This is a genomic window from Providencia sp. PROV188 (assembly GCF_027595165.1).
GTDB classification, from domain to species: Bacteria; Pseudomonadota; Gammaproteobacteria; order Enterobacterales; family Enterobacteriaceae; genus Providencia; species Providencia lanzhouensis.
This window is the reverse complement of sequence record NZ_CP097291.1, coordinates 3517961-3633303: the sequence shown is the minus strand read 5'-3', so window position 1 is coordinate 3633303 and position 115343 is coordinate 3517961. Positions and strand designations below refer to the sequence as shown.

The window sequence follows — 115343 nt, the reverse complement described above, 5'->3', positions numbered from 1 at the left end:
CCAGAAAGATAATCTGCAAATTGTGGTTGCGACCGTGGCATTTGGAATGGGGATTAACAAGTCCAATGTCCGCTTTGTGGCACACTTTGATATTCCTCGCAACATTGAAGCGTATTACCAAGAAACAGGACGAGCGGGGCGTGATGGCGTCGAAGCCGAAGCCATTCTCTTCTACGATCCTGCTGATATGGCGTGGCTCCGCCGATGCTTAGAAGAAAAACCAGCGGGAATGCATCAGGATATTGAACGTCATAAACTGAATGCGATTGCTGCCTTTGCGGAAGCGCAAACTTGTCGTCGCCTAGTTTTACTAAACTATTTTGGTGAAAACCGCCAAAAACCTTGCGGTAACTGTGATATCTGCCTTGATCCGCCAAAGCGTTATGATGGGCTGATGGATGCGCAAAAAGCACTCTCCTGTATTTATCGCGTTGGGCAGCGGTTTGGTATTGGCTATATTGTTGAGGTGTTACGAGGCGCTAACAATCAACGGATCCGCGATTTAGGGCACGATAAACTGCCAGTTTATGGCATTGGTAAAGAGCAAACGAATGAACATTGGGTGAGCGTCTTACGTCAATTAATTCATTTAGGCATGATCACGCAAAATATCGCGCATTTTTCCGCATTACAATTGACGGAAGCGGCCAGACCCATACTGCGTGGTGAAATGCCATTACAGTTAGCCGTTCCACGCGTTTTAGTCACCAAAAGCCGGAATCAACAAAACAAAATTTACCATGGCAATTATGATAAGAAGCTGTTTGCCAAATTGCGTAAATTACGTAAATCCATTGCGGATGAAGAAAACATTCCGCCTTTTGTGGTTTTCAACGATGCAACGTTGATTGAAATGGCAGAGCATTGCCCGACCAAACCCGTTGAATTATTACTGATTAATGGGGTTGGTGAGAAAAAATTAGAGCGTTTTGGTGAGGCGTTTATGACACTCATCCAAGACCATCTAGAAGGTTATGAATGAGGAAACCCCATGACGCCAGATAGTCTAAAAGCCAGTTGGTTAAATCGAGAAACTGAGTTTTCGGCCTTTACCAACGGTCCGCTTTTAGATTTTTGGCAACTACGTGAAGAAGCTGAGTTTTTAGGTGTTGATGATGTTCCTATTCGCTATGTACGTTTTATTCATGCAAAGCACCATAAAGCCGTGGTTATCTCACCGGGGCGCAGTGAGAGTTACGTTAAGTACCCTGAAGTCGCCTACGATTTTTATCATCTAGGATTCGATGTTTTTATTATTGATCATCGTGGGCAAGGGCGATCAGGCCGTATGCTGGCGGATCCCCAAAAAGGGCATGTCGAAAAATTCACAGATTACATTGATGATTTTGAAAAATTCATTGATTTAGAAGTGAGAGATCGTCACTATCCTAAATGCTATGCGTTGGCTCATTCGATGGGCGGCGCGATCCTCGCTGGGTATTTACTCCGAGATAGCGTGACATTTGACGCTGCCGCATTGTGTGCTCCCATGATTGGTGTGAATTTACCAATGCCCCACTGGCTCGCGAGCTTTATTGTTGAGCGTGCAGAACCGCGCCGCAGTGTGCGAAATGATTATGCGGTTTCAACGGGAAAATGGCAGCCATTACCTTATTTAATCAATGTGTTAACCCATAGCCAAGAGCGTTATCGACGTTACTTACGCTACTATGCGGATTATCCTGAATTACGTCTCGGTGGTCCAACTTACCACTGGTTACGAGAAAGTTTTGCGATTGGCAAAGAGCTGGTTGCGAAAGCGGGAGAGATTGAAACCCCTCTGATGCTCCTTGAAGCGAGCGAAGAGAAGGTAGTCAGTAATCGAGAGCTACAAGCTTTTTGTCAAAGTCGGCAAAAAGCGCAAACAGGACGAGAAGAAAAATTACCCCTCATTATCGAAGGGGCTCACCACGAAATCCTGTTTGAAATAGATGCATTGAGAGCCATGGCACTCAATGCAATTTGTGATTTTTTTGAGCAGCATTAGCCATAATTAGGGATCTTGTATGAAATATCCGGTTGTTGCTTCCGATTTGGACGGAACACTTTTATCTCCCAATCATGATTTAACTCTGTATACCAAAGACACACTTAAGCAGCTTGTAGCGACCGAAGAAGTCCGGTTTGTGTTCGCGACGGGACGCCATCATATTGATGTTGCACAGATCCGTGATGGTCTGGGTATTGATGCTTATATGATCACCTCGAATGGGGCGCGTATTCATAATACCAATGGTGACCTCATTTTTGCGAACAACGTTGACTCGCAGATAGCGAAAGAACTGTGCTTAATGGAGTTTGATCACCCTGAAATTCTTACCAATTACTACCATGGTGATGATTGGTTTATTAACCGTGAAAGCCCTGAGCAGAAAGAGTTTTTCAAAGAGTCTGTATTTAATTACCAACTGTTTGACCACCGCGATTTTCCAACCTCGGAAGTCTGTAAAGTGTATTACACCAGTGAAGATCATGATTTACTGGTCGATCTGCAACAGCGTATTCAACGTCGCTGGCAAGATAAAGTGCATGTTACTTTCTCCTTACACAGCTGCCTTGAAGTGATGGCAGGCTCTGTTTCTAAAGGGGAAGCATTGAAACAAGTCACGGCATTGCATGGTTATGGAACCCATGATTGCATCGCGTTTGGTGATGGCATGAATGATAAAGAGATGCTGAAGTTAGCGGGCAAGGGCTGCATTATGCAGAATGCTCATCAGCTGCTGAAAGAGGCTTTACCTCAGATGGAAGTGATTGGTTCTAACCAAGATGATGCAGTTGCTCGTTATTTGCGAAGTAAATATTTAGACAACAAATAATCACTTTTGCTATGTGTATTAGCAGAAAGCCAGATAGAATAAAAAACTATCTGGCTTTTTATTTGCCTTTTGTCATGAATGATAACGAAAAGTGCTATTTGTCTAAATTAAGGCGTTTATCCTATTTTGTCTTCTGACGAGTAAATTTAAACTACTTCAAATGAAAAGCGAGTTTAGGCTGTATAATCTGCCAGATCAGCCGATAATAACGGGTATTACTGTGTCGCCAGTTGCCATACTGCACTGTTGAGGGTTACTTAGGATGAAAAGAATTGCGTTAGCGCTGTTGTTAGGATCTGTTTGTTATAGTTCATTATTACTGGCTACACCGGCGAAACCAACGACCGCCAGTGAACAGACGACGATAGAGCAAATTACGCAGTTAGCTGAAAAAGGTGATCCCGCATCTCAATTCCTGTTAGGTGAGCGTTATTTTAAAGGTCAGGGCGTTTCCCAAGACTCCAAAGTGGCAGCGGAATGGTTTATCAAAGCTGGTGATCAAGGTAATTCAGATGCCCAATTCCGCCTTGGTACTATGTATGTAAATGGTTTTGGTGTTCGCCGAGATTATGATAAAGCGATGCTGTGGTACGAAGAAGCCGCTAAAAATGGTGATACTCGCGCAGAAACCAACATGGCCACCATGTATGCACAGGGCTTAGGGGTTAAACAGGATCTGGAAAAAGCTGCATACTGGTTTAGAAAGGCAGCGCAAGGCGGTAATGTGATTGCACAGTTCAAAATTGGGCAAATGTATTCGATTGGTAGTGGCGTCGCATTAGATAATGAAAAAGCCGTGTTTTGGTTCAGAAAAGCCGCAAAACAGCGTGATGCAAATTCCCAAGACCGTTTAGGGGTGATGTACTCTGAAGGGAAAGGGGTGAAAAAGAACCTACAGCAAGCGTATGCATGGCTTTCTACGGCGGTTTATAGTGGCAATAAAGAGAGCCAACGTTTACAGAAAAAAATCGCAGAGCAGTTGAACGCAGAAGAGCTGAAACAAGCGCAAAAACTGGCTGACAACTACATTAAAACCTACGGTAATAGCGAAGAAAGCTAATCGTCCAATATTAATTTAACGGGATATCAGCAGGTATCCCGTTAATCCGATCACAGACAGAATCAAATATCCCCAGCAAAAGCGGTAAAATCGATTATATCCCCATCCTCGGCGTACACTGAGTTGTTGCACCTTTGTCGATAATTGGCGCACTTTCAAACGGTAAACCACTAAATACAGCAGGCTGAATCCTTGCCACAGATAGAGCGTATTAAAGGCAAAACCCTTTCCGACAATCAGCAAAATCACCAATGGAATCAGAAAAAATAGAATGGAGCCTACACGCTCATACTGTGCAATTTTTAATTTGATGGATTCGTCTTGGATTTCTACTGCTTGGGTCATTACTCTGCCTTTTTTACCATAGAAAATAAGGGAGCAAGTGCTCCCTCAATCAACTTATAACTCACCAGTACCACGAGGTGGGTTTCGACCAGAAAGGTTATTTGTGGCGCTTTGAATCGAATTACTGCGCACATCCACACGGGCTTGGAACGGTGGGAATGGCAATGTAATTCCTTGTTCTGCAAAGGCTTCTAAAATATGCTGATGGATTTCGTGGCGAGCCGGTAAACGGTGCCCCATTTCACCTGCATACACCCGCAGCTCGAAAATTTGGATCCCTTGCTGTAGGTCCACGAGATAAACTTCAGGATTCGGGTTATCCAAGATCATGGACGAGCGTTTTGCGGCGCGCAGGATAATCTCTGTCACTTTTTCGCTATCGGCATCCGCAGGAGCAGGGATGGTCATCACGATACGGGTAATGGTGTCGGTCAGAGACCAGTTAATAAACTGTTCAGTAATAAATGCCTTGTTCGGCACAATAATCTCTTTTCTATCCCAGTCCGTTAAGGTAGTGGCGCGGGTATTAATCTTAGTGATACTACCGGTTAAGTTACGGATAGTGACCGTATCGCCGATACGGATCGGTTTTTCAAACAGGATCATCAAGCCAGAGATAATATTGGCGAAAATTTCTTGTAAACCAAACCCGAGCCCGACCCCCATTGCAGCAATAAGCCACTGCAGTTTTGACCAGTCGATCCCCAGCATTGAGAAACCGACAATAGTTCCGATGATGGTGATGCTGTACTTGGTCAAGGTACTGATGGCATAACCGGTACCCGGTGTTAAATCGAGATGCTGAAGAACCGCCAGTTCTAATAGTGCAGGCAAGTTTCTGACGAGCTGTGCAGTAACGATAATCACCAAAATAGCGATGAAAATCGACCCCATTGTGATGGCTTGAACGGTTTCGACTCCATTGATGGATGAGGTTACATCCCACAGGCGAATATTTTCAAGGAATGAAAATGCGGTATGTAATTCGGACCACAGCCAGATTAACGAGACCAGCGCTATCATAGTCAGAATGGAGCGTACCAATCCAACTGATTGGGAACTGATAGTATCAAGGTCAAGAACCTGCTCTTCGATATCAATATTCCCTTCACCGCTAGCATTGGGTAATTGAGAGTCTTCTTCCCCTTTAGCTCGCTGGGCTAAGATCTCCGCACGGCGCTGTTTTGCTCGCTCGAAGGCGAGTTTGCGGCGCTGCATCGACATCCAGCGCTGGATTGTGTGATAAACAATTAAAATCACAAACCAAATCGCAACAGAGGTTTCGAGCCGCGCTAGTAGTGCTTGAGACGTTGAGAAATAACCTAATACGGAGAAAAATGCAGCAATCACCGGCGCAATGAAAATGAGCCACCATAATGCGGTATTAACTAAGTTTTCACCGGAGCCGTGCCTGTCCAAATACAATGGAATTTTAGAACGGCGTAAGTTGTTGGTAATTAGGCTTAATGCGACGCACAGCACTAAGAAGCAGAGGCGGCCTAAGGTCGCGGAGAACTCTCTTTCGCTGTAATGTTCAAAGGTGATGATTGCCATCACTAACGGCACAATCACAAAAATGGCTAATCGATAATGGCGCATTGCGCGCTTAACCGCGTCTTTATCCCAACCAAAGTGGGAAATGAACAGCCCGGTTGGGCGTGAGAATGTTTCACTGATCATAAACAGCCAGAGCAGCGGGGTGGTTGCGCTAACGCCGTAGCCAATGGCCGCTGCCATCGGGTATTGCCATGCACTTTGTAAGCCATAACCAATGGCAGACCACATCATTGGAAGAGGAAGTGCGACAATAATCGACCAGAAAATAGTACGAACGGTTAAATAGAAACGGTCTTGTGTGACTTTACCAATGCGTAGACTCGAGCGGTCTAAGAATGCTTGATAATGGCGGCGCGTGCTGACACTGAAAATCACTAAGATAATGGAACCTAGCAGGTATAAGAACGAGTCTTGGCTAGTGACCATCACTTGTAGTGCGCCCGTTAGCTGGGAGAGAGTATCCAGTGAAAGTAGCTGGGTCATGTCAGTAACCACAAGTACCGGATAATTAATGCTAATCGGCGGGACGTCAGCGACCCAGAATAGATAACGGTTTGAGGCGTCTTTCACCTCTTTTAGTGCATCAGTTAATTGTCCCGTTGCAACATTGAGCTTGGTCAGCTCTAACATTTCGCCATCAAAGCCCGAAATGAGAGAGGTTAATAGCTCTTTGCGGGTCTTCATCAGTGATTGATAAACCTGCGACTGGGCAGGACTTAAATCATTAGCACTTTCTTGCACCGACACATCGAGCTTGGATAAGCGCTCAAGCATATCTTCATAATTTAGCCGTTGAACACGTAAATCCGCCATTTCACGGTCAAGTTGCTGGCTTTTAGGGATATCTGGAAGGCGAGAAAGTTGTGTTCGAAGCGCTTCCCCTAAGGAACTTGAACTGCTGATCCACTGGGCTTGTTCACGGATAGTGGACAGTGCTTGTCGAGCATTTCGAATGCTGGTGGAGATTTCGGCTTGGTTGGTGGTGATCGCGCTCATGCGCTGCGCTTGCTCGGTCAACTCTTGGGACATTTTGCGGTTGATATCGAGCTGTTCTTTTAAGAACGGGGTCAATTCACCCTGTTCCGCCAACATTTCTGTATGCTCTAACGCCAATATTGCTTTTTGCTGGCGTTGGGTATTTTGAAAATCACGGAGTTGCTGAAGTTCAAGCTCTAGGCGCTGATAACGCTTTTTCTCAAGCTCTAGCGCCATTCGAGAAATTTCTTGGCGGTTATTGGCTGATAATTGCGCCATTTCTAGCTCGTTCACAATCGATTTGCGAGCGCTTACTTCGGCTTGAGCTAAGGTATATTGGGCTTCAGCTAACGGTGTCGTTGGCGTATTGAGCGATTGGAATCGCGTTGAGGCATCCGTTAACTGGCGTCGTGCTTCAGATAACTGCTGTGGCAAGAGATTCAGGGATTCGCTGATTTCGCGTCCTTTGTCTTGCTCTTGCTGCATCAAGCGCCCTTGATCAAGTAGCTGGCTGCTGAGTTGGGTAATACGCTGCTCGAGTTCACTTAAGCTAATGCTCGTGGGGATAGCGGGCGGCGTATCGGTTTCATTGAGCAAGTTTTGACGGATTGTTTTGATAATTCTAGGAAAATTATCAATAGCATCTTGGTAAGACTTTGCCTTATTGTCCGCATCTCGAGCTTCATTAATCCAGCTTAATGCCCCTTGCAACGCTTGAGCAATCTCAGCATCTTTGGGGTTTTTGCTTGGATCAAGCTGTTTGAGCTCCTGTGTAATCTGTGCTTCATCTTGCGCGGAGGCTGGCGCCGCTTGGGATGAAAAAACGATTAACAGGCTAAGTAAAAAACTGATAATCAAACGCACAGTGAGGAGCTCCTTCAGCGATAGAATAACTTAATTATAGTTTAAATGATTAGCTAACAGTTTCAGTGCGTTGCTGTTCATCCGTTGATTCAGCCAACAGCTCACCCATGCGGGTTGCATAGCCTGGGATCAATGAAGCATTAAAGCGAATTTTGTTAGGCTCAAACAGGTTAATAACAGTAGAACCCAGTTTAAATAGACCCATTTCTTCCCCTTTTTGTAGGAAGATAGCGCCTTCTTCACCTTGTGCTGGATACGTCCAACGTTTAATCACGCCTTCACGTTGTGGGTTAACACAACCGCTCCAAACCGTATCAATGCTGCCTACAATAGTTGCACCAACTAAAATCTGCACCATTGTGCCAAATGGGGTATCAAACACGCAGATCAAACGTTCATTACGCGCGAATAGGTTCGGCACATTTGCTGCGGTTAATGGGTTAACGGAGAACAGATCGCCAGGGACGTAAATCATCTCTGTTAATAAGCCATCACATGGCATATGCACGCGGTGGTAGTCGCTTGGGGATAAATAGGTTGTGATAAAATCACCACCACGGAATTTATCCGCTAACTGATATTGACCAGCAAGCAGGGCTTCAACCGTATAGTTATGACCTTTTGCCTGAAAGATTAGGTCATTATCAATAGGCCCTAATTGGCTAACGGCACCGTCCGCAGGTTGTGCAAGTTGATGTTCAGCTTCAACAATTGGGCGCGCGCCATCTTTCAGCGTACGGATGAAGAAGTCATTAAAGGTTGAATATGCAGTCAATTCACTTTTTTGAGCTTCATTCATATTCACTTTATAGGCTTTAGCGAACAGCTTTATTGCCCATTGGGTTACAAACCCGACGTTTCGACTAGCAAACCATCCTGCAAGTTGAGTAAGTCCTTGTTTAGGAAGCATAAATTGCAGGCGGATTTTGATTTTATCTAGCACGTTAACCTCTGAATTTTAAAGGAAAGTTAGTGAAAGGGCGCTATTGTAACTGAAACTAATCTGCTTTCGAATTATTTCACAAAGCAGATAAAATGTGAGCGCTCACTAACTTATTTTAGACTGATTTCGGGGATTATTTCTCTTTAGCGGTAAAGTTACCACGCAGTTTAACTTGTTCCATACTTTCTAAAATACGGTGATAGTTTTCAAAGCGTGATTCGGCAATTTTGCCGTCTTCCATTGCGTCTCGCAGTAAACAGCCGGGGTCATCTAAGTGTTTACAATCGCGGAATTTACAGCCACCAAGGTAATCTTTAAATTCGACAAATCCTTTGGTCACTTGTTCCTTTGTCAGATGCCAGAGACCAAATTCACGCACGCCCGGTGAATCGATGACATCACCACCCTGTGGGAAGTGGTACAGCCTGGATGCAGTCGTGGTGTGTTGCCCTAAGCCCGAGGTATCAGAGACATCATTGACTAAGATCGCGGCCTCATTTTGAGGTAACAGCGTATTCAATAAACTGGATTTACCGACACCAGATTGACCAACAAAGACCGACACTTTACCGGATAGCGTGTTAGTGAGTGCTTCCATGCCTTCACCGGTATGGCTGGAAACTTCAAGCACTTGGTAGCCAATATCGCTATAAATTGTCATTAAATCACTGACCCACTCGCGATTTTCTTCATCTAGCAAGTCAACTTTGTTTAAGACAATAATCGGCTGGATCCCTGTGGTTTCGCAGGCGACCAAGTAGCGGTCGATAATATTAAGCGATAATTCAGGTAAAATCGCAGAAACCACGACGATTTGGTCGATATTGGCGGCGATAGGTTTTAACCCATCATAATAATCAGGACGAGTTAAGACGGAGTGGCGCTCATGAACGGCTTCGACAATACCGTTCACTTTGATATCACTCTGTGTGTTTAGCGCAGGACGCCAGACAACTTTGTCCCCGGTCACTAAAGATGAGATGGTTCGACGCAGGTTACAACGCTGTATAGTGCCGTCTGAGGCTTCAATATCCGCATGTTGACCAAAGCGGCTAATCACTAAGCCCTCTTGAGCCTCACCTAATTGGCTATCATCAATCTCAATAGTTTTTTGCTTTTTGAGTCTTTTTTGATGATTTTCTTGCACGCGGCGCTGTTGGCCTTTCGAAAGTTTCTGCTTAGCCACCTGACCTCTCTCACTTAAATAATTTGGCGTCTATATTATAACCGATAGGGATATTATTGAAAAACAACATACCTATAACGGATAGAACGAAGGGTGTTATCATACCTTAACTCCACCGTATTCAGTTAGGGCATATCATGCAAAAGAATGAGAATAATTTAATTTGGATCGATTTAGAAATGACCGGGCTCGATCCTATTCGTGATCGTATTATTGAAATAGCTACTATTGTGACTGACAGTAACTTGAATATCTTAGCCGAAGGCCCTGTTATCGCGGTACACCAAACCGAAGAGCAGTTGGCATTGATGGATGAGTGGAATGTAAACACCCATACTAATAGCGGCTTAGTCGAGCGTATTCGTAAAAGTTCTATTGGTGAGCGTGAAGCAGAGCTGGCGACCATTGAATTTTTAGAGAAATGGGTACCAAAAGGCGCATCGCCTATTTGTGGGAATAGCGTAGGGCAAGACCGCCGTTTCTTATTTAATTATATGCCAGAGTTAGAAAGCTATTTTCACTACCGCTATCTTGATGTGAGTACATTAAAAGAGTTAGCCCGCCGCTGGAAGCCTGAGATCCTCGCCGGATTCTCAAAGAAAAATACCCACCAAGCGCTGGATGATATCCGCGAATCAATCGCTGAGCTGGTATATTACCGAGAAACGTTTATTAAATAACTTGCTCTAAAGTGCTCAATATTGCAGCAATCCTAATGGTGCTATATACTCAAGCTATATGGCACTATTTAGGAGGAATCATCATGATCCTACACAGTAAGGTTTTTATGAGTAATCGGACTCAAAATGTTCGTTTACCCGCAGAGTTACGGTTTCCTGATGATGTGAAAGAAGTCACCGTTAGAATGAAAGGTAAAGAGCGTATTATTACACCACTGCAAAATACGTGGGATAGCTTCTTTTTAACGGAAACTTCGGCCACGGATGATTTTTTAGTTTCGAGAGCAGAGCAAGTTCCTACCCCAAGAGAATCTTTCGATGATTAAATACTTGCTTGATACTAATATTGTTATTTTCACCATCAAACGACGACCTGCAGCATTATTACCAAAGTTTAACCAGCATGCTGACCAATTGGCAATTTCAACAATTACGTTAGCAGAGCTGGTTTTTGGTGCAGAAAAAAGCATGAATCCAGAACGAAATTTAGCTGTTGTTAATGATTTCGTTTCTCGGCTTTGCGTGTTGCCTTATGATGAAGCGGCCGCTTGTCATTACGGTGATATTCGAGCAAATCTCGAAAAACAAGGTAAAAAAATCGGGGAAAATGATCTACACATAGCGGCTCACGCTAGAAGCAAAGGGCTTATCGTCGTTACAAATAATACTCGCGAGTTTGAAAGGGTTGATGGTTTAAGATTAGAGGATTGGGTCAATTCATCATAAAAAGGCGCTAAGGTTAACAAACTTAACACCTTGAAATGCTTATTTAACAAACGGCGACGACAAAATCATCACTATGATTGTTTTATCATCAAACGAACAAAAAAATAAAAAATTTGAGTTCAAACGCTTGCTAGTATCTTAATTTCTCGTATAATGCGCTCCCCGTACCGATGAAGTTTTTGTGATTTTATTGGCACGATTAAGGCACCAAGAATTGGTTATGCGGGAATAGCTCAGTTGGTAGAGCACGACCTTGCCAAGGTCGGGGTCGCGAGTTCGAGTCTCGTTTCCCGCTCCAAATTTTCTTGATGTTTTAGCTAGAGCACTATTTTCGGAATGCGGGAATAGCTCAGTTGGTAGAGCACGACCTTGCCAAGGTCGGGGTCGCGAGTTCGAGTCTCGTTTCCCGCTCCAAACTTTCTTAGTGCTTTAGTTATAATAGTTTTTAGCAAAAGCAGTACCCACCAAATGCGGGAATAGCTCAGTTGGTAGAGCACGACCTTGCCAAGGTCGGGGTCGCGAGTTCGAGTCTCGTTTCCCGCTCCAAATTTTTACCTCTCAATTTTTTTTTGTTTTTCTTTCTGTATTATCCCCTAATAAACATTCTATTAAACGCTAGTTTTGTGCTTACGCGTTAATACTTATTCGCCTTTTAGCGTTCATTATTTACACAAAAGCAGCTTTTACCTTCCTTGCCCACGATCCTTTTATTATTTATGATCTTTTTAGGATCCAAGTGAGTTTTTTGCTTGCATTAATAGACGGGGAGCCATAGAATAGCCACCCCTTAGCAATAGGGCATCCTATAAGAACTTCAGCTAAAATGGCGAACGTTCGAGTAAAAGGTAAAAAATCCTATTTTCACCGGTTCAGTTAAAATATCTTATTAACCTGGCTTTTTGATAACTTTACTTTAGTTAGTTAACTAAAATTCAGCGTTTTTTTATTACTTCTCTCCATGAGAAAGTTATCCACAACCTGAGTAGGGCTAGGTTCGTTTTATCCTAGGCAGAAATACTTTGCTGCACAGAGTTATCCACAGGTTAGTTATTGGTTAATTTTTGATTATCACAAAATGAATATTATTAATTTTATTTTTAATTCATTGAAATTAAAGTAAAAAACTATTTCTTCAAAATGTGCTTAGCACAACTTGCAAATCCTTTACCTATTGTCGGGTAAGCACTTTTTTATTTTATTCACATCAGTTTGACAATTGATAGATTAGGATATAAGGCTGGACTTTTTTTAGGCGTCTCGGGGTAAACCTTTAGTAATTGCCCGAACAAGACGTTTTTGTTGCGAAGTTTGAATTGTGACTTGGTTTTCTTCTCGACGCTTGAGTTGTTGTCCAATCGACCATTGGAAGTGCTCGTCTAACATAGGGTTGATCCCAAGACGACTCTGTAATGCGAGAATAATATTATCTTGATAGGGCGCATTACCCAAAGCAACGCTGATATTACGTAGCCATTTTATATAGCCGATACGGCGAATCGCCGATCCTTCCGTAATACGGAGAAATTTCTCTTCGTCCCATGAAAAAAGATCCAATAGCTCCGGCGTATGCAATGCGGCTCTAGGGCTAAAATCCTCTTCATCCGTCAACTGAGAAAAGCGATTCCACGGGCAGATAAGTTGGCAGTCATCACAGCCATAAATCCGATTACCCATTAGAGGGCGAAACTCTTCGGGGATCGCACTATCGAGTTCAATGGTTAGATAGGAAATACAGCGCCTTGCATCAACAGTATAAGGCTCGACAATTGCACCCGTTGGGCAAGTTGTCATACAAGCAACGCAGCGCCCGCACTGCTCTTCAACGGGTTGATCAACGGGTAGAGGAAGATTGACAAGCAATTCGCCAAGGAAAAACCATGAGCCTGAATGTTGGTTAAGCACCAGTGAGTGCTTACCCGTCCAGCCTAAACCCGCTTTGACAGCAAGCGGGCGTTCTAGGATAGGTGCCGAGTCAACAAAAGGGCGAAAATTCAAATCATCGGAGCATTCAAACTGGCTGCAATACTCGAGGATCCGATCACTAAGCACTTTTAAGCGTTTTTTTAATAGCTTATGATAATCGCGACCAAGGGCGTAGCGGCTGACATAGCCTAGTTCTGGATTGTTTAGCGTGCTGGCAAAAGCTGCCTTAGCAGGAAGGTAGTTCATTCGAACACTAATGACACGCAGTGTGCCGGGGTGTAATTCATGGGGTCTCGCCCGCATCATACCATGGCGCTTCATCCACTCCATTTCTCCATGATATTGTTTATCCAGCCATGCTTGGAGCTTGGGTTCTTCAAGGGTAAGATCCGTATCGCAAATACCGACTTGTTGAAAGCCAGCATCGATGCCCCATTGTTTAATATTTTGGGCAAGAAGGTCGAGATCGAGGCGTGTGGACATGGGAAATATCTAGGTAAAAGTGGATTCGCAGGCACTCTAACACGATCATTGGATTTCTCAAAATCTACGGATCGCGTTGGCACGATCTTGCTCGGAAATGTCCGATCTCGATGTTCCAACAATGTTAAATAACACAAATAGATCTGCTTGAGTTAAAATAGGCGTTAATATCAATATTGAATGAATTTTATCATTATAATTGGCTTCGCTAACTATGAAAGAACGCACAGTACAACTTGCTAATGAAGAGCAAACAGTCGCGCTTGGGCGCACGATCGCTATGGCCTGTAAACAAGGCGCAGTTATTAACCTGTATGGCGATTTAGGTGCAGGAAAAACCACATTTAGTCGTGGATTTTTACAAGCATTGGGCCATCAAGGCCATGTAAAAAGCCCAACCTATACACTCGTTGAGCCTTATGAATTAGCGGATAGACACGTTTTTCACTTTGATCTGTATCGCTTAGCCGATCCTGAAGAACTTGAGTTTATGGGGATCCGCGACTATTTTTCAGACAACTCAGTTTGTTTAGTGGAATGGCCACAGCAGGGTAAAGGCTTCTTACCTGAAGCGGATCTGGAGATCCATTTAACCTATCAAGATGAAGGGCGTCAGGCTCGGGTTGTCGCTTTTTCGACAACCGGAGAGTCGTTATTGGAAGCGTTAACGGTATTCTAAGGAACATATAGCTCATGATGAATGCATCGATGAACAGAATAACTACCAAGGGTATTTTTTCTCTTTTCTTATTATTGATGATGTTTGCTCTGGCTCTGGTGACATCAACCGCCAAAGCTGCATCTCTCTCTAATATTCAAGTTAGTAATAGCCCTTCACAGGCGCAAGTGACATTAACATTTGTTGATGGAAAGCCTGATTATTCCTACTTCCCGTTGCACTCACCAGAACGCTTAGTGATTGATGTTCAGCAACGTGGTGAAATTATTGGCTTACCACTTAAGCTACCGAAAGGGGACTTGGTGAAGCAAGTTCGCGCTAGCCAAGCACCTGATAGCCAGCACAAACGTATCGTTCTTGAGCTTTCTCAAGCGGCAAAAACTAAAGCGGTTGTTCAGCAGGTATCAGGTCAATACCAAGTTGTCTTTACTGTATCAACAGGTAAAGGACAGACATCAAATTCATATAATAATACTGTGATGCCAGCTCAGCCGACGGCAACGCCATCTACACGTAATTCGCAGCCCGTTCAGCCCGTGCAAGAAAAACCATTAAAAATGAATGCGCCAGCGGCGGCGTCATCGACCACGCCATCAACCCCTGCAACACCAACCAAAACCTTGCCAAAAGGCACTAAGCAGGTGGTGATTGCGATTGATGCGGGTCATGGTGGAAAAGACCCAGGTGCGATTGGTAAAAACGGTTATAAAGAAAAAGACGTGACACTAAGTGTGGCGCGTAAATTGTATCAAAAACTGGATGCAGATCCGATGTTTAAGCCTGTAATGACAAGGGACGGAGACTATTTTATTTCCGTCAGCGGTCGTTCAGACGTTGCTCGTAAGAAAGGCGCCAACATGCTGGTTTCTATTCATGCTGATTCAGCACCAAACAGTAGCGCTCGTGGGGCATCCGTTTGGGTACTATCTAATCGCCGAGCAAACAGTGAATTAGGTAGTTGGTTGGAGCAACGTGAAAAACAATCTGAACTTCTTGGTGGGGCGGGTGACGCACTTAGTGGTGCAGATCCGTATTTAAGCCAAGCGGTATTGGATTTACAGTTTGGGCACTCACAACGTGTGGGTTACGATGTTGCCGTTCATGTCATTCAGCAGCTCAGAAAAATTGGTAATATTCATAAGAAAACGCCAGAACATGCGAGCCTTGGCGTACTACGTTCTCCCGATATTCCATCCATTTTAGTGGAAACTGGGTTTATCAGTAATACATCCGAAGAGCAGCTATTGAAGTCCAATGATTATCAAGAAAAAGTGGCTGATGGTATTCACCAAGGGTTACGTCAGTACTTTTTAGCGAATCCGCTGCAAGCAGCGCCAAAATAAGTGAATTAGGTTATGGCAATCCAGATCCTTTCTCCTCAATTAGCGAACCAAATAGCGGCGGGTGAAGTGGTCGAAAGACCCGCCTCAGTGGTTAAAGAGTTAGTCGAAAATAGTCTTGATTCAGGGGCAACTCGTATCGATATCGAGATTGAGCGAGGAGGGGAAAAGCTGATCCGTATTCGAGATAATGGCTGTGGGATCAACAAAGATGAGTTGATCCTCGCTTTAGCGCGCCATGCCACCAGTAAAATTGCGACATTAGATGACCTTGAAGCTATCATGAGCATGGGGTTCCGTGGGGAAGCCCTTGCCAGTATTAGCTCTGTTTCCCGCCTGACATTAACCTCCAAACCTGCAGAGCAAACTGAGGCATGGCAATCCTATGCAGAAGGTCGTGACATGCAGGTGACCGTAAAACCCGCAGCCCATCCAAATGGCACTACAGTCGAAGTGCTGGATCTTTTTTACAATACGCCAGCGCGTCGCAAATTTATGCGCACAGAAAAAACCGAGTTTGGGCATATTGATGAAATCGTGCGTCGAATTGCACTTTCCCGCCCTGATGTAGCGATTAATTTGTCGCACAATGGCAAGTTAGTTAAGCAGTATCGTGCAGCGCAAGATGCCAACCAGCAAGAGCGCCGTTTAGGCACAATCTGTGGAACGGGCTTTATGCAAGGCGCGTTAGCGCTTTCATGGGAGCACAGTGATTTAGGAATCAAAGGCTGGGTGGTTACACCATCAACGACGTCTAGCGGAGTCAGTGATATTCAGTATTGCTATGTGAATGGTCGTATGATGCGCGATAAGCTGATCAACCATGCGATCCGTCAAGCTTATGAAGGTCATTTGGATGAGAATCAACAACCTGCTTATGTGCTGTATTTGACCATCGATCCAAAGCAAGTGGATGTGAACGTCCATCCCGCTAAACATGAGGTGCGTTTTCATCAAGCCAGATTAGTGCATGATTTCATTTATCAAGCGGTACGTACTGTATTGCTTAATGCGCTGACGGAAAATGAACTTCCTGGAATAGAGCCAGTATCCAATGAAGTTGAAAACCGTGCATCTGCAGGAGATAACTACTTTGCATCTCCTGCTTCACTAGAAATAGATAAACCGCAAGGATCTCAACGGATTCATGCTAAAGAGCCTTCACTTTCTTATGATGAACCACGAAGTGAATCAGTAATGGGTAAAAGTCGCTCTTTTGCTTCAGACAATGCAGACAAATCCAGCCCAGTACCAAGCTATAACCGTTCACAACCAAACTACAGCCGCCCAGAGCCAAGCTATGAACGCAAAACGGGAGAGCTGTATCAACGTTTGATGTCGATTCCCGTTGCGCCTGAAGATAAAAAACCATTATTTCCTGAAAGAAAGCCGTTGAGTGTCAATGTTGTAGACAGCCAATCTGTAGCGAAAAGTGCGGATAACTACCAATTCGGTAAAGTATTGACAATTTACGCAAAAAACTTTGCATTAATTGAGTCTTCATTAGGGATAATCCTGTTATCCTTGAATGAAGCGAATTACTTACTCAAGCTGGCTCAATTAACGCCAGAAAATGGTGGATTAAAACCTCAACCGTTGCTAATTCCCTTAAAATTGTCACTAAAAAGTGACGAAATAGAGGTTTTGCAACGTTATAAGGAACAATTGACACTATTTGGTATCGATGCCTCGATATTTCATGGAAAAGTAACAATTCATACGGTATCGTTACCGTTAAGAACGCAAAATTTATCGCAGCTTTTTTCTGATTTAATCGTATTTTTGTCAGCAAAAGAGAGTGTCTCGAATGAAAATATCGCGAAATGGCTAGCAAATGCGATTTCTCAGGCAAAAAACGAAGAAAGTTGGAGTTTGGCGCAAGCAGTTCAATTACTGGCTGATGTTGAGCGGATCTGTCCGCAGTGGGTTACAAATCCACCGCCAACATTATTACAATTAATTAATTTACAACCCGTGGTAGCTACACTGACAAATGAGTGATTTAGTAACTCAACAAAAACCAAATGCCATCTTCTTAATGGGGCCAACGGCTTCGGGCAAAACGGCATTGGCCATCGAATTACGCAAGCATTTGCCTGTGGAGATTATTAGTGTCGATTCGGCATTGATTTATCGAGGAATGGATATTGGTACCGCGAAGCCTACTCAAGAAGAGCTTAGCCAAGCCCCGCATCATTTGATAGATATCCTCGATCCATCTCAGCCTTATTCTGCGGCTGATTTTCGTCGTGACGCATTAAATGTAATGGATGAAATTTCGTCTCAAGGTAAGATTCCATTACTGGTCGGCGGCACTATGCTTTATTTTAAAGCCTTATTAGAAGGGTTATCACCGCTGCCATCAGCCTCTCCAGAAGTTCGTGAGGCAATTGAGAAGATAGCGCAAGAACAAGGTTGGGGTGAGGTTCATCGTCGTTTGGCTGAGGTCGATCCCGTCTCTGCGGCACGTATTCATCCTAATGATCCACAAAGATTATCCCGAGCTTTAGAGGTATATCTCATTTCGGGACAAACTTTGACTGAAATGACTCAAACAGCAGGCACAGAATTGCCTTATAATGTGTTTCAGTTTGCTATTGAGCCACAAGATCGTAAAATTTTACATGAGCGTATCGAACGTCGTTTTCGTTTAATGCTAGAAGCAGGGTTTGAAGACGAAGTTAAAGCGCTATACCAACGAGGTGATCTTCATGTTGATTTACCTTCCATTCGTTGTGTAGGTTATCGGCAAATGTGGTCTTATCTCGATGGTGAAATAGATTATGATGAAATGGTTTATCGAGGGATTTGCGCGACGCGCCAATTGGCTAAACGGCAGATCACTTGGTTGAGAAGCTGGGACAATGTTCATCGGTTAGATAGTGAACAACCTCAGCAAGCGCTTGACACCGTTATACAGGTTATTAGTGCATAGGGCTATTCTTTGTGTACAATTAAAGCGTTAAGCGTAATTTTTGAGTAGTAATTTTTAGGAATCGTAAGATTCTCATTTAAAAAACAACAAAATAAGGAAAACATAGAATGGCTAAGGGGCAATCTTTGCAAGATCCGTTCCTGAACGCATTACGTCGTGAAAGGGTTCCGGTCTCTATTTATTTAGTTAATGGTATTAAATTGCAGGGTCAAATCGAATCTTTTGACCAATTTGTTATTTTGCTGAAAAACACAGTTAGCCAGATGGTTTATAAACACGCTATCTCTACTGTGGTTCCAGCACGCCCTGTTTCTCATCATAGCGGTACTGGTACTGCTGGCGCTGGCAATGGCAACTACCACGGTGGTGCTTCTGCTGGGCAAGATGGCGAATCAGCTGAGTAAGACTGTACGCTAAAAACAAGGAAAGCATGGGTAGGGAGACTATACCTGTGTTTTTCCTTTGCAATTATTGTTTAGCCTAAGAGGTTACACCTTGTTTGATAGGTATGAAGGCGGTGAACTAGCTGTACTGGTTCATGTCTTTTTTGATCAAGAAAAAGACGTTGATAATTTAGCAGAATTTGAGTCTTTAGTGACGTCTGCTGGCGTTAAACCTGTACAAATAGTAACTGGCAGCCGTAAGGCTCCCCACCCAAAATTTTTCGTTGGGGAAGGGAAAGCTGAAGAAATCGCTGAAGCCGTCGAAGCTAGTGGTGCGGATGTGGTGCTATTTAACCACACGCTTAGCCCTGCTCAAGAACGTAATCTCGAACGGGTTTGCCAATGTAAGGTCGTTGATCGTACAGGGGTAATTTTAGATATATTTGCACAACGTGCGCGTACGCATGAAGGTAAACTTCAAGTTGAATTAGCTCAATTACGGCATTTATCCACTCGCTTAGTGAGGGGATGGACGCACCTTGAGCGACAAAAAGGCGGGATTGGTTTACGTGGTCCCGGCGAAACTCAGCTTGAAACTGACCGCCGATTACTCAGAGATAAAATCAAACAGATTTTATCTCGTCTCGGACGAGTCGAAAAACAGCGTGAGCAAGGTCGCCAATCAAGAAGCAAAGCAGATATTCCAACTGTTTCCTTGGTGGGCTATACCAACGCCGGAAAATCCAGTTTATTTAATCGGATGACGTCGGCAGATGTTTACGCAGCAGACCAACTGTTTGCTACGTTAGATCCTACTTTACGTCGTATCGATGTTGATGATGTAGGAACTGTCGTTTTAGCGGACACTGTGGGTTTTATTCGCCACCTTCCACATGATCTAGTTGCTGCATTTAAAGCAACTCTGCAAGAAACACGTGAAGCCACTTTACTACTCCATGTGATTGATGCAGTTGATGTCCGACTGGATGAAAATATCCAAGCGGTTGACAGTGTGCTGGAAGAAATCGAAGCAAATGAAATCCCAACACTTTTAGTGATGAACAAAGTTGATATGCTCGGCGATTTTGTCCCGCGTATTGACAGAGATGAGGATAACAAGCCGGTTCGTGTCTGGGTTTCAGCGCAAACAGGTGAAGGTATCCCTTTGTTGCTTCAAGCATTAACGGAATGCCTTTCAGGTGAGATCGCACATTTTGAATTGCGTTTACCGCCGAATGAAGGTCGCTTACGGAGTCGTTTTTATCAACTTCAATCCATCGAACGTGAATGGCAAGAAGAAGACGGCACTATTGGACTTGAGGTGCGTATGCCAATGGTGGATTGGCGACGTTTATGTAAGCAGGAGCAACAATTACCTAACTATGTTGTTTAAAAATGATGTTAAAACAGTTAGTTGACTGAATTAACCGCAACACAGTTAGGCAATGGAATTGATATTAAGAGCCCAATATCCTCGACTTGATTCAAGACGCCCATGGGTGAAATGAATGATGAGAAATATCGCTCTTAGCCCTAAAAATCAATCATAAAGAATGGAGCTAAAACATGGCGTGGAATCAGCCCGGTAATGACGGACAAGACCGCGATCCGTGGGGAAGCGGCAATAAAGGCAGCAACTCTGGCGGGAACAAAGGTGGTCGGAAACCTGGGGCTTATGATCTCGACGATCTCTTTCGTAAAATAGGCAGCAAGCTTGGCGGCGGCGGTAATAAAGGCGGCGGTGAAGGTAACAACAAACAGCCATCACAGCTGAGCGGTCGTCTAGGTATGTTAGCACTTGCTGCGGTTGTCGTAGTATGGGCTGGCTCAGGCTTCTATACCATTAAAGAAAGTGACCGTGGCGTAGTATTACGTTTTGGTGAATATAGTGGTGTTGTCGGACCTGGTCTGAACTGGAAACCAACGTTTATCGATCAAGTCATTCCTGTGAACGTTGAAACTGTTCGCGAGCAAGCGACTAACGGTATGATGCTGACATCAGATGAAAACGTTATCCGCGTTGAAATGAACGTCCAGTATCGTGTTACTGATCCTGCTCAATACCTGTTCAGCGTAACTAATCCTGATAATAGCCTGCGTCAAGCGCTGGATAGTGCGGTGCGTGGCGTTATTGGTCAATCTGCTATGGAGCAAGTATTGACTACGAATCGAGCCTTTATCCGTGATGTTACGCAGAAAGAGCTAGAAGCTACGATTGCACCATACAAAATGGGTATTACCCTGCTGGACGTCAACTTCCAAGCGGCTCGTCCGCCAGAAGATGTTAAAGCGGCGTTTGATGATGTAATCTCCGCAAGGGAAGAAGAACAAAAAACAATTCGTGAAGCGCACGCTTACCGAAATGAAGTTCTGCCTCTCGCGAAAGGTAACGCGCAACGTATGATCGAAGAAGCTGAAGCTTACAAGGCGAGCGTCGTCTTCAAAGCAGAGGGTGAGGTCGCAAGCTTTGCGAAAATGCTACCTGAATATCGTGCTGCACCAGAAATTACCCGCGAGCGTTTATACATCGAAACGATGGAACGCGTATTAGCAAATACACGTAAAGTAATTGCTAATGATAAGAGCAACAGCATGTTAGTCCTGCCGTTGGATCAAATCATGCGTGGTGCGACGGGCAATACGCCTGCGGCGCCAAAAGTGAATCAGTCAGCAAGAATGACGAACTCAACGAACAATTCATCTTCTACGAGTTCAGCACCTGCGCAGCCAAACAATTCTGTGCGTGGTGATGCAGTTAGAGTTGGGAGACAATAATCATGCGTAAGTCATTTATTTTTGTAGTGATTGCTGTTTTAGCCGTTGCCTACGCATCAATCTTTATTGTTCCTCAAACTGAGCGCGGTATTGTATTACGCTTTGGTAAGGTTTTACGTGATTCTGAGAATAAACCCATCGTTTATGAACCAGGTCTGCATTTCAAAGTTCCATTTATTGAAACTGTAAAAATGCTAGATGCACGTATTCAAACGTTAGAAATTCAAGCTGACCGTTACCTGACTAGCGAAAACAAAGACTTAATGGTGGATTCATACCTGAAATGGCGTGTTACTGATTTCAGCCGTTACTATGTAGCGACTGGCGGCGGTAACCCATTCCAAGCAGAAACCCTGTTAAAACGTAAGTTCAGTGACCGTTTACGTTCTGAGTTTGGTCGTTTAAGCGTTAAAGACATCATCACTGACTCTCGTGGTCGTTTAACCGTTGATGTTCGCGATGCACTGAACAAAGGTACAGCAACTGACGAAGCAACCAAAGACGCTGATGCTGCAATTGCAGATGCGGCGGCTCGCGTTGAAAAAGAAACTAACTTGAAGCCACTGGTTGTTAACGCAAACAGTATGGCGGCGTTAGGTATCGAAGTGGTTGACGTGCGTATCAAACGTATTGAATTACCAAATGAAGTTTCTGAAGCCATCTATGCACGTATGCGTGCAGAGCGTGAAGCGGTAGCGCGTCAGCATCGTTCACAAGGTCAAGAAGAAGCAACTAAAATTCGTGCGGTAGCGGATAAGACAGTAACAGAAACACTGGCAGAATCAGAGCGTACAGCGCTGACCCTGCGAGGTGAAGGTGATGCAATGGCAACGAAACTGTTTGCTGATGCATTCAACCAAGACCCAGAGTTTTATGCCTTTATTCGTAGCCTGCGTGCTTATGAGCAGAGCTTCAAGAACGGTGATGATGTGATGGTGCTTAGCCCAGACACTGATTTCTTCCGTTTTATGAAGGCGCCAACTAAGCTGCGTTCAACGGATTAAATGATAAACAGCTTAAGTTACGTGCAACGAGCTTAAATTACTGTTAATCTAATAAAGAAAAGCCCGCTTCGGTGGGCTTTTTTTCGCCTGTCGTTTTAAGTGATGGATTTTTCAGGGAAAATTTGAGCTGCTCAGGTTGGGAAAATTCACTTTGAGTCTACGACAGAAATAAAACTACCATTTTACTTGCTTTCTAGAAAAAAATTTTTGTAATGCCAAAATATCACTGGAACAGTTCATTTTTGATGGTAGAATTCATTTTTAAGCAACCGAGTGTATTTCGAAATGGGTAAGAACGTTGTCGTACTGGGCACCCAATGGGGTGACGAAGGGAAGGGCAAGATCGTTGACTTGCTGACAGAACGAGCTAAATATGTAGTTCGCTATCAGGGCGGCCATAATGCTGGCCATACTCTTGTTGTAAACGGTGAAAAAACCGTTCTCCACTTAATTCCATCCGGTATTCTTCGTGAAAATGTCATCAGCATCATTGCTAATGGTGTTGTTCTTGCGCCTGATGCTTTAATGAAAGAGATGAAAGAACTGGAAGATCGCGGTGTTCCTGTTCGTGAGCGTTTACGTATCTCTGAAGCATGCCCACTGATCCTGCCTTATCACATCGCATTAGACAATGCGCGTGAAAAAGCGCGTGGAGCAAAAGCTATCGGTACAACTGGTCGTGGCATCGGTCCTGCATACGAAGATAAAGTTGCACGTCGCGGTCTGCGTGTTGGTGACTTATTCGATAAAGCAACTTTCGCTGAAAAATTAAAAGAAATCATCGAATACCATAACTTCCAACTGGTTCACTACTACAAAGAGCCAGCGGTTGATTACCAAAAAACGTTAGATTACGTCATGTCAGTTGCAGACCTTCTGACTAGCATGGTAATTGATGTTTCTGATTTGCTCTACAAAGCGCATCAGAAGAATGAATTAGTGATGTTTGAAGGTGCACAAGGTACGCTGCTGGATATCGACCACGGTACTTATCCGTATGTAACTTCTTCAAACACAACAGCGGGTGGTGTTGCAACAGGCTCAGGCTTAGGTCCACGTTATGTGAACTACGTTCTGGGGATCATCAAAGCTTACTCAACACGTGTTGGTGCGGGTCCATTCCCAACTGAACTGTTTGATGAAACGGGTGAATTCCTGCGTGAGAAAGGCCAAGAATTCGGTGCAACCACTGGTCGTAAACGTCGTACTGGTTGGTTAGACATCGTGGCTATCAACCGTGCTGTACAAATTAACTCCCTGTCAGGTTTCTGCTTAACTAAACTGGACGTTTTAGACGGTTTAGAAGAAGTGAAAATCTGTGTTGGCTACCGTCGTCCAGATGGCAAAGTGTTAGAAACAACACCTTTAGCCGCCGATGAGTGGGTTGGTTTAGAGCCAGTTTACGAAAGCATGCCAGGCTGGAGCGAAACGACTTTCGGCGTTAAAGAAAGAGCGTTACTACCGCAAGCAGCTTTAGATTACATCCAACGCATTGAAGAATTGACGGGCATTCCTGTTGATATTATTTCAACTGGTCCAGACCGTTCAGAAACGATGATCCTGCGTGATCCGTTTGACGTTGAGTAATAGACAGAACAGCGCTCACTGAGCGCTGTTTTTTTATCTCTCCCATTTTCCTTCCGATGAATTCCTTTTTGATAAAACGCTAAAATTTTCAGATAATATCCATCAAGTTGAACATTATGTGCCATTGTAAGCATCTTTACGGGCAAGGATGGGCTAGACTAAAACTAAGGCGATATACTGTAGAAAATCGTTCAAATTGACCGTTAGATGGTAGCCAAAAAAACAAATATAACGAAAATGGCAGATAAGTATTTCACTACATACTGTAGTACCAAAAATTTTTGAGGTGATTGTGCAGCTGACAAGTTTTACTGATTATGGGTTACGCGCCCTAATTTATTTAGCCGCCCTAGAAAAAGGGCAAATGACGAGTATTACACAAGTCACTGAAGTGTATGGTGTTTCTCGTAATCACATGGTTAAAATTATTAATCAGCTAAGCCACCTTGGCTATGTAAAAGCCACCCGTGGTAAAAATGGCGGGATCGCACTGGGTCAACCGGCGGAATCCATTCGGATCGGTGATGTTGTCCGCGCATTAGAACCACTCACTCTAGTCAATTGTAGTGGCGAATTTTGCCATATTACGCCCGCTTGCCGCCTAAAAGGTGTATTGCAAAAGGCGATACAACAATTTTTACAAGAACTAGACCAATATACGCTAGCGGACATGGTCAAAGATAATAGTCCGCTGTATCAATTACTGCTCGATTAATGTCTCAGTAATTTATCACTCTGATGACAATGGAGGTAACAATGTCAAACGATCCTTTTCAGGAAAGAGAAGCAGAAAAATACGAATCCCCAATTCCGAGTAGAGAGTTTATTTTAGATCTCTTATCTAAGCGCACAGCACCTGCAAACCGTGAAGAAATTGCACAGCTACTCAACCTCTCTACGGAAGATGAATTGGAAGCATTGCGTCGTCGCTTACGTGCGATGGAACGTGATGGACAGTTAGTTTTCACTCGCCGCAAATGTTATGCATTACCAGAGCGTATTGACCTATTAAAAGGTAAAGTTATTGGTCACCGTGATGGTTATGGTTTCTTGCGTGTCGAAGGTAAAAAAGAAGATTACTACTTATCTCAAGATGAGATGAAGCGCGCTTTACATGGTGATGTGATTTTGGCTCAACCTTATGGTCAAGACCGTAAAGGGCGTACTGAAGTGCGTGTTGTACGTGTATTAGAGCCGCGCAATAACCAAATTGTTGGACGCTATTTTATTGAAGCGGGAATGGGGTTTGTTGTTCCTGATGATAGCCGTTTAAGTTTCGATATTTTAATTCCGAAAGACAAACAGTGTGGCGCCCGTATGGGTAACGTGGTGGTGGTAGAATTAGAAACTCGCCCACAACGCCGCTCTCAAGCTGTTGGGAATATTATTGAAGTACTCGGTGAGACTATGGGTACGGGTATGGCGGTAGAAATCGCATTACGTACTCATGAAATTCCGCACTCTTGGCCGCCACAAGTGACAAAGCAAGTGGCTGATTACAGTGAAACAGTCCCTGAAGCTGCGAAGAAAGGGCGTGTGGATCTACGCGATCTTCCACTCGTTACCATCGATGGCGAAGACGCTCGTGACTTCGATGACGCCGTTTACTGTGCACCGAAAAAAGGTGGCGGTTGGCGTTTATGGGTGGCGATTGCGGATGTGAGCTATTATGTCCGCCCACAAACGGCACTGGATACGGAAGCCCATAGCCGTGGTAACTCGGTCTACTTCCCATCCCAAGTTGTGCCAATGCTACCGGAAGTGCTGTCTAACGGATTATGTTCACTAAACCCAGGCGTAGATCGTCTGTGTATGGTATGTGAAATGACGGTTTCGGCATCTGGAAAACTTTCTTCATATAAATTCTATGAAGCGGTGATGAGCTCCCACGCGCGTTTAACCTACACCAAAGTGTGGAAAATGCTGCAAGGGGATGAAGAGCTACGCGAGCATTACAAAGCGTTAGTGCCTCATATCGAGCATTTACACCAATTATACAAAGCGTTAGATGCAGCACGTATTGAGCGTGGCGCTATCTCGTTTGAGTCTGAAGAAGCCAAATTTATCTTCAATGCGGAACGTCGCATTGAGCGTATTGAGCCTGTAGAGCGTAATGATGCACACAAATTAATTGAAGAGTGCATGATTTTAGCTAATATTGCGGCGGCGCGATTTGTTGAGAAAAACGAAGAGCCTGCACTATACCGTGTGCATGACCGTCCGAAAGAAGAGAGCGTTATGAACTTACGCTCAGTATTCAGCGAGTTAGGTTTAACACTGCCGGGTGGCATGAAGCCAGAGCCAAGAGATTACGCCCAAGTAATGAACGAAGTGGCTGAGCGCCCAGACCATGAGCTATTGCAGACCATGATTTTGCGTTCAATGAAGCAAGCGATTTATGATCCAGAAAACCGCGGTCACTTTGGTTTAGGTCTAAAATCGTATGCGCACTTTACCTCGCCAATTCGTCGTTATCCTGACTTAAGCTTGCACCGTGGTATTAAATACTTACTGGCAAAAGAGCATGGTCATGGAGATAAGCGCTGGACGGAAACGGGCGGATGGCACTCCGATATGGACAGCATGCTGCAATTGGGCGAGCACTGCTCACTGACTGAGCGCCGCGCAGATGAAGCTACCCGTGACGTCGCAGATTGGTTAAAATGTGACTTCATGCAAGACCAAGTGGGACAAGTATTTACTGGACTTATCACTAGCGTGACAGGTTTCGGTTTCTTTGTTCGCTTAAATGACCTATTCATTGATGGCTTAGTGCATATCTCAACCCTCGATAACGACTATTATCGTTATGACGCGGTTGGACAGCGCTTAATCGGTGAATCTTCCGGTACAACTTATCGCCTTGGCGATGAAGTGGAAATCCGTGTAGAAGCGGTACATATGGATGAGCGCACCATTGATTTTGCTTTAATTTCAACGACACGAAAAGCGAAAAACCCGGGCAAAACCACGCGGGATAAGATGAAGAAAGAAGTTAAAAATGCGACACGTTCAGCCCGTCGAAAAGGTGATGTGAGCAAAGAAAAAAACTTCGAACCTGATTCTGCATTTCGTCGTTCAGAGAAAAAAGGCAAGAAAGACAGCAAAGAAGCTAAACCTGAAGGTAAAGGAAACGGTAAAGCGAAAAGCAAAAAGCCGTCCGATAAAACCAAAAAAATCAGTGCCAAGTTAAAAGCAAAACGCGTGGCGAAAAAATCCCAAAAACAAGAGGGATAAGCGCGTTTCATGATACAAGGTGGCGGGCAATCGCCACCTTTTGATTTTCCACCTATTTAATGTTCTCAACCTAAAAGATATTTATGAGCGAAATTATTTATGGCATTCACGCAGTGAAAGCCCTGCTTGAGCGTTCTCCGCAACGTATTAAAGAAGTCTATATTTTAAAAGGTCGTGAAGACCGCCGCCTGATGCCTATCGTTCATGAAATCGAAGCGTTGGGGATTGTGGTGCAAGTGGCAAATCGCCAATGGATGGACGCACAAACTGAAGGTGCAGTACACCAAGGGATTATCGCCAATGTGTTAGCCGGTAAACAGTATCAAGAAGGGGATCTTCCAGATTTACTGGAAAGCACCGAATCGCCATTTTTACTGATCCTCGACGGTGTGACGGACCCACATAACTTAGGTGCGTGTTTACGTAGTGCAGACGCAGCCGGTGTTCATGCAGTGATTGTTCCTAAAGACAAATCCGCACAATTGAACGCAACCGCGAAGAAAGTGGCATGTGGTGCAGCGGAAAATGTTCCGCTGATCCGTGTGACTAACTTGGCAAGAACCTTACGTTTACTGCAAGAGTACAATGTGTGGATTGTCGGCACCGCCGGCGAAGCTGACCATAACTTGTATCAAAGTAAACTGACTGGCGCTATCGCATTAGTGATGGGCGCGGAAGGTGAAGGTATGCGTCGTTTGACTCGCGAACATTGCGACGAGCTGATTAGCATCCCAATGGCGGGCTCAGTTTCATCGCTGAACGTCTCTGTGGCAACGGGCGTGTGCCTGTTTGAAGCAGTACGTCAACGCATTGCCAAATAAATCATAAAATAATTTTTGCTTAATTTGTCCCCATCTCTTGAGTTTTTTATCTGGGATGGGTATAGTTACGCGTCAATTTTTTAGCCGCACTCAACAAGTTCCTTGCCTCCGCGGGCCGCGGTTAACCCAGACAGGAGGCTAATAATCCGTAAGGAGCAACTACTAATGCGTCATTACGAAATCGTTTTTATGGTCCATCCTGACCAAAGCGAACAGGTTCCGGGCATGATCGAGCGTTACAGTGCTGTTATCACTAACGCACAAGGTCAGATTCACCGTCTGGAAGACTGGGGCCGTCGTCAACTGGCTTACCCAATCAACAAACTGCACAAAGCTCACTATGTTCTGCTGAACGTAGAAGCTCCACAGGAAGCGATTGATGAGCTGGAAACTAACTTCCGCTTCAACGATGCCGTTATCCGCAGCATGGTTATGCGCTTAAAACACGCAGTAACAGAAGCTTCTCCAATGGTCAAAGCCAAAGACGAACGTCGCGGCCGTGACATGTCTGATGATTATCAAGACGAAGAAGCAGAAGAAACTGGGGATTCTGAAGAGTAATTGCTCAGGTGATCACTAATCGTCTGGTGCTGACAGGCACAGTCTGTAAAGCATTGATTCGAAAAGTGAGTCCGTCCGGCATTCCACATTGCCAGTTTGTTTTAGAACATCGTTCTGGACAACAGGAAGCTGGAATGTCACGGCAAGCATGGTGCAGAATGCCCGTCATTGCCAGCGGACAAGCCTTACAAACCCATACTCACAGTATAACGGTCGGCAGTCTGATTACTGTTACAGGTTTCATTAGTACCCATCAGGGACGTAATGGAATCAGTAAATTAGTCTTACATGCCGAGCAGATTGATTTGATAGATTCTGGAGACTAGCCATATGGCACGTTATTTCCGTCGTCGCAAGTTCTGCCGTTTCACAGCGGAAGGCGTTCAAGAGATCGACTATAAAGATATCGCAACGCTGAAAAACTATATCACTGAAAGTGGTAAAATTGTACCAAGCCGTATCACCGGTACTCGTGCAAAATATCAACGCCAGCTCGCTCGTGCTATCAAGCGCGCTCGCTACCTGTCTCTGTTACCATACACTGATCGTCATCAGTAATTGGTACAGTCCATTAACGACTAATAGAGGATAAGGTAATGCAAGTTATTCTGCTTGATAAAGTAGCTAACCTAGGTAGCCTGGGTGACCAAGTTAACGTTAAATCGGGCTACGCTCGTAACTTCTTAGTACCACAGGGCAAAGCTGTTCCTGCAACTAAGAAAAACGTTGAATTCTTCGAAGCTCGCCGCGCTGAACTGGAAGCTAAATTAGCTGACGTTCTGGCAGCAGCACAGGCTCGTGCAGCAGCTGTTACTGCGCTGGGTTCTGTTACTCTGGCTTCTAAAGCTGGTGACGAAGGTAAACTGTTCGGTTCAATCGGTACTCGTGACATCGCTGACGCAATCACTGCGGCTGGCGTTAAAGTTGCGAAAAGCGAAGTTCGCCTGCCAAACGGCGTTCTGCGTACTACTGGTGACCACGAAGTTCACTTCCAGTTACACAGCGATGTTTTCGCAGAGCTGAACGTTATCATCGTTGCTGAGTAATCAATAATGATGATAGTTGCCACTGTTAACGCGGTGGCACAATAAAAAAACACCGGGAATCCGGTGTTTTTTTATTTCTAGCATATCTAAAACTTACTGATTGACTGAACATTGGTAATCCAGTAATTCTCCTGCACTACCTAAATTAAACTGCCAAACATCCATCCGATTCGCTAATAATACCATCGAACCATCTTTCAGCTCCGTCACCGCCAGTCCATAGTTCCCCATGTTGTCATTATGTGCTTGAACATATTCATTTAGCTGCTTGAAAGGGCTTTGTTGGCTATCTAACTTTTTCGCCCAATATTCATGCCCTTCCAATTCCACTGGAAAAACATGCCACTCAGATTTAATCGCATCTGCATGTTGGTTAACTAGCTCAATAACCTGCGGTTTTAGGCAAGCAATATGGATATGAAGTTGATCTTGGGAACGCCCATATTGTGAATTAATCGCTAAAGCGAGTTTATCATCGCTAATAACGGGTTGACCTGCGGGGCTAACACTTTCTCGTTCATTCCAGGCAAGCGTAAAGTAATCCGGACTATTATATTCGAGTAATAAAGGGGATTCGATACCACTGACTTTATCGGTTGGCAGTACCAAATTATGAACCGGGCCTTTTTTATCTTTGAAGAGTACATAGCGATTGTCTAAATCCACTTTCATGCAAGATGGATTACGCTGGTCAGGATCATTGATAGCAATGCACTGCTGGCTAATGATATTCCACAGCCCATCTGCATGGTATTTAATCCATGAAATATAGCCAATAAGACTGAGTAGTAGGAGTAAAACTACGGCGGCAATAATTTTAATGAGCTTCTTTTTGCAGGTATTGTTGTTTTTCTGCATAGATTGTCCTGTTCTTTTCCCTGTTTAACTATTAAGTGTAATAAAGAACAGTGATTATACGTAGTTTATGGTGAGAAATGTCATCAAATAACGTCTCAATTGAATTTTTATTCTGAAAATAAAAGAAAGGTCGGGGTATTGTATGAAATCCCCGACGTTAAAATATAAATTAAGGTGTTCGGTAATAGCTACCATCGCTTAAGCGTGTAAAGCTATAGGTTTGACCGTTGGTTGCTGTAATTTCCAGCTGTTGAACTTCACCTTTCCCATTGGCTTTCAATCGGATTTTCTGCCCTTGCTGCAAGTTGCTAAGGGGTTTTTCTGAGCCTTCAGCTTTTGCCATGATAAAGGCATCATTTGCCTGCAAGTTATTATCACGAAATAGCTGCGCCAATGTTTTTCCTTTCTGAACGCGATAATTCTGCCATTCATTAGCTGACGGGCGAGTGGTTGGTGGCGTGGATGGCTGTGATGGCACGCTGGTGCTTGGCTGCTGTGTCGGCTGAGATGTTTGCGGCTCTTGAATAATTTCAGGCTCACTTGGCAATGGCGGTGATGTCTCTGGGATGTTGGTTGTCGGTTGCTCTGGTTGCGATAACACCGTATCCGGGATTGGATTAGGCTGCGAAGTCGGTGGGATCACAATAGGTTGGTTTGGCACATTGCTTGTATTATTTTGGGTGGAATTAGATTTATCGCCAGCAGGCCAAAATAAGGCAGCAATAACGATCAGCGCTAGAATAGCAATTCCATAGCGATGAAAAGTGGATAGTCTCAACATGACCCCTCCTATATTTGAGGAATAATTAATCACAGACGTTTTAACGCATACTAGCACTATTTACGCGTAAATTAACAAGTTGAAGACTAATTTAGGAGAACACTGAATAATTTAGACAGTTTTATTCTTCCGTTATCGGGTTTAGGTTTACCCATAGGAAAGGGGCTGCTATCCTTGGTTTTTCTCAAAAATGAAATGGGTATTTTCATGGCAAACCAAAACTTTGATTCAGTAGAAGCTCAAGCGAGCTATGGCATTGGTCTACAAATTGGACAGCAATTATTAGAATCAGGACTAGAAGGTTTAGTTCCAGACGCAATTTTAGCGGGTCTGACTGATTCTTTAGAAGGCAACATGCCATCAGTTCCAGTTGAAGCTCTGCATAAAGCACTGCGTGAAATGCACGAGCGTGCAGATGCAGTTCGCCAAGAGCGTCAAAAAGAACTGGCTGCAGAAGGTCAAAAATTCTTAGATGAAAACCAGAAGAAAGACGGCGTATCGACTACTGAGTCTGGTTTGCAATTCTCTGTGATCAACCAAGGTGAAGGCGCAATCCCAGCTCGTTCTGACCGTGTTCGCGTTCATTACACCGGTCGTTTAATTGACGGTACTGTGTTCGACAGTTCCGTACAGCGCGGTCAGCCAGCAGAATTCCCAGTAAGCGGCGTGATCCCTGGTTGGATTGAAGCACTGACATTAATGCCAGTGGGTTCAAAATGGGAATTATACATTCCTCATGAATTAGCTTACGGTGAGCGTGGTGCTGGCGCATCCATTCCGCCATTCAGCACCCTCGTTTTCGAAGTTGAGTTACTGGAAATTTTATAATTTTCTGACTGACTTACAGAAAAGAATAATAGCCTCATTCGCTTGCCATTTTGGTATAGCTAATGAGGCTTTTTTATTAGCGTAAATATTCTGCTCTTGTTACTCTTAAAGGCTTAGTGTCATTAGGGGAAATAAAATGCGCCAACAACTTTGTACGCTTGCCCGAGAGGCGGGTGATGCCATCATGAAAATCTACAATGGGCATGCGCCATTGCGGGTTGAACATAAACAAGATGATTCCCCTGTCACGGCTGCGGATATTGCTGCCCATCAAATCATCAAGAAGGGGCTTTCAGGTTTATCACCTGATATCCCTCAACTTTCAGAAGAAGATCCACCAGAATGGTCTGTACGTCGTGATTGGCAACGTTACTGGCTTATTGATCCATTGGATGGAACTAAAGAATTCATTAATCGCAATGGTGACTTCACCGTGAATATTGCGTTAATTGAAAATGGCATTCCAGTCATGGGGGTGGTTTTCGCACCCGCAAAAGGTTTGATGTATTACGCCGAAGGCTCTCAAGCGTGGAAAGAAGAGCATGGACAAGTTCAGCGCATTCACGTCAAAGCTGCGACGCCGCCTGTGGTGGTGATCAGCCGTTCTCATCAAGACCCCCAATTGATGGCGTATCTCGCTAACCTTCCGGAACATCGCACAGCTGAGATAGGTTCATCGCTAAAATTTTGTTTAGTGGCGGAAGGCTGCGCGCAGTTATATCCTCGTTTTGGACCGACTAATATCTGGGATACGGCCGCAGGGCATGCAGTGGCATTAGGTGCAGGGGCAAGCGTGGTGGATTGGCAGGGAAATACACTGGATTATTCCCCGAGAGAGTCTTTTTTGAACCCCGGTTTTGAATGTCGTTAAGATAGCGAAAATAGCAAGATAATAAAAAGTCGGGTAGCTAATGATCAACTTCCCCGACTTGAACAATATGATTTAATGTTTAGTTATCTAATTGCAGCACTTTAGCCGTTGCAGTACGAATATCTAGACATGCTTTTGCATCCTGTTTTAAATCAATTCCATAAGTTGGAATGATAGTCTTCAGGCGTGCTTCCCAACCATCCGCAGAGAGTTGATCTGCAAAGCAGGTTTTCAGTACATTGAGTGCGATAAACGCAGCAGTCGATGCGCCCGGTGATGCACCCATTAATACGGTGAACGATTTATCTGCACTCGTAATCAGCTCAGTACCGAACTCTAATACGCCTTTTTTCACCGGATCAGGTTTAATGATCTGAACGCGTTGACCCGCGACCACTTCTTTCCAATCTTCACGCTGCGCATCAGGATAGAATTTTTGCAGCATAGAGAATTGATGGGCAGACGTTTGCAGCACTTGTCCCACGAGATATTCAGCCAATGACCAATCATCTTTCGCGATGGCAAGCATCGGTTCAATATTATTCAGTCTGATGGAATCAAACAGATCCAAATAAGATCCATGTTTTAGGAACTTACTCGAGAAACCAGCATACGGTCCAAACAGTAAAGAGCGTTTTCCGCCGATGATACGGGTATCTAAATGCGGTACAGACATCGGTGGTGAGCCCTTATCGGCTTTTCCGTAAACTTTGGCGTGGTGGCGAGCAGCGACTTTTTCATCGTCACAGCGCAACCAAATTCCACTCACAGGGAATCCGCCATAGCCTTTACCTTCCGGAATACCGGATTTTTGCAGTAATTCAATGGCGCGACCACCGGCTCCCACAAACACAAATTTTGCGGACGTGATGGTTTTTTCGTGGGTCAGAAGGTTCTTCACTTCTACATTCCAGCGCCCATCAGGCGTCTGTGTCACATCAATCACTTCATGTTTATAGTGAAGAGAAAACCCTTTTTGTTCGCTCAGTTGCGCCATCAATAAGTGGGTTAAGGCACCGTAATCTACGTCAGCCCCAGTAACGACACGGGTAACCGCAATTTTTTCATTAGGATCACGGCCTTCAACCACTAATGGTGCCCACTCATCAATCTGTTTTAGGTCATCGCTGTATTCCATATTATGGTAACAGTGATGGGCAGACATTTGACGGAAACGTTGTTGTAAAAACTTGATGTTGTCTGCACCAGAGACAAAGCTCATGTGTGGACAAGGGTGGATAAAGTCCCGTGGATTTTTGATTTTGCCTTTGGTGACTAAGTAGGACCATAGCTGGCGAGATAGGTCAAATTCAGTGTTTACTTCAAGGGCTTTGCTGATATCTACCGTGCCATCAGGGTTTGGCGGGGTATAGTTCATTTCACAGTTTGCTGCGTGACCTGTTCCCGCGTTATTCCATGGATGGGAACTCTCTTGGGCACAATCATTTAATCTTTCGAATACCGCGATAGTGAGATTTGGCTCCAGCTCTTTAAGAAAAGTGCCGAGCGTGGCGCTCATGATCCCCGCACCGACTAGCGCGATATCAACATTTTCTGCAATGGGTTTAGTCATGGAAATCCCTATTTTTTATTCGGAGTGAAACACAAGTCTGTACCGTCTTGATACACCACATAAGCGCGTCTCCAAGGCTCATCACCAATCAGACGCCATTTGTGTCCTGTTCCGGTGTTGTCTTGAGCAAGCAGAATGTCACCTGGTTTGATAATAAATGTGGAGCCATCTTTGGTTTCGAACTCTAAGGTACCAGTGAGGGTGATTACATAGCGAGGAACGGGGTCTTTATGCCAATCCCACGAGCCACCTGAAACGGTTTCGCGGAAGGTGAGCTCACTGACGGCAATGACAGGGCTTTGGTCATCTCCACGAGCAACACCATTCAGTTCAATGGTGCCTTCTTCAAACAGAGAGTTACCGTCTTCACCTGTCCACATACGAATACAACGGATCATCTTATTTAGCTCCTTAACTTAAGAATAATATTGCTTAATAACTAAGATAATATTCAGTGTTTCGATTTTTACCTTAACGAAAAATAGTGAAGTTCAGAAAATAGGATGTCTTTAAATCTAAAGTTTTTTAATGGCAAGGTCAAAGTTAATATTTTTAAGTGAAAGTATTTTATTGAAAAAATAGACTTTTTAATTTTATCGATGATTGTTTTTGGATGGGTTTATTTGATGTTTTTTTAATTTAAATCAAAGCGATAAAAGATAATTCTTTTTTGATGGAATAAACTCTATTTTATTCTTTTTATTATCGAGTTTAGATGCTCGGTAATGGAAAGTGTAATAAATTGTAATTTATAAAAAATAAGAGAATAAAGTATGAAAATAAGAAAGAGAATAGAAAAATAAATAGCAAAGAAATCGTTTAATGATGACTATATAAAATGGTTTAAGAGTAGAAGGGTAAAAATGCTATTTTCACCCTTTAAAAATTAACTATTTTTTGGATTTAGAATTCCGCTTAAGGCGAGATGTTGAATAAGCATAATGGTTTTGCCATCCATGATTTCACCATTTTTGATAGCGGCAAGTGCATCAGGGAATGACCATTCCATAACCTCAATATCTTCACCTTCATCAGCGAGTCCGCCACCATCACTTTGGCGGTCTTTATCACTGTATTGGGCAATGTAAAAATGCAGCTTTTCCGTGACGGAGCCTGGGCTCATAAAGGCTTCAAACACCTTTTCGATATTATCAATTTTATAGCCAGTCTCTTCTTCGGCTTCAGCAATAATTCTTGCTTCAGGGGAAGAACCTTCAAGTAGTCCGGCAGCGGCTTCAATCAGCAACTGTTTATATCCAGAAACGTACATTGGCATACGGAATTGACGGATCAAGATAATGCTATTTTTGGATGTGTTATACAGCAAAATGACAGCGCCATCGCCACGGTCATACACTTCACGCTCTTGTTTTTGCCAAGAACCGTCGTGTCGCTGTAATTCATAGGTATATTTTTTGAGAATGTACCAATTATCTGACAGTAATTTTTCGCTGATATTCCTAACTTGAGGCTGTTTCATAAATAAGTCGCGCAGAGATAAGATAAATTTAATCTAGCACTATAAATAGAAAGGGAAAATAGACAGTAAATAATAAAAAGCCAGTAAGGTTGTATTACTGGCTTTTTATCGAGATGGATTATTTGATGATTTGCAGTTGTTTAACGTCGATCTCTTTAGAGTTCCAGTCTTTATCAACTTCACCGCGAATTTCGATTTTATCTTTCGGCGTGACGTTCACTCCATTGAAGCGTTTTTGGCTAATTTCAACGGTGATTGTGCCTGTGCCATCGGTGAATTCGTAATGTTTTTTATCCAGTTGTTTAACGAGATTACCGCGTAAAACAACCCAGCTGTTGTCAGATAATTCAAGGGCTTTTGCAACTGTTGTTTCACTTGCATTCGGTCCGTTAAAACCGCCTTCTTGGGTTTTCATGGTTTCAGTGTTAGTGGTGTTGGCGACTTCACCTGGGCCTGAAAAACCACCGGTAGCAGCAAAAACAGGAGCGGTAGCAAGGGCAGCGATTAAGGTGATTAAAGGTAATTTTTTCATTTTTGTTTCTCCACAAGTAACCAGAAATTTGGTCTATGGGATGTATTTAACCAAGTAAATCTTAACAGGATCTTAAGAACTCAAATTAATTAAATATATTTTTAATTTGGACAATCACCACTGGTCATCATGAATTTAATAAGATAAATATAACAATATTCGATGCGGAGGTTGAGTATGCGTATTTTATTAATAGAAGATGATCGATTAATTGGCGATGGTCTAAAAGTAGGGTTAACACAATTGGGGTTTACCCTTGATTGGTTTATGGATGGTAAACAAGGTCAACAAGCTTTGTTTGATGCCCCTTATGATGCTGTTGTGCTGGATTTATCACTTCCGCATATTGATGGTATGGATATTTTGAAGTTCTGGCGTAAGCAAGGGCGTGATGAGCCTGTTTTGATTCTGACGGCGCGGGATGCCCTTGAGCAACGAGTGAATGGGTTACAGCAAGGGGCTGATGATTATCTGTGTAAGCCGTTTGCGCTTGCGGAGGTTGCAGCACGTTTGCAAGCGTTGATCCGTCGGCGCAGTGGGCAGCTATCACCCACTTTGGTTCATGGTGACGTGGAGATGGATCCTTTAGCGATGACGGTCACTTATCAAGGAAATCCTGTGCAGTTGAAGGGTAAGGAGCTGGCGCTATTATCATTATTTTTGCATAACCCGAAAAAAGTGCTGTCCCGTAGTGCGATAGAAGAAAAGCTGTATAACTGGGATGAAGAAGTCTCTAGTAACTCGGTTGAAGTTCATATTCACCACTTACGCCGTAAATTAGGCAGTAAGTTTATTCAAACTGTTCATGGTGTTGGTTATCGACTGGGTGATGAAGCATGAAAACATTCAGCTTAAGGCTCAAATTGACTTTGATGTTATTGTTCCTCGCGGTAATGACGTGGGGAATTGCTAGCTCATTGGCGTGGTATCAAACCTATAAAACCATTAACGAATTGTTTGATACTCAACAAATGGTATTTGCAAAGCGCTTATCCGTGTTACCGACGGATATCGACTTGCCTCAAGCATCATTGAGTAAAACCAAAAAGTTATTGCGAAAAAATCGTGGAAGCCAAGACGATGACGCATTGGCGTTTGCGATTTTTACTCCGAGTGGCGAAATGGTGCTCAATGATGGGGACAACGGACGTAAAATCGAGTTTCAATTTACGCGTGAAGGATTCAGCGAGGGAACACTGAAAGGTAGTGATGATGAGTGGCGCTTTGTTTGGCTTAAATCTATTGATAATCAATATATTATTGCAGTAGGGCAAGAATGGGAATACCGCCAAAGTATGGCTAATAGCATTATGTTTTCCCAGCTCATACCGTGGCTGGTGGCGCTGCCGATAATGTTAATCGTATTTTTATGGTTGCTCACTCGAGCATTAAAACCCCTGCGGGATGTGGCTAAACAGCTACGGCAGAGAAAACCGGATGAGCTGAGCCCAGTGATGGTGCCGACAATTCCTAGTGAAGCAAAGCCAATCCTAGATTCCCTGAACGGATTATTCGACAAAATAAACCACATGTTTGTTCGTGAACGGCAATTTACCTCTGATGCAGCCCATGAACTGCGTAGTCCTCTTGCTGCACTGAAAGTCCAAACCGAAGTGGTGCAAATTGCTGGAAGTGACGAGGCGATTCGCCAACATGCAGTGGCTAATCTTTCAGAAGGGATTGACCGAGCCACTCGGCTAGTGGATCAGCTATTAACCTTATCCCGCTTAGAGTCTTCTAATCAGTTAGATGATGTGAACGAAGTGAGTTGGCAGGAATTAATTGAGCAAGCCGTTAAAGAGAGCGAGCTGGAAGCTCGGCAAAATCAGGTAACGTTGAAAATATCAATCATTGAAACGCCGCCGCCTTTTAAAGGGCAGAAACTTTTATTGTCCGTACTCTTAAGAAATCTTCTTCACAATGCTATCCGCTATGGTAAGGCTGCCGGTAAGGTTGAAGTCAATTTGTATCGCCACTATCTGGAAGTGAAAGATGATGGTGCTGGCGTTTCTTCTGAGGTATTAGCGCGCTTAGGGGAGCGTTTCTATCGACCACCGGGACAAGAAAAAACAGGCAGTGGCTTAGGGTTATCAATTGTTAAACGCGTGGCTCAGTTACACCATCTCCATGTGACGTTTAATAATGTCACGGAAGGGGGCTTTTGTGTTACTGTTCGCTGGAATGCATAATTTAGTCTATTTTATGCACAATATTGAATGAGATTGTTGCAGAATAATCCGCTGAATTTTAATCTTATTGTGATGTGCTTTTGCGGTTATGTTCAGCAGGAACTCATGATAGTAAAACAAATTCCTGAGCGTCAATGTCAGTCGACGCTCAGGAAAACATGATGTTTATGATAATGAGAGCCGGAGTGGCTCTTTTCTTATCTGTTGAATGTTGATTTTGCTAACTCTGGTTCTGCTAATTACGGCTTTTCTAATTCGGTGACAATCACGCTAATGGCTTTATTGATTTCTTGAGGCGTTAGTGCGCCATCTTTATAAAATAAGACATTACCTTGCTTGTTGAGAATGATAATGGCGGAACTCTCTGGCGCAAGGCTCCATGCATTCTTCACGACACCATCACTATCAACAATAAATTGGGAGTAAGGAAACTCTTTCTTGCTGTCTTCCACGCTGTTTTTTACAAATACACCGGTACCAAAAATTGAATCATCCGTATTGATAATGCTGGTGGTTTGGTATTTATCGTGAGGGAATTTGGCTTGTTTAATCGCTTCGATAAGCGGAGCATTAAGCTCTTTGGCTGAAGAGCGTCCAGCAATGTGTTGAATGGTGCGAACTTTACCGGAAAGTTGCTGGCTCTTCCACGGTTGGTAATTGAATTTTCCCGCATTATCTAACTGTAATTCGCCTTTATCTGTGACGGTAACGGCGGGGACAGGTTGATTTAATTGAAGATTAATCGCGAATCCCGTCGAAGATAAACCTAACAAGCAGGTTAATAAAAGCAGTTTTTTTATCATAAAGGTACCTTTAGAAATCATTGTCGTTGTTGTGTATAGGGTGAGGATTTCTGGTGCTGCTAGTTATAGCATAGCTCATCGGATGAGTGGCAAGATGAAAATTAACAAAATCGTAAAATTCAGCATAAAGATGAGGTTTAAGTATGATTTAACAGTATATTGGCAATGTCATGTTGTGTCAGCATTTTGAATAAAATTGCAATTTTCGAACCAAAACAAAATTTTCTAGTCTATGATTATTGAACGATATGCAGTGAGGTATCGTCAGAACAACATGGAGATCAGTTCTAATGAAAATTTTTAAGCATTATAACCCATCGAAAATTGCTCTATACGTGAAAACACTATTCAGAGGTAGGCTCTACATTAAGGATTTTGGGGCTTTCGAATTCAATAATGGGAAGATTTTACCGCCAAAAGTGACTGATAAAACGCATTACAATGTAATGAATGAAGTGAACAAGCAAGTGGTATTACTGCGAGCTGAGTTGGGCTAAACAAGCTATTAGCCAGCTAAGTGTTAGGCTAACAACCTTCAAGCGCCTTAATAACAACGCCACTGACAGTGGCGTGTTCATATTGGCTATCAGTGGTTATTTTGAGTATGTGACGTATCTTCACTACCTGCAGTACCTGGCTGAACCACAACCGCGGACGGAGTATTCGTGATACGCGTGACCAGCAGTTGATCAATCTTGTAGTTATCAATATCGACCACTTCAAATTTGTAGCCCGCATATTTCACATAATCAGTGCGTTTCGGCATCTTTCTCAAGCGATACATCATAAAGCCTGCGATGGTTTCGTAGTTGCTGAAATCTGGGAATTCGTCGATATCAAGGATACGTTGAACATCCTCAATTGGCGTTCCCCCATCAACCAACCATGAATTTTCATCACGGGTAATAATTTGCTCTTCTTGCCCCGGACCAATCAAGTCACCCATTAAAGTGATCATCACGTCATTGATGGTAATAACTCCCATCACTAAGGCATATTCGTTCAGGATAACGGCAAAATCGACGCCACTATTTTTAAAGGCTTCTAAGGTATCAGACAGGGATAAGGTATCTGGAAGCATTAATGTGTTTTGGATATGTACACCGTCACGTAAGCTCAGGCTTTGACCATTTAATACGCGGTTGAGGAGCTCTTTGGAATCTACATAACCAATCACATGGTCGATATCCCCTGCACAAACTAAAAACTTCGAATGTGGCTGAGTAGAGATTTTGTGTTTGATGCTCTCTTCAGATTCGTCTTTATCAAAGAAAATGATGTTTTCTCGTGGTGTCATCGCCGATGGAACAGTACGGGACTCAAGTTCAAACACATTTTCAATAAGTTCGTGCTCTTGTTTACGCAGCACCCCAGCGACAGCGCCCGCTTCAACAACAGCAAAGATATCATCAGAAGTAATATCTTCATTACGCGCAGTGGGTAATTTGAAGAGTTTAAAAATTAAGTTCGCTAAGCCATTAAAGAACCATACGAGCGGGCTTAAAACCACTAAGCAGAAACGCATTGGATTAACGATGCGTATAGCGATAGCTTCAGGTTTTACCATTCCAATACGTTTTGGTGTTAAGTCAGCCACCAGAATAAATAAGCTGGTTACGATGGTAAATGACACAATAGAAGCGGCTTGCTGTGCCCATGTAGGGGATAAGAATTTAATGAATAGCTCTTGCAATGCAGGAGAGAATGCAGATTCACCCACAATACCAGCCAAAATCGCGACGGCGTTTAAGCCAATTTGTACAACGGTGAAGAACATGCCCGGCATTTCTTGTAGTTTGAGAACGCGAGCGGCGTTAATATTGCCTTCGTCGGCCATTAACTTCAATTTAATACGGCGAGAAGCTGCCAATGAAATTTCGGACAGCGAAAAAAATGCGCTGATTGCACATAATAAAAGAACGATGAGTAAACTGTTTAGCATAAATTATCCAACCCTCTAGGTAGTGAATTGTCACTTCTTGAAATCCTAAAGGCAATGTAAGGGTATTCCATTTCAATATTAATTAGCGCCTTAGCGCGGTGGGGTATCGCGCTAAGTATAGCACTAGCCTATTTTATCTGGCTATATATTCGTCATTATAATGTCATTCAAGATGGAAGACAGACCCCAATGCCACCAAGCCCACAATAGCCGTTGGGATTTTTATACAGATATTGCTGGTGATAATCTTCCGCAAAATAGAAGGTTTCGAGTGGTCGAATTTCGGTGGTGATCGGGCGGTTATCTTGTTTTTCAGCCATCGCCAGTTGGTAAGCTTCGCGGGTTTGCATCGCCAGTTGATACTGTTCATCTGACACGGTGTAAATCGCGGAGCGATATTGGGTACCAATATCATTACCTTGGCGCATGCCTTGGGCTGGGTCGTGATTTTCCCAAAATAGCGTTAGCAGCTGAGAAAATGAAATGATTTCAGGGTCAAAAACCACGCGAACGATTTCAGTATGTCCGGTTAATCCGGTACACACTTCTTCATAGGTTGGATTCGGTGTGAGACCACCGCTGTAACCTGCGGATGTCGTATAAATTCCCGTTTGTTGCCAAAATAATCGTTCCACACCCCAGAAGCAACCCATTGCAAAATAAGCAATTTCCATATTCTTAGGAATAATCTCAATCGAATGATGGGTCACTGCATGGTAAGGTGACAACGCCATTGACGAGTGACGTCCCGGAAGTGCTTGAAATTCATTATCGGACTGAAATTGATTAAAAGTCATAACGATTCCTAAATACAATCTGTATAGAAATAAAGTAAAAATTGGGATAAAAACTTGTGTCAGTGGTCTATTTTACTCAAAATAAGTCGTTGTTGAATAATAAGCCAAATTGTCTATCACCCTAGGAGCAGGCGTGTCGAAATATCTTACCCTTTGTGTAGTATGCCTAACAACGGCGGTACCAGCGGTATTTGCTGCGAATCTACGCCTTAATATTGAAGGGCTTGAAGGGCAACTCAACCAGAATGTCCGTATTCAGCTTTCTAATATTTCACAAGATGAAGTCGTTGCAAATGGACGTTTTCGTGCTCGAGTAGAAAAAGCGATTCGTGAAGGGTTAAAACCACTGGGATATTATGAACCTACAGTAGAATTTAGCTATGAAGAGAAAACCCCGCCAGCACGTTCAATTTTGACGGCCAAGGTTTCTCCGGGGGAGCCTATTCTTCTACAAGGTGTCAATGTGGTGTTAGAAGGGGGAGCGAAAACAGACCCTGATTACGCCAAGATGCTGAAAAAAAGCACGCCAAAATATGGCATCATCCAAAATGATGGTGACTATGAAGACTTCAAAGGTAAATTTAGCAGCCTAGCTATCCGTAAAGGGTATTTCGATGCCATGATGGAAAAAAGCCAGCTAGGCATTTCTGTTGATCATCATGCTGCTTATTGGGATTTTGATTTTAACAGTGGTGAGCGCTACCGTTTTGGTAAATTAACCTTTGAAGGCTCGCAAATTCGCAAGGATTACCTCGAAAACCTTTCTCCTTTTAAAGAAGGGGAATATTACACGTCAGAACAGCTTGCAGAATATAACCAACGTTTAGCATCAACAGGATGGTTCAACTCTGCGCTAGTCACGCCGAATATTCAAAAAGCTCGTGAGGAGCATACGGATCTATTACCCATGGAAGGGGTCATGATCCCAAGAGCGCAAAATTTCCTTGAGTTGGGTGGTGGTTACGCGACCGATGTGGGGCCTCGCGTAAAAGCGATATGGAACAAGCCGTGGATTAACTCACGGGGACAAAGTTTAACCTCCAGCATTAGTCTCTCTCAGCCGGAACAGCTGATTGATGCCAGCTATAAAATTCCACTCAAAGCAAACCCTCTAGAGCAATATTATGCGATTCAAGGTGGGTTTAAACGCACGGATTTGAACGATACTCAATCGAATACCACCACACTGAACGTGTCTCGTAATTGGGATTATTCAAGTGGTTGGCAGTATGGCGTGAATATGCGCTGGATGTTGAGTAACTTTACCCAAGCGGATGTGACCAACACCACGATGTTGCTTTATCCGGGGGCAAACGTCAGCCGAATTCGTCAAAAAGGTGGAGTGATGCCAACCTGGGGTGATAGTCAGCGCTATTCTATCGATTACTCCAATAAAATATGGGGTTCGGATATCGACTTCCTGGTATTACAAGCCAAGAATGTATGGATCCGTACTCCATGGGAAGGACATCGATTTGTCGTACGTGGAAACCTTGGTTGGATTGAAACCAATAACTTTGACAAAGTCCCGCCAGACTTACGTTTCTTCGCAGGGGGTGACGGTAGTGTCCGTGGTTATGGTTATCAAAAAATCTCCCCAGAAGATAGTAGCGGCAAGCTCACCGGGGCATCTAAGCTGGCAGTTGGATCCGTCGAATATCAATATAATTTCACGGGTAACTGGTGGGGGGCCACCTTTATTGATAGTGGCGAAGCGGTAGACGATTTCAAAAATAGTGATTTTAAAACTGGCGCCGGTGTGGGGATCCGTTGGGTTTCTCCAGTTGGACCGATTAAATTTGATTTAGCCAAGCCTATTGGTGACCCAGATAATAACAAAATTCAGTTTTACATCGGATTGGGGACAGAACTATGAAATGGATGAAATGGCTAAAGTGGATTGCAATCACCATTTTATTATTGTTAGTTCTGGTCGTTGGTGCGCTGTATTGGGTTTTGGGTACCAAATCGGGTCTGCATTTTGCGTTGAACTCCGCCACACGTTTTGTACCTGAACTGACTATTGGCTCCATTGATGGTGATATTAACGATTTAACGCTCTCTGGCGTGAAGTACCAAATGCCAGGTGTGGATGTGGATGCGAAGAAAATCCACCTTGCATTACGTTTAAAGTGCCTGACCAGCCGTGAAGTCTGCATTGATGATTTATCAACAGAAAGCGTGATGGTGAATGTGGATACTAGCCAATTCCCGCCGTCTGAAGAAACTCCGCCTTCTGAGCCGCTAACAGAACTTAATGCACCGCTAACCATTCGTTTGGCTCAATTAGCGTTGGTTGATACTCATGTTAATGTCGATGGCACTGTGATTGATCTCGACAAATTCGCCACAGGGATCACATGGCAAAAAAGAGCTATCGAAATCACGCCAACCGATATTATTAACCTTGCTATAAGCTTACCGCCTAGTGAGCCGGCTGAGGCGCCAAAACCAGTTGAACCCGTCGTGCCTGAAGGTGAGCCGCCGTCCCTTGGTGATCAGCTTAAAACGTTATTTTCTAAGCCGCTATTAGCGGAGCTACCTGAAATTATCCTACCGGTTGACCTGAATGTTGAGGGGATCAATGCCTCTAATTTCCAATTAAAAGGCGACACGGACATTACGATTAATAGCCTGAATTTGAAGTTAGAAAATGAAGGGCAGAATGTTTTATTAAAGCAGCTAAAAGTCGATGCACCGCAAGGTAATGTTGCGGTTTCTGGATCGATTTCTTTGCAAGAAAAATGGCCAGTCGCGCTATCCGTTATTGGTGAAAGCCGCCTTGAAGATTTAAATGGACAGAAAGTCGATTTAACGCTTAAAGGTGGGCTGATGGATGAGCTGATGCTGGCATTGAATCTGAATGGTCCAATTACGGCGACACTAGAAGCTCAGACCGATTTAGCGCAGGCAGATTTTCCGATTGAGTTGACTTTAGAAAGCAAAAAATTAACTTGGCCGCTGGTGGGAGAAAGCCAATATAAGCTTGATGACACTCGCTTACGATTAAATGGTCGCCCTTCTAGCTATGACCTTTCATTACGTTCAGCCATCACGGGACAAGACCTACCGCCATCTAAGTTATTATTAGATGCGAAAGGGAACGAGGAAAAAATTGATTTAACCCGTTTACGCTTATCTGCGCTGCAAGGTAATGCAGACCTATCAGGGGTGGCGGATTGGAGTAAAGCTATTAGCTGGAATATGGTGCTGACGTTATCAGGTATTAATACAGCGAAGCAATATCCAGAATGGCCAGCGAAAGTTGAAGGGAAAATTGCCACGCGAGGCAGCCTATATGGTGGAAGCTGGCAGTTAGAGATCCCTGAAATCACCTTAGATGGTAATGTTAAACAACACATCTTAAAGGCGCGTGGGCAAGCTAAAGGAAATGCCGCAGGGCAATGGAATATCCCAGATTTTAATCTCTTGCTGGGCAAAAACAGTGTGAATGTGAAGGGCTCTTTAGCGGATAAATGGAACCTTGATGCCAAAATTAATGCTCCAGCGTTGAATGGATTAGTGCCTGGACTAGGCGGTGTGATCATCGGGGATTTAAAACTTCGTGGTGATTTACAAGCCCCACAAGCACTGGCGGATTTAACGGCGCGTGGCGTGAGATGGCAAGATTTAACTGTTGAGACCACCACCATTAAAGGTAATGTGGCAACGGGTGACCAAATCAAAGGTGATTTATCTGTGGTGGTGCGTGGATTGCGCCAAGCGGATTTAGCCATTAGTAACCTAACGCTAGATGCTAAAGGGACTGAAAAACAGCATACGTTAAAACTGAATGTGACAGGGAAACCCGTTTCTGGACAGCTCGCGCTAGCTGGGGGCTTTGATCGCCAAACACAAGTGTGGAAAGGTAACTTAAGCAATACCTTATTTGATACTGAGGTTGGGGAATGGCGCCTGAATCAAGCCATGTCCTTGAACTACAATAACACCACGCAAGAAGTGGTCATTGGTAGCCATTGCTGGGTCAACCCGAATGCTCGCGTGTGTGTACCGAAGCCGGTTAAAGCGGGTAAAAGTGGTAGCGCTGATATTGTATTAGAACGTTTTGACCTTGCGATGATCAAACCGTTTATGCCAAGTGATACTCGCGTAAATGGGGTATTCACCGGGCGTGCAAATGCCATCTGGAAAGCGGATGGTAGCCTGCCGCAAGTGAAAGTTGACTTGAACGGTGATGGGGTCAAAGTCGTTCAGTTTGTTGATGGTGCACGTTTACCTATCGCGTTTGATACGCTGACATTAAATGCGGGTATGAAGAATGGTCGGGCGGATCTGAATTGGTTGTTGAAGATTGCAGACAACGGCCAATTTAAAGGTAATGTGCAAATTTCTGACCTCGAAAGAAAGCGCTTACTCTCCGGCAACATTGAAATTAACGCCATTACATTAGGTTTAATTAAACCGTTACTTGGCGAAAAAGATATTGCGAATGGAAACCTGAATGCAAATCTACGTGTCGGTGGTTCGGCGCATAACCCGCTAATGAACGGTAATGTCACATTATCTGGATTAGAAGTGAAGTCTGGGTTGATCCCGTTTGATATTCAAAATAGCCAATTAGCGATTAACTTTAATGGCACCAGTTCAGTCATGACTGGGCAGATCAAAACGCCAGAGGGTTACCTAAATATTGATGGTGATGCGGATTGGCGCAACATTGATGCATGGCGAGCTAAAGTACTGGCGAGAGGGAATAACTTACGAGTTTCTCTGCCGCCAATGATCAAAATTGATGTGCAGCCAGATTTGATTCTGGAAGCGTCACCGAAATTGCTGACCTTAAATGGTAGCGTCACTATTCCATGGGCGCGTATTACGGTGCAAGAATTACCTGAATCTGCGGTGAGTGCGTCTTCGGATGTGGTGATGCTGGATGACCAGCTAAAACCGATCAATCCGAAACAGCAATCGATCCCAATCCAAACCAATTTGAATATTAATATTGGCAACGATGTACGTCTGGATGCATTCGGATTAAAAGCTCGGTTAACTGGGTTATTAAAAGTTGCTCAGGATAAACAAGGATTAAGCTTAAATGGCCAGGTAGATATTCCATCAGGACGTTTCCGCGCTTATGGGCAAGACTTGATAGTGCGTAAAGGGCTGATTCAATTCTCGGGACCTGCTGATCAACCGTTCTTAAATTTAGAAGCAATTCGTAATCCTGAAAACACGGCCGATGATGTGATTGCCGGTGTGAAGGTCACAGGACTTGCCGATAAACCAAAAGTTGAGATATTCTCTGAGCCCGCAAAAACCCAGCAAGAGGCGCTTTCCTATCTGTTAAGAGGGGAAGGGCTCGATAGCGGGGATGCGAATGGATCACAAATGACTTCAATGCTGATTGGATTGGGCGTTGCACAAAGCGGTCAGCTGGTGGGTAAAATTGGTGAAACATTTGGTGTATCAGATTTAGCCGTCGATACCCAAGGTGTGGGTGACAGTTCGAAAGTGGTTGTGAGTGGGAAAATTACGAACGACTTGCAAGTTAAGTATGGAGTTGGCATATTTGATTCTTTAGCGACGCTCACTTTACGCTATAGGGTCATGCCGAAACTGTTTTTAGAAGCAGTCTCTGGCGTTAATCAGGCTTTGGACCTGCTTTATCAATTCGAGTTTTAATATATGCGTATCATTGTTTATGGCAGTTTAAGGCGCAAGCAAGGGAATCATCACTGGATGACTTATGCTCAGCTGCTAGGTGAGCATAAGCTAGAAGGCTATGAACTGTATGACCTTGGATATTATCCAGCGGTTGTCAGAGGGAATGGCTCGATTGAATGCGAAGTTTATCGCATCAATCCGTCTATTCTGACTGAGTTAGACGAACTGAAGAAAAATTCACAAGATTATGAGCGTGAGTTAATTCCAACACCTTACGGTAATGCGTGGATTTATCTCTATAAACACTCAGTTGAAGGCCTACCTCAAATCAAAAGTGGTGATTGGCTAAAGCGCCATGAAGAAGAGTAATCAGTAGTTCATCTGTAATGAGTCATCAAGAAAAACGCCGAGCACTGAAGATTCAGTGGTCGGCGTTTTTTATGGATGTTAAGCGTGGCTCATGGCTTTGAGCATTTTTACAAACTCATCAATATGATGGCGTTCTGTCGTTGGGTTCATAAAGACCGCTTTTTCACCCGGTATATAAACAAAGCGGTTATGTTCCGCATAAGTCGAACAGGCGATGGAATCCACCCAATTGGTGAATAGTCCGGCTTTACCGCGAGCTAAGAACAGGTTGCGGTGCCATTTGCTATTTCTAATCATGGTTTCATAAGCGGCTTTATCGCTAGCGCAACTTAATTCATAGTTAAAAATATCCTGTGGATCCGCATTCAATTTAGGGGAATAAAGGCGAAAGCCAACACTAGGCCCCTGGTTTTGAGGCACCATGACTGCGGCATTTTCCATTTCAATTAACTGGCTGCGCATGTAGTTAGCATTTTGCAGGCAGTGAGCAATAATGGTTTGGTACCCTTCAATGCCAAGATAATGCAGTCCTGCATAGGCACCAAAGATCCCAACCCCACTTCGGCTACACTCAATGGTGGATTGCAAGTGAGTTTGCCCTTCTAAATCATGCTCAAAGTACGTGAAGTTTTCAGGTGAGTTTTCAAGGGCTTTGAAATCATTGCCATCACGTACCATCACTAAGCTCGAGGTGTAAGGAACATAGCCCCATTTGTGGAAGTCGATCGTGATGGAATCTGCATATTTAAGTTGTTTGAATTTTTCTACCGTGTGGCGTAACCCAAACAGTGTGGCTTCATTGATAGCAAGCGGGTTAGTATTAAAATCATAATTAATAAAGAAAATAATTGGCCAGCCGACCGCTGCATCCACATGAATATGCGGTTTTTCTGTTACTTCAAACTCTTCACACAGGCTGTTTCGCAGCTCGTAAACCTGCTTTATTTCATCGACACCAAAGGTATCAGTGGTACCTGCGGTTAATAAGATCACAGGGATCTTGCAGTGAACGGTATAACAGGCGCGGATCTGTTGCTCTAAGTCATGCAAGTCGATGGTGTTGTCCGAGGCGACTTTAATACGAATGGTTTTGTTTTGAATATCCACACCCAGTAATGAAAGGTTAGTCATATTGGAGTAGTGGCCGCCTTGGGAGTTGATAATCCGGTAGTCTTGATCCACAGACATACCCAGTTGGCGAGAATCTTTTAATGTTTTGCGAATGCCAAATAGGTAACCATATAAATTACACATGGTTCCGCCTTGAGTGAACAATCCAGACGCTTTATTTTCATCATAACCAATTAAGTTAGCGACTTGCTTAATCACCGTTTTTTCCATGGAATCGGCGACGCCGGAATATTCGCAATAAACCATGTTGGGGTTGCCTAAAAGACCAAGCATAGAGCCGTATAATGCGGGGTCTGAAGGCATCGCAATCACGTTTTCGACGGACAACGGGTTTTCCCAGTTTTTACATAATGTGGACGCAAAAGCTAGCAGGGTATCTTGTTGATTTCCCGGTAAATTAATTTGCTGCTGGACATGGGACTGCTGGGCCAGTTGATTGAACCACTGAGTGCCATTTGGATATTGATTGATTAACTGATTGTCTGCGAGTGTGGTTTTGCGAAATTGGGTGATAGCTTGGATTTTGGGGTCACTAAAAATAGGCCATTTATTCGGATCGCGGCTAAAAAAGTTCGCCACAATATTGTGGTACTGCTGTTCGAATTCAGGTGTGAGTAGGTTCGCACTTTGGCGAGCAAGAAGCTCTGATTGATTCACGCTAGACTCCCATTTACATTTATACAATTAATGATTTATGTAAATACTCTACACCTGAATCTATATTGATTTAAATAATATCAAATTGACTAATTCATCTGGTTTATCATCATAACATCATGATAATAAATAATTTAAAAGTCATTCTAGTTGTTTTTCACTAAGAAAATATATTCCTATATTGATATATAAATCACAGATTTATTATCTGAATAATATTTATTTTTAATTGTCATTATTTCGCATTTTTTATTAAAAGTAGTCAATAAATTCAATATTTGTTAAATATTTAGGAGTTTAATTCTGAGTGATATTTTTGGTTGTATGGCTATCGATATATATCACTGAATATTATGAAATTGTGAAAAAATATTAATATTGTGAAGGGACGGTATAGGTAAAAAAAAGCACTGGTCAAAACCAGTGCTTTTCTATCCACAGAAGGGATTAATTATTTCTTTGCAGCGCGTTCGAAAGAAGCGATGATTTCAGCTTTAGCCGCTTCTGCATTCTCCCAACCGTCAACTTTAACCCACTTACCTTTTTCTAAATCTTTGTAATGCTCAAAGAAGTGAGTGATTTGCGCACGCAGCAGTTCAGGAATGTCGTTCACATCTTTGATGTGATCGTATTCTTTGCTCAGTTTAGTGTGCGGTACTGCAACTAATTTCGCATCTTCACCAGATTCGTCAGTCATTTTCAGTACGCCAACTGGGCGGCAACGGATGACTGAACCTGGTTGTAATGGATATGGAGTTGGTACTAAAACGTCAACTGGGTCACCATCTAAAGACAGGGTGTTGTTGATGTAACCGTAGTTGCACGGATAGAACATCGCAGTAGACATGAAACGGTCTACAAACAGTGCGCCAGATTCTTTATCAACTTCATATTTGATTGGATCAGCGTTAGCTGGGATTTCGATGATTACGTAGATATCTTCAGGCAGTTCTTTACCTGCCGGTACATTGTTCAGGCCCATTAAAATGTATCCTTATGAGTGCTTAAAATAACGTGGGGGACATTATAGCCGCAAAGAGAGGTAAAACTCACTAGTTGGAGAGAAATTCAGTCAAAAAAGGCGAGAGAGTCTCGCCTTCAGGTCAAACGAAATGTTTGATTATTCTGCGTCAGGGTACTCACGCATGAAGGATTCCGCTTTCTCAACCATGGCTTTCGTTCCCACAAAGAACGGAACACGTTGATGCAGCTTGGTTGGGATGATGTCTAACACGCGGTTAGTACCATCACTTGCTTTACCACCCGCTTGTTCTGCTAAGAATGAAATTGGGTTGCATTCGTACAGAAGGCGCAGTTTACCAGTTGGGTGGCTAGCGGTGCTTGGGTAAATATAAATACCGCCTTTGAGTAAGTTACGGTGGAAGTCCGCCACTAAAGAGCCGATATAACGCGTGGTATATGGGCGGTTTGTCGCTTTGTCTTCTTCCTGACAGTATTTAATATATTTCTTAACGCCCATAGGGAACTTGATGTAGTTACCTTCGTTAATGGAATACATTTTACCTTCTGCTGGGAACATGACTTTTTCATGAGACAGACAGAATACACCTAATGATGGGTCGTAGGTGAAGGCATGAACGCCGAAACCGGTGGTGTACACCAGCATAGTTGATGAACCGTAAACCACATAGCCAGCAGCAACTTGGCGGTTACCTGGTTGTAAGAAGTCAGCTTCTGTAACCGGTTGACCAATTGGGGTAATACGGTGATAGATAGAGAAGATTGTTCCAACGGAAACGTTTACATCGATATTCGAAGAACCATCCAGAGGGTCCATTAAAACGACATATTTCGCGTTTTCTGCACGATCACCTTCGAAAATGACGATTTCATCTTCTTCTTCTGAGGCGATACCAGCGACTTCTCCGCGCGCTTTCAAAGCCGCTTTCAGTTTTTCGTTTGCATACAGGTCAAGCTTCATCTGAACTTCACCTTGAACATTCGAAACACCGCTTGTGCCGAGAATGTCAACGAGTCCAGCTTTGTTAATATCACGATGGATAATTTTAGCGCCCAGTTTGATTGCTGACAGTAATGCAGTCAGCTCACCTGTTGCATGAGGAAAATCTTGTTGCTTTTCGACGATGAATTCGCCTAATGTTTTCATGACGAAGGTCCTGAATAAAATTGACAGAAATTTGCGGGTCTTTATTGTACCCTCGGGCGGAGAGTTTATCTAAATAAAGAAAAGATTAATAGGCTAATACATTTATAAACCTGTGATTGATGAGTAGAATAGTGACAAACCTCATGCTATTGGATGGAAAAGAATGCACATACATATTTTAGGCATATGCGGAACCTTTATGGGCAGCTTAGCCATTTTGGCTCGTTCGTTAGGGCACAAAGTGACTGGGTCTGACGCAAACGTCTACCCACCGATGAGTACATTGCTTGAAAAACAAGGCATTGAACTAATTCAAGGATTCGACCCTGCGCAGTTAGAGCCAGCCCCTGATATGGTGGTGATTGGGAATGCGATGACCCGTGGAAATCCCTGTGTTGAAGCCGTATTAGAACGTGGTTTACCTTATACTTCTGGACCACAATGGCTCCATGACCATGTCCTTCCTGAGCGCTGGGTATTAGCCGTTGCAGGGACTCACGGTAAAACAACAACCGCGGGTATGCTGGCGTGGATCCTACAAGATTGTGGTTATGAACCAGGCTTTTTGATTGGCGGTGTTCCGGGTAACTTTGATGTTTCGTCCCAGATTGGTAAAAGCCCTTTCTTTGTTATTGAAGCGGATGAATATGATTGCGCATTCTTTGATAAGCGATCTAAATTCGTGCATTACAGCCCGAAAACGCTGATTTTGAATAACCTCGAATTCGATCACGCGGATATTTTTGAAAATCTCGAAGCGATTCAAAAACAATTTCATCACCTGGTTCGCATTGTGCCAAGTAGCGGCAAAATCTTTATGCCAAGTAACGACAATAATCTCAAGCAAGTGATGAACATGGGGTGTTGGAGTGAACAAGAATTGGTGGGAGAAAACGGTGAGTGGCATGCCGTGAAACTCAATCATGATGGCAGCCAGTTCGAAGTATATTACCAGCAGCAAAAAGTGGGTGAAGTAAACTGGTCGCAAGTAGGTAATCATAATATCCAAAATGGCTTGATGGCGATTGCCGCTGCACACCATGTTGGCGTACCGGCGAAAGAAGCTTGCTTAGCGTTGGATAAATTTATTAACGCCCGTCGCCGTCTTGAGTTACGTGGCGTTGAAAATAATGTCAGTGTTTATGATGACTTCGCTCATCATCCAACGGCAATTTTAGCAACGTTAGAAGCATTACGTAGCAAAGTAGGCGGTACTTCTCGTATTATTGCTGTGCTGGAACCTCGTTCAAATACCATGAAAATGGGGATCAGTAAGAATGATATCGCGCCAGCTTTAGGGCGTGCAGATGAAGTCTTCTTATTCCAACCTAGCAATATTCCGTGGATGGTCACTGAAATTGCAGAGCATTGTGTGCAGCCTGCGCGTTGGCACGCAGATATTGATACTCTCGCCAATATGGTGGTTGAGACGGCTCAGCCCGGTGACCATATCCTGGTGATGAGTAATGGCGGTTTTGGTGGTATTCATGAAAAACTGCTGGCAGGACTAAAACATAAAGCCGAAGCCAAATCTGACGAATAGTCTATAAGCGCTATCGTGAATCAAAGCCCTAACTTCAGTTAGGGCTTTTTCGTTATAGCTGTTGAAGAAGCTCGACGTTTGCGCGTTCTGGTTGCCCGGAGCAGCTTAATACCGTGCCTTGCATCTCTTTTTTAACACTTCCAAGATAACAATCCACCGAGTCTGTCAATAAGTGAAACAGACAGCCGACGGCGATAGCTTTGAGTTTCCATGAAGGAAAGAAAAATAAGACGACATAAGCAATAGCAGCCCAAATGGTGTGCATAGGGTGGAAGCCTACGCCGCAACGATCAGGATCGAATATAGGATCGGCGAGAAGGTGATCAAGGTCGATAGCCATGGTGGAAACCATTAAGAGCCCAGCAAGCTTCCAGTTTTTTCGCCAAAATAAATAGCCAAATAAAAAGGGCACTAAAAAATGGAAACCGTAGTGAACGATATTCCGTAAAATCTCAAATAACACGGGCTTATCTCGATATGAATCAGTGGAAGACGCGTCACTATAGAATTAAAAATACAAAGAGGGAACTGGGTTCCCTCTTTTTCGATATCTAAAATTTTTCGAAAGGACTAAAGTTCTTGTTCGAAAAGCACCAAAATGGCTTCGTACAGTTCACGCGTTGTGAAATCGTTGGTTGGCGTTGAGAAAATTGTATCATCGCCAGCGATGCTGCCTAAGATGCCTTCAGCTTTGCCTAAGGAATCTAACAGGCGAGCAATTAACTGTGCTGCTCCTGGGCTAGTACGGATCACAACAACAGAATGGTTGTAATCAACATCCAGAACTAAATTCTTCAGCGGGCTGGTGGCAGTGGGGACACCAGGCTCGGTTGGTAAGCAATACACCATTTCCATTTTTGCGTTGCGGGTACGTACTGCACCAAACTTCGTCAACATTCTGGAAATTTTAGATTGATTAATGTTTTCGAAGCCTTGTTCTTGAAGAGCGATCACAATTTCGGCTTGTGAACTGAATTTTTCTTCTTTAAGGAGTGCCTTAAAGGCTTTTACCAAGTCTTCTTGTTTCGACATAGTGCGCATAATTAACCCATCTTTTGGTATTAAACTGAGTTGTATTATGTTGAAAAGTGCATTTTTATGCAAGAAAATTGATTTTTTGAGTGTTTAATGAGCAATTTTAGATAAGTATTTTCTGGTAATAATAAGGGGTTTATCTTAAATTGTTAGTTCGAAATTTATCCTAAAAATGGATTGATTTAACAATAAGTTACTGTGAAAAATTTGTTAAATAATTAAGCGGTGCTGAATAAATCATCAAATAAAATTGGGTTTAATGTTAAATGCAATAGCAATAAAAACTATTTGTTAAAAAAGTGTCCGTTATCTCATTAACAGATAAGGAATTTGTTTAGAATAGAACTATTGTGTTGGTGATTTATCTCGCGTTAACACTTCTCTCTAACTGTTAAAGAATTGTTTTTTATAAGTAATGTGTTTAGTGCATAGTCAGATGAATTCATATATTTTAAAGTACAATTAAGGAGTTTTAGAATGAAAGTTGCAGTCCTAGGTGCAGCAGGTGGTATCGGTCAGGCTCTCGCCCTTCTTCTCAAAAACCAGCTCCCAGCAGGTTCAGAACTCTCCCTCTACGACATCGCGCCAGTAACTCCAGGTGTTGCAGCTGACTTAAGCCACATCCCTACCGACGTTAAAGTGGTTGGTTTTGCGGGTGAAGATGCGACCCCAGCACTGAAAGGTGCGGACGTAGTATTAATTTCTGCGGGTGTTGCACGTAAGCCAGGTATGGATCGCTCTGACCTGTTCAATGTGAACGCAGGTATTGTACGTAACCTTGTTCAACAAATCGCGGTCACCTGCCCGAAAGCACTGATCGGTATTATTACTAACCCAGTGAACACAACCGTTGCTATCGCTGCTGAAGTTCTGAAGAAAGCTGGCGTGTATGATAAAAACCGTCTGTTCGGTGTAACGACACTGGATATCATCCGTTCAAATACTTTCGTTGCTGAATTAAAAGGTAAGAAAACTCACGAAGTTGAAGTGCCAGTTATCGGTGGTCACTCAGGTGTGACAATCCTGCCATTACTGTCTCAAATTCCTGGTGTCAGCTTCACTGATGAAGAAATCTCAGCACTGACTAAGCGTATTCAAAACGCAGGTACTGAAGTGGTTGAAGCTAAAGCGGGTGGCGGATCTGCAACACTGTCTATGGGCCAAGCGGCAGCACGCCTGGGCTTATCTTTGATCCGTGGTCTACAAGGTGAAAGCAATGTGGTTGAGTGTGTATACACTGAAGGTGAAGGCGAACACGCTCGCTTCTTCGCTCAACCTGTTGTATTAGGCAAAAACGGAATCGAAAAACATTTACCAATTGGTAAATTAAGTGCATTTGAAGAGAAAGCACTGAAAGATATGTTAAGCGTACTGAAAGCAGATATTGAATTAGGTGAAAAATTCATTAATGGCTAATGCCAATTAAGAATTCGCGCTTAAATAAGGGCGGAGTTGCTTTCATGCGATTCCGCCCTTTATTTTTATACTCGATAAGTTTTCACTGATCAAAATAAGGGGAAACCCCTTGAAGGTACAATGAATTAATCTTGCTGTTTTTAAAGAAAATAATAATGGGCTTTATCTTTCAGTTCTGATCAAAAATAGCGACTGATATTAGATATGTTCTTTTTCTGGCTCCCTGTTTTCTAATTCGTTTGTTTCCTCGATTTTCTTTGGCTTTTCTCGAACTTTTCTTTCTAATAAATCACCCGTCATTGGATCGTAATAGCGACTAGGCCAGATTTCTGATGGATGAATACCTAAAAAGTTTGCGATGATCCATTCTCCTTTAGGCCAAGGTCTCGATAGCGCATTCGCGAGCGTTGACGAGCTAAGCCCTGCTTCACGAGAAATCGCCGCTAGGGTTGTTCCACGTTTGCGTAAAGCTGCAATGATATCTGCTGGGTGCCAGTTTGATTTCCGTAACATCATTTTTTAATCCTTTTTTCACTCAGAATCATGTAGAGTTAGTGGTACATCTAACAGAGTATTGTGATACATTCAGTGCAATCGTTCTGTTATTGGAAATAAAATAACAGAATTTCCCAATAATAATTTCTGATTTTTTCTAAAAATTCATTTTTATGAAACTGTCGTTGTTTTTATGAAAATAACGGAAAGGTTCAGATGATTATTGTGAATTCAGCTAACACTTTGAAAATAAAAATAACTCATTTTAGTTAACTCTCTATTTTTTATATTTTCTTATATTTATTCTGTTTATCGAGAAGATTTATATTTCTTAATAATGTATTGAATTATTTGAAAAGAATGAATTTCTTAGTCAGCACTATAAAATCCATAGATATAAAATAGTTAATACAAAGTTATTGGTATAACTAGCGGATATACAAAAGAAATTATCTATATCGATATAATTTATTAACTATTATATTTGAATATTAAAAATGGATATTGAAACGATTAAGAAAATAAAGAAAGTTTATAGTTAATCGAAGTCGTCATCATGATGACAAGGAGCGTCGATAATGAACAAGGAATGGTTAACAGCCAAAGAGCTCGTTGGGCGCCAAGGGCTACCGACAAGCACCCAAGGTATTAATGCTATGGCGAGGCGAGAAAAATGGTTGAGTCGAAAACGACGAGGTATTCAAGGAAAAGCATTGGAATACCATATTAGCTCGGTTCCCATTAATCTCGAAGAGTTCACGGTGATGTATGAAACTTCGGGAGGCTATCAAGTCAAACGTGATGAACATGCGCATATTTGGCAAGAAACTTATAACCAGCTTTCCCATGATGAACGCGTGGCGATCTTATCGTTTATTATGCGCAAAGGTGCTTTAGCTTTAATTCATCTTATTAATCAAAATAGCCATACATAGATTACGTACGGTATTGAATCGAATAAATTTTTAGAAAAATAACTTTGGTATAGCGACAAAAGCAGGTTGCAAAATATAAGCTAAGCGTAAAAGTGATATTATGAAAAAATTGTGGTTCACTGCGAAAGAATTAGCAGGATTAGAAGGTCTTCCATCATCACCTCAGGGAATTAACTTGATGGCGAGAAGGGAAGGTTGGAAAAGTCGTCGTAAAAGAGGTGTTCAAGGGAAGGCCGTTGAATACTATATGGAAAGCTTGCCGAGTGAGATCCAAGGTCAGCTGTCACTTCATGAGCCATCGGCACCGTATCAAGTGCAACGTATTGATGCACTGCAAATTTGGTCTGAGGCTTATTACCAACTGACGGAAGATGAGCGCAAAATATTTGTGAAATATATTTTGCGTCACGGGTTATCATCGCTATTGGCAAAAATAGAGCCTGAACCAGAAGATGAATAACCATAAAAAAGGGTGAAATTGTTTTCACCCTTTTCAATATTGGTTTAGAGCTCTAACGGTGATTATGAATGGCGCTGAATAGCAACATGCGCTAAACCAATCAATGCTTCTTTATACACAGAGTCTTCAAGGGCATTTAAAGCATCAATGGCTTTTTGAGCTTCTTCCTGAGCGCGTTGGTAAGTGTATTCTAATGAGCCGCAGCGTTTCATTGTACCAAGGACAGTGTCTAATAGATGGCGACCATTTCCTTGCTCAATTGCTTGTCTAATTAGTGCTGACTCTTCTGCATTACCATGTTGCATTGCATGTAACAGTGGTAGTGTTGGTTTACCTTCATCGAGATCATCTCCAGTGTTTTTACCTAACTGGGTATTATCTGCATCATAATCTAGAAGATCGTCAACTAACTGGAATGCGGTCCCAATGTAGCGACCATAATCTTGCAGCGCTTTCTCTTGCTCAGGCGTGGCATTGGCTAAGATAGCGGACGCATGAGAAGCCGCTTCAAATAGACGCGCAGTTTTACTGTAGATCACTTGCATGTAGCTCTCTTCAGTAATATCAGGATCGTTGCAGTTCATTAATTGTAAAACTTCACCTTCAGCAATCACGTTGGTGGCTTCAGACATCAATTTTAAAACACGCATCGAATCAAGATCCGTCATCATTTGAAAGGATCGAGTATAAATAAAGTCACCTACTAATACGCTTGCCGCGTTACCAAATACAGCATTAGCTGTCTGTTTTCCACGACGCATATCTGATTCATCGACCACATCATCGTGTAATAAAGTGGCGGTATGGATGAATTCGATTAATGCAGCAACTTGAATATGCTTATGTTCAGAATAGCCTAGGGATCGTCCTGCGAGGATCGCGATCATTGGACGGATCCTTTTTCCGCCTCCGCTAACGATGTAATAACCTAATTGATTGATTAATGCTACGTCTGAGTTTAATTGGCTGAGGATCGCTTCATTTACTGCTGACATATCCTCGGCTGTCAGTTCAACGATAGATTCTAAATTCATTGTAATATATTCATATTATTAGTTTTTGGGGCATTCCCTAAGCCAAAAATGGGAAAACCGATATCACAGTAATAGCGTAAGCATAACACTATTAATAATAAGATTATCGGGTGAAATGCAAAAAATGTTTAAATAAGTAACAATTAAAGATATTCCTGAGAAATCAGCCGAAAAAAGATAGGGCTGATAAAAAAGTCGTATTTTTTGTAATCTAACTGCATTATAGGCTTGTGTTCTGCTGCTTTTTTGCGTAGAATTCGCGCCCTATTGTGAATATTTTATAGCGTGCTCTGGAATTGAAATATTTAGCGAGTACGCGGAAAGCGGAGTTAATATGTACGCGGTTTTCCAAAGTGGTGGTAAACAACACCGAGTTAGCGAAGGTCAAACTGTCCGCCTAGAAAAGCTGGACATCGCAACAGGTGAAACTGTTGAATTTGATCACGTTCTGATGGTTGCTAATGGCGATGAGATCCAAATCGGTGCTCCTATCGTTGAAGGCGTTAAAGTGAAAGCGGAAGTGGTTGCACACGGTCGTGGCGATAAAGTTAAAATCGTTAAGTTCCGTCGTCGTAAACACAGCCGTAAGCAGCAAGGTCACCGTCAGTGGTTCACTGATGTTAAGATCACTGTCATCGCTTAAGATTTAGGAGAGCAGATTAATGGCACACAAAAAGGCTGGTGGTTCGACTCGTAACGGTCGTGACTCAGAAGCAAAACGTTTAGGTGTTAAACGTTTTGGTGGTGAAGCTGTATTAGCAGGTAGCATCATCGTTCGTCAACGTGGTACTAAGTTCCACGCAGGTAACAACGTTGGTTGTGGCCGTGACCACACTCTGTTCGCATTAGCGGACGGTAAAGTTAAATTTGAAGTTAAAGGTCCTAACAATCGTAAATTTATCAGCATCGAAGCTGAATAAGTTTTCTGACTTTTAATTTTTGAATTAAAGCCCTGCAAAAACCTTTTGCGGGGCTTTTTATATTCAGAATATGCCATCTCTGGGTAATACCGCCATCAGGCACTATAATGGCCAGCAGACGGAGAAAGAATTATGAAATTTGTAGATGAAGCCAAAATTTTGGTCGTGGCAGGAGATGGTGGCAATGGTTGTGTCAGCTTCCGCCGTGAAAAATATATCCCGAAAGGTGGACCTGACGGTGGTGACGGTGGTGACGGTGGTGATGTCTATTTACAGGCAGACGAAAACCTCAACACACTGATTGACTACCGTTTTGAAAAATCATTTCGTGCAGAACGTGGTCAAAATGGTCAAAGCCGTGAGTGTACAGGTAAGCGTGGTGAAGACATCACGGTTAAAGTCCCTGTAGGAACGCGTGTACGCGATCTTGGCACTAATGAAGTACTCTGTGACATGACTCGTCACGATCAACGCCATATGGTCGCTAAAGGCGGCTTCCATGGGCTTGGTAATACTCGTTTTAAATCTTCTGTTAACCGTGCACCGCGTCAGCGTACCATGGGAACGAAAGGTGAAACGCGCGAAATCTTATTAGAGCTGATGTTACTTGCTGACGTCGGAATGCTGGGTATGCCGAATGCCGGTAAATCCACATTTATTCGTTCAGTATCAGCAGCGAAGCCAAAAGTTGCTGACTATCCATTTACAACCTTGGTTCCAAGCCTCGGCGTGGTACGTATGGATAACGAGCAGAGCTTTGTGGTTGCAGATATTCCAGGATTGATCGAAGGTGCTGCGGAAGGTGCAGGACTTGGGATCCAATTCCTGAAGCACTTAGAGCGTTGCCGCGTACTGCTGCATCTTATCGACATTTGCCCAATCGATGAATCTGATCCGGTGGAAAACGCCAAGATCATTGTGGGTGAGTTAGAAAAATACAGTGAAAAACTGGCTCAGAAACCACGCTGGTTAGTCTTCAACAAAGTGGATATCTTAGGTGAAGAAGAGTCTGCCAAACGTGCAGCTGAAATTGCTAAAGGTATGGGCTGGGAAGATAAGTATTATATGATTTCTGCTGTAAACCACGAAGGTGTGAAAGCACTGTGTTGGGATATCATGGAGTTCATGAATACTCAGCCGCGTGATATGGCCGTTGAAGATGAAAACAGCCAACCAGAGAAAGTTGAATTTATGTGGGATGATTACCACAAAGAGCAGCTATCTGGTGCAGATGATCTTGATGACGATTGGGATGATGATTGGGATGAAGATGACGACGAAGGCGTCGAATTTATCTACCAAAAATAATTATCTTTGAGTCATATAAAAAGGCACAACTTGCGAAGGTTGTGCCTTTTTTATTATGAAGATCTTAAAAGGATCCTCAGGGAGATCAGTTCTTTTGGTAAAGATCGCGATAGAGGCGGCTTTCAAAGCGAACTAAAGGTACACGGCGGCTATTATATTGGCTTTGTGGCACGGCATAAGCGGAAATGAACTGGACGAATGCCACTTTTTCACCGCTTGCGGTAGTAATAAAGCCTGCAAGGTTATAAACCCCTTGTAATGCACCAGTTTTCGCTGACACCTTGCCATTGACTCCAGCCTCATCTAAACCACCACGGTAGCGCAATGTTCCATCATGCCCAGCAAGTGGTAGCATCGAAATGTAATCCAGCTGCTGGTCATTTTTAGCTATAAATTGCAAAACTTGCATCATGGTCGCCGGCGTGATCAAATTGTGGCGAGATAAGCCAGAGCCATCCACCATCACGGTATTTCCTAAATCAATACCCGCTTTCTGCTTGAGGACTTGTCTTACTGCATCAGAGCCGGATCGCCAGGTACCCGGAACACCGTAATAATCACGACCAATCGTTCTAAATACTGTATCCGCTATCATGTTATCAGACTTTTTCAGCATGATTTTTAAGAGGTCATGTAGCGGTTTGGATTCAGTTTTGACGAGTACTTGGGATTGTGGCGTCTGCTGGGTGCGTTTTTTAACCGCGCCAGACAATTCAATGCCCGCGACCTGCAACTCATTTTTGACGATAGCACCGGAGTAGCTCGCCCCATTTTGCACTGCAAATGCGAGCGGTAATGGCTCACTACGCTGGGTTAAGCAGCCTGTTAATGTATAGCGATTCAATTCCCCAGGAACCACATCTAACTCGCAATAGCGAGCTTCTGGTGAGCCTTTAGCAAGAGTTTTGACTTCACTAAACATGTTTACAGGATAGAAGCTGGCTGTTTTGATATACGCCATTTCTCCTGCTTTATCTGAGGGATAAAGGGAAACAGAGAAACAGTTTCTATCAATGATGGCAGCGGCCGGTGGAGCACTGAAGCACTGAGTCATATCATTCCATACCCAGCCCGGTGCTTTATCATGACTCGCAAAAGCCGAAATATCGACAATGAGATCACCATCGACTTTATGAATACCAATCTGCTTTAACGCATTGACCATATTGCGGATTTGCTGACGTGTTAACGTAGGGTCACCACTAAAGCGAATCACCAAATCACCGGATAACGTATTGTTATTGAGCTTTCCGTTGGTCTCGAAGTTAGTGACGAAACGGTAGTCCGGACCTAGCTGTAATAATGCAGCGAGGGCGGTGACGACTTTCTGCGTACTGGCAGGCAGAGCCATTTGTTGAGCGTTATAATCAATAAGAGGGGTATTACTTCCTACTTTCTGCGCAACCAGAGCAAGGTTAGTGCCGTCAGGGAGATACTGCTTATAATCATCGATAGGGATGGCAGATGCTTGCGAAGTAATGAATGCAAGTCCTAAAGTGAAGATTAATTTTCTGGTTGATGTTAATAGCGACATATATTTCACGCATTAGGGTAGACATACTGCACATACTAAAGTGTAATGCCCAATAAAGTAAACGATGATCCGCTATTAACTCTCAGTTAAAATAGCGAACAGTATGATAAGATAAGGCACAAGTTGGTCTGATTGAGTTATTGACACCTTAAGTTTTTGAACACCCCCCTACATATCATGGTGTTCGGTGTACTGTTGTTACAAAATCAGGAAGATACTTATTTTTAGATAGGATTGAATTAGAGGTATTTATCAAATGAAACAGATTCCAATGACGGTATTTGGTGCTAACAAGCTAAGAGAAGAGCTCGAGTATCTGAAATCTGTCCGTCGTCCTGAAATTATTGCTTCTATTGCAGAAGCTCGTGAACATGGCGATTTAAAAGAAAACGCTGAATATCATGCGGCGCGTGAGCAACAAGGCTTTTGTGAAGGTCGTATTCAAGAAATTGAATCTAAACTTTCTCACTCTCAAGTGATTGACGTTACCAAAATGGTAAATAATGGCCGAGTGATCTTTGGTGCGACGGTTACCGTATTGAATTTGGATACTGATGAAGAGTTAACCTACCGCATCGTAGGTGATGATGAAGCTGATATTAAAGTGAACTTAATTTCAGTGAATTCACCAATTGCGCGTGGACTAGTGGGTAAAGAAGTTGATGATGTCGTAATGATTAAGACGCCGGGCGGGGATGTTGAGTTCGAAATTCTTAAAGTTGAGTATATCTGATTCCTATTTCCCTGAATTGGTTATATTATTTTACTGATTTAGAGAGAAAGGCCGCAGGCGGCCTTTTTCGTCATATAAAATATGCTTTCAATGGCATTTTTATATAAATGAGCAGTTATTATTTAGGTAAACTAATTTTGCGCTCAGCCGATGGACGGTAGAGAACGAGAATTTTACCGATAACTTGAACATTTGCTGCACCAGTTTCGCGAACAATCGCTTCAGCGATCAAATTTTTAGTTTCACGATCTTCGCCAGCGATTTTGACTTTGATAAGCTCATGATGTGTTAATGAGACTTCGATTTCAGCCAAAACACCCTCAGTTAAACCATTGTTGCCAATCATAACAACTGGGTTTAAGTGATGAGCGAGACTTTTTAGGTGTTGAACTTGTTTTTTGTTAAGATTCATCGATTTTTTGCTTGGTTAGTATTGAAAATGGCATATTCTACCGCCATCTGATCACTATCACCATCTATTAATCTTATTCGATGGTAAAGAAGCAGCTAATGATTACCCGAAAGTAATCCAGTGACAAGTAGGCAGCACGTTAACACTCTCCCGATAAACAGCGCTATTTATGTGACTTGGGTAGAAAAAATGAAGCTAACTCCCTGTAACTTGAAGAATGTCGGGAAATGTATTTCTATTAGTATAGTTGGAAAGTGCAATGGCCAATAAAAAACGTTCGGCAAGCTCCAGTCGTTGGTTGCAAGAACATTTTAGTGATAAATATGTTCAGCAAGCACAAAAGAAAGGGCTCCGCTCGCGTGCATGGTTTAAACTGGATGAAATCCAGCAAAGTGATAAGATTTTTAAACCAGGTATGACCGTTGTTGATTTAGGGGCTGCTCCTGGTGGGTGGTCGCAATATGTTGTCGGCCAAATCGGTCACAATGGTCGTATTATTGCTTGTGACCTATTACCAATGGACCCAATCGTCGGCGTGGATTTCCTCCAGGGGGATTTTCGTGACGAAGCTGTACTGGCTGCTTTGTTAGAGCGAGTTGGCGATAAAAAAGTACAAGTGGTTATGTCTGACATGGCCCCAAACATGAGCGGAACACCAGCAGTGGATATTCCCCGCTCTATGTATCTGGTTGAACTAGCATTGGATATGTGCCGTGCGGTATTGGCTCCTGGGGGAAGTTTTATCGTTAAAGTGTTTCAGGGAGAAGGCTTTGACGAATACCTTAGGGATATCCGCTCCCTGTTTACGAAGGTGAAAGTTCGTAAACCCGAATCTTCGCGGGCACGATCGCGTGAAGTATACATTGTAGCGACAGGACTAAAACTATAGTACCCTGAGCGTTATTTGTTAACACAGTTGTAAGGTGAGGTTAATCCCTTGAGTGACATGGCGAAAAACCTAATTCTCTGGTTAGTCATCGCAGTTGTTCTGATGTCCTTGTTCCAGAGTTTTGGCCCAAGCGATTCGAATAGTCGCAGAGTTGATTATTCAACGTTTATCAATGAGTTAGCCCAGGATCAGGTACGTGAAGTTCGTATCACAGGTCGTGAATTGAACGTCAGAAAAGCGGATAATAGCCGCTACACAACTTATCTGCCTATGCAGGATGAGAAGTTGTTAGACACCTTGTTAAACAAGAATGTTACTGTCGTCGGTGAACCACCAGAAGAACCTAGCTTACTGACATCTATTTTCATTTCCTGGTTCCCAATGCTGCTGTTGATTGGTGTCTGGATCTTCTTTATGCGCCAAATGCAAGGTGGTGGCGGTAAAGGGGCGATGTCATTCGGTAAAAGCAAAGCCCGTATGCTGACAGAAGATCAGATAAAAACAACATTTGCAGATGTTGCGGGTTGCGATGAAGCGAAAGAGGAAGTGGGGGAGATCGTAGACTTCCTACGTGAACCTGCTCGTTTCCAAAAACTCGGTGGTAAAATTCCTAAGGGTGTCTTGATGGTAGGACCGCCGGGTACAGGTAAAACATTACTGGCTAAAGCCATTGCTGGTGAAGCGAAAGTACCATTCTTTACCATTTCCGGTTCAGACTTCGTGGAAATGTTTGTGGGCGTGGGTGCTTCACGTGTTCGTGATATGTTCGAGCAAGCAAAAAAAGCGGCGCCTTGTATTATCTTTATCGATGAAATCGATGCTGTTGGTCGTCAACGTGGTGCCGGTTTAGGTGGTGGTCACGATGAACGTGAGCAGACACTGAACCAGATGCTGGTTGAGATGGATGGTTTCGAAGGTAATGAAGGTATTATCGTGATCGCGGCAACTAACCGTGCTGACGTTCTGGATCCTGCATTATTGCGTCCGGGTCGTTTTGACCGTCAAGTTGTGGTTGGTTTACCTGATGTTCGTGGTCGTGAGCAAATCTTAAAAGTTCATATGCGTCGTGTGCCTATCGACCCTGCGGTTGATACAACTATCTTGGCTCGTGCAACACCTGGTTTCTCCGGTGCTGAATTGGCTAACTTAGTGAACGAAGCTGCACTGTTTGCAGCGCGTGAAAATAAACGCGTTGTAACGATGGCTGAATTCGAAAGAGCGCGTGATAAAGTGTGGCTGGGTGCAGAGCATCGCTCACTGATGATGACCGAAGAGCAAAAAGAATCTACTGCTTATCATGAAGCTGGACACGCAATTGTTGGTTACTTAATGCCAGAGCATGACCCTGTTCATAAAGTGACTATTATTCCTCGCGGTCGTGCATTAGGTGTGACTTTCTACTTACCTGAAGGCGACCAAATCAGTGCAAGCCGTCAAAAATTAGAGGGTAATATCGCAAGTACATACGGCGGTCGTATTGCGGAAGAACTGATCTACGGTTATGACAAAATCTCAACCGGCGCATCAGGTGATATTCAGCAAGCAACTAGCACAGCGAGAAAAATGGTGACTCAGTGGGGCTTTTCTGACAAGTTAGGTCCAGTGTTATATTCTGAAGAAGAAGGCCCTGCATTCTTAGGTCGTTCAGGACATAGCTCGACTTACTCAGATGAAACTGCACGCATCATTGACGAAGAAATTAAAGCAATTATCGACCGTGGTTATGAGGTTGCACATAAAACCTTAACTGACAATATGGATATTCTGCATGCGATGAAAGATGCATTATTGAAATATGAAACTATCGATATGCCAATGATTGACGACCTGATGAACCGCCGTCCAGTACGTGCGCCAGCAGGCTGGGATGAGGATAAAAAAGTGAATAATGTGACAGGTTCATTTGGTGCAGCGACTAGCGCATCAAAACCTGAAGCAAAGCCAGCTGAAACTCAACCAGAAGAGCCAACTGAAAAATCTGATGAAAATAATTCATCCGATAACAACGATAGCAAGCCACAGTAAGCCATCGTGATAAGTTGAATAATTAAAAACCCCAGGTCACTGGGGTTTTTTACGTTAAGGAAAAATAATCATGCATATTAAAGCCCGAGGTCGCCTCCTTGACTTATCCACTCCTCAAGTGATGGGGATTTTGAATGTTACTCCTGATTCATTCTCAGATGGTGGCACTCATAATCGTTATCATGATGCTCTAGACCATGTTGCCAAAATGGTACAAGAAGGGGCAACAATTATCGATATTGGCGGCGAGTCAACTCGACCTGGTGCGGCTGAAGTTTCTGTCAGTGAAGAGCTCGACCGCGTTGTACCAGTAGTGGAAGCGATTGCAAAACGTTTTGATGTTTGGATCTCTGTAGACACTTCAAAAGCCCAAGTAATGGATGAGGCCGCGAAAGCTGGGATGCATATTATTAATGATATCCGCTCGTTACATGAAGAAGACTCCCTTGCAGTGGCTGCAAAACTAGGGTTGCCTGTTTGCATTATGCACATGCAAGGTCAACCAAGAACCATGCAAGATGCCCCCGATTATGTGGATGTAGTAAAAGAAGTTAAAGAGTATCTCGATCGTGAGATTGAGCGCTGTGTGAAGGCGGGAATTGATAAACAGCAAATAATCCTCGATCCAGGCTTTGGTTTTGGTAAGAACCTGTCGCATAATTACCAGTTACTAGCGCATTTAGATCAATTTCATGATTTCGGACTACCACTCTTGGCAGGGATGTCACGAAAATCTATGATTGGACAATTATTAAATGTTCCACCTCAAGAACGTCTAGCGGGTAGCTTAGCGTGTGCCACTATTGCGGCAATGCAAGGAGCGCAAATTATCCGAGTTCATGATGTGAAAGAGACAGTACAAGCAATGCAAGTCGTTCAGATGACTCTGTCAGAAAAGGAAAAATTAGCGTATGAGTAACCGTAAATATTTTGGTACTGATGGTATCCGTGGCAAAGTGGGCGATAGCCCAATTACACCTGATTTTGTTTTAAAATTAGGCTGGGCAGCGGGTAAAGTACTGGCTCGTCACGGCTCACGTAAAATTATCATTGGTAAAGATACGCGTATTTCTGGCTATATGCTGGAATCCTCATTAGAAGCTGGCTTAGCTGCAGCAGGGTTATCTGCTTCCTTCACGGGTCCAATGCCAACGCCAGCAGTGGCTTATTTAACTCGTACTTTCCGCGCTGAGGCTGGGATCGTCATTTCAGCTTCCCACAACCCTTACTATGATAATGGGATCAAATTCTTCTCTATCGACGGGACTAAACTGCCTGACGAAGTTGAAGAAGCCATTGAAGCGGAAATGGAAAAACCAATCACTTGCGTTGAATCTGCGGAGCTGGGTCGTGCGAACCGTATCGTCGATGCTGCAGGGCGCTACATTGAATTCTGTAAAGGGACATTCCCGAACGAGCAAAGCTTAAACAGCCTCAAAGTGGTTTTAGACTGTGCGAACGGCGCAACCTACCACATCGCACCTAACGTATTTAGCGAATTAGGCGCGCAAGTCATCACAATGGGCTGTGATCCTAATGGGATCAATATCAACGAAGAATGTGGTGCAACCGACGTTCGTAAGCTGCAAGAGCGTGTTCTGGCAGAAAAAGCGGATGTAGGTTTAGCATTTGATGGTGACGGTGACCGTATCATCATGGTCGATCATCAAGGTAATAAAGTCGATGGCGACCAAATTCTGTATATCATTGCTCGTGAAGCACTGCGTCAAGGTCAATTAAAAGGTGGCGTTGTGGGTACACTGATGAGCAATATGGGGTTAGAAATCGCGCTGAAACAGCTGGGTATTCCATTTGAACGTGCAAAAGTGGGCGACCGCTATGTTCTGGAAAAACTCCAAGAAAAAGGCTGGCGCATGGGGGCTGAAAACTCAGGTCATGTGATTTTATTAGATAAAACCACAACAGGCGACGGTATTGTTGCGGGTCTGCAAGTACTGAGTGCCATGGTGCGTAACCATATGAGCCTGCACGATTTATGCAGCGGTATGAAGCTTCTACCTCAAATTCTGGTCAATGTACGCTTTAAAGGCAAACATGATCCTCTGCAAAGTGATGCTGTCATTGCGGCAAATGAGCAAGTGGAAAAAGAGCTAGCCGGCAAAGGTCGCGTATTGCTGAGAAAATCAGGTACTGAACCGCTGATTCGTGTCATGGTTGAAGGTGAAAACGAAGAAACTGTCACCGAAATGGCGAACCGTATTGCTGATGCAGTTAAAGCGGCAGGTTAATGCCGTACATTCTCCCTTTAGCGGATAAAAATTAGCTGGAGGGAGGCGAATAACCGAGTTGAGCATTATTTCGATAGTTTGCTGTTTTTTTCTTCAAATAGTTAAATGAAATCAAAATAGACTTGCTTGTCGGCTCAGCTTTGGTTAGTATTCGCACCTGCTCAATTCTGTAATAATGTTTTGAGTAGGTGTGCAGTATAAGGGTCATAGCATAGGCTATGCGCCGTAACTGAATAGGTAACTCAAATGTATATAGCTCTTTTAGTTGTTTTCTTGCTCGCGGCTATCGGCCTAATTGGTCTGGTCATGTTACAGCAAGGTAAAGGTGCTGACATGGGTGCATCATTCGGTGCGGGCGCTTCTGCAACACTGTTTGGTTCATCGGGCTCAGGTAACTTCATGACCCGTATGACTGGAATCTTGGCTGCTGTGTTTTTCATCATCAGTTTAATTCTTGGCAACATGACTGCCAATAAATATGGAACTGGTGCAGGTAGTAAATGGGAAAACATTAGCGAACCGGCAAAAGTCGAGCAACCAACAGACGTTCCGGCAGCACCAGCGACACCAACGAGCGATATTCCTCGTTAAGTGTTCGGGATTCCGAATGACGACATTATGTCTTCATTAGCAGTAAAGTAGTAAGAAGTTAAAAATTTGAGGTTATTGATTGTGAAATTAGTAACCTCGCCTCAGTGCCGAGGTGGTGAAATTGGTATACACGCTACCTTGAGGTGGTAGTGCCTACAAAACGGGCGTACGGGTTCAAGTCCCGTCCTCGGCACCATTATTTTAGACGACTTGTGAACTCACAATAGTCAGTGTAAAATAGTCACGTTTCGAACGCGGGATGGAGCAGCATGGTAGCTCGTCGGGCTCATAACCCGAAGGTCGTTGGTTCAAATCCAGCTCCCGCAACCATTTCTCTTAGTCATACATATCTTGTCGCAACAATATCAGATATCGTTATCGTAATTTCTCATCGATTTATCTAGATTTTCAAGGTATACTAAGAGCACGGTAAACCCATGTACTATGGGTCCAGTTACAAAAGCCCCGAATTTCGGGGTTTTTTGTTATTTGACAATCGAATTAACTGGGCTTTATGCCCTTTTTTTATGTCTGGGGGTGGGCTTGTCCACATTAGAGCAAAAATTAACAGAGATGGTTTCTGCACCAGTGGAAGCACTAGGCTTTGAATTTGTCGGCTTAGAATTTGTTCGCGGGCGCACGTCGACACTGCGTATTTTCATTGATAGTGAAGAAGGCATCACTGTTGATGACTGTGCTGATGTCAGCCATCAAGTAAGTGCAGTATTGGATGTCGAAGATCCAATTTCTGTGATTTATAACCTTGAAATATCGTCACCGGGTATGGAACGTCCACTGTTCACCATTGCTCATTATGAGCGTTTTATGGGTGAAGAAGTGGCTCTGTCACTGCGTATCGCGATGCAGAACCGTCGTAGATGGCAAGGCATTATCAAAGCCGTTGATGGTGAAATGATTACGGTTACTGTAGATGGTAAGGATGAGGTGTTCGCCCTCGGCAACATCCAGAAAGCTAACTTGGTACCACACTTTTAATTAAGTTCAATGAGGCAACTAGGATGAACAAAGAAATTCTGGCTGTTGTTGAAGCGGTTTCTAACGAAAAATCCCTCCCTCGTGAAAAAATCTTCGAGGCTCTGGAAACTGCGCTGGCGACAGCAACTAAAAAGAAATATGAGCAAGAGATTGATGTTCGCGTAGAAATTGACCGTAAATCCGGTGATTTTGATACTTTCCGTCGTTGGGTGATTGTCGAAGAAGTCACAATGCCAACCCGTGAAATTACACTGGAAGCTGCACAATTCGAAGATCCTGAATTGCAGTTAGGCGAATACGTTGAAGACCAAATCGAATCTGTTGTATTTGACCGTATTACCACGCAAACCGCGAAGCAAGTTATCGTACAAAAAGTACGTGAAGCTGAGCGTGCGATGGTGGTTGACCAATTCCGTGAGCAACAAGGTGAAATCATCACTGCTCAGGTTAAAAAAGTTAACCGTGAAAACATTACCTTAGATTTAGGTAATAACGCAGAAGCTGTGATCCTGCGCGAAGATATGCTACCACGTGAAAACTTCCGTCCAGGTGACCGTATTCGCGGCGTCCTGTATGATGTTCGTCCTGAAGCGCGCGGCGCACAGCTTTTTGTGACTCGTTCTCGTCCAGAGATGCTGGTTGAATTATTCCGCATCGAAGTACCAGAAATTGGCGAAGAGATCATCGAGATCAAAGCAGCAGCTCGCGATCCAGGTTCTCGTGCAAAAATCGCAGTAAAAACTAACGACAAACGTATCGACCCAGTTGGTGCTTGCGTTGGTATGCGCGGTGCTCGTGTTCAAGCTGTCTCTAGTGAGTTAGGCGGCGAGAGAATCGACATTGTGTTATGGGATGATAACCCAGCGCAATTCGTTATTAATGCTATGGCTCCGGCTGATGTGGCATCTATTGTGGTTGATGAAGACAACTGTACGATGGATGTTGCCGTTGAAAGCAGCAACTTAGCGCAAGCAATTGGACGTAATGGACAAAACGTTCGCTTAGCGGCTCAGTTACTGAAAATCCATCGTGGTGATGACAAGTGGGAACTGAATGTCATGACTGCGGAAGAGCTGAATGCAAAACATCAGGCAGAAGCACACGCTTCTATTGAAACATTCACTAAGCATCTAGATATTGATGAAGAGTTTGCTACAACACTTGTTGAAGAAGGCTTCTCGACATTAGAAGAACTGGCTTACGTGCCTATTAAAGAACTTCTGGAAATTGACGGTCTTGATGAAGAAACCGTTGAAGTTCTACGTGAAAGAGCAAAAGCTGCCCTCACCACAATTGAACTAGCTCAAAAAGAGAGCTTGGGTGATAATCAGCCAGCAGAAGATTTGTTGAATCTTGATGGTATGGATCGTACTCTGGCCTATAATTTGGCTACTCACGGTATCTGTACACTGGAAGATCTTGCTGAGCAGGGCATCGACGACCTGATTGATATCGAAGGTCTGAATAATGAGAAAGCAGGCGAACTCATTATGGCAGCACGTAATATTTGCTGGTTCGGAAACGATGCGTAAACACTGTAGCAGGAAGGAACGGCATGACAGAAACTGTAAAATCACTGGCAACGGAAATTCAAACCACAGTTGAGCGCCTGGTACAGCAATTTGCTGAAGCAGGGATCACGAAAGGTACGAATGACTCTGTTAGCCAGACTGAGAAAGAAACTTTACTGAACCACTTAAACCGTGAACAAGGCGGAGCAGCGGGGCAGCCAAGTAAGTTAACATTACAGCGTAAAACTCGTAGTACGCTGAGTGTTCCAGTCACCGGTGGCAAAAGCAAATCGGTAAATGTTGAAGTCCGCAAAAAACGCACTTATGTGAACCGCGACGCTGAAGAAGCGCAAGCGGAAGAGCAGGCGCAGCGTGAAGCGGAAGAGCAAGCACAGCGCGAAGCTGAGGAACTGGCAAAACGTGAAGCAGAAGCGAAACGTGCAGCAGAAGATGCTGCAAAACGTGACGCGGAAGCTAACGCAAAACGTGAAGCCGAAGAGAAAGCAAAACGTGAAGCAGCTGATAAAGCTACGCGCGAAGTAGCGGAAAGAGAAAAAGTGAAACAAAGCGAAAATCAAAAACCAAGCAAAGCGGCAACCGAAAGTAACGCTGACAAACAGCGTCTTGAAGCCGAAGCTGCTGAACTGAAACGCAAAGCGGAAGAAGAAACTCAACGTAAAGTTGAAGCTGATGCGCGCCGTGTTGCTGAAGAAGCCCGTAAAATGGCTGAAGAAAAAGGCGAAGACTGGAACTCAGATAGCAAATCTGAAGATGACAGCGATTATCACACAACAACATCTACCCACGCACGTGCGGCGGAAGATGAAAGTGATGAGAAAGAAGAAGGTCGTCGTTCTCGTAACCGTTCTGCTAAAGCACCTCGTCAAAAGAAAGGCAACAAACTTTCTGAAAAAGCGGATCGCGAAGAAGAACGCGCTGCTGGTCGCTCAGGTCGCACTAAAGGTAAGCAACGTAAAGGCAGCTCTTTACAACAAAGCTTCACCAAACCAGTTGCAGCGGTAAACCGTGACGTTATTATCGGCGAAACTATCACTGTTGGCGAATTAGCTAACAAGATGGCAGTTAAAGGCTCCCAAGTCATCAAAACGATGATGAAAATGGGTGCAATGGCAACCATCAACCAAGTGATTGACCAAGAAACTGCACAATTAGTTGCAGAAGAAATGGGTCATAAAGTTATTCTGCGTCGTGAGAATGAGTTAGAAGAATCGGTAATGAACGACCGTGACACTGGCTCAGCAGTTAAAGAAGCTCGCGCGCCAGTTGTTACCATCATGGGTCACGTTGACCACGGTAAAACCTCTTTACTGGACTACATTCGTTCAACGAAAGTAGCATCTGGCGAAGCAGGTGGTATTACTCAGCACATCGGTGCATACCACGTTCAAACTGACAAAGGTATGATCACCTTCTTAGACACCCCAGGTCACGCCGCGTTTACATCAATGCGTGCTCGTGGTGCTCAGGCGACGGATATCGTTGTTCTGGTTGTTGCTGCGGATGATGGTGTTATGCCACAAACAATCGAAGCTATCCAGCATGCGAAAGCAGCAGGTGTGCCAATCGTTGTTGCGGTCAACAAAATGGATAAACCAGAAGCTGACCCAGATCGCGTCAGAAATGAGCTGTCTCAGTACGGCGTTATTTCTGAAGAGTGGGGCGGTGACACTCAGTTTATCGGTGTGTCTGCGAAAGTGGGTACCGGTATCGATGAACTGTTAGATGCTATCTTGCTGCAAGCTGAAGTTTTAGAACTGAAAGCGGTATATGCAGGCATGGCAAGCGGTGTGGTTGTTGAATCTTACCTAGACAAAGGTCGTGGCCCAGTGGCAACTATCTTAGTTCAAGAAGGTACATTGAACAAAGGCGACATCGTACTGTGTGGATTTGAATATGGCCGTATTCGTGCAATGCGCAACGAATTAGGTAAAGAAGTTCTGTCTGCTGGCCCTTCAATGCCAGTTGAGATCCTGGGTCTGTCCAGCGTTCCTTCAGCGGGTGATGAAGCGACAGTTGTTCGTGATGAGAAAAAAGCACGTGAAGTTGCCCTGTATCGTCAAGGTAAATTCCGTGATGTGAAATTAGCTCGTCAGCAGAAATCTAAACTGGAAAACATGTTTGCTAACATGGAAGAAGGTAAAGTTTCTGAACTGAATATCGTACTGAAAACTGACGTTCAAGGTACCTGTGAAGCTATCACTGACTCTCTGATGAAACTGTCAACTGATGAAGTTAAAATCAAAATCATCGGTTCTGGCGTGGGTGGTATCACTGAAACTGATGCAACTCTGGCTGCAGCTTCTAATGCGATCATTCTTGGCTTTAACGTCCGTGCCGATGCATCTGCTCGTCGCGTCGTTGAAAGCGAAAGCGTTGATTTACGTTACTACTCCGTCATCTATAGCCTGATTGATGAAATCAAACAAGCGATGAGCGGTATGTTGGCACCTGAATACAAACAGCAAATCATGGGTCTTGCAGAAGTCCGTGATGTGTTCAAATCACCGAAATTCGGTGCAGTTGCTGGTTGTATGGTTACTGAAGGTACCATCAAGCGTAATAACCCAATCCGCGTTCTGCGTGATAACGTGGTTATCTACGAAGGTGAGCTGGAATCACTGCGTCGCTTTAAAGATGACGTTAGCGAAGTTCGTAACGGTATGGAATGTGGTATCGGTGTTAAGAACTACAACGATGTCCGTGTCGGCGATATGATCGAAGTCTTTGAAGTTATCGAAGTTAAACGTTCAATCGACGGTTAATTTTGTGAGTACCCACGGAGTATCGTGGTGACAAAATAGTATTAATGAGGGGGCTATTGCCCCCTTTATTGTCAGGAGATTAACGATGGCAAAAGAATTCAGTCGTTCTCAGCGCGTAGCTCAAGAAATGCAAAAAGAAATTGCAATTATCTTGCAGCGCGAAATCAAAGATCCCCGTATTGGTATGGCAACCGTTTCTGGCGTAGAGCTGTCACGGGATCTGGCATACGGTAAAGTCTTCGTCACTTTCTTCAACTTTGCGAATGAAAAAAGTGAAGAAGAGATGGTTGCAGACGGCATTAAAGCATTAAATGAAGCGTCAGGTTTCATTCGTTCATTACTGGGAAAAGCAATGCGTTTACGTATTATTCCTGAGTTAACGTTTGAATATGACAATTCATTAGTTGATGGCATGCGTATGTCTAACTTAGTATCGAACGTGATTCGTAATGACGAAGAGCGTCGTGCAGGTACAGATAGTAAAGAGGAAAAATAATGGGGCGTCGTCGTAGCGGGCGCAATATTGACGGCGTTGTGCTGTTAGATAAGCCCACCGATATTTCCTCAAACGATGCGCTGCAAAAAGTGCGGCGCTTTTTCAACGCAAATAAAGCCGGGCATACGGGGGCACTTGACCCACTAGCGACAGGTATGTTGCCAGTCTGCCTTGGTGAAGCGACGAAATTCTCACAGTTTTTACTCGATTCAGATAAGCGCTATCGGGTGATTGCACGCCTTGGGCAACGAACGGATACTTCTGATTCTCACGGCGAAATCATCAGTGAACGCGATATCACTTTTACGGCACAGCAACTTGAAGAAGCCCTCGAACATTTTCGTGGAGATACACTGCAAGTTCCTTCCATGTATTCAGCGCTGAAACACCAAGGGCGCCCATTATATGAATACGCACGTAAAGGTATTACGGTAGAGCGTGAAGCCCGCCCAATTACAGTGTATGAACTTCAGTTTATTCGTTGGGATAACAATGAATTAGAACTGGAAATTCACTGTTCTAAAGGCACCTATATTCGAACTATCATTGATGATTTAGGTGAAATGTTGGGATGTGGTGCGCATGTGACTTATCTGCGTCGTGTGCAAGTCGCAAATTATCCTTATGACCGCATGGTCACGTTGGAACAATTAGCTGCTTTGCGGGCAAAAGTGGATGCGGGAGAAGGCTCATTTGAATCCTTACTCGATTCGCTATTATTGCCAATGGATACCGCAGTGGTTCATTTTCCTGCAGTGAATATTACTGAGGAAACAGCCGCGTATTTCAAACAGGGTCAACCTGTACGCGGTGATGTAAAAGACCTAGTGGAAGGCGACATGATCCGTGTCACTTGTGGTTCAGAGCAGCGGTTTATCGGTATCGCTCTGATTAGTGAAGATGGACGTATTGCACCAAAGCGCTTGGTCGTTGAAAATGAACCGTCCGCATAATGGCGCTTATTGCTTTGCTGCTCTAAGCAGCGTAGAATGACGGCGCTAAATCTTGAGATGCTAAATTAGAGATTGGCTCTCATCACTTAAATTTATATTATTTTGGAGTTTATTATGTCTCTAAGTACTGAAGCGAAAGCGAAGATCGTTGCTGAATTCGGCCGCGGTGAAAATGACACGGGTTCAAGCGAAGTTCAAATCGCTCTGCTGACAGCTCAAATCAATCACCTGCAAGGTCACTTCTCTGAGCACAAAAAAGATCACCACAGCCGTCGTGGTCTGCTGCGTATGGTTGCTCAGCGTCGTCGTTTACAAGCTTACCTGAAAGGTAAAGATATCGCACGTTACACAGCGCTGATCGAGCGTCTGGGTCTGCGTCGTTAATCTTGTCAGTTTCAGAGGAAAGGGGCCAAATGGCCCCTTTTCTTCTAAAAGTTAATTGAAAGTTGAAGTAATACTCGAATTATACTTAACTAAAATGTTAAGCTATTATCGATAATTGACTGTTTTAATTAAAACCACTTAAAACTACATCCGTATTCGCGCGGCTAATGAGAGAATTGATGATTGGAATATCAATCCTCTCATTAGTCGCGAGGCTGTAGTCAGAAAATAAACCATGCTACCTGAGAATCTCTCGTAGCCTTACAAAAAGGGTAATATTTTGTTAAATCCTATTGTTCGTAAGTTCCAGTATGGCCAGCATACCGTAACATTAGAAACAGGCATGATCGCACGCCAAGCAACGGCGGCGGTGATGGTAAACATGGATGACACTGCAGTATTCGTGACTGCTGTGGCACAGAAAAAAGTTAAAGAAGGGCAAGATTTCTTCCCTTTAACAGTAAACTACCAAGAGCGTACTTACGCTGCAGGTCGTATTCCAGGTAGCTTCTTCCGTCGTGAAGGCCGTCCTGGTGAAGGCGAAACCTTAGTTGCACGTCTGATTGACCGTCCATTACGTCCTCTGTTCCCAGAAGGCTTCCTGAACGAAATCCAAATCATTGCTACCGTTGTTTCTGTTAACCCACAAGTTAACCCAGATATCGTTGCGATGATCGGTGCATCTGCTGCACTGGCACTGTCTGGTGTTCCATTCAATGGTCCTATTGGTGCTGCACGTGTTGGTTTTATCAATGACCAATATGTTCTGAACCCAACTGCTGATGAATTAAAATCAAGCCGTCTGGATTTAGTGGTTGCAGGTACTGACAGCGCAGTATTAATGGTTGAGTCAGAAGCTGAACTGTTAAGCGAAGAGCAAATGCTGGGTGCAGTTGTGTTCGGTCACGATCAACAACAAGTTGTTATCCAGAACATCAATGAATTAGTCAAAGAAGCGGGTAAAGAGAAATGGGATTGGCAACCAGAGCCAGTTAACCAAGCTCTGAACGATCGCGTTGCTGCACTGGCTGAAAGCCGTATGGGCGATGCTTACCGTATCACTGAGAAACAAGAGCGTTATGCTCAAGTTGACCTGATCAAAGACGAAGTGATTGCAACTCTGGTTGCTGAAGATGAGAACGTCGATGTTTCTGAAGTGTCAGACATTCTTGCTCACTTAGAGAAACAAGTTGTTCGTAGCCGCGTTATCCGTGGTGAGCCACGTATCGATGGCCGTGAGAAAGACATGGTTCGTGCGTTGGACGTTCGTACTGGTGTTCTGCCACGTACTCACGGTTCTGCACTGTTCACCCGTGGTGAAACTCAGGCGCTGGTTACTGCAACATTAGGTACTGAGCGTGATGCACAGGTTATCGATCAATTAATGGGCGAATACACTGACCGCTTCTTATTCCACTACAACTTCCCTCCATACTCTGTTGGTGAGACTGGTATGGTTGGTTCACCTAAACGTCGTGAAATTGGTCACGGTCGCTTAGCGAAACGTGGTGTGCTGGCAGTAATGCCTTCACAAGCAGAATTCCCGTACACAGTACGTGTTGTTTCTGAAATCACGGAATCTAACGGTTCTTCTTCAATGGCATCTGTATGTGGTGCGTCTCTGGCTCTGATGGATGCTGGTGTACCAATTAAAGCTGCTGTTGCGGGTATCGCGATGGGTCTGGTGAAAGAAGGTGACGATTTCGTTGTTCTGTCTGACATCTTAGGTGATGAAGACCACTTAGGTGATATGGACTTTAAAGTAGCGGGTAGCCGTGACGGTATCAGCGCACTGCAAATGGATATCAAAATCGAAGGTATCACTCGCGAAATCATGCAAGTGGCTCTGAACCAAGCTAAAGGTGCGCGTCTGCATATCCTTGGCACAATGGAACAAGCTATCAATGGCCCACGTGAAGAGATCTCTGAGTTCGCTCCACGCATTTACACCATCCGTATCAACCCAGACAAGATCAAAGATGTCATCGGTAAAGGTGGTTCTGTTATCCGTGCATTAACGGAAGAAACAGGCACAACTATCGAGATCGAAGATGACGGTACTGTGAAAATCGCAGCAACTGATGGCCTGAAAGCGAAAGAAGCAATTCGTCGCATCGAAGACATCACTGCAGAAGTTGAAGTGGGTCGTATCTACCAAGGTAAAGTGACTCGTATCGTTGACTTCGGTGCATTCGTTGCTATCGGTGGCGGTAAGGAAGGTCTGGTTCACATTTCACAAATCGCTGACAAGCGTGTAGAGAAAGTGACTGACTACCTGCAAATGGGTCAAGAAGTTCCTGTTAAGGTGTTAGAAATCGACCGTCAAGGCCGTATTCGCCTGAGCATGAAAGAAGCTGTTGCTGGCGAAGAAGCTCCAGCACAGCAGGAATCAGCAGAATAAGCTGACCGAAAGTGTAGCGCCTGATAAACTTAGGCGCTATCAGCCTAAATTTGCTGACTAGTGGTAATGTAAGGGCGTAGTATGCAGAACTGTATTAACTTTCGTTTTATCGATAGCCGCACCTTAGTCCGTGTGCTATCCGCGTTCATCTTTTTTATTATTATTGGATGTAGTAATAAAGATTGGCGTAAAAACGAGGTTTTTGCAGTTCCATTGCAGCCTTCATTACAACAAGAAGTGATTTTGGCTCGTATGGAACAAATCCTTGCGAGCCGATCTTTAACCGATGATGAGTACGCGCAGCTTTTATATGAGCGCGGAGTACTGTATGATAGTCTCGGTTTAAGGGCGCTGGCACGTAATGATTTTTCAACTGCGTTGTCAATCCGTCCGGATATTCCTGAAATCTTTAACTTTTTAGGAATATATTTTACGCAGGCTGGCAACTATGATGCCGCCTATGAAGCGTTTGATTCTGTTTTAGAGCTTGATCCAACTTACAATTTCGCGCGAATGAATCGTGGCATCGCATTATATTACGGTGGACGATACAAATTAGCGCAGGATGATCTGCTGGCGTATTATCAGATAGATCCAAATGATCCTTTTCGTACTCTGTGGCTTTATCTCGTAGAAAAAGACATAGACCCGCGTATGGCACAAGACAATCTTGCTGCCCGCTACAACCAAGCGGAGAAAGGGCAATGGGGCTGGAATATCGTAGAATTCTATCTTGGCAATATCAATGAAACGACATTGATGGAGCGTTTGAAAGAGACATCTACGGATAACACTTCGCTCGCTGAGCATCTCAGTGAAACTAACTTCTATTTAGGTAAGCATTACCTAAGTCTGGGGGATAAGGATAGCGCAACTGCGTTATTCAAACTGACGGTAGCTAACAACGCACACAGCTTTGTTGAGCACCGCTACGCATTGTTGGAATTGGCGCTGTTAGGCCAAGAACAAGACGACCTATTAGAATCGGGCCAGCAATAGCTGACGAACATTTCTCTATTCATTTTTAAGCCATCATCCACCTGGGTGAGGGTTTATTTGTTCGTTTAATAACACAATTTGAGCCAGTTCACATTTTAAATGATAATGACCGAAATGATTTTCGCTCCGTTATGTAAACTGGCCGCCACTAAGTATGAGGCACCTTTACATGACGACTGAGACCGATATGTCTTTTGCTGATCTAGGTTTATCAGCATCTATTTTGAACGCACTAAGCGACCTGGGATACGAAAAACCATCTCCAATCCAGCAACAATGTATTCCATTGTTATTGGATGGTAATGATGTATTAGGTATGGCACAAACCGGTAGTGGTAAAACCGCTGCATTTGGTTTGCCATTACTGCATAACATCGATCCAGATTTAAAAGCTCCACAAATTTTAGTACTGGCACCGACACGTGAGTTAGCGGTGCAAGTTGCTGAAGCACTGAGCGATTTCTCTAAACACATGAACCGCGTCAACGTGGTTGCCTTATATGGCGGTCAACGTTATGACGTTCAACTTCGTGCATTACGCCAAGGACCACAAGTGGTTGTTGGTACTCCAGGTCGTCTGTTAGACCACCTGAAACGCGGTACTTTAGATCTTTCTAAACTGAAAGGCTTAGTATTAGACGAAGCTGATGAAATGCTGCGTATGGGCTTCATCGATGATGTTGAAAACATCATGAGCCAGATTCCAGCAGAACACCAAACTGCGCTGTTCTCGGCAACAATGCCAGAACCAATCCGTCGTATTACTCGTCGCTTTATGAAAGATCCTAAAGAGATCCGCATTCAGTCGAGCATTACTACACGTCCAGATATCGCTCAAAGCTACTGGACTGTTTACGGCATGCGTAAAAATGAAGCGCTGGTGCGTTTCTTAGAAGCTGAAGATTTCGATGCGGCGATTATTTTCGTTCGTACCAAAAACGCAACCTTAGAAGTTGCAGAAGCGCTTGAGCGTAATGGCTATAACAGTGCGGCACTGAATGGTGACATGAACCAAGCACTGCGTGAGCAAACATTAGAGCGCTTAAAAGATGGTCGTTTAGATATCCTGATCGCAACTGACGTTGCAGCACGTGGTCTGGATGTTGAGCGTATCAGCTTAGTTGTTAACTACGACATCCCAATGGATGCAGAATCTTACGTTCACCGTATCGGTCGTACCGGTCGTGCGGGTCGTGCGGGTCGCGCATTACTGTTCGTTGAGAACCGTGAGCGTCGTTTACTGCGCAACGTTGAACGTACAATGAAACTGACTATTCCTGAAGTGGAATTGCCAGATGCTGACGTATTAAGCCAACGTCGTCAGGCGAAATTTGCTGAACAAATCCAACAGCAATTAGAAAGCAGCGACTTAGATCAGTACCGTTCACTGTTAGCGAAAATGTCTCCATCTGAAGATGTAGATATGGAAACCTTAGCAGCGGCATTACTGAAAATGGCTCAAGGCGAACGCGCTCTGATCCTGCCACCAGATGCACCGCGTCGTCCGCGTCGTGAATTCAACGATCGTGATGATCGTCGTGGCGACCGTCGTGACCGTAACGACCGCAACAGTAACGGCAACGGTTTTGACCGTGCAGAGCGCGGCGATCGTGGTGCTCGTCGTGAGCGTCGTGATGTTGGCGATATGGAAATGTACCGTATCGAAGTGGGTCGTGATGATGGTGTTGAAGTTCGTCATATCGTTGGTGCGATTGCGAACGAAGCAGACATCAGCAGCCGCTACATTGGTAACATCAAACTGTTTGGTACTCACTCAACTATCGAGTTACCAAAAGGTATGCCAAGCGAAGTGTTAACTCACTTAAGCCGTGCGCGTGTTCTGAACAAACCAATGCAAATGCAACTGATCGGTGATGCTCAACCATTTGAGCGTCGTGGCGGTGGCGAACGTCGTGGTGGTCCACGTCGTGAAGGCGGTAGCGAAGGTGGCTTCGGTGCAGGTCGTCGTAATGACCGTGGTGGCGATCGTGATGGTCGTCGTAGCGGTGGTGATCGCGAAGGCTTCAGCGGCAACCGTCGTGGTGGAAACCGTGATGGTGGCAACCGTGACCGTGGTAATTCTGCACCTCGCCAAGATGGCACTAATGCAGCGCCACGTCGTCGTAGCAGCAGCCACAACGCATAATAGCGCTATCCAGCCACATTAATGTGGCTGAGATAAATACAAAAAACCCGCATTTTAAAATGCGGGTTTTTTTATGCAGTTAATAAGGCTTTCGCTTCTCGCTGAGGCATAGGTAGCGGTGCTCGGCTTACTACTACTTTTTTCACACGCTGATTAAATGCCCCGTAAACAATTTCGGTAAATAGGCGCTCTTCCACCATATTCACGCCCCCTTCAATAATTTCGAGGGCTTGAACCAAAATACGATGTTTCGACGCAAAAGGGCGACGGACTTTCAGACCCATATCGCAGACCAACTGATACAGTACAAACTCGGCTTTAAAAAAATCCCCGATAACCATTCTTTGGGCTGAAAACTCACCCGTTGCACTGTGTTCTTCATGGGTATCGAGATTTTTTAATGTCATCGAATTGGTGCGAATTTGCAGGTAAAAATCAGCCATAACCTTTTCTCCTGAGTCACTCGTTAAATTAGCCCAAGCGCCTCTTTTAAGGGTTTTAAATAGCGGCGGCTAACGGGAATATGCTCACCTGAGCATAGCACCAATTCGGCTTGTCCATTATCCCCAAATAGAATCTCGCTGAGCTGGGTCATATTTACTAAATATTGACGATGGCAACGGACTAACGACGTACGCATTTCTAATGTGCGCAAGGTTAATTCGGTAAAGCCTTCTTGTCCTTGGGTACTCATTACATACACGCCGCTCATGCGAGAAGTAACATATTGCACATCGTCTAATTTCATTAGATAAATTCGGCTGTGTCCGGTACAAGGAATAAACTTGAGCGGTTCATTGTTATCGAGAAGCTCGAGATTCTGTTTCTGTTTATTTTGGCGTAAACGGGCTAAAGTTTTTGCCAATCTTTCAGGTTCAAGGGGTTTAAGTAGATAGTCGAAAGCATGCTCTTCGAAAGCTTGGATCGCAAATTCATTAAATGCCGTCAGAAAAACAATGTGTGGGCGCTCTTCAGGATCGAGCATACGCACCATTTCTAATCCCGTCACCCGGGGCATTTGAATATCTAAAAACACCACATCAGGCTTTTTTTTGTGGATCAAACCGATGGCTTCAATGGCATTGGCGCACTCGCCAATAATCTCGATATCGTCATGTTCCTCAAGTAAGCAGCGCACGTTTTCACGGGCTAGGGGTTCGTCATCAACGATCAGTACATTCATAGCGTTATTATCATTTATTATGTGCAATGTGATTAAGTGGACATGTAGGGCAAGCGGATTTTCACGCGGGTGAATTTTTCAGGTTCATACTCCACGCCTATTCCATATTTTTCACCGTATTTCAGGCGCAAGCGTTTATCGACTAAGCCCATCCCTAAGCCGTCAGATTGCCCACTTGGCTGGTATAAACCGGCATTATCTTCGATTTCAATATAGACATGTTCACAGCGAATATAGCTGCGTATTGTAATGTATCCGGTATTTAATAACTGTGAAGTGCCGTGTTTTATTGCATTTTCGACAATAGGTTGCAGCGTAAACGCGGGTAATTCCACCTGTTTAACTTCATCGGGGATATCTAAATGGATCTGTAAATTATCTTGGAATCGCGCCTTTTCAATTTGCAGGTATGAATTGATATGCTCGATTTCTTCCCCTAATGTCGCATTCTGCTCTGGACGTTTTAAGTTATTGCGAAAGAAGGTGGAGATATACTGCACGAGCTGTCCCGCTTGCTGGCTATCTTTGCGGATCACTGCTTGTAATGTGTTGAGCACATTAAAGAGAAAATGCGGGTTCACTTGTGCGTGAAGCAGTTTGACTTCCGATTGCAGTAAAGATTGCTTATTGCGCTCATATTGCCCCGCCAAAATTTGGGCGGAGAACAGGCTGGCAATTCCTTCCCCTAGCGTACGGTTGATGGAGCTAAAGAGGCTATTCTTGGCTTGGTATAATTTGATGGTTCCAATGACTCGTTGGTTTTCCCCTCTAAGCGGGATGACGAGGGTGGAACCAAGCTTGCATGAGGGGCTTAGCGAGCATTTATACGGCGTTTCGTTACCATCGGCATAAACCACTTCATTATTATCAATGGCCTGCCTGGATTGAATGGATGAGATAGGTGTCCCTGGAATGTGGTGATCGGAGCCTAGCCCGATAAACGCGAGAATTTTTTCTCTATCCGTAATGGCGACGGCACCAATATCTAATTCTTGGTAAATAATTTTTGCCACTTTCATGCTGTTATCCGCATTGAAACCTTTACGCAAAATACCCTCAGTACATAGGGCAATTTTCAAGGCTTGCGCGGAGAATGCCGTGGTGTATTTCTCGACGATGGCGCGCCTATCCAGCAAGATACGGATAAACATGGCAGCCCCGATGGTATTGGCAATGATCATCGGCGCGGCAATATTTTTCACTAATTCATAAGCTTCATCGAATGGACGGGCGATGAGTAAAATAATTAGCATCTGGATGATTTCAGCGAAAAAGGTAACGCAGCTGGCGGTAACAGGGTTAAAAATTTTATTAATTTCCCCTCGCTTCATATAGTAACGATGTACCAGACCGCCAATTAAGCCTTCGACAATGGTCGAGATCATACAAGCGAAAGCGCTCATTCCACCCAAAGAGTACCGGTGAACCCCACCTGTAAACCCAACAGCAAAGCCCACCGCAGGGCCGCCTAACAATCCGCCAAGTACAGCACCAATAGCACGAGTATTAGCTATGGAATCATTGATATGTAAACCAAAATAAGTACCGATGATGCAAAATACGGAGAAAATAAGGTAGCACATCACTTTATGAGGTAAGCGAATGGTAACCTTAAGAAGAGGGGTGACCAGAGGAGTGCGGCTGAGTGCCCAAGCGATAACGAGGTAGACGCACATTTGTTGTAGTAGTAATAAAATCAAATCGAATTCGTACATGCTCGTCATATTTCACATTATGGGGGTGTTAGCTACGCTCAGCTCCTCTAGTCACATACTTTTGTATGCTCCTAGAGATATCTTCTCTTGCCGCCTACCCATAATGCGAACTATTTAGAGCATGTTAGAGCATGGCTCACTATATTTTACATTATGGGGGCTGCGCTCAGTGGGCTTAGCCATATACTTTGGGGGATATTGTATCTTATTGGGCTGGTTAAGTAATCGTCATTTAATAATTAGTAAAACATCATTATTTGACATAAGCGTCAAAGCCCCTCAGACTAAAAAAGACCGCTAAAGCGTGATTTTGCGCACAAATTTCTTAACGTTAGTGTTAATTTATTGTCATAATGAAAAAGTAGTTTCCTCCGTTATTATTCAAGGCCCACATACATAATGAAAAAAAGAACCATCATACTGATCTTGCTTATGCTGATCTTAATTGCTGCTGCGGCGCTTTTTCATTCCCATAATCAATTTTTATTATTGCAAGGGGAAGTGGACGCACCGGAGGTCATCGTGACTTCAAAAGCCAAAGGCAGAGTCATTGAACGCCATGTAGAACGCGGGGATGATGTGAAGAAAGGGCAGTTATTGCTCACCTTAGAAAGCCCTGAGTTACAAGCCCAATACGCGGCATTAAAAGCGGCTAAGGACCAAGCTCAAGCTCAACTCGACCAATCCTTGAATGGAACTCGTGAAGAGACGCTGCGTGACCTACAAGCTGCGGTTGCTCAAGCAAATTCGCAATACCAAAATGCCTCCCGTGAATTTACCCGTTTAAATAATCTTTCAGGTAAAGGGTATGTTTCAGCAAATGAGCTAGATACCGCCCGTAAAGCGAAAGATGTTGCGTTCCAACAAGTCCAAAGTGCTAAGGCGCGTTTGGAAGAAGGGAAAAACGGCGATCGTATCGAGCAGCGTCAACAATATAAAGCGGCAGTGGACCAAGCAGAGCAAAAACTGGCTGAACTCCAAGTTCAACTGGATGACTTGCAAGTGAAAGCCCCTGTGGATGGTGAAGTTGGTCCAATCCCAGCAGAAATTGGTGAACTGTTCAATGCAGGTAGCCCATTAATCTCATTGATCAGCCTCCCTCAAGCCTATTTTGTTTATAACCTACGTGAAGACATTTTAGTGGGTGTGAAAAAAGGGGACAAAATTGAGCTGACGGTTCCTGCCTTAGGGGATAAAACCGTGGAAGCCGAAGTTCGCTATATTGCACCGAAAGGGGATTACGCGACTAAACGAGCCACCCGTGCGACAGGGGATTTCGACCTGAAAACCTTTGAAGTTCGCTTGTATCCACAACAACCGATTGAAGGATTGCGACCGGGGATGAGCGTCTTGTGGCACTGGGATAAATAACAGGTGACGCCATGAAACTCAAATTCGCTTGGCATGGTTTTGAACATGCCTTTAGCCGCGAAACCCAAATGGCGATCCGCAGCCCAGTCTTTCACTGGCTGAGTTGGCTATTCCCTTTGATGCTGTTTACGTTAATCAGCGCTAACTTCTCTGAGGGAACGCTGATGGATGTGCCAGTTTCGGTGGTCGATAGCAACAACAGCCCGGTTTCAAGGCAAATTATCCGCGACCTTGATGCGGGCCCTCATGCGGAAGTGAAAGCGATTGATGGCAACTTAGTGACATCCATCAAGCAGCTGGGGAGTGCCAAAGATTATGCCTTGCTTTATATCCCCAAAAATTTTGAGGAGGATATATTGCGAGGACGCCAGCCTGAATTGCGCATGTACTACAATGCACTATTTTACGCATCTGGCAGTTATGCTATTCAAGATTTTAGCGGCTTAGTTGCGGAACTTAACGCCAAATACCGCCAAGAAATGGCAAAATCGATGGGGCAATCGCTACCGGCATTGGCGCAAGTCACGCTCTCTTACGATAGCCTCTTTAACCCAAGTGGCAGCTATATTTATTACCAACAATTTGCGGCGACCATCCACATGCTGCAACTGTTTGTGGTCACAGCCACTATTTACACCATGTCTCGCGGCACCATTCTTCAAAGTGTGAAGCCATTTTCAATGGCACTGCTAGGTAAAATGGCACCTTATACGTTATTTTTTACGACGTTACTGATTGTGGAACTGGCGGCATTGGTCACTATTTTCGACGCAAAAGTGGTGGGGAACCCTCTGTATATGATGCTGGTGGGCTTCTTCTATGTGATAGCGGCGCAGAGTATCGGGTTACTACTCTTTAGCTTTACGTCCAGCGCGATAATGGCTTACAGCTTAATCGGGATGCTGGTGAGTATTGCCTTGGCGTTTTCTGGCATGGCAGTGCCGGAACTCTCGATGATTCTGCCCGCACGGATTATTTCGAACGCGGAGCCGCTCACTCACACTTTAAACGCCATGTTTGATATTTTCTTACGGGAAATCTCGTTTGAGCGCATTGTGCAAGTGTGTCTATTCTTGCTGATTTACCCGTTACTGACGGCATTTTTGATCCGTAAACGCTTAGTGAAACGGCTTGAAACCCAAGGAAGTATCGTATGATGACGGTCTATTTTGCGACGTTTAAAAAGGTACTGCTGGGCATGCTGGAGAAACCGATGTGGCTGTTGCTGCTCGTTTCTCTCTGTATTATGAGTTTGGTGTACGCGCGTCCTGTCCTGTGGGATCTGCCTGTGGCGGTTATCGATATGGATCACTCAGGCGCAAGTCGTGAACTGATCCGTGATTTAGACGCCACGCCCAAAGTCCAGCTACACAGTTACGATAATTTAGCTCAAGCGCGGCAGGATATGATTGCGAGGCAGCTGTTTGCCATCGTAATCATCCCTACGGATTTTGAAAAGCATTTGCTTAGTGGCAAAAATATCACGGTACCGGTTTATGGGGATGCCACAAACCGCTTAGCCAGCGGGCAAATCCAGCAAGAGCTATCGAAAGCGTATCAAACGCTATTGAGCGCCTATAACACCCAGTTACTGGAAAAGGCGGGTTTCAGTCCTGAACAAGCGAAAGTGATTATTGCCCCTGTTCGCAGTGAAACCGAGCCACTGTATAACCCCGGAATTAGCTTTGCGGCGATTATCTTCCCTGGCTTGCTGGTGATGTTATTGCAGCACTCCTTATTAATTGCGTGTGTGCGGGTCAGTATTGCCATTCGCTCTACACCAAAAGGTAAACCTCCATTAGCGGTTTATCTGGGGGCGTTGTCGGCGCTGGTACCTATCTGGTTATTTCTTTCGACCGTGTTTTTTGCCTTATGGCCATGGATTTTGGGTTATCGACAAGAAGCGCCGTTGTACCAAATTTGGATGCTGACCTTCCCATTCTTACTCGCCGTTATTGGGTTAGGGAAGTTGGTCACGGAATGCTTGCGTAGTGTGGAGATGATCTACCTGACATTGGCGTTTATCACCACGCCGGTATTCTATATGTCTGGGACTATTTGGCCATTACAAGCCATGCCGGATTGGGTACGAATGATAGCCTCGGCGTTGCCATCCACATGGGCGACTAACGCCATGGCGGGGATCAACCAAATGGGGCTGCCATTTAGAGATATCTTGATGGATATTGTGATGATGCTGGTGCTTGGGGTGATTTACTCGTTTATCGGTGTGTTTATTGGCATGTTGCGAGATGGTGAGTTACGCCAGATTAGCCATGCAGTGCACCGCTGGCGCAAGCATTTTCATAAATAGCCATAAATAATCGTCAGAGAGGTTGGTTTCCAACCTCTTATTTTGAAAAGTTACGTCTCAATTTTTTATTCCGGTACATTTTACTCTACAACGCTGAGACTTAAGTTGCACTCTTTGGGCGTTGAAACCGAAAATGTGCGTCCGTTAGCATTGGTTTTGCCCGAATAGGCTTCCCCATTACAGTCATTGATAATGATGTAATTGACTGATGAAAGTGGTAAATCATTTTCATCGGTTAATAGGAAACTCAAATTATAATCGTGGCCACCCACTTGGGAACTAATGTTGCCATTGCTTTTGGCGGCAAGCCCCGCAATCACAAACTCACCAGTTTTACCATCTTGGGTCAATTTTCCAACCACGTTATCTTCAGTGCCTGCCACAATATGGGCATTTTCAGGCACGGAAAGAATTTTTTTCCCTTTAAAGACCACGCGATAGTACCCAGAATCGGAGTAACTCACCTCTTGGTTTTGTTCGAGATCCGCTTTGGTGTACTCAAGGGATGTTGAGCATCCCGTTAAAAAAAGTGTCATGACGAGCAGGGTACGTTTTATCACGGGTATTTCCTTATTAGTCTGTGAGTTTGGTTGCTTATCTAATCTACCGTACGTCAACCGAATTCAAAGGAGATAACTCTGTATCTGTTTGGGGGATATTCTGGGTATAGACAGGTTATTGATGAAAAATTGCGCAGGTTTTTGTTGGTGATTGGCCATGGAATGAAAAGGCTCGCTAGAGAGCCTCTCATAAATAGAAAATTCATTACGCCTCTAGGGTCAATACCGCTTAAAAAATTAACGATATATCTCTCTTATTAATGGCAGTAATCCCAACCCAGCGAGCTGGATTTCGATTTCATTGGCTTTTTTAATATCCTCTTTATTTTCACCATCAAAAACATGGTCGGTACTGATAATTAATGTTCCGTGATTTTTGTCATTATCAATATGAATAAGTTGAGCCGCCATGGGAACCTGTTGTTGCGTTATTTTTTTATTTAAATAAAGCATCCAGCCAACGGGAAACCTGTCCGGAAAGACTTGTTTCTTATGATATGAATAATTATTTATATCCATCCTCAAGGCTAAAATATTAAAAATGGATAAAATTTCATTTATTGATTTCAGTGTGTTTTTAAGATCTAAATGATCAATCTTTCGGAGATTAAATCTTAGTATATATTGATTAATATTTGCAGCATGTTGTATTGTTAAAGAATTATCCCCTGCCCATATTGACTCAATGATATCTATACTTTTTTTGTCTTCTAAAATGGAAGATGGCTTACCATTTTCGAAGGCTGGTTTATTCATGGAATCTTCTAAGCTATCTCCAGAAAAAAACCATTTTTCACTATCAGTGGACGTAATATTTTTTACAAAATTCATCATAGTGACTAAAATATTTATAAATTTTTCATTCGTAAGCTGATCATCCAGTTTAATATCAACATCTAATTTGAGTTTCATTTATAAATACCCTGTTTTATGGAGTTAAATGTGTTCGAATTTGAGGATAGGAGTCCAATATAACAGAACAAAATCTGTACATGTTTTCTTGCGAAAAATGCCAGTCAATATATGAGCGTCCCTTGAATTGATGTTGGCATAGCCAATCCTGATCAAATGCTTGTTTAGGAATATTACCTCCTTTTTCCCAAAAAGCTTTAACTTCACCATCTTTGTCGAAAAAATTATCATAATTATCTTTCGTTTCAATAAAGTTGCATTCATCAGGTTTCCAGCCATCAAATTCCACTAGCGGGTTTCGGGTTCTGGTTGGAACGGGAATTGTGCACTTCCATTCATCAATGTATCGCATTTGCCCTGCGGGGGTATCGACAGTTCTGATTTGTGTATTACAAATTCTTGCCTGATACGCATAAGCATTGGGAGTGCGTGTATTGGTAATATCATTTTGATGAGGAACAATATAAGGGAGCGCCGGGCAGTCCTGACAGCCTTTACTGGCTTCAATGGCAGCAACACCAACAGATGCCCCGGCTGTAGCACCTACCACTGCACCTTGATTATTGCCTCGTTTCTTTTCTTCATCATCAAATTCGCCACCGATCGCAATGCTTTCATATTCCCGAATTTTATCTTCATAACTAGTATTTCCCCACTCATCATCTCCACTACCTGATGAAGAGGGGAAACCGATTTTTGAGGCTTCATGGGTCACTGCGGCGAGTCCACCCAGTGTCATTAATCCCGCTCCTGCAATAATTAAAGGAACTGGCATATTAAGTTCTCCATTCAATCAATTTCATGGCTATCCGTAAAAAATCTTGGTATTGCTGCTCTGGATTTCGACCGTTTTCCTCAAGCATATCTCTGATTTCAGGCTTCAAATAAAAGTAAGGGGAGCACGCTTCATAGAACAAAAAAGAACGAATTAAAGGCTCTTTGGTAAACCCTAGGGATAACAAATACCGAAGAGCAGATTGCAGACGACTATTTAATGTTTCAATTACTTGTAATTTATCAGGGTGATGTTGATAAAAGTCAGCAATAACTTGGGCAACATAATCACTTTGTTCGATATTTTGAATTTTGGTTAATTGTTCTTCGCTAAACTGCATTTAATCGCCCTCCTTGTAATGCATAAAATTGCCCTTCAAAGCGGTAATACCATGCAATAAGAGGCATCGTTATCTCATTAAATTGTTCAAGAGTGAGTACTTGGGGCATATTGTGCGTCACGCGGGGATCATAAAACCGGAATAAGGCCGTTTTGTTATCAGGTAAACTCACATTAAGAAGGTCAGAGAAGTGAGACGCTAATTTATTCAGCGATAAGTCACTAACTAGCCAAGATAATGCAGGAGATTTAGACTCTAATTGCATTAAATCTGCCAGCAAGTCATGCCGATGAGTCACATCAATCAACCACGGGCCAGCCCACGCGATTTCAGCCTCGGAAGATTGCTTGAAAAGCGGGCTTGCGGCACCATAATGGTGTTGAATTTCTTTATCAAAATAACGTTCATACTGTAAGCCGCAAATTAAACAATAATGCTTTGCAGTAGGATAACGTTTGGAATAATTAAAAATAGGATGCGAATTATTCATTAATCATCATCCTTCTCGAACGACAAGCATTTGGCCTGATTCGGCCGCTTTCATTAAGCAACTAATACAGATTTTTTTGGTAACAATGGAAGGGGGAATTGATGGTGATACCGAGGAAATAGCGCTACTTTTATCGCTATATTCATCACTATAACAGTCTTGAATTGAATTAATAAAACGAGCTCGGCAGGGGCATGAACTGATGCTTTCAAGTGTTCCCGCGACTTTCCGCCCTTCATCCCAAACACTTTGGCAGCCGCCAATAATATAAAATCGTCCAGAATGCTTGCCGCAACTGACCATATCGCCTTCACGAGCACCGGCAACACCATACCATTGCATGGTATGGTCTCCCGTTAATATTTGTCCTCCGCAGGTTGTTTTATCACCCACCCGCAAAAAATATCCTATTGCCATAATCAGTCCTCATCCATAATGGAGGACTGATTATTTTATACTTAACTTAAATTTTCAATGGTGAACTTAAATTTAACTTAAAGAATAAGACTAATCACAGATCATCGAGTCAAAATAGACAAAAGCCCATCACGCCTCTAGGGTCAATCCGGCAATATTGCGCCAATAGCCATTACAGCTTTGGTCGGGAATGCTCAGTGGGGACTGCCCATGTTGGTTAGCTTTAAACTGCCTAATCACATCGAGGGACTCAAGGCTTTCAGGGGAAACCCGCACAATATCCACCAAATCCTGCATGGACGAAATATCGTTGCCTAAGTTATAGCAGTAGCCGCTCAGGGTTTGGATGCCATTAAGCGTGAACACTTGCTGTTGCTCCTGTGACATCACTTTGCGCCCTTGCGGGTAATTAATGCAGCAGGTTTCGCACTCATCTTTTTGGCGATTTTCCGAACGAGCGGTAAAACAGCGGGCAGAATAAGCCAGTGGTAGGTGACCGTAGCTGAAAACTTCCACTTCAAACTTATCGCGAATACCTAGCTCTTCACATTGATTGAGTAAATTCACCAGCCAGTCACGGGAAAGTTCAACGGGCATACACCAGCGCATCATGCCTTGGCGTAGCAAAATATTCAGTGAGGGAGCGTTATAACAGTTAAGCCCATGACCTGCCACAAAAGGCAATTTGCGTTCAGCCAGCATATTGACGACACCAAAATCGTGCGCTTCAATTAAAAACTCGCCATTATCGACTAACTTACTGATTTCTTTCAGCTCAGAGGGCGCTTGTAGCAGGGCTAGAGTGCTGAGAATAATCTGTTTACCGCTTCCCGCTAGCTGCTTAGCAAGCTCAATCCAGTCATTGGGTTTCATATCACGGCGCTTGCTACATACCGTTTCCCCGAGATAAATAATATCCGCGTCGCTGTCTGCTGCCTGCTGATAAAAATCCTGTAAGGTTGATGTTGGCCAGTAGTACAGTACTGAGCCTAATGCATATTTCATTATGTTACCCATTAATCCATGCTGATGAATGATGTGCGCCAGTTATTGCCATTTACGGTGATACGCACCAAGGGTGGTTTGGCTACCTTCAGAAAGGTCGCCAAGGGCTTTGAGCCATCTAGGATCCGTCACAAAACCGTCTGGATTGGATTTATAGCGATTGATTGCCTGACGCCAAATCTTGGTCACTTGGGTGACATAGGCAGGGCTGCGCTGACGACCTTCAATTTTTACCGAGGCGATATTGGCGCTCATGAGTTCTGGGAGTAACTCAATGGTATTGAGGCTGGTGGGCTCTTCAAGCACATGATATTTCTGCTCATCCACCACATAGCGCCCTTTACACAACGTCGGATAACCGGCATTTTCATTTTTTTGGTAGCTGTCGATCAGCACATCATTCAGTCGTGATTCCATGCCATTTTCAGTGTGTTGCCAGCGAACAAAACGTGCAGGAGAGCAAGCACCGACGGTATTCGGGGATTCTCCCGTTAAGTAGGAAGAAAGATAACAGCGACCTTCAGCCATAATGCACAGGCTACCAAAAGCAAATACTTCCAGCGGTACAGGACTGGTTTTGGCGAGTTGTTTAACTTGGTGAATGGATAACACGCGAGGGAGCACCACGCGATGCACCTGAAAGTTACGCTCATAGAAACGAATGGCTTCCGTGTTGGTCGCGGAAGCTTGCACAGAAACATGGCGCTCAATATGCGGGTATTTATTGGCGGCGTACTCTAACATAGCAATATCGGCGAGGATCAGGGCATCGGCTCCTAGATCAGCCGCTAAATCAACAGAGTTCTGCCAGCGTTGATAACCATCAGGATGAGCGAAGGTGTTTATCGCAATATGCAATTTACGTTTACGCTGGTGGATATAACGCTCTGCTTCATGCAGATTTTTTTCCGTAAAATTCAAACCTGCAAAATGGCGCGCGTTAGTATCATTTTTGAGTCCGATGTACACTGCATCGGCACCATTATCAACAGCCGCTTTTAAGGCAGGCAAATTCCCCGCAGGGCAGAGTAATTCCATTGGCTTTTTCTCTGTATAAAAATTTAGCAATTGATCATTCTAGACAAGGGGTCTGGTAGAGGTTTTGATTTAGCGCAGAGAAGCTTGGAATGTTGTAGGCGAGATAGTTATTTCGTGACTATTATAAAAGTGTAGAGATTATTGGAAATAAATATTGGCGAGATGGATAAAGATTGATATAGGATCGGTATCATCACGTTATTTTTTGGCAAAATATGTCCTTATATCGGATAAATAACGATATATCTCTGACTATCTTTACATCTACACATCAATGTTATCTATAATCTTAGTCATTATAGGTATTAAAATTGTCCAAGCGGCTGCTTTAATCAGTAGTTATGCGTGGTGGACAGATAATTGATACGGGAGTTAGTACTGTGTTTGGTAAAATTCGTTCTCAACTGATCACTCAAGGCCCTTCATTTTTGAAGTTTCCATTGAAAGTGACCCCATTTGTCGTACAGCGTCAAATACTCGAACAACTATTAAGTTGGCAGTTTCGTGAATCTGTTAAAGAAGGCGAACTCGATTTTCTGGAAGGGAAATGGCTGAAAGTTGAGATCCGAGATTTAGAGCTTGTTTGGTTTATCAGCTTACAAGAGGGTCAGCTGGTGGTACAAAAGCAGGCTGAACCGGATGTCAGTGTCAGCGGCAATGCCAATGATCTGGTATTGATCGCAGCCCGCAAAGAAGATCCCGATACGCTCTTTTTCCAACGTCGTTTGGTGATTGAAGGGGATACTGAGTTAGGTTTGTATGTTAAAAACCTGATGGATGCCTTCGAAATTGAAAATATGCCTGCACCTTTACGCTTTGGTCTATTACAGCTCGCTGATGTGATTAAAACGGTACAAGACAGTGAGGACGCAGAGCATAAAACGCCTGTGTTAACCTCATGCTGATACGTGTAGAAATCCCGGTTGATGCCATGGGTATCGACACGCTATTACGTGAAACCTTCCCAACTGAGGGGGAGGCAGATCTTGTTCAGCACCTGCGTGAAGATGGGTTACTGACCCTCGGTGTGGTGGCAACCAACGATGACGGCGAAGTTATTGGCTATGTCGGGTTTACCCCGGTTGATGTGAATGGTGAAGATGTTCAATGGGTAGGACTCGCCCCATTAGCCGTTAAAAAAGCCTATCAAGGCCAAGGTATCGCGGAAAAATTGGTTTATGAAGGGTTAGATAGCTTAAATGAATTTGGTTATGGGGCTGTCGTCGTTCTCGGTGATGAGTGTTACTACGGGCGTTTTGGTTTCGAACCCGCTTCCAACCACGAATTACGTTGCCAATGGCCAAGTCTACAAAAACATTTTCTTGTCTACGGACTCGAAAACGGTGCAATTGACCAGCATAAAGGCGAAGTCACTTACTCATCGCATTTTGATAATGTGTAATCCGCTAAATAATGCTGTAAATCATCAGGCTGGTCAGTGACCAGCCTTTCTTTTGCCTGCTTACTCAATTGCTTCACTCGATACTCTAATTGAGATGCTTCAGAACGATCCCCCGCAGTACAATGAAAAACGAGGGTCAAAGGCGCTTTACCTTTTAGTGCCTTGGCACCAGTTCCCGCTTCATGCTGTTGAAAACGCCGCTGAACATCGGTGGTGATCCCACAATATAACGCGTTATTTTTCTGCCGAATTAAGTAAAGAGACCAATTTTGCTGTGTCATTTTGTTTTTCTTGTCACTGAATTTAGCATTCTGTGCTGATTTATAAGGAGAATTTAGTTGGCTTGTAGCGAATTTTCTCGCGGATCATAAAGTTTATAACATACTAAATTATAAATAAAAAATGATATAAACCTGTCACAAATTTGTAACCTCAACATAGGTTATTGTTCAATTAATTTGAACAACTATAGCAAAATTAGCTAATTTTCATCTCCGAATAAAGGGCATAGTATGATCCATATCACAGGGAAACATGAAAAAACCCCTGTAAATATCAAACATACAATGAGGAAGTTTACCATGAAAAAATCAACATTATTTGCTGCTGCTTTAGCTTTAGGTGCTGTATCATTTGGTTCAATGGCGGCTGAAGAAGTTAGACAAGCTAGCGAGCCAGCAGTAGGTTATGTGTCTGTAAGTGGTGCTGCAAGTGTAAATGACCTGACTGCACAATTAGCCAAAAAAGCTGATGAAGCTGGCGCAAAATCTTTCCGCGTGATTTCTGCAAGCGGTGAGAATGAGATGAGTGGTACTGCGGCTATCTATAAATAATTTTACTCGTCATACTTCGAGCCGCAGCGTTGTTGGCTGCGTTCACTCCCACTAGTCACATACTAGTGTATGCTCCTAGCGACTCGTTCGCTTGCCGCCTAGCTGCAACTCGAATTATTTAGAGTAAAAGCGAGAGGGATTAGAGGGGAAGTATTAGTAACTTCGAATGCTAGCATTGTTGATATAGAACCTTATGTTAGGTGCAATTCGAATGAGTAAGTTATAGTAGTGCGAACTAAGTACAGATAACGTTCAGAACAGCTTAAGCACGCCCAGCCATTTTTATGGGCGTGTTCTGAACGGTCTAACATGGACATTCGCAATGACACCCGAAAACACCTTACAACACATCCAGCGCTATATTGCTCGCCAACACGTTTTTTCTCTGTTTACCTCTCACCAAGATGATATTTGGGCTGCCAGTTGCTATTACGCCTTTGACCGCCAAAATATGCGCTTAATTTTCATGACATCCCCCGATTCTCAGCATGGTCAATTAATGCAGGAAAATCCTCGTGTGGCAGGGACTATCTCCGCACAAACTAAGCAAGTGGGTAAAATTCAAGGTATTCAATTTGTGGGAGAAATTCGCCAATTTGACGGTGAAGAGGCGGATGTGCAGAAAGCATTTTATTGCCAGAGATTTCCTGTCGCCCTAGAGGCGAAGCTGCCGATTTGGCAGCTCCAATTACAGACGGTGAAAATGGTAGATAACACGCTGGGGTTTGGCACCAAATTACATTGGTTGCGTGAAGCTTAACGCAGTCGATGAATAACTTGGTTACTGCTACCGCGCCATAGCAGCGCGGGATCGTACAGTGTCTGTTCGAACTTTCCATCAATCAACGTATTGACCAAGCTCACCACTTTTTGCTGTTCTAGTGTCAATTCATCCAATTTATAGCCCGTCCACATCCAGATATCCTTATCTGGGCAGACGGCTTTCACTCGCTTCACTAACGCTAAAATGGCAGGCAAGTTGGCAGGGTGCAAAGGATCCCCCCCTGAGAGGGAGAGCCCTTGGCGGCGAATACGCGTATCCTGCAAATCTTGGATAATTTGGTCTTCCATCTCTTGGGTAAAGGGAATACCGGAATCCACGCGCCATGTGCTTTGGTTATAGCAGCCTCGGCACTGATGAACGCAGCCCGAGACAAACAATGTGCAGCGGGTACCGGGTCCATTGACCACATCCACAGGATAATATTGGTGATAATTCATGGCATTTATCCGCTGTTAACCGAGCTGTCCATTACCCAAGTGCTTGATACGGCGCTTCACTTCCTCTTGCTTGCCTGCATTAAACGGTCGGGCATCTGGGCTGCCTAGATAGCCACAGACACGGCGGATCACGGAAACGCGGTTAGTATCGTGGTTGCCACAAGCTGGGCAGGTAAAGCCTTTGCTGGTACAGGAAAATTCACCGGAAAAACCGCAGTCATAGCATTCGTCGATTGGCGTGTTAGTACCGTAGTAAGGAACATGCTGATAGCTGTAATCCCAGACATCTTCGAGGGCTTTGAGGTTGTGCTGTAAATTCGGGTATTCGCCGTAACAGATAAAACCACCATTGGCGAGCGCTGGATAAGGCTGTTCAAAATCGATTTTATCGTAAGGATTAACCTGTTTTTCCACATCTAAGTGGAAGCTATTGGTGTAGTAGCCTTTGTCGGTTACGCCATCAATAACGCCAAATTCAGCGGTATCTAAGCGACAGAAACGGTCGCACAGATTTTCGCTCGGCGTGCTGTATAAGCTGAAACCGTAACCTGTTTGGGCTTTCCATTCGTCAGTGGCTTGGCGTAGACGATTGACGATAGCGACGGCTTTTTCGCGCAATTGCTCGCTGTCATACACATGAGTTTGCGTGCCAAATAAGGCATTGATGGTTTCGTGCAACCCAATGTAACCCAATGAAATTGAAGCGCGTCCATGTTTGAAAATTTCCGCTACGCTGTCATTGGCTTTTAAGCGAACGCCGCAGGCACCTTCCATATATAAGATAGGGGCTACGCGGGCTTTGACATTTTCTAAGCGCGCAATGCGGGTCATTAATGCTTTTTTAGCGATGGCTAAACGCTCATCGAGAAGCGCCCAAAATGCCTCTTCGCTACCTTGAGCTTCCAGCGCAATACGCGGTAAATTCAGGCTGATCACGCCGAGGTTATTTCGCCCATCGTGAATTTGTTTGCCATCTTCTTCATAGACACCTAAGAAACTGCGGCAGCCCATCGGTGTTTTAAAGGAGCCAGTGACATCAACCACGCGATCGTAGTTGAGAATGTCTGGATACATGCGTTTGCTGGCGCATTCTAAAGCTAACTGTTTGATATCGTAGTTAGGATCGCCGTATTTATGGTTCAGCCCATCTTTGATAGCAAACACGAGTTTTGGGAAAACCGCGGTTTTGCGGTTTTTACCCAGTCCCGCAATACGGTTTTTAAGAATCGACTGTTGGATAAGTCGTGCTTCTTGGGATGTGCCTAACCCAAATCCAAAGGTGACGAAGGGGGTTTGCCCGTTCGCGGTATGCAGTGTATTCACTTCATACTCTAAGGATTGGAACGCATCGTAACACTCTTTTTCAGTGCGACTTTGGGCGTAAGCTTCAGCGTCAGCAATTCCCCATTCTTTGGCTACTTTTAAATGCTTTTCATGACTAATAGCGACATAAGGCGCCAAAATTTCATCAATGCGGTTAATGGTGGTTCCGCCATAAATATGGCTAGCCACTTGGGCAATAATTTGTGCAGTAACGGCAGTGGCAGTAGAAATGGATTTTGGTGGCTCAATTTCCGCATTTCCCATCTTAAAGCCGTTGGTTAACATGCCATCAAGGTCGATAAGCATACAGTTAAACATCGGGAAAAAAGGGGCATAATCGAGATCATGATAGTGAATTTCACCCTTTTCATGAGCAAGAACAACATCGCGTGGCAAAATATGCTGTTTTGCATAATGCTTAGCGACGATCCCGGCTAATAAATCACGCTGGGTTGGGATCACCTTACTGTCTTTGTTCGCATTTTCATTGAGTAAGGATAAGTTGCTTTGCTCAATTAGGCCGCGGATCTCGTGAGTAAGTTGGCTGCGTTTTTCGCGTTCGCTGTCTCTGTCATGGCGGTATTCAATATAAGCTCGAGCCAGATCCTTGTAAGGCCCCGACATGAGCTGGTCTTCGACAGCATCTTGGATCTCAGCGATATCCACTTTTTCGCGATTGCACAACTGCTCAGAGACAACCGTGGCAACTTGCAGACAATAATCATCATCTTTGACGTCCACCGCAGCGGCTGCACGTCGCACCGCTTCTTGAATGCGTGGGAGATCAAAATTGACCTGACAACCATCTCGTTTTATAACCACCGTTTTCACTGTCATACTCCTTATTTAATCCCTCACAGGACTGGCGATAGCGTCCATGATCCTTTATCAGTATGGGGCATCCCTGTGAAAGAAATGTGAATTTTTACTATATATAGTGTCTAGTGAATTAATTAAAGCACAATATGTAGGATATTGCCTTTTTTTAGATGACGGTAATTTGATTTAAAACAAAGAAAAAAATAATTTATATGAATATCAAACGGGCAGGAATTAATTAAATTTAGAGATTGATTTAAGGGTTTGGGAATTTGCTCTAGAATGAATCAATTGAAAAAAAAGCGGCAGGCTAGCAGTTGATGAGGTTAAAAAGCGCATTATGATCCCCATCCATTCACTCACCGGTATTACTGCATTTGTGGCGACGGTTCAATCAGGGAGTTTCACGGAAGCGGCAGAGCGTTTAGGGATCACCAAATCCGCCGTCGGCAAGCGTGTCACTAAGCTCGAAGAACATTTGGGTATTAGCCTATTAATCCGAACCACGCGGGGAATTTCGTTGACCACGGAAGGAGAGCACTATTTCCATGAATGCTCAGCCGCGCTGGATTTATTAGATAAAGCAGGTCAGCAGCTCCAAGAGAATACCCATACCTTGATGGGTAAGCTGCGTCTAGATCTCCCTGCCGCATTTGGGCGTAAATGCGTTATGCCTATTTTGATGCAATTGATGGATGAGCAGCCCCAATTGATGTTGAGCGTTTCATTTAATGAGCAGTTTGTGGATGCCCTCGAGGAAGGTTTGGATTTGATGGTGCGTATTGGCCCTTTACCCGACAGCGCTCACCTTGTGGCTCGGCAGTTAACCACACAAAACCAAGTCCTGTGTGCATCGCCAGAGTATCTTGAAAAATACGGGGCGCCTCAGCATCTTCAAGAGCTGGAGAATCATCGCTGCATTGTGGGGATCCGACAAGGAGCACCTTTCTATTGGCGCTTATGTGAAGAAGGAACTGTCATCCAGTATGCTCCACGCCCTTTTTATGAACTCGCTGATGGCGATGCGATGCTCCAAGCGGTGCTTCAAGGAAAAGGGATTGCTCAGTTACCATTGTGGTTGGTCGATGATTATCTGAAAAACCAGCAATTACAGCGCATTTTGCCAGAGTCTGAAGGCTATGAAACGCCGATTAATCTGTTGTGGCCGAAAGGGCGTAGTATGCCGCCAAAAACACGCTATGTGATTGATATGTTGCTTAAGGCGGCAAAAGAAGGGCAATTTAATTAAGGGAATGGCAAGCGAGTGCTGGCGCCGAATGGGTTAGCTTCACTTTTACCCAAATGCTGATTAATGCCAGGACAGAAAACGCAATTCCCACCCAAATAATGGCAGCAACCCCTGCATATAAAATCGCCCAGCCTCCAATCATAGTGCCAATGGTGATCCCTAAATTTGAGAATGAAATATACAGGCTATTGGCAAACTCAGGGGCTGAATTGGCTTCTTTCATTAACCAACTTTGGCTGATGATTAAACCGGATGTATGGAAAGCGCCCCATAAAATCACCAACGCCACCATCACTATCGGCTGATGCCCAAAGAGCCAAACTGCGAAATAAATCACCCCGAATAACACGGGATAACGCAAGGTGGTCGCAGTTTGGCTGCGCTGTAGAAAGTGGCTAAAAATAAAGTTACCGATATACCCGCTGACGCCGAACACCACCAATAGTGTGCTGGTCGCATTGTTCGAAAATCCAGTGATTTTGATCAGATAATCGGCGATATAACTGAAACTCGCGAACATCGCGCTGAAAATCAGTGTCACCGTCAATATGCATAACCAAACAGGCAAACGTTTTAAAATCGCTACTTGTTCACGGACTTTCAGCGGTGTGGTGACGGGAGTTGACGGCACATGAATGGCGATCCCCATAAATGCTAGCAAACTGGTTAACGCGCCGAACCAAAAGGCGGCAGTCAGGGAAAAGGCTTCTGCAATAAAGGCACTGAGGGGTAATCCCAAAACCATCCCCACCGCGACACCGGAAAACACAATGGCCACGCCCTTGGCAGATTTTTCGGGCGGCATGGCATTGGCTGCAAGGTTTAGGGCGATGGCAAAAAAGACCGCATGGGTCAGTGCGGGTAAAACTCTAAACACCAAAATCATATGATAGTTTTCGGTGAGGGCATAAATACTATTGGAGATAATAAATAGCATCATAATGACCAACAGAACGGTTTTGCGATTAAAACGCCCGAGCAATAGCGTGATAAAAGGTCCTGAAATGGCCACTACCACTGCGTAGATACTGACGAGAAAACCAACTTGTGGCGCTGTGATATGAAGCTGCTGAGTTAATTGTGGTAATAAACCAATCACCGCCACTTCGGTGGTGATCACGCCAAACACAGCCAGTGACAGGCTGAGCAGTAATAAACGTATTTTATTTTGCATATAGGTATCCGCAGGGGCTAAACATTGTCCTGAATTGAATAAGTCATAAAGTGATGTTGCGGATATATCCCGAGGGTTATCGTGACAAAACAGCGAGAAAAAGAGAAGGGCATTTTGGGATACAGAGAATAGCCTAAAAGCGGGTTGCTATTTTTAGTTGAGCAGTTTTATATGATGAAAAAAAGCCTGCTGACAATGGGTTAGCAGGCTATCAGACTGACAATCTGAAACTGAATAAAACTATTTACGTACTGCGATAGCTTCGATTTCGATTTTCACATCTTTTGGCAGACGCGCAACTTCAACGCAAGAACGCGCAGGGAATGACGCATTATGTTGTTTGAAAAACTCTTCGTAAGTGGCGTTAACGGTACCGAAATCATTTAAATCTTTCACAAAAACGGTGGTTTTTACGATGTTGGCAACGCCCAGACCTGCTTTTTCTAAAATCGCTTTCACGTTCGCCAGTGATTGACGAGTTTGTGCTGCGATATCTTCAGGAACATTACCGGTTTTTGGATCAACAGGAATTTGACCTGAAGTCATAACCATACTGCCTAAATCGACGCCTTGAACGTAAGGACCAATAGCGGCTGGTGCATTTTCGGTGCTGATTTCGTATGACATAATTTCTCCGTTTATCACGTAAAAAAGGGTTTGGACGCTATTATAGACATGGAACGGCATCCACACAAAGACGCAGTCTACGCCTAAATACCTTACTGATTATTGATCACGGCGTCTCTATCGAACTCTTTTTCACAGAATTTGCAGGTTAATGCCACATGTTTCGCGCGTTTTTTAATGCGGAAACTGCTAGAAACCGGCTCATTATGGCTAATACAGTTGCTGTTTGGGCACACCAGCACGCTGTCGATTTGCTCTGGTAATTTTAGGTCTAATTTTTCCACCACTTGATAATCTTCAATACGATTAACAGTAGCTTCCGGTGCATACATCGCTAATTGGTTCGCTTGCTCTGGGGTTAAAAAAGTATTTTCGATTTTGATAATGTCTTTTTTGCCCATATTGCTAGAAGGTAAATTCAGCCCGATAGTGATGCGCTCATCGGTTTTGGTGAGCTTAAACAGCTTCAGTAATTTGAATCCAATTTGAGCAGGGATATGGTCGATGACAGTGCCGCAACGGATGGCTTCAACTTGTAATTTATGGTCGTGTGTCATGGTCTTCTCCTCAGATTGCCAGTTCTTTATTTAATACCAGAGACAGCAGCGCTTGGCGCGCGTAAATCCCATTCCCTGCTTGCTGGAAGTAATAAGCGTAAGGGGTGCTATCCACATCCACGGTAATTTCATCGATACGCGGAAGCGGGTGCAGCACTTTTAAATTATCTTTGGCACTGTGCAGGTCTTGAGCGCGCAGAATAAATTGTGCTTTGACGTTGGCATATTCTGATGGGTCTAAACGCTCTTTTTGGACGCGAGTCATATACAGAATATCCACTTCAGGGATCACTTCATCGACATTGTTATGCAGGCTGTAAGTCGCCCCTTTTTCATCCAGAATATTTAGGATATGAGCTGGCATCGACAACACTTCAGGGGAAATAAAGTAGAAGTGATTACCTTCAAACTTCGATAGCGCTTGAGTCAGTGAATGCACCGTTCTGCCATATTTCAGGTCACCGACCATCGCGATTTTCAGGTTCTCTAAGCGGCCTTGAGTTTCTTGGATAGTAAACAGGTCTAACAGGGTTTGGGTAGGATGTTGGTTAGAGCCATCCCCTGCGTTGATAATCGGAACGGAACCTGAGAATTGGCTGGCTAAACGCGCGGCACCTTCTTGTGGGTGGCGCATCACAATCGCATCAACATACTGGCTGATAACGGAAATGGTGTCTGCAAGCGTCTCGCCTTTCTTACCTAATGAGGTGTTGGCGCTATCAGAGAAGCCGACGACAGATGCCCCTAAACGATGAATGGCGGTTTCGAATGACAGACGGGTACGCGTCGATGCTTCGAAGAAACAGCTGGCGATAACTTTATGCTTCAGAAACTCAGGTTGAGGCTGCTGTTTTAATGAAGCTGCCACCTTAAGGACTAATTCAAGGTCAGTTTTATCTAAATCGTTAATTGAGATTATGTTGCGGTGATATAACGGATTCGGCATCGTGATTCTCCTGTATCAGCAAGACTTGCTATCTAGTAGGCCAAAAAAAAGCCCCTCAATGAGGGGCTTTTTTATCAATACGGCGGGGAAAAACAGGCTGTCCTGACCGCGTGATGGCAGTGCGGTGTCGGTGTTCTCTTTCAAAAATAGAGCAGCAGCGTTCATGGTTTCTCCCGGCAAATTGTGGCGCATTATACGCGTGTGGCACAATGACGCAAGCGTTTGCTAACAGAAAAATGGAATTTTTTGTTTTTAGCATATGTTGACATATGTATGAGTGGGCATATACTCAACATATGTTTATTCTTTCGGCATTTAAGGAGGAATTATGGTAACTAAAATTGTTGCTGTATTTAAAAATGGTAATAATCGCGCAGTTCGTTTACCTAAAGATATTGATTTTGAAGGTGTAAATGAATTAGAGATTAGTCGTGAAGGGAATCGTATTATTCTTCGTCCAGTTAAACCTAATTGGCTATCACTAAGAGATGAAGATAAAGCAGACAAAGATTTCTTACTTGAACGTGAAGACGTGATTGAAGATGGAAGGATAGTTTTGTGACAAAACTCTACATGCTTGATACCAATATTTGCTCTTTCATTATGAGAGAGCAACCCATGTATCTACTACAGAAACTGCAAGATTGTGTTATGCATCGACATTCTATTGTTATATCTGCGATTACTTACTCAGAAATGCGCTTTGGTGCAATAGGTAAGAAAGCCTCGCCTAAGCATAATTTTTTAGTCGATGCATTTTGTGAGCGTCTTGATGGGATTCTCGCTTGGGATAAAGATGCGATTGATGCAACAACTGCAATTAAGAAAGCATTAACCGAAGCAGGAACGCCTATTGGAAATAATGACACTGCAATAGCCGGTCATGCATTAGCAACTAACTCTATATTGGTAACTAACAATACCCGAGAGTTTTCTCGAGTTTTGGGATTGAAACTAGAAGATTGGTTGCAGCCATAATTATTAAATTAGTGTTTAATTTATTGGATATAGCCATTACGTTTATAAAGCCCATTTAGGGCTTTGTTTTTATATTATCTTTTCGCTACTTACCTCTGCCCCAATCTCTTTGCCACTCTCTCCAATTTCATCATCAACAGTAGTGTGATCGCGACTAGGACAATAGTCAGTGCGGAGCCGTCGGCAATATTTCCGCGGTCGGTAAGGCTGAAAATTGACACTGGCAATGTTGCCCAGCCTGGGGGATACAGCATCATGGTGGCACCCAACTCGCCGAGGGACAAAGACAGGCTCAAGGCTACAGCGGAAATCATCCACGGCATCAACAGCGGTAGGGTGATATGGCACAGGCGATACCACGGGGAAGCGCCTAAACTGAATGCCACATTCTCAATGTCCGCAGAAATGCGGGTTAATCCTGTAGAGACATTGCTGAAGGTGAACGCTGAAATCAGAACAAAATGGGCGGAAAAAACAATCCAGAAGGTGCCGTTCATCTGCAAATAGCCTTGGCTAAATGCCACTAAGATCCCCAATCCAATTGAAACCGATGGAATGGCACTCGGTAAATAGAACGCGATACCCAGATATTTTTGTACTCTGGCACTATGGCGGCGTAAGGCTAGGGCTGCCCACAAACCGCAAAATAGTGCAAACAGACTGGCACAAAAGCCAATAATCAGGCTGGATAGAATTGCTTCCCATGCAGGTCCTTGAAACGCATTCACAAAATGTTCGAAGGTAAAACCGGAGGGTAAAATACCGTTCCATTGTCGGCTAAAGCTGGACATTAAAATCATCACTAATGGCAGCAAAAACAAGCAAGAAAACAGCGTGATGGCGATGGCGGTTGAAATGGCTCGCCCAGTTTTAGACCAAATTAACATGGTTATTTTTTCACTCCGAAACGGGTTGTTGCCATGCGATATAGGCTAAATAGCCCCACAGACAGCAGAATATTAATTAGCGCTATCATGCACGCGACGCTGTAATCAGATTCTAGAATCGCTTTGCTGTAGACCATCATCGGCAAGGTATTCACCCCTTTTGCCCCAATAAACAGCACGATGCCAAATTCGTTGGTGGTCAGAAGCAAACATAAGCTGCCACCTGCGAGTAATGCAGGAAGTGCCGCCGGAAAAATCACTTGGCTGATCACGCGGGCAGGGGGCGCCCCTAAAATGCTGGCGGCTTCTAACTGGCTTTTATCGATTTGGCGTAGTGCCGCCATAAGAGGGCGCATCACGAGCGGAGTAAAGACGGTGATCTCCGCCAAAATCACGCCATTAATCGAGTACAAAAAGTCCACGGGGGGCAGTTCAAAATCAAACAGCGCCATTAATGTGCCATTAAGTAACCCCGCCGAACCATAAATAAAGGTAAACGCGAGAGTGATCAAAAAAGTCGGGAGTGCGATAAAGGTATCAATGACTTGGGTAATAAAACGGCTTCCAGGAAAAGGAATAAATACCAAAATCAGGGATAGAACCGAGCCAAGCACCAAGCAACCGAGAGTGGCAAAAAAGGCAATTTGTAGCGTATTAAATAGCCCGCTAATAAACCGACGAGATTCAATTACTTGCCAGAATGTTTCTAAGCTTACGCCACCAGTGGGGCTTTGAATGGCTTGCTCGCCAATCAGCATCAGCGGGTAGAAAAATAACGTCGCTAAAACGAGCAGCGGTGGCGCTATCCAATAAAACGGTTTTAGGTTTATGGATGATGGCTTAGACAGGTTGATAGCCGACATATTATTCCTCAATCAACACAGTATCGGAGGGAGAAAACCACAGCGTGAGTTTATCTCCGGCTTGCGGTAACGGGGATAAATGGGTGACAGCAACCGTCACCTTTTCCCCAGCCACATCACACAATAAATGGGTAATATCCCCCTGCCAGCGGATAGATTGTAAGGTGGCGTGTAACTGGTTTGAGGTATCTGCTCGTGGGGTGAGGCTAATATGTTGCGGGCGAATACAGATTAATTTGCGGCTATTGTGCTGCATTCCTTGAGTTTGCGCTTCAATAAGCGTACCGCCACAGCTCACACTGACTTGGGAAGGCATGGAGGAAAAGCCCAAGGCAGTTGCCGACAGAATATTGGCACGACCTAAAAACTCGGCGGCAAAGCGGTTAGGTGGGCGATGGTATAGGTCATTTTTCTCTCCGTGTGCCACCAAATAGCCATCTTTCATGATGCCAATTTTATCCCCTAAGGCGAGCGCTTCAGTTTGGTCATGGGTGACGTACAAAATGGTCAGCTCAGGTAATTCGCGGTGCAGCCTTGCAATCTCTTCCACCATATTATGGCGAATTTGCGCATCGAGGGCAGATAACGGCTCATCGAGTAAAAGTACTCGTGGGCGAACAGCTATAGCGCGGGCGATGGCAACACGCTGCTGCTGTCCACCGGATAACTGATGCGGGTAGCGGGAGGCATAGTCGCTCATACCGACAATGTTTAATGCCTCTGCCACTCGCTCTTTGATCAGCGCTTTAGGCTGTTTTTGGGCGCGTAAGCCAAAAGCAACATTATCTTCCACTTTCATATGGGGGAAGAGGGCATAGTTTTGTACTACCATGCCCAGCCCCCGTTGATATGGAGGAAGGTGGGTGATGTCCGTATCACCCATTAAAATGCGTCCACTATCCGGTTGTGCAAAGCCTGCAATTGACCGTAACACGGTGGTTTTACCGGAGCCTGAAGGGCCAATCAACACTAGTATTTCGCCAGGTTCGATGGTCAGAGATAACGGCTTGAGTACCACATTGTTATGGTAAGAAACCCGCAGAGATTCCAGTACAATACCTGAATGGTCAGCGCGCTGGCTTGGTGTTTCTATCTTTCTTTTCATCAACATAACTCATTTACTCGCTTTCAGTCACTTTGTGCCAACGGGTAATATCGTTCGAAAGAGACACTTCAACATCGTCCCAATTCGGTTGCCATGTTTTGACGCCTTTGAGGATTTCAGTGGCTTTATGGAATTGCGGATCGTTTGGCGTCAAATCTGAGCGTACCGGCATTCCCCATGACAGTTCACTAACGTGGCTTTGGGCTTGTTTGTCTAACAGAAAGTTAATCAGCTTTTTGCCATTTTCAGTTTCAGGACCGTTATTGACTAAGCCCACAACGTAAGGCAGAACCAGCGCGCTGCGTTCGCCTTTTTCATCGGCTGGCCAAAAGATTTTCACGTTCGGATTTCGTTCCATTTGAGAAAGGTTCATCTGCAAATCGCCGTTGGCGACGTACAGCTCGCCTTTGTTCACTAACGCGGTTAATTTCCCTGTTGAGGCGGATGGACCGACGTTGTTGGCTTGTAATTTACCGAGGTAATCAAAACCGGCTTCTTTGCCACCGAAGCTATGGAACACTTGCAGCATGACGGCGGTACCATCTCCCGCTTGTCCCGGTGTGGAATATTGCAGTTTATTTTTAAAACGGGCGTCGAGGAGTTCATTCCACGTTGCTGGTGGAGCTTTGAGCAGTTTGTCGTTATAGATAAAGGTCAGGTAGTTATTCACGATGGGGGTGTAGTACTCCGTTGAGTTAGGAATACTTACCGCGGCATCCGGTGTGAATTTTGCCAGTAATTCGGTTTTAGCGGCACGTTGGATAAACGGGGGAACAGTGACGAGCACATCCGCTTGTGGGTTAGTGCGTTCTTTGGCTAAACGCTCAACGATAGCACCGGAGCCGCCTTCGATGTACTGCACTTTAATCCCTGTTTGCTGGGTAAAAGCATCAAACTGCGCTTGATACCAGCTGTTATTGCCATCATGAAGACCATCTGCGGAGTAAACCGTGACGACAGGGGCGGCAAAAATCGAGGTAGAGCCTAGGGCGGCAAGGAGTAACACAGCAAGAGGGGTAGGCTTCATTTTACGTTTCATCTCCAGTTCTCCAGTTAGTCGTTAAAGTTATCTGGTATATACCAGTGTTTTTACGCTAACGGGTTTATGTGACAGAAAAATGAAATCTACCGAGAAAGCAAAAATTTATTTTTGAAGTGGAAGTTAGAGGGTATCGACCTCGATGCGTAGGCTATCATGACGCCAATATTCCACATCATAATCCAGAATTCGCCCGTGTTGATCGTAGTTTAAACGTTGCAATAGCAGGGCTGGGCGCCCGACTGCAACCCCTAATGCGCTGGCCGCCTGCGGTGGCATGGCAGTGGGATAAAACGATAAGTGCATGCTGGTGTAAATCAAATCATATTGCTGCTCATACACTTCGGTGAGGCTGCCATTCAGGTCATGGCTTAATAGCTCCGGTACACGAGCGGGAAGACAGTGATTTTCGCTGTAGCAGACGGAGCGATCGTCTGCATAACGCAGGCGAGTGAGTAGGTAGATTTGTTCGAAAGGCTGCAATTGCAGTGGCGTCATGGCTTCGACAGGCACGGTGACAACTTTCCCTTCTAACAGCTTAGTTTTGGGCTGGCGACCTTGTTCTAAACACAGTTTATGGAAGTTGGTATTTTGCGTTGGGTCGAGCCATAAACGCTCGGGAGTCACAAACCAGCCTCGGCGCTCAGAACGGTAAATTGCACCGCTAGATTCTAACTGTGCCAAGCTTTCTCGAATAGTGACACGAGTGGTATTGAAGATGGCACACAGTTCGCGCTCAGAGGGCAGTTTATCGCCACTTTTCAGCGCGCCGCTCTGAATTCTTGCTTGTAATTGAGCTTTGATAAGAAGGTACTGTGGCTGTTCATCCATCGATAATGTATCCGTTTTTCGTCGCAAAATTTTTTATCCATTATACACGCCAATATGAATTTTTTGTTGCAGGGCGTCTTTTCCTTTGACCTTCTTGTTCATCTGCCGTCATTATAATATCAATCTGGTATAGACCAATGGTGAATTTAAATGACAATGAATCAATATCTGCTGTTAACACCGGGACCTTTGACCACGTCGCAAACCGTGAAAGAGGCTATGCTGTTTGATAGCTGCACATGGGACGATGATTACAACTTAGAGGTAGTGCAACGTATTCGCCAACAGCTAGTTGAATTAGCGACAATCCAAACGGGGTATACCAGCGTATTACTCCAAGGGAGTGGGAGCTACGCCGTGGAAGCGGTGCTGGGATCGGTACTCGCACCACAAGATAAAATCCTGATTGTCAGCAATGGCGCTTATGGGGCGCGAATGGCAGAAATGGCGCAGTTAATGGGCATTTCACACCATGTTTATGATTGCGGTGAAGTGGCTAAGCCCGATGTGGCAGTGATTGAGCAGCTTCTACAGCAAGATAGCCAAATCAGCCATATTGCGATGGTGCACTGTGAAACCACCACCGGTATTTTAAACCCGATAGAGCAAGTGGCGGTATTAGCCAAGCGCTATCAAAAACGCTATATCGTGGATGCGATGAGCAGTTTCGGGGGGATCCCACTGGATGTGGGGGCACTGAATATTGATTTTCTGATCAGCTCGGCCAACAAATGTATCCAAGGGGTTCCGGGGTTTGGGTTTGTGATAGCGCGTACCAGTGAACTGGAAAAATGTGCAGGACGCTCGTGTTCTTTATCCCTTGACCTGTATGCACAATGGCGCTGTATGGAGCAATTTCATGGGAAATGGCGCTTTACTTCCCCAACTCACACGGTGCTGGCTTTCGCTCAAGCACTGAAAGAGCTAGCTCAAGAAGGTGGAGTGAGCGCCCGTTTCCAGCGTTATCAGCAAAATCAGCGCAAGCTGGTGGAAGGCATGCGCCAGTTAGGATTTCGTACATTATTAGACGATAGTCAACAATCGCCGATTATCACGGCATTTTATTCGCCAGATGCCGAAGATTATCAATTTAACCAATTTTATCAGCAGCTCAAAGCCCAAGGGTTTGTGATCTATCCGGGGAAAGTCTCAAAGAGTGATTGTTTCCGTATTGGCAATATTGGGGAAGTGTATCCGCACAATATTGATGCGCTATTGGTGGCAATTAAGAATGCGATGTATTGGAAAAATAAGGATTAATCATGAACCGTATTGAAGCTGTTATATTGGATTGGGCAGGAACGACGGTGGATTTTGGCTCTTTTGCACCGACGCAAATTTTTATCGAAGCATTTAAAGTCGCGTTTGATATGGATATTACACTGGCGCAAGCTCGTATCCCGATGGGATTAGGAAAATGGCAACATATTGAAGCGTTAGGAAAATTACCAGAGATTGATGCCATGTGGCAGGCAAAGTTTGGACGCTCAATGACCAGCGAAGATATCGATGCTATCTACCAAACGTTTATGCCGTTACAGATTGCCAAAGTTGTCGATTTTGCAGCGCCAATCGACGGAGTTGTCAGCACGATTGTAACGCTGCGTGAGCAGGGGATCAAAATAGGCTCTTGTTCAGGTTACCCAAGGGCGGTGATGGAAAAGCTGGTTCCGGCAGCCGCTAAATTGGGGTATCAGCCCGATTGCTGGATTGCCAGTGATGACCTAGCGGCTGGCGGACGTCCGGGGCCGTGGATGGCGCTGCAAAATGTGATTGAACTGTCGGTCAATTCCGTCTCCCATTGTGTGAAGGTGGATGATGCAGTGCCGGGCATTGAAGAGGGACGTAATGCGGGAATGTGGAGTATTGGTCTGGCTATTTCGGGTAATGAATTTGGTAAAACATGGGATGAATATCAAGGTATGAGCCAAGAAGAAATTTCCCCATTACGCCAGCAGGCTGCGGATAAACTGTATGCAGCGGGAGCCCATTATGTGATTGATACGCTGGCGGATCTTCCTCGTGTGATTGACGAAATCAACGTGAGATTAGCAAACGGTGAAAGACCGTAGCGAGACTTAAGTCTCCATTCAAACTGACCAAGTAGGGGGTCTACTTGGTCGGTAGATTTAGAATATATTTATCGGTAATTCAGGCGCAATTGTCGCTACCATTACCGCTTTAATAGTGTGCAGGCGGTTTTCCGCTTGGTCGAAAACGATACTGTAAGGGGATTCAAACACCTCTTCCGTCACTTCCAGCCCGCCATAAAGATTAAACTCTTTGGCAAGCTGAGCGCCTAATGTGGTGTCTTCATTATGAAACGCAGGCAGGCAGTGTAAGAATTTCACGTCTGGGTTACCTGTCTGTTTGATTACGTCCATATTCACTTGGTAGGGTTTCATTAAAGCAATGCGTTGCGCCCAGACTTCTTTAGGTTCTCCCATCGAAACCCAGACATCGGTATACAGAAAATCAGCGTCTTTAACGCCTTCAGCCACGTTTTCAGTCAGAATAATTTTTCCGCCGGTGGTTTTGGCGATTTTCTGGCACTCTTCAATTAATTCAGCCTCTGGCCAACAGCTTTTTGGTGCCACTAAACGCAGCTCCATCCCCGTGAGGGCGGCGGCTTCTAGCATCGAATTTCCCATATTGTTACGCGCATCCCCGAGGTAGGCGAATTTGATGTCAGAAAGCGGTGTATTGGGCTTATATTCTTGAATGGTAAGCAAATCGGCTAATAACTGTGTGGGATGGAATTCGTTAGTTAATCCATTCCAGACAGGCACTCCCGCATGCTGCGCTAATGTTTCGACGGTGCTTTGCGCGTAACCCCGATATTGCACACCATCGTACATCCGCCCCAGCACTCTGGCGGTATCTTTCATGGTCTCTTTGTGCCCAATCTGGCTGCCTGATGGTCCAAGATAGGTGACTCTCGCCCCTTGATCGAAAGCACCCACTTCAAATGCGCAGCGCGTCCGTGTTGAATCTTTCTCGAAGATCAGCGCAAAATTCTTACCCGATAATAAAGGTGGCTCAGTGCCAGATTTTTTGGCTAATTTTAGCCAAGCGGAGAGTTTTAATAATGCATGAATATCGTTAGAGGTAAAATCCAATAGTCTTAAAAAATGCTTTCCATGTAGGGAGTTCATAAATCACAGCCTTTTATAATTGAATTAATATTCAATTTATATTCATAAAAATTCAAAATCAACCCCTCATGCAAAAGAAATTATTTTATTAGGTATGGTTTCACCCTCGACCCTATGGGAGAATGAGCCGGAGACTAATACCACGGAACAAGGGGTGTGGAGATGGTAGATAAAGCTGAATTTGATGCGCAGTACGAAGAAACTCGCCTGATCATTGAAGAGTTACTGGAAGATGGAAGTGATCCTGATGCGCTGTACGCGATTGAGCATCACTTCTCTGCGGACAATTTTGAATTGTTAGAAAAAGCGGCTGTTGAAGCATTCAAACTGGGTTATGAAGTGACTGATGCGGAAGAACTGGAAATTGAAACCGGTGAAACCTTGATGTGTTGCGATGTGATCAGCGAAAGTGCGTTAAATGCAGAATTGATCGACGCGCAAGTTGAGCAGTTAATGAAATTAGCAGAAAAAATCGGTGTGAACTACGATGGTTGGGGCACCTATTTTGAAGATCCAGACGCAGAATATGATGATGAAGACGGCGACGACGAAGGGGACGATGAGTCCGAAAATCGCGTTCACTAATTGATTTTTCAAATTTCAATAGCGGGTAATATCGCTGAATTGAAAGATAAGAAAGCACTGATTGAGAATATCGTCAGTGCTTTTTTGTTTTTATATCAAGATGCTAACTTTTTCACCATATAGTGCCAGCCGTAAATATCCATATAGCGTAATGTCGTGCGAGAGGTTTCATACTTTTCATCGATATAGCCACGGCGCAAATAAAGCTCTCTTGCCTTGGTATTCAAATCAGATACATACAAAGAAACTCGGGTGAGCTTGGGATCTGCGGCTGCTTGGGTTTCAATGTGATCTAACACGCGATTACCAATTCCCATACCTCGCAACTTATTATCGACACATAAGTAAGAAAGATAGGCTGTGTCTGCTCTTGGTTTGTGTACAAATAACTGGAAAATGCGCCAAATTTTCATAAAGCGGAAAAAACCTGCTTTACGCAGAATCTGTATTAATGGCACGGGGGTAGGTGCTTGTTCTTGAATGCGTTTTACGCCGTAAGTTATGCCATAAACGGCGACTAGCTTGCCATTTAATTTAACCTGAAAGTGCCTATCATAGGAGTCACTCAGACCGCGTTGCCAAAATAGAGATAACACCCCCTGACGCTGGGCTTCTGGCATATCGTGAATGGTTTTAAATTTAGAAGAAAAGGCTTCATAAAATAGCGTGTTAGCACTATCAATGTTTGCTTCCTCTAAAGGTTCAATGACGAGCGGCTCGTTATTGATCATTGAGTTCATCATCATGATTTCACCAATAAAGGGTCTGTGTGCTCAAGCGTAAATATCATCTCAGGGGAGTTCTCTTGAAAAGCATTGAGTTGCCAGTCGCCATAGAGATGACGAATCTTTAAATCGCAAGATTCAAGGGCCTGAGTAATGTCGCTGA

Annotated in this window: 116 protein-coding genes and 5 tRNA genes (2 of these 121 running past the window's edge); 71 read left to right on the top strand and 50 right to left on the bottom strand. The window is 44.0% G+C overall.

Annotated elements, in window-relative coordinates; translation table 11 throughout:
• The 4 genes from recQ to M5X66_RS16665 form a co-directional block, all read left to right on the top strand.
• Positions 1–982: the 3' portion of an ATP-dependent DNA helicase RecQ gene (recQ, locus tag M5X66_RS16680; protein WP_230085052.1), read on the top strand. 845 nt of this gene lie to the left of the window's left edge; the window shows 982 of its 1827 coding nt (coding positions 846–1827); its start codon lies off the left edge, out of view; the stop codon is at positions 980–982.
• Between the two features lie 9 nt (positions 983–991).
• Positions 992–1987 (top strand): lysophospholipase L2, encoded by a 996-nt coding sequence (pldB, locus tag M5X66_RS16675; RefSeq protein WP_036948896.1) that lies wholly within the window; start codon positions 992–994, stop codon positions 1985–1987.
• Positions 1988–2006: 19 nt separating this feature from the next.
• Positions 2007–2819 (top strand): sugar/pyridoxal phosphate phosphatase YigL, encoded by an 813-nt coding sequence (yigL, locus tag M5X66_RS16670; RefSeq protein ID WP_036948901.1) that lies wholly within the window; start codon positions 2007–2009, stop codon positions 2817–2819.
• A gap of 262 nt (positions 2820–3081) precedes the next feature.
• A complete protein-coding gene (locus M5X66_RS16665) occupies positions 3082–3879 on the top strand; it encodes a tetratricopeptide repeat protein (RefSeq protein ID WP_036948904.1) in 798 nt (265 codons plus the stop codon).
• 15 nt (positions 3880–3894) lie between these two features.
• On the opposite strand, the gene M5X66_RS16660 is transcribed toward M5X66_RS16665, so the two are convergent.
• The 4 genes from M5X66_RS16660 to rsgA all read right to left on the bottom strand — a co-directional run bounded on the left by M5X66_RS16660 (position 3895) and on the right by rsgA (position 9749).
• The gene (locus tag M5X66_RS16660; protein ID WP_036948907.1) at positions 3895–4224 is read right to left on the bottom strand and encodes a hypothetical protein; all 330 of its coding nucleotides are present in this window, start codon (positions 4222–4224) and stop codon (positions 3895–3897) included.
• Positions 4225–4278: 54 nt separating this feature from the next.
• The gene (gene mscM / locus M5X66_RS16655; protein WP_108478803.1) at positions 4279–7620 is read right to left on the bottom strand and encodes a miniconductance mechanosensitive channel MscM; all 3342 of its coding nucleotides are present in this window, start codon (positions 7618–7620) and stop codon (positions 4279–4281) included.
• A gap of 49 nt (positions 7621–7669) precedes the next feature.
• The gene (gene asd, locus M5X66_RS16650; RefSeq protein WP_036948913.1) at positions 7670–8563 is read right to left on the bottom strand and encodes an archaetidylserine decarboxylase; all 894 of its coding nucleotides are present in this window, start codon (positions 8561–8563) and stop codon (positions 7670–7672) included.
• A gap of 133 nt (positions 8564–8696) precedes the next feature.
• Positions 8697–9749 (bottom strand): small ribosomal subunit biogenesis GTPase RsgA, encoded by a 1053-nt coding sequence (gene rsgA / locus M5X66_RS16645; RefSeq protein ID WP_036948915.1) that lies wholly within the window; start codon positions 9747–9749, stop codon positions 8697–8699.
• Between the two features lie 137 nt (positions 9750–9886).
• On the opposite strand from rsgA, the gene orn reads away from it, so the two are divergent.
• The 6 genes from orn to M5X66_RS16615 all read left to right on the top strand — a co-directional run bounded on the left by orn (position 9887) and on the right by M5X66_RS16615 (position 11701).
• On the top strand, positions 9887–10429 hold the full coding sequence (orn, locus tag M5X66_RS16640) for an oligoribonuclease (RefSeq protein ID WP_036948917.1): 543 nt from the start codon (positions 9887–9889) through the stop codon (positions 10427–10429).
• 83 nt (positions 10430–10512) lie between these two features.
• Complete coding sequence (vapB, locus tag M5X66_RS16635) at positions 10513–10755, top strand: type II toxin-antitoxin system VapB family antitoxin (RefSeq protein WP_036948919.1); 243 nt, start codon at positions 10513–10515, stop codon at positions 10753–10755.
• Positions 10748–11155 (top strand): type II toxin-antitoxin system tRNA(fMet)-specific endonuclease VapC, encoded by a 408-nt coding sequence (gene vapC / locus M5X66_RS16630; protein ID WP_036948921.1) that lies wholly within the window; start codon positions 10748–10750, stop codon positions 11153–11155. The genes vapB (M5X66_RS16635) and vapC overlap by 8 nt, the downstream gene beginning before the upstream one ends.
• A gap of 222 nt (positions 11156–11377) precedes the next feature.
• Positions 11378–11453 (top strand) — tRNA-Gly (locus tag M5X66_RS16625).
• Between the two features lie 40 nt (positions 11454–11493).
• Positions 11494–11569 (top strand) — tRNA-Gly (locus M5X66_RS16620).
• Between the two features lie 56 nt (positions 11570–11625).
• Positions 11626–11701: transfer RNA gene (locus M5X66_RS16615), tRNA-Gly, on the top strand.
• A gap of 702 nt (positions 11702–12403) precedes the next feature.
• On the opposite strand, the gene queG is transcribed toward M5X66_RS16615, so the two are convergent.
• Positions 12404–13561 (bottom strand): tRNA epoxyqueuosine(34) reductase QueG, encoded by a 1158-nt coding sequence (queG, locus tag M5X66_RS16610; protein ID WP_108478804.1) that lies wholly within the window; start codon positions 13559–13561, stop codon positions 12404–12406.
• Between the two features lie 214 nt (positions 13562–13775).
• On the opposite strand from queG, the gene tsaE reads away from it, so the two are divergent.
• The 16 genes from tsaE to rplI all read left to right on the top strand — a co-directional run bounded on the left by tsaE (position 13776) and on the right by rplI (position 29929).
• Complete coding sequence (gene tsaE, locus M5X66_RS16605; RefSeq protein ID WP_036948926.1) at positions 13776–14240, top strand: tRNA (adenosine(37)-N6)-threonylcarbamoyltransferase complex ATPase subunit type 1 TsaE; 465 nt, start codon at positions 13776–13778, stop codon at positions 14238–14240.
• A 14-nt stretch (positions 14241–14254) separates the two neighbouring features.
• Positions 14255–15583, top strand: a complete 1329-nt coding sequence (gene amiB / locus M5X66_RS16600; protein WP_036948929.1) for an N-acetylmuramoyl-L-alanine amidase AmiB — start codon at positions 14255–14257, stop codon at positions 15581–15583.
• Between the two features lie 12 nt (positions 15584–15595).
• Complete coding sequence (gene mutL, locus M5X66_RS16595; RefSeq protein ID WP_270103742.1) at positions 15596–17581, top strand: DNA mismatch repair endonuclease MutL; 1986 nt, start codon at positions 15596–15598, stop codon at positions 17579–17581.
• Positions 17574–18515: a tRNA (adenosine(37)-N6)-dimethylallyltransferase MiaA gene (miaA, locus tag M5X66_RS16590; protein WP_036948935.1), complete on the top strand. Its 942-nt coding sequence runs from the start codon at positions 17574–17576 to the stop codon at positions 18513–18515. Before mutL ends, miaA begins: the two co-directional genes overlap by 8 nt.
• A 107-nt stretch (positions 18516–18622) precedes the next feature.
• Positions 18623–18919 (top strand): RNA chaperone Hfq, encoded by a 297-nt coding sequence (gene hfq / locus M5X66_RS16585; RefSeq protein WP_006662385.1) that lies wholly within the window; start codon positions 18623–18625, stop codon positions 18917–18919.
• Between the two features lie 91 nt (positions 18920–19010).
• A complete protein-coding gene (gene hflX, locus M5X66_RS16580; RefSeq protein WP_036948938.1) occupies positions 19011–20291 on the top strand; it encodes a ribosome rescue GTPase HflX in 1281 nt (426 codons plus the stop codon).
• A gap of 173 nt (positions 20292–20464) precedes the next feature.
• The gene (gene hflK / locus M5X66_RS16575; RefSeq protein ID WP_270103741.1) at positions 20465–21673 is read left to right on the top strand and encodes an FtsH protease activity modulator HflK; all 1209 of its coding nucleotides are present in this window, start codon (positions 20465–20467) and stop codon (positions 21671–21673) included.
• Between the two features lie 2 nt (positions 21674–21675).
• Positions 21676–22677: a protease modulator HflC gene (gene hflC, locus M5X66_RS16570; protein WP_036948944.1), complete on the top strand. Its 1002-nt coding sequence runs from the start codon at positions 21676–21678 to the stop codon at positions 22675–22677.
• A gap of 285 nt (positions 22678–22962) precedes the next feature.
• Positions 22963–24264, top strand: coding sequence for an adenylosuccinate synthase (locus tag M5X66_RS16565; protein ID WP_036948947.1), 1302 nt, complete (start codon positions 22963–22965; stop codon positions 24262–24264).
• Positions 24265–24556: 292 nt separating this feature from the next.
• The gene (gene nsrR, locus M5X66_RS16560) at positions 24557–24979 is read left to right on the top strand and encodes a nitric oxide-sensing transcriptional repressor NsrR (protein ID WP_036948950.1); all 423 of its coding nucleotides are present in this window, start codon (positions 24557–24559) and stop codon (positions 24977–24979) included.
• A gap of 41 nt (positions 24980–25020) precedes the next feature.
• The gene (gene rnr / locus M5X66_RS16555; protein WP_154599712.1) at positions 25021–27501 is read left to right on the top strand and encodes a ribonuclease R; all 2481 of its coding nucleotides are present in this window, start codon (positions 25021–25023) and stop codon (positions 27499–27501) included.
• An 83-nt stretch (positions 27502–27584) separates the two neighbouring features.
• Positions 27585–28322, top strand: a complete 738-nt coding sequence (gene rlmB / locus M5X66_RS16550; protein WP_036948954.1) for a 23S rRNA (guanosine(2251)-2'-O)-methyltransferase RlmB — start codon at positions 27585–27587, stop codon at positions 28320–28322.
• A gap of 165 nt (positions 28323–28487) precedes the next feature.
• On the top strand, positions 28488–28883 hold the full coding sequence (rpsF, locus tag M5X66_RS16545; protein ID WP_006657979.1) for a 30S ribosomal protein S6: 396 nt from the start codon (positions 28488–28490) through the stop codon (positions 28881–28883).
• Positions 28884–28891: 8 nt separating this feature from the next.
• A complete protein-coding gene (gene priB / locus M5X66_RS16540; protein ID WP_036948958.1) occupies positions 28892–29209 on the top strand; it encodes a primosomal replication protein N in 318 nt (105 codons plus the stop codon).
• 4 nt (positions 29210–29213) lie between these two features.
• Positions 29214–29441, top strand: a complete 228-nt coding sequence (gene rpsR / locus M5X66_RS16535) for a 30S ribosomal protein S18 (RefSeq protein WP_000135199.1) — start codon at positions 29214–29216, stop codon at positions 29439–29441.
• A 38-nt stretch (positions 29442–29479) separates the two neighbouring features.
• Positions 29480–29929 (top strand): 50S ribosomal protein L9, encoded by a 450-nt coding sequence (rplI, locus tag M5X66_RS16530; protein ID WP_036948960.1) that lies wholly within the window; start codon positions 29480–29482, stop codon positions 29927–29929.
• A gap of 93 nt (positions 29930–30022) precedes the next feature.
• Here the strand turns inward: rplI and M5X66_RS16525 are convergent, their stop codons facing one another.
• On the bottom strand, positions 30023–30787 hold the full coding sequence (locus M5X66_RS16525; protein WP_270103740.1) for a CDP-diacylglycerol diphosphatase: 765 nt from the start codon (positions 30785–30787) through the stop codon (positions 30023–30025).
• 169 nt (positions 30788–30956) lie between these two features.
• Entirely contained in the window at positions 30957–31568 is a 612-nt protein-coding gene (locus tag M5X66_RS16520; RefSeq protein ID WP_154599711.1) for a LysM-like peptidoglycan-binding domain-containing protein, read from the bottom strand.
• A gap of 207 nt (positions 31569–31775) precedes the next feature.
• Between M5X66_RS16520 and M5X66_RS16515 the strand changes: the two genes are divergently transcribed.
• Entirely contained in the window at positions 31776–32396 is a 621-nt protein-coding gene (locus M5X66_RS16515; protein WP_036949262.1) for a peptidylprolyl isomerase, read from the top strand.
• A 136-nt stretch (positions 32397–32532) separates the two neighbouring features.
• The gene (cysQ, locus tag M5X66_RS16510; RefSeq protein WP_108478812.1) at positions 32533–33267 is read left to right on the top strand and encodes a 3'(2'),5'-bisphosphate nucleotidase CysQ; all 735 of its coding nucleotides are present in this window, start codon (positions 32533–32535) and stop codon (positions 33265–33267) included.
• Positions 33268–33346: 79 nt separating this feature from the next.
• Here cysQ and mqo read toward each other — a convergent pair whose 3' ends face one another.
• The 4 genes from mqo to M5X66_RS16490 form a co-directional block, all read right to left on the bottom strand.
• Positions 33347–34840 carry a malate dehydrogenase (quinone) gene (mqo, locus tag M5X66_RS16505; RefSeq protein ID WP_036948971.1) on the bottom strand — a complete coding sequence of 498 codons (1494 nt, stop codon included), beginning with the start codon at positions 34838–34840 and terminating at the stop codon, positions 33347–33349.
• An 8-nt stretch (positions 34841–34848) separates the two neighbouring features.
• Complete coding sequence (locus M5X66_RS16500) at positions 34849–35238, bottom strand: cupin domain-containing protein (protein WP_036948974.1); 390 nt, start codon at positions 35236–35238, stop codon at positions 34849–34851.
• A gap of 488 nt (positions 35239–35726) precedes the next feature.
• Positions 35727–36320: an NUDIX domain-containing protein gene (locus M5X66_RS16495; protein ID WP_036948977.1), complete on the bottom strand. Its 594-nt coding sequence runs from the start codon at positions 36318–36320 to the stop codon at positions 35727–35729.
• Between the two features lie 118 nt (positions 36321–36438).
• Positions 36439–36852 (bottom strand): YgiW/YdeI family stress tolerance OB fold protein, encoded by a 414-nt coding sequence (locus M5X66_RS16490; RefSeq protein WP_036948980.1) that lies wholly within the window; start codon positions 36850–36852, stop codon positions 36439–36441.
• Positions 36853–37029: 177 nt separating this feature from the next.
• On the opposite strand from M5X66_RS16490, the gene qseB reads away from it, so the two are divergent.
• Complete coding sequence (qseB, locus tag M5X66_RS16485; protein WP_036948983.1) at positions 37030–37692, top strand: quorum sensing response regulator transcription factor QseB; 663 nt, start codon at positions 37030–37032, stop codon at positions 37690–37692.
• Positions 37689–39041 carry a quorum sensing histidine kinase QseC gene (gene qseC / locus M5X66_RS16480; protein WP_154609413.1) on the top strand — a complete coding sequence of 451 codons (1353 nt, stop codon included), beginning with the start codon at positions 37689–37691 and terminating at the stop codon, positions 39039–39041. The genes qseB and qseC overlap by 4 nt, the downstream gene beginning before the upstream one ends.
• A gap of 239 nt (positions 39042–39280) precedes the next feature.
• Here the strand turns inward: qseC and M5X66_RS16475 are convergent, their stop codons facing one another.
• Positions 39281–39844: a YtfJ family protein gene (locus M5X66_RS16475; protein ID WP_154609412.1), complete on the bottom strand. Its 564-nt coding sequence runs from the start codon at positions 39842–39844 to the stop codon at positions 39281–39283.
• 290 nt (positions 39845–40134) lie between these two features.
• On the opposite strand from M5X66_RS16475, the gene M5X66_RS16470 reads away from it, so the two are divergent.
• Positions 40135–40341, top strand: a complete 207-nt coding sequence (locus tag M5X66_RS16470) for a DUF1107 domain-containing protein (protein WP_036948988.1) — start codon at positions 40135–40137, stop codon at positions 40339–40341.
• A gap of 89 nt (positions 40342–40430) precedes the next feature.
• Here M5X66_RS16470 and M5X66_RS16465 read toward each other — a convergent pair whose 3' ends face one another.
• Both M5X66_RS16465 and msrA read right to left on the bottom strand, forming a co-directional pair.
• Positions 40431–41786, bottom strand: coding sequence for a hemolysin family protein (locus M5X66_RS16465; RefSeq protein ID WP_036948991.1), 1356 nt, complete (start codon positions 41784–41786; stop codon positions 40431–40433).
• Positions 41787–41953: 167 nt separating this feature from the next.
• Positions 41954–42583, bottom strand: a complete 630-nt coding sequence (msrA, locus tag M5X66_RS16460) for a peptide-methionine (S)-S-oxide reductase MsrA (RefSeq protein ID WP_108478817.1) — start codon at positions 42581–42583, stop codon at positions 41954–41956.
• Positions 42584–42716: 133 nt separating this feature from the next.
• Here msrA and tamA point away from each other — a divergent pair, with 133 nt between their 5' ends.
• Genes tamA through M5X66_RS16445 form a run of 3 tightly spaced genes read left to right on the top strand, consistent with a single transcriptional unit; the run spans position 42717 to position 48577 of the window.
• Positions 42717–44459, top strand: coding sequence for an autotransporter assembly complex protein TamA (gene tamA, locus M5X66_RS16455; RefSeq protein ID WP_036948997.1), 1743 nt, complete (start codon positions 42717–42719; stop codon positions 44457–44459).
• A complete protein-coding gene (gene tamB / locus M5X66_RS16450; protein WP_108478818.1) occupies positions 44456–48226 on the top strand; it encodes an autotransporter assembly complex protein TamB in 3771 nt (1256 codons plus the stop codon). Before tamA ends, tamB begins: the two co-directional genes overlap by 4 nt.
• 3 nt (positions 48227–48229) lie before the next feature.
• Positions 48230–48577 carry a gamma-glutamylcyclotransferase family protein gene (locus M5X66_RS16445; protein WP_036949002.1) on the top strand — a complete coding sequence of 116 codons (348 nt, stop codon included), beginning with the start codon at positions 48230–48232 and terminating at the stop codon, positions 48575–48577.
• A 78-nt stretch (positions 48578–48655) separates the two neighbouring features.
• Here the strand turns inward: M5X66_RS16445 and M5X66_RS16440 are convergent, their stop codons facing one another.
• The 3 genes from M5X66_RS16440 to fbp all read right to left on the bottom strand — a co-directional run bounded on the left by M5X66_RS16440 (position 48656) and on the right by fbp (position 52493).
• The gene (locus M5X66_RS16440; protein ID WP_270103739.1) at positions 48656–50365 is read right to left on the bottom strand and encodes a pyridoxal phosphate-dependent decarboxylase family protein; all 1710 of its coding nucleotides are present in this window, start codon (positions 50363–50365) and stop codon (positions 48656–48658) included.
• A 451-nt stretch (positions 50366–50816) separates the two neighbouring features.
• Positions 50817–51347: an inorganic diphosphatase gene (gene ppa / locus M5X66_RS16435; protein ID WP_006658000.1), complete on the bottom strand. Its 531-nt coding sequence runs from the start codon at positions 51345–51347 to the stop codon at positions 50817–50819.
• A 138-nt stretch (positions 51348–51485) separates the two neighbouring features.
• Complete coding sequence (gene fbp / locus M5X66_RS16430; protein ID WP_036949007.1) at positions 51486–52493, bottom strand: class 1 fructose-bisphosphatase; 1008 nt, start codon at positions 52491–52493, stop codon at positions 51486–51488.
• Positions 52494–52656: 163 nt separating this feature from the next.
• On the opposite strand from fbp, the gene mpl reads away from it, so the two are divergent.
• Complete coding sequence (gene mpl, locus M5X66_RS16425; RefSeq protein WP_036949009.1) at positions 52657–54036, top strand: UDP-N-acetylmuramate:L-alanyl-gamma-D-glutamyl-meso-diaminopimelate ligase; 1380 nt, start codon at positions 52657–52659, stop codon at positions 54034–54036.
• A gap of 52 nt (positions 54037–54088) precedes the next feature.
• Here mpl and M5X66_RS16420 read toward each other — a convergent pair whose 3' ends face one another.
• A complete protein-coding gene (locus tag M5X66_RS16420) occupies positions 54089–54499 on the bottom strand; it encodes a DUF6122 family protein (RefSeq protein WP_036949011.1) in 411 nt (136 codons plus the stop codon).
• A 107-nt stretch (positions 54500–54606) separates the two neighbouring features.
• Positions 54607–55077: a transcriptional regulator ArgR gene (gene argR / locus M5X66_RS16415; RefSeq protein ID WP_036949013.1), complete on the bottom strand. Its 471-nt coding sequence runs from the start codon at positions 55075–55077 to the stop codon at positions 54607–54609.
• Between the two features lie 471 nt (positions 55078–55548).
• Here argR and mdh point away from each other — a divergent pair, with 471 nt between their 5' ends.
• On the top strand, positions 55549–56487 hold the full coding sequence (gene mdh, locus M5X66_RS16410) for a malate dehydrogenase (protein WP_036949016.1): 939 nt from the start codon (positions 55549–55551) through the stop codon (positions 56485–56487).
• Positions 56488–56685: 198 nt separating this feature from the next.
• Here the strand turns inward: mdh and M5X66_RS16405 are convergent, their stop codons facing one another.
• Positions 56686–57003 (bottom strand): helix-turn-helix domain-containing protein, encoded by a 318-nt coding sequence (locus M5X66_RS16405; RefSeq protein WP_036949019.1) that lies wholly within the window; start codon positions 57001–57003, stop codon positions 56686–56688.
• A gap of 557 nt (positions 57004–57560) precedes the next feature.
• On the opposite strand from M5X66_RS16405, the gene M5X66_RS16400 reads away from it, so the two are divergent.
• Positions 57561–57917 (top strand): DNA-binding protein, encoded by a 357-nt coding sequence (locus M5X66_RS16400; RefSeq protein WP_036949022.1) that lies wholly within the window; start codon positions 57561–57563, stop codon positions 57915–57917.
• 100 nt (positions 57918–58017) lie between these two features.
• Entirely contained in the window at positions 58018–58377 is a 360-nt protein-coding gene (locus tag M5X66_RS16395; protein ID WP_036949025.1) for a DNA-binding protein, read from the top strand.
• 62 nt (positions 58378–58439) lie between these two features.
• Here M5X66_RS16395 and ispB read toward each other — a convergent pair whose 3' ends face one another.
• Positions 58440–59411, bottom strand: a complete 972-nt coding sequence (gene ispB, locus M5X66_RS16390; protein ID WP_036949027.1) for an octaprenyl diphosphate synthase — start codon at positions 59409–59411, stop codon at positions 58440–58442.
• 334 nt (positions 59412–59745) lie between these two features.
• On the opposite strand from ispB, the gene rplU reads away from it, so the two are divergent.
• From rplU to cgtA, 3 genes are all read left to right on the top strand, one after another.
• The gene (gene rplU / locus M5X66_RS16385; RefSeq protein ID WP_006658010.1) at positions 59746–60054 is read left to right on the top strand and encodes a 50S ribosomal protein L21; all 309 of its coding nucleotides are present in this window, start codon (positions 59746–59748) and stop codon (positions 60052–60054) included.
• A gap of 19 nt (positions 60055–60073) precedes the next feature.
• The gene (gene rpmA / locus M5X66_RS16380; protein WP_004905922.1) at positions 60074–60331 is read left to right on the top strand and encodes a 50S ribosomal protein L27; all 258 of its coding nucleotides are present in this window, start codon (positions 60074–60076) and stop codon (positions 60329–60331) included.
• Positions 60332–60463: 132 nt separating this feature from the next.
• Positions 60464–61639, top strand: coding sequence for an Obg family GTPase CgtA (cgtA, locus tag M5X66_RS16375; protein WP_036949030.1), 1176 nt, complete (start codon positions 60464–60466; stop codon positions 61637–61639).
• An 85-nt stretch (positions 61640–61724) separates the two neighbouring features.
• On the opposite strand, the gene dacB is transcribed toward cgtA, so the two are convergent.
• On the bottom strand, positions 61725–63173 hold the full coding sequence (gene dacB / locus M5X66_RS16370) for a serine-type D-Ala-D-Ala carboxypeptidase (protein ID WP_036949033.1): 1449 nt from the start codon (positions 63171–63173) through the stop codon (positions 61725–61727).
• Between the two features lie 256 nt (positions 63174–63429).
• On the opposite strand from dacB, the gene greA reads away from it, so the two are divergent.
• Complete coding sequence (gene greA, locus M5X66_RS16365; protein ID WP_154610024.1) at positions 63430–63906, top strand: transcription elongation factor GreA; 477 nt, start codon at positions 63430–63432, stop codon at positions 63904–63906.
• A 118-nt stretch (positions 63907–64024) separates the two neighbouring features.
• Here the strand turns inward: greA and yhbY are convergent, their stop codons facing one another.
• Positions 64025–64318, bottom strand: coding sequence for a ribosome assembly RNA-binding protein YhbY (gene yhbY / locus M5X66_RS16360; RefSeq protein WP_036949037.1), 294 nt, complete (start codon positions 64316–64318; stop codon positions 64025–64027).
• 259 nt (positions 64319–64577) lie between these two features.
• Here yhbY and rlmE point away from each other — a divergent pair, with 259 nt between their 5' ends.
• From rlmE to M5X66_RS16280, 16 genes are all read left to right on the top strand, one after another.
• The gene (gene rlmE / locus M5X66_RS16355) at positions 64578–65207 is read left to right on the top strand and encodes a 23S rRNA (uridine(2552)-2'-O)-methyltransferase RlmE (RefSeq protein ID WP_036949039.1); all 630 of its coding nucleotides are present in this window, start codon (positions 64578–64580) and stop codon (positions 65205–65207) included.
• A 57-nt stretch (positions 65208–65264) separates the two neighbouring features.
• Complete coding sequence (gene ftsH / locus M5X66_RS16350) at positions 65265–67232, top strand: ATP-dependent zinc metalloprotease FtsH (RefSeq protein WP_036949042.1); 1968 nt, start codon at positions 65265–65267, stop codon at positions 67230–67232.
• Positions 67233–67302: 70 nt separating this feature from the next.
• Positions 67303–68151, top strand: a complete 849-nt coding sequence (gene folP, locus M5X66_RS16345) for a dihydropteroate synthase (protein WP_036949044.1) — start codon at positions 67303–67305, stop codon at positions 68149–68151.
• Positions 68144–69481 carry a phosphoglucosamine mutase gene (gene glmM, locus M5X66_RS16340; protein ID WP_036949046.1) on the top strand — a complete coding sequence of 446 codons (1338 nt, stop codon included), beginning with the start codon at positions 68144–68146 and terminating at the stop codon, positions 69479–69481. The genes folP and glmM overlap by 8 nt, the downstream gene beginning before the upstream one ends.
• 246 nt (positions 69482–69727) lie before the next feature.
• Positions 69728–70072 (top strand): preprotein translocase subunit SecG, encoded by a 345-nt coding sequence (secG, locus tag M5X66_RS16335; protein WP_036949048.1) that lies wholly within the window; start codon positions 69728–69730, stop codon positions 70070–70072.
• A 106-nt stretch (positions 70073–70178) separates the two neighbouring features.
• Positions 70179–70268 (top strand) — tRNA-Leu (locus M5X66_RS16330).
• Positions 70269–70325: 57 nt separating this feature from the next.
• Positions 70326–70402: transfer RNA gene (locus M5X66_RS16325), tRNA-Met, on the top strand.
• Between the two features lie 213 nt (positions 70403–70615).
• A complete protein-coding gene (rimP, locus tag M5X66_RS16320) occupies positions 70616–71068 on the top strand; it encodes a ribosome maturation factor RimP (protein WP_006662411.1) in 453 nt (150 codons plus the stop codon).
• A gap of 23 nt (positions 71069–71091) precedes the next feature.
• Positions 71092–72600 (top strand): transcription termination factor NusA, encoded by a 1509-nt coding sequence (nusA, locus tag M5X66_RS16315; RefSeq protein WP_036949051.1) that lies wholly within the window; start codon positions 71092–71094, stop codon positions 72598–72600.
• Positions 72601–72623: 23 nt separating this feature from the next.
• Positions 72624–75362 carry a translation initiation factor IF-2 gene (gene infB / locus M5X66_RS16310; protein ID WP_154610026.1) on the top strand — a complete coding sequence of 913 codons (2739 nt, stop codon included), beginning with the start codon at positions 72624–72626 and terminating at the stop codon, positions 75360–75362.
• Between the two features lie 85 nt (positions 75363–75447).
• Complete coding sequence (rbfA, locus tag M5X66_RS16305) at positions 75448–75858, top strand: 30S ribosome-binding factor RbfA (protein ID WP_036949056.1); 411 nt, start codon at positions 75448–75450, stop codon at positions 75856–75858.
• Positions 75858–76811 (top strand): tRNA pseudouridine(55) synthase TruB, encoded by a 954-nt coding sequence (gene truB, locus M5X66_RS16300; RefSeq protein ID WP_132496364.1) that lies wholly within the window; start codon positions 75858–75860, stop codon positions 76809–76811. The genes rbfA and truB overlap by 1 nt, the downstream gene beginning before the upstream one ends.
• Before the next feature lie 114 nt (positions 76812–76925).
• Positions 76926–77195: a 30S ribosomal protein S15 gene (gene rpsO / locus M5X66_RS16295; protein WP_006814502.1), complete on the top strand. Its 270-nt coding sequence runs from the start codon at positions 76926–76928 to the stop codon at positions 77193–77195.
• 280 nt (positions 77196–77475) lie between these two features.
• Entirely contained in the window at positions 77476–79596 is a 2121-nt protein-coding gene (gene pnp, locus M5X66_RS16290; RefSeq protein ID WP_036949061.1) for a polyribonucleotide nucleotidyltransferase, read from the top strand.
• 81 nt (positions 79597–79677) lie between these two features.
• Positions 79678–80595, top strand: a complete 918-nt coding sequence (gene nlpI / locus M5X66_RS16285; RefSeq protein ID WP_154599704.1) for a lipoprotein NlpI — start codon at positions 79678–79680, stop codon at positions 80593–80595.
• A gap of 169 nt (positions 80596–80764) precedes the next feature.
• A complete protein-coding gene (locus M5X66_RS16280) occupies positions 80765–82741 on the top strand; it encodes a DEAD/DEAH family ATP-dependent RNA helicase (RefSeq protein WP_036949064.1) in 1977 nt (658 codons plus the stop codon).
• A 71-nt stretch (positions 82742–82812) separates the two neighbouring features.
• Here M5X66_RS16280 and M5X66_RS16275 read toward each other — a convergent pair whose 3' ends face one another.
• From M5X66_RS16275 to M5X66_RS16265, 3 genes are read right to left on the bottom strand one after another with little or no spacing between them, the layout of a single operon-like run.
• The gene (locus tag M5X66_RS16275; protein WP_154610028.1) at positions 82813–83184 is read right to left on the bottom strand and encodes a YjaA family stress response protein; all 372 of its coding nucleotides are present in this window, start codon (positions 83182–83184) and stop codon (positions 82813–82815) included.
• Positions 83185–83207: 23 nt separating this feature from the next.
• A complete protein-coding gene (gene btsR, locus M5X66_RS16270) occupies positions 83208–83924 on the bottom strand; it encodes a two-component system response regulator BtsR (protein ID WP_036949068.1) in 717 nt (238 codons plus the stop codon).
• Between the two features lie 32 nt (positions 83925–83956).
• Positions 83957–85639: a sensor histidine kinase gene (locus M5X66_RS16265; RefSeq protein WP_036949266.1), complete on the bottom strand. Its 1683-nt coding sequence runs from the start codon at positions 85637–85639 to the stop codon at positions 83957–83959.
• A 399-nt stretch (positions 85640–86038) separates the two neighbouring features.
• Between M5X66_RS16265 and M5X66_RS16260 the strand changes: the two genes are divergently transcribed.
• From M5X66_RS16260 to M5X66_RS16250, 3 genes are read left to right on the top strand one after another with little or no spacing between them, the layout of a single operon-like run.
• Positions 86039–87010: an HlyD family secretion protein gene (locus M5X66_RS16260; protein ID WP_036949070.1), complete on the top strand. Its 972-nt coding sequence runs from the start codon at positions 86039–86041 to the stop codon at positions 87008–87010.
• 11 nt (positions 87011–87021) lie between these two features.
• Positions 87022–88167 carry an ABC transporter permease gene (locus M5X66_RS16255; protein ID WP_154599701.1) on the top strand — a complete coding sequence of 382 codons (1146 nt, stop codon included), beginning with the start codon at positions 87022–87024 and terminating at the stop codon, positions 88165–88167.
• Entirely contained in the window at positions 88167–89324 is a 1158-nt protein-coding gene (locus tag M5X66_RS16250) for an ABC transporter permease (protein WP_036949268.1), read from the top strand. Before M5X66_RS16255 ends, M5X66_RS16250 begins: the two co-directional genes overlap by 1 nt.
• 80 nt (positions 89325–89404) lie before the next feature.
• Here the strand turns inward: M5X66_RS16250 and M5X66_RS16245 are convergent, their stop codons facing one another.
• From M5X66_RS16245 to ubiU, 8 genes are all read right to left on the bottom strand, one after another.
• On the bottom strand, positions 89405–89884 hold the full coding sequence (locus M5X66_RS16245) for a hypothetical protein (RefSeq protein WP_270103738.1): 480 nt from the start codon (positions 89882–89884) through the stop codon (positions 89405–89407).
• A 237-nt stretch (positions 89885–90121) separates the two neighbouring features.
• Positions 90122–90796: an Imm52 family immunity protein gene (locus M5X66_RS16240; protein WP_154637053.1), complete on the bottom strand. Its 675-nt coding sequence runs from the start codon at positions 90794–90796 to the stop codon at positions 90122–90124.
• A gap of 16 nt (positions 90797–90812) precedes the next feature.
• Entirely contained in the window at positions 90813–91571 is a 759-nt protein-coding gene (locus tag M5X66_RS16235; protein WP_270103737.1) for a Tox-REase-5 domain-containing protein, read from the bottom strand.
• A 1-nt stretch (position 91572) separates the two neighbouring features.
• Positions 91573–91911, bottom strand: a complete 339-nt coding sequence (locus M5X66_RS16230; RefSeq protein ID WP_036949079.1) for a hypothetical protein — start codon at positions 91909–91911, stop codon at positions 91573–91575.
• Complete coding sequence (locus tag M5X66_RS16225; RefSeq protein ID WP_154599696.1) at positions 91901–92401, bottom strand: DUF4123 domain-containing protein; 501 nt, start codon at positions 92399–92401, stop codon at positions 91901–91903. The genes M5X66_RS16230 and M5X66_RS16225 overlap by 11 nt, the downstream gene beginning before the upstream one ends.
• Before the next feature lie 6 nt (positions 92402–92407).
• The gene (locus M5X66_RS16220) at positions 92408–92818 is read right to left on the bottom strand and encodes a PAAR domain-containing protein (RefSeq protein WP_154599695.1); all 411 of its coding nucleotides are present in this window, start codon (positions 92816–92818) and stop codon (positions 92408–92410) included.
• 129 nt (positions 92819–92947) lie between these two features.
• A complete protein-coding gene (locus tag M5X66_RS16215; protein ID WP_036949086.1) occupies positions 92948–93823 on the bottom strand; it encodes a U32 family peptidase in 876 nt (291 codons plus the stop codon).
• Positions 93824–93865: 42 nt separating this feature from the next.
• Positions 93866–94861, bottom strand: a complete 996-nt coding sequence (gene ubiU, locus M5X66_RS16210; protein WP_154633942.1) for a ubiquinone anaerobic biosynthesis protein UbiU — start codon at positions 94859–94861, stop codon at positions 93866–93868.
• 380 nt (positions 94862–95241) lie between these two features.
• Between ubiU and ubiT the strand changes: the two genes are divergently transcribed.
• Together ubiT and M5X66_RS16200 are read left to right on the top strand one after the other, a co-directional pair.
• Complete coding sequence (ubiT, locus tag M5X66_RS16205; protein ID WP_036949089.1) at positions 95242–95766, top strand: ubiquinone anaerobic biosynthesis accessory factor UbiT; 525 nt, start codon at positions 95242–95244, stop codon at positions 95764–95766.
• A complete protein-coding gene (locus tag M5X66_RS16200; protein WP_270103736.1) occupies positions 95760–96263 on the top strand; it encodes a GNAT family N-acetyltransferase in 504 nt (167 codons plus the stop codon). The genes ubiT and M5X66_RS16200 overlap by 7 nt, the downstream gene beginning before the upstream one ends.
• Here the strand turns inward: M5X66_RS16200 and M5X66_RS16195 are convergent.
• Positions 96236–96544: a GIY-YIG nuclease family protein gene (locus M5X66_RS16195; RefSeq protein WP_108478829.1), complete on the bottom strand. Its 309-nt coding sequence runs from the start codon at positions 96542–96544 to the stop codon at positions 96236–96238. The two genes, M5X66_RS16200 and M5X66_RS16195, sit on opposite strands and share 28 nt — an antisense overlap.
• 300 nt (positions 96545–96844) lie before the next feature.
• Here M5X66_RS16195 and bhsA point away from each other — a divergent pair, with 300 nt between their 5' ends.
• Both bhsA and M5X66_RS16185 read left to right on the top strand, forming a co-directional pair.
• A complete protein-coding gene (bhsA, locus tag M5X66_RS16190; RefSeq protein ID WP_036949095.1) occupies positions 96845–97096 on the top strand; it encodes a multiple stress resistance protein BhsA in 252 nt (83 codons plus the stop codon).
• A 322-nt stretch (positions 97097–97418) separates the two neighbouring features.
• A complete protein-coding gene (locus M5X66_RS16185) occupies positions 97419–97856 on the top strand; it encodes a YhbP family protein (protein WP_036949097.1) in 438 nt (145 codons plus the stop codon).
• Here the strand turns inward: M5X66_RS16185 and nrdG are convergent.
• Positions 97853–98317, bottom strand: a complete 465-nt coding sequence (gene nrdG, locus M5X66_RS16180) for an anaerobic ribonucleoside-triphosphate reductase-activating protein (protein ID WP_154599693.1) — start codon at positions 98315–98317, stop codon at positions 97853–97855. The genes M5X66_RS16185 and nrdG overlap by 4 nt on opposite strands.
• 15 nt (positions 98318–98332) lie before the next feature.
• On the bottom strand, positions 98333–100471 hold the full coding sequence (gene nrdD, locus M5X66_RS16175; RefSeq protein ID WP_108478832.1) for an anaerobic ribonucleoside-triphosphate reductase: 2139 nt from the start codon (positions 100469–100471) through the stop codon (positions 98333–98335).
• Positions 100472–100799: 328 nt separating this feature from the next.
• On the opposite strand from nrdD, the gene M5X66_RS16170 reads away from it, so the two are divergent.
• A complete protein-coding gene (locus M5X66_RS16170; RefSeq protein WP_154610099.1) occupies positions 100800–101708 on the top strand; it encodes a LysR family transcriptional regulator in 909 nt (302 codons plus the stop codon).
• Here M5X66_RS16170 and M5X66_RS16165 read toward each other — a convergent pair.
• The 5 genes from M5X66_RS16165 to M5X66_RS18795 form a co-directional block, all read right to left on the bottom strand.
• Positions 101701–102882 carry an MFS transporter gene (locus M5X66_RS16165; RefSeq protein WP_036949105.1) on the bottom strand — a complete coding sequence of 394 codons (1182 nt, stop codon included), beginning with the start codon at positions 102880–102882 and terminating at the stop codon, positions 101701–101703. The two genes, M5X66_RS16170 and M5X66_RS16165, sit on opposite strands and share 8 nt — an antisense overlap.
• A gap of 240 nt (positions 102883–103122) precedes the next feature.
• The gene (ridA, locus tag M5X66_RS16160) at positions 103123–103509 is read right to left on the bottom strand and encodes a 2-iminobutanoate/2-iminopropanoate deaminase (protein WP_108478834.1); all 387 of its coding nucleotides are present in this window, start codon (positions 103507–103509) and stop codon (positions 103123–103125) included.
• A gap of 92 nt (positions 103510–103601) precedes the next feature.
• Positions 103602–104066 carry an aspartate carbamoyltransferase regulatory subunit gene (gene pyrI / locus M5X66_RS16155; protein WP_036949112.1) on the bottom strand — a complete coding sequence of 155 codons (465 nt, stop codon included), beginning with the start codon at positions 104064–104066 and terminating at the stop codon, positions 103602–103604.
• Between the two features lie 10 nt (positions 104067–104076).
• Positions 104077–105012 (bottom strand): aspartate carbamoyltransferase, encoded by a 936-nt coding sequence (pyrB, locus tag M5X66_RS16150; RefSeq protein ID WP_270103735.1) that lies wholly within the window; start codon positions 105010–105012, stop codon positions 104077–104079.
• A 15-nt stretch (positions 105013–105027) separates the two neighbouring features.
• Positions 105028–105177, bottom strand: coding sequence for a hypothetical protein (locus M5X66_RS18795; protein ID WP_165906943.1), 150 nt, complete (start codon positions 105175–105177; stop codon positions 105028–105030).
• A 163-nt stretch (positions 105178–105340) separates the two neighbouring features.
• Here M5X66_RS18795 and vapB (M5X66_RS16140) point away from each other — a divergent pair, with 163 nt between their 5' ends.
• Together vapB (M5X66_RS16140) and M5X66_RS16135 are read left to right on the top strand one after the other, a co-directional pair.
• Entirely contained in the window at positions 105341–105574 is a 234-nt protein-coding gene (gene vapB / locus M5X66_RS16140; protein ID WP_036949116.1) for a type II toxin-antitoxin system VapB family antitoxin, read from the top strand.
• Positions 105571–105990: a type II toxin-antitoxin system VapC family toxin gene (locus M5X66_RS16135; protein ID WP_036949118.1), complete on the top strand. Its 420-nt coding sequence runs from the start codon at positions 105571–105573 to the stop codon at positions 105988–105990. Before vapB (M5X66_RS16140) ends, M5X66_RS16135 begins: the two co-directional genes overlap by 4 nt.
• 89 nt (positions 105991–106079) lie before the next feature.
• Here the strand turns inward: M5X66_RS16135 and phnV are convergent, their stop codons facing one another.
• The 5 genes from phnV to phnR all read right to left on the bottom strand — a co-directional run bounded on the left by phnV (position 106080) and on the right by phnR (position 110715).
• The gene (gene phnV, locus M5X66_RS16130) at positions 106080–106877 is read right to left on the bottom strand and encodes a 2-aminoethylphosphonate ABC transport system, membrane component PhnV (RefSeq protein ID WP_270103734.1); all 798 of its coding nucleotides are present in this window, start codon (positions 106875–106877) and stop codon (positions 106080–106082) included.
• Between the two features lie 2 nt (positions 106878–106879).
• The gene (gene phnU, locus M5X66_RS16125; protein WP_108478838.1) at positions 106880–107740 is read right to left on the bottom strand and encodes a 2-aminoethylphosphonate ABC transporter permease subunit; all 861 of its coding nucleotides are present in this window, start codon (positions 107738–107740) and stop codon (positions 106880–106882) included.
• Position 107741: 1 nt separating this feature from the next.
• The gene (gene phnT, locus M5X66_RS16120) at positions 107742–108851 is read right to left on the bottom strand and encodes a 2-aminoethylphosphonate ABC transport system ATP-binding subunit PhnT (RefSeq protein ID WP_108478839.1); all 1110 of its coding nucleotides are present in this window, start codon (positions 108849–108851) and stop codon (positions 107742–107744) included.
• 7 nt (positions 108852–108858) lie between these two features.
• The gene (gene phnS / locus M5X66_RS16115; protein ID WP_270104038.1) at positions 108859–109872 is read right to left on the bottom strand and encodes a 2-aminoethylphosphonate ABC transporter substrate-binding protein; all 1014 of its coding nucleotides are present in this window, start codon (positions 109870–109872) and stop codon (positions 108859–108861) included.
• A 135-nt stretch (positions 109873–110007) separates the two neighbouring features.
• Positions 110008–110715, bottom strand: a complete 708-nt coding sequence (gene phnR, locus M5X66_RS16110) for a phosphonate utilization transcriptional regulator PhnR (RefSeq protein WP_270104037.1) — start codon at positions 110713–110715, stop codon at positions 110008–110010.
• Between the two features lie 150 nt (positions 110716–110865).
• On the opposite strand from phnR, the gene phnW reads away from it, so the two are divergent.
• Both phnW and phnX read left to right on the top strand, forming a co-directional pair.
• A complete protein-coding gene (gene phnW / locus M5X66_RS16105) occupies positions 110866–111975 on the top strand; it encodes a 2-aminoethylphosphonate--pyruvate transaminase (protein ID WP_108478841.1) in 1110 nt (369 codons plus the stop codon).
• A 2-nt stretch (positions 111976–111977) separates the two neighbouring features.
• Complete coding sequence (gene phnX, locus M5X66_RS16100) at positions 111978–112787, top strand: phosphonoacetaldehyde hydrolase (RefSeq protein WP_154633938.1); 810 nt, start codon at positions 111978–111980, stop codon at positions 112785–112787.
• Positions 112788–112844: 57 nt separating this feature from the next.
• On the opposite strand, the gene argF is transcribed toward phnX, so the two are convergent.
• Entirely contained in the window at positions 112845–113870 is a 1026-nt protein-coding gene (gene argF / locus M5X66_RS16095) for an ornithine carbamoyltransferase (protein ID WP_270103733.1), read from the bottom strand.
• A 162-nt stretch (positions 113871–114032) separates the two neighbouring features.
• On the opposite strand from argF, the gene rraB reads away from it, so the two are divergent.
• Positions 114033–114455 (top strand): ribonuclease E inhibitor RraB, encoded by a 423-nt coding sequence (rraB, locus tag M5X66_RS16090; RefSeq protein ID WP_036949139.1) that lies wholly within the window; start codon positions 114033–114035, stop codon positions 114453–114455.
• A gap of 95 nt (positions 114456–114550) precedes the next feature.
• On the opposite strand, the gene M5X66_RS18790 is transcribed toward rraB, so the two are convergent.
• A complete protein-coding gene (locus M5X66_RS18790; RefSeq protein WP_270103732.1) occupies positions 114551–115201 on the bottom strand; it encodes a GNAT family N-acetyltransferase in 651 nt (216 codons plus the stop codon).
• A protein-coding gene (locus M5X66_RS16080; protein WP_036949144.1) for a class I SAM-dependent methyltransferase crosses the window boundary here: on the bottom strand, positions 115198–115343 show its 3' end. The gene runs 625 nt beyond the window's last position; the window shows 146 of its 771 coding nt (coding positions 626–771); the start codon falls outside the window, past its right edge; it ends in the stop codon at positions 115198–115200. Before M5X66_RS16080 ends, M5X66_RS18790 begins: the two co-directional genes overlap by 4 nt.

Coding starts and splice junctions, on each gene's coding strand:
- pldB (WP_036948896.1), top strand. CDS start 992: ATGACGCCAGATAGTCTAAAAGCCAGTTGGTTAAATCGAGAAACTGAG.
- yigL (WP_036948901.1), top strand. CDS start 2,007: ATGAAATATCCGGTTGTTGCTTCCGATTTGGACGGAACACTTTTATCT.
- M5X66_RS16665 (WP_036948904.1), top strand. CDS start 3,082: ATGAAAAGAATTGCGTTAGCGCTGTTGTTAGGATCTGTTTGTTATAGT.
- M5X66_RS16660 (WP_036948907.1), bottom strand. CDS start 4,224: ATGACCCAAGCAGTAGAAATCCAAGACGAATCCATCAAATTAAAAATT.
- orn (WP_036948917.1), top strand. CDS start 9,887: ATGCAAAAGAATGAGAATAATTTAATTTGGATCGATTTAGAAATGACC.
- vapB (WP_036948919.1), top strand. CDS start 10,513: ATGATCCTACACAGTAAGGTTTTTATGAGTAATCGGACTCAAAATGTT.
- vapC (WP_036948921.1), top strand. CDS start 10,748: ATGATTAAATACTTGCTTGATACTAATATTGTTATTTTCACCATCAAA.
- queG (WP_108478804.1), bottom strand. CDS start 13,561: ATGTCCACACGCCTCGATCTCGACCTTCTTGCCCAAAATATTAAACAA.
- tsaE (WP_036948926.1), top strand. CDS start 13,776: ATGAAAGAACGCACAGTACAACTTGCTAATGAAGAGCAAACAGTCGCG.
- amiB (WP_036948929.1), top strand. CDS start 14,255: ATGATGAATGCATCGATGAACAGAATAACTACCAAGGGTATTTTTTCT.
- mutL (WP_270103742.1), top strand. CDS start 15,596: ATGGCAATCCAGATCCTTTCTCCTCAATTAGCGAACCAAATAGCGGCG.
- miaA (WP_036948935.1), top strand. CDS start 17,574: ATGAGTGATTTAGTAACTCAACAAAAACCAAATGCCATCTTCTTAATG.
- hfq (WP_006662385.1), top strand. CDS start 18,623: ATGGCTAAGGGGCAATCTTTGCAAGATCCGTTCCTGAACGCATTACGT.
- hflK (WP_270103741.1), top strand. CDS start 20,465: ATGGCGTGGAATCAGCCCGGTAATGACGGACAAGACCGCGATCCGTGG.
- hflC (WP_036948944.1), top strand. CDS start 21,676: ATGCGTAAGTCATTTATTTTTGTAGTGATTGCTGTTTTAGCCGTTGCC.
- M5X66_RS16565 (WP_036948947.1), top strand. CDS start 22,963: ATGGGTAAGAACGTTGTCGTACTGGGCACCCAATGGGGTGACGAAGGG.
- rnr (WP_154599712.1), top strand. CDS start 25,021: ATGTCAAACGATCCTTTTCAGGAAAGAGAAGCAGAAAAATACGAATCC.
- rlmB (WP_036948954.1), top strand. CDS start 27,585: ATGAGCGAAATTATTTATGGCATTCACGCAGTGAAAGCCCTGCTTGAG.
- rpsF (WP_006657979.1), top strand. CDS start 28,488: ATGCGTCATTACGAAATCGTTTTTATGGTCCATCCTGACCAAAGCGAA.
- rpsR (WP_000135199.1), top strand. CDS start 29,214: ATGGCACGTTATTTCCGTCGTCGCAAGTTCTGCCGTTTCACAGCGGAA.
- rplI (WP_036948960.1), top strand. CDS start 29,480: ATGCAAGTTATTCTGCTTGATAAAGTAGCTAACCTAGGTAGCCTGGGT.
- M5X66_RS16525 (WP_270103740.1), bottom strand. CDS start 30,787: ATGCAGAAAAACAACAATACCTGCAAAAAGAAGCTCATTAAAATTATT.
- M5X66_RS16520 (WP_154599711.1), bottom strand. CDS start 31,568: ATGTTGAGACTATCCACTTTTCATCGCTATGGAATTGCTATTCTAGCG.
- M5X66_RS16515 (WP_036949262.1), top strand. CDS start 31,776: ATGGCAAACCAAAACTTTGATTCAGTAGAAGCTCAAGCGAGCTATGGC.
- cysQ (WP_108478812.1), top strand. CDS start 32,533: ATGCGCCAACAACTTTGTACGCTTGCCCGAGAGGCGGGTGATGCCATC.
- mqo (WP_036948971.1), bottom strand. CDS start 34,840: ATGACTAAACCCATTGCAGAAAATGTTGATATCGCGCTAGTCGGTGCG.
- M5X66_RS16500 (WP_036948974.1), bottom strand. CDS start 35,238: ATGATCCGTTGTATTCGTATGTGGACAGGTGAAGACGGTAACTCTCTG.
- M5X66_RS16495 (WP_036948977.1), bottom strand. CDS start 36,320: ATGAAACAGCCTCAAGTTAGGAATATCAGCGAAAAATTACTGTCAGAT.
- M5X66_RS16490 (WP_036948980.1), bottom strand. CDS start 36,852: ATGAAAAAATTACCTTTAATCACCTTAATCGCTGCCCTTGCTACCGCT.
- qseB (WP_036948983.1), top strand. CDS start 37,030: ATGCGTATTTTATTAATAGAAGATGATCGATTAATTGGCGATGGTCTA.
- qseC (WP_154609413.1), top strand. CDS start 37,689: ATGAAAACATTCAGCTTAAGGCTCAAATTGACTTTGATGTTATTGTTC.
- M5X66_RS16475 (WP_154609412.1), bottom strand. CDS start 39,844: ATGATAAAAAAACTGCTTTTATTAACCTGCTTGTTAGGTTTATCTTCG.
- M5X66_RS16470 (WP_036948988.1), top strand. CDS start 40,135: ATGAAAATTTTTAAGCATTATAACCCATCGAAAATTGCTCTATACGTG.
- M5X66_RS16465 (WP_036948991.1), bottom strand. CDS start 41,786: ATGCTAAACAGTTTACTCATCGTTCTTTTATTATGTGCAATCAGCGCA.
- msrA (WP_108478817.1), bottom strand. CDS start 42,583: ATGACTTTTAATCAATTTCAGTCCGATAATGAATTTCAAGCACTTCCG.
- tamB (WP_108478818.1), top strand. CDS start 44,456: ATGAAATGGATGAAATGGCTAAAGTGGATTGCAATCACCATTTTATTA.
- M5X66_RS16445 (WP_036949002.1), top strand. CDS start 48,230: ATGCGTATCATTGTTTATGGCAGTTTAAGGCGCAAGCAAGGGAATCAT.
- ppa (WP_006658000.1), bottom strand. CDS start 51,347: ATGGGCCTGAACAATGTACCGGCAGGTAAAGAACTGCCTGAAGATATC.
- fbp (WP_036949007.1), bottom strand. CDS start 52,493: ATGAAAACATTAGGCGAATTCATCGTCGAAAAGCAACAAGATTTTCCT.
- mpl (WP_036949009.1), top strand. CDS start 52,657: ATGCACATACATATTTTAGGCATATGCGGAACCTTTATGGGCAGCTTA.
- argR (WP_036949013.1), bottom strand. CDS start 55,077: ATGCGCACTATGTCGAAACAAGAAGACTTGGTAAAAGCCTTTAAGGCA.
- mdh (WP_036949016.1), top strand. CDS start 55,549: ATGAAAGTTGCAGTCCTAGGTGCAGCAGGTGGTATCGGTCAGGCTCTC.
- M5X66_RS16405 (WP_036949019.1), bottom strand. CDS start 57,003: ATGATGTTACGGAAATCAAACTGGCACCCAGCAGATATCATTGCAGCT.
- M5X66_RS16400 (WP_036949022.1), top strand. CDS start 57,561: ATGAACAAGGAATGGTTAACAGCCAAAGAGCTCGTTGGGCGCCAAGGG.
- M5X66_RS16395 (WP_036949025.1), top strand. CDS start 58,018: ATGAAAAAATTGTGGTTCACTGCGAAAGAATTAGCAGGATTAGAAGGT.
- ispB (WP_036949027.1), bottom strand. CDS start 59,411: ATGAATTTAGAATCTATCGTTGAACTGACAGCCGAGGATATGTCAGCA.
- rplU (WP_006658010.1), top strand. CDS start 59,746: ATGTACGCGGTTTTCCAAAGTGGTGGTAAACAACACCGAGTTAGCGAA.
- rpmA (WP_004905922.1), top strand. CDS start 60,074: ATGGCACACAAAAAGGCTGGTGGTTCGACTCGTAACGGTCGTGACTCA.
- cgtA (WP_036949030.1), top strand. CDS start 60,464: ATGAAATTTGTAGATGAAGCCAAAATTTTGGTCGTGGCAGGAGATGGT.
- dacB (WP_036949033.1), bottom strand. CDS start 63,173: ATGTCGCTATTAACATCAACCAGAAAATTAATCTTCACTTTAGGACTT.
- greA (WP_154610024.1), top strand. CDS start 63,430: ATGAAACAGATTCCAATGACGGTATTTGGTGCTAACAAGCTAAGAGAA.
- yhbY (WP_036949037.1), bottom strand. CDS start 64,318: ATGAATCTTAACAAAAAACAAGTTCAACACCTAAAAAGTCTCGCTCAT.
- rlmE (WP_036949039.1), top strand. CDS start 64,578: ATGGCCAATAAAAAACGTTCGGCAAGCTCCAGTCGTTGGTTGCAAGAA.
- ftsH (WP_036949042.1), top strand. CDS start 65,265: ATGGCGAAAAACCTAATTCTCTGGTTAGTCATCGCAGTTGTTCTGATG.
- folP (WP_036949044.1), top strand. CDS start 67,303: ATGCATATTAAAGCCCGAGGTCGCCTCCTTGACTTATCCACTCCTCAA.
- glmM (WP_036949046.1), top strand. CDS start 68,144: ATGAGTAACCGTAAATATTTTGGTACTGATGGTATCCGTGGCAAAGTG.
- secG (WP_036949048.1), top strand. CDS start 69,728: ATGTATATAGCTCTTTTAGTTGTTTTCTTGCTCGCGGCTATCGGCCTA.
- nusA (WP_036949051.1), top strand. CDS start 71,092: ATGAACAAAGAAATTCTGGCTGTTGTTGAAGCGGTTTCTAACGAAAAA.
- infB (WP_154610026.1), top strand. CDS start 72,624: ATGACAGAAACTGTAAAATCACTGGCAACGGAAATTCAAACCACAGTT.
- rbfA (WP_036949056.1), top strand. CDS start 75,448: ATGGCAAAAGAATTCAGTCGTTCTCAGCGCGTAGCTCAAGAAATGCAA.
- truB (WP_132496364.1), top strand. CDS start 75,858: ATGGGGCGTCGTCGTAGCGGGCGCAATATTGACGGCGTTGTGCTGTTA.
- rpsO (WP_006814502.1), top strand. CDS start 76,926: ATGTCTCTAAGTACTGAAGCGAAAGCGAAGATCGTTGCTGAATTCGGC.
- nlpI (WP_154599704.1), top strand. CDS start 79,678: ATGCAGAACTGTATTAACTTTCGTTTTATCGATAGCCGCACCTTAGTC.
- M5X66_RS16280 (WP_036949064.1), top strand. CDS start 80,765: ATGACGACTGAGACCGATATGTCTTTTGCTGATCTAGGTTTATCAGCA.
- M5X66_RS16275 (WP_154610028.1), bottom strand. CDS start 83,184: ATGGCTGATTTTTACCTGCAAATTCGCACCAATTCGATGACATTAAAA.
- btsR (WP_036949068.1), bottom strand. CDS start 83,924: ATGAATGTACTGATCGTTGATGACGAACCCCTAGCCCGTGAAAACGTG.
- M5X66_RS16265 (WP_036949266.1), bottom strand. CDS start 85,639: ATGTACGAATTCGATTTGATTTTATTACTACTACAACAAATGTGCGTC.
- M5X66_RS16260 (WP_036949070.1), top strand. CDS start 86,039: ATGAAAAAAAGAACCATCATACTGATCTTGCTTATGCTGATCTTAATT.
- M5X66_RS16255 (WP_154599701.1), top strand. CDS start 87,022: ATGAAACTCAAATTCGCTTGGCATGGTTTTGAACATGCCTTTAGCCGC.
- M5X66_RS16250 (WP_036949268.1), top strand. CDS start 88,167: ATGACGGTCTATTTTGCGACGTTTAAAAAGGTACTGCTGGGCATGCTG.
- M5X66_RS16240 (WP_154637053.1), bottom strand. CDS start 90,796: ATGAAACTCAAATTAGATGTTGATATTAAACTGGATGATCAGCTTACG.
- M5X66_RS16235 (WP_270103737.1), bottom strand. CDS start 91,571: ATGCCAGTTCCTTTAATTATTGCAGGAGCGGGATTAATGACACTGGGT.
- M5X66_RS16230 (WP_036949079.1), bottom strand. CDS start 91,911: ATGCAGTTTAGCGAAGAACAATTAACCAAAATTCAAAATATCGAACAA.
- M5X66_RS16225 (WP_154599696.1), bottom strand. CDS start 92,401: ATGAATAATTCGCATCCTATTTTTAATTATTCCAAACGTTATCCTACT.
- M5X66_RS16220 (WP_154599695.1), bottom strand. CDS start 92,818: ATGGCAATAGGATATTTTTTGCGGGTGGGTGATAAAACAACCTGCGGA.
- M5X66_RS16215 (WP_036949086.1), bottom strand. CDS start 93,823: ATGAAATATGCATTAGGCTCAGTACTGTACTACTGGCCAACATCAACC.
- ubiU (WP_154633942.1), bottom strand. CDS start 94,861: ATGGAATTACTCTGCCCTGCGGGGAATTTGCCTGCCTTAAAAGCGGCT.
- M5X66_RS16200 (WP_270103736.1), top strand. CDS start 95,760: ATGCTGATACGTGTAGAAATCCCGGTTGATGCCATGGGTATCGACACG.
- M5X66_RS16195 (WP_108478829.1), bottom strand. CDS start 96,544: ATGACACAGCAAAATTGGTCTCTTTACTTAATTCGGCAGAAAAATAAC.
- bhsA (WP_036949095.1), top strand. CDS start 96,845: ATGAAAAAATCAACATTATTTGCTGCTGCTTTAGCTTTAGGTGCTGTA.
- M5X66_RS16185 (WP_036949097.1), top strand. CDS start 97,419: ATGACACCCGAAAACACCTTACAACACATCCAGCGCTATATTGCTCGC.
- nrdG (WP_154599693.1), bottom strand. CDS start 98,317: ATGAATTATCACCAATATTATCCTGTGGATGTGGTCAATGGACCCGGT.
- M5X66_RS16170 (WP_154610099.1), top strand. CDS start 100,800: ATGATCCCCATCCATTCACTCACCGGTATTACTGCATTTGTGGCGACG.
- M5X66_RS16165 (WP_036949105.1), bottom strand. CDS start 102,882: ATGCAAAATAAAATACGTTTATTACTGCTCAGCCTGTCACTGGCTGTG.
- ridA (WP_108478834.1), bottom strand. CDS start 103,509: ATGTCATACGAAATCAGCACCGAAAATGCACCAGCCGCTATTGGTCCT.
- pyrI (WP_036949112.1), bottom strand. CDS start 104,066: ATGACACACGACCATAAATTACAAGTTGAAGCCATCCGTTGCGGCACT.
- pyrB (WP_270103735.1), bottom strand. CDS start 105,012: ATGCCGAATCCGTTATATCACCGCAACATAATCTCAATTAACGATTTA.
- M5X66_RS18795 (WP_165906943.1), bottom strand. CDS start 105,177: ATGAACGCTGCTGCTCTATTTTTGAAAGAGAACACCGACACCGCACTG.
- vapB (WP_036949116.1), top strand. CDS start 105,341: ATGGTAACTAAAATTGTTGCTGTATTTAAAAATGGTAATAATCGCGCA.
- phnV (WP_270103734.1), bottom strand. CDS start 106,877: ATGTTAATTTGGTCTAAAACTGGGCGAGCCATTTCAACCGCCATCGCC.
- phnU (WP_108478838.1), bottom strand. CDS start 107,740: ATGTCGGCTATCAACCTGTCTAAGCCATCATCCATAAACCTAAAACCG.
- phnT (WP_108478839.1), bottom strand. CDS start 108,851: ATGTTGATGAAAAGAAAGATAGAAACACCAAGCCAGCGCGCTGACCAT.
- phnS (WP_270104038.1), bottom strand. CDS start 109,872: ATGAAGCCTACCCCTCTTGCTGTGTTACTCCTTGCCGCCCTAGGCTCT.
- phnR (WP_270104037.1), bottom strand. CDS start 110,715: ATGGATGAACAGCCACAGTACCTTCTTATCAAAGCTCAATTACAAGCA.
- phnW (WP_108478841.1), top strand. CDS start 110,866: ATGACAATGAATCAATATCTGCTGTTAACACCGGGACCTTTGACCACG.
- phnX (WP_154633938.1), top strand. CDS start 111,978: ATGAACCGTATTGAAGCTGTTATATTGGATTGGGCAGGAACGACGGTG.
- argF (WP_270103733.1), bottom strand. CDS start 113,870: ATGAACTCCCTACATGGAAAGCATTTTTTAAGACTATTGGATTTTACC.
- rraB (WP_036949139.1), top strand. CDS start 114,033: ATGGTAGATAAAGCTGAATTTGATGCGCAGTACGAAGAAACTCGCCTG.
- M5X66_RS18790 (WP_270103732.1), bottom strand. CDS start 115,201: ATGATGATGAACTCAATGATCAATAACGAGCCGCTCGTCATTGAACCT.